This is a genomic window from Janthinobacterium sp. BJB426 (genome assembly GCF_002735705.1).
In the GTDB taxonomy this organism is placed as follows: Bacteria; Pseudomonadota; Gammaproteobacteria; order Burkholderiales; family Burkholderiaceae_D; genus Janthinobacterium.
This window is the reverse complement of the sequence record NZ_PDZL01000013.1, coordinates 55,536-168,078: the sequence shown is the minus strand read 5'-3', so window position 1 is coordinate 168,078 and position 112,543 is coordinate 55,536. Positions and strand designations below refer to the sequence as shown.

The 112,543-nt window shown below is 59.8% G+C and carries 105 protein-coding genes and 2 tRNA genes (1 of these 107 running past the window's edge); 52 read left to right on the top strand and 55 right to left on the bottom strand.

Translation table 11 applies throughout. From position 1 onward, the window contains the following. Positions 1-174: 174 nt before the first annotated feature. Entirely contained in the window at positions 175-834 is a 660-nt protein-coding gene (locus CSQ93_RS20070; protein ID WP_099379544.1) for an FxDxF family PEP-CTERM protein, read from the bottom strand. 300 nt (positions 835-1,134) lie between these two features. After that, positions 1,135-3,246, bottom strand: a complete 2,112-nt coding sequence (locus CSQ93_RS20065) for a TonB-dependent receptor family protein (protein ID WP_099379543.1) — start codon at positions 3,244-3,246, stop codon at positions 1,135-1,137. A gap of 288 nt (positions 3,247-3,534) precedes the next feature. Here CSQ93_RS20065 and CSQ93_RS20060 point away from each other — a divergent pair, with 288 nt between their 5' ends. Next, positions 3,535-3,981 carry a response regulator gene (locus tag CSQ93_RS20060; protein ID WP_099379542.1) on the top strand — a complete coding sequence of 149 codons (447 nt, stop codon included), beginning with the start codon at positions 3,535-3,537 and terminating at the stop codon, positions 3,979-3,981. 276 nt (positions 3,982-4,257) lie between these two features. After that, a complete protein-coding gene (locus CSQ93_RS20055) occupies positions 4,258-4,734 on the top strand; it encodes a hypothetical protein (RefSeq protein ID WP_099379541.1) in 477 nt (158 codons plus the stop codon). A 144-nt stretch (positions 4,735-4,878) separates the two neighbouring features. On the opposite strand, the gene CSQ93_RS20050 is transcribed toward CSQ93_RS20055, so the two are convergent. The 4 genes from CSQ93_RS20050 to CSQ93_RS20035 all read right to left on the bottom strand — a co-directional run bounded on the left by CSQ93_RS20050 (position 4,879) and on the right by CSQ93_RS20035 (position 8,246). Beyond that, positions 4,879-4,954 (bottom strand) — tRNA-His (locus CSQ93_RS20050). Positions 4,955-5,096: 142 nt separating this feature from the next. Beyond that, positions 5,097-5,942: a glutamate racemase gene (gene murI, locus CSQ93_RS20045; RefSeq protein WP_099379540.1), complete on the bottom strand. Its 846-nt coding sequence runs from the start codon at positions 5,940-5,942 to the stop codon at positions 5,097-5,099. Positions 5,943-6,009: 67 nt separating this feature from the next. Beyond that, positions 6,010-7,551: a fumarate hydratase gene (locus tag CSQ93_RS20040; RefSeq protein ID WP_086144995.1), complete on the bottom strand. Its 1,542-nt coding sequence runs from the start codon at positions 7,549-7,551 to the stop codon at positions 6,010-6,012. 77 nt (positions 7,552-7,628) lie between these two features. Further along, positions 7,629-8,246 (bottom strand): YqhA family protein, encoded by a 618-nt coding sequence (locus CSQ93_RS20035; RefSeq protein WP_035825234.1) that lies wholly within the window; start codon positions 8,244-8,246, stop codon positions 7,629-7,631. Positions 8,247-8,554: 308 nt separating this feature from the next. Here CSQ93_RS20035 and acs point away from each other — a divergent pair, with 308 nt between their 5' ends. The 5 genes from acs (at position 8,555) to CSQ93_RS20010 (ending at position 14,704) form a co-directional block, all read left to right on the top strand. Further along, positions 8,555-10,561, top strand: a complete 2,007-nt coding sequence (gene acs, locus CSQ93_RS20030; RefSeq protein ID WP_099379539.1) for an acetate--CoA ligase — start codon at positions 8,555-8,557, stop codon at positions 10,559-10,561. 190 nt (positions 10,562-10,751) lie between these two features. Continuing rightward, positions 10,752-10,842, top strand: a tRNA-Ser gene (locus tag CSQ93_RS20025). 231 nt (positions 10,843-11,073) lie between these two features. Beyond that, positions 11,074-12,384, top strand: a complete 1,311-nt coding sequence (locus CSQ93_RS20020) for a tyrosine-type recombinase/integrase (RefSeq protein WP_099379538.1) — start codon at positions 11,074-11,076, stop codon at positions 12,382-12,384. A 1,116-nt stretch (positions 12,385-13,500) separates the two neighbouring features. Further along, complete coding sequence (locus CSQ93_RS20015) at positions 13,501-14,367, top strand: phage integrase N-terminal domain-containing protein (RefSeq protein ID WP_099379537.1); 867 nt, start codon at positions 13,501-13,503, stop codon at positions 14,365-14,367. A gap of 136 nt (positions 14,368-14,503) precedes the next feature. Then, positions 14,504-14,704, top strand: a complete 201-nt coding sequence (locus CSQ93_RS20010) for a helix-turn-helix transcriptional regulator (RefSeq protein ID WP_099379536.1) — start codon at positions 14,504-14,506, stop codon at positions 14,702-14,704. Between the two features lie 169 nt (positions 14,705-14,873). Here the strand turns inward: CSQ93_RS20010 and CSQ93_RS20005 are convergent, their stop codons facing one another. Next, positions 14,874-15,692, bottom strand: coding sequence for an AAA family ATPase (locus CSQ93_RS20005; protein ID WP_233516271.1), 819 nt, complete (start codon positions 15,690-15,692; stop codon positions 14,874-14,876). A 549-nt stretch (positions 15,693-16,241) separates the two neighbouring features. Between CSQ93_RS20005 and CSQ93_RS20000 the strand changes: the two genes are divergently transcribed. After that, the gene (locus tag CSQ93_RS20000; protein WP_099379535.1) at positions 16,242-17,246 is read left to right on the top strand and encodes a hypothetical protein; all 1,005 of its coding nucleotides are present in this window, start codon (positions 16,242-16,244) and stop codon (positions 17,244-17,246) included. Between the two features lie 364 nt (positions 17,247-17,610). Beyond that, positions 17,611-18,330, top strand: a complete 720-nt coding sequence (locus CSQ93_RS19995) for a hypothetical protein (RefSeq protein ID WP_099379534.1) — start codon at positions 17,611-17,613, stop codon at positions 18,328-18,330. 112 nt (positions 18,331-18,442) lie between these two features. Here the strand turns inward: CSQ93_RS19995 and CSQ93_RS19990 are convergent, their stop codons facing one another. Next, positions 18,443-19,840: a UvrD-helicase domain-containing protein gene (locus CSQ93_RS19990; protein WP_070291178.1), complete on the bottom strand. Its 1,398-nt coding sequence runs from the start codon at positions 19,838-19,840 to the stop codon at positions 18,443-18,445. Beyond that, a complete protein-coding gene (locus CSQ93_RS19985; protein WP_099379533.1) occupies positions 19,833-21,560 on the bottom strand; it encodes an ATP-dependent nuclease in 1,728 nt (575 codons plus the stop codon). The genes CSQ93_RS19990 and CSQ93_RS19985 overlap by 8 nt, the downstream gene beginning before the upstream one ends. A 176-nt stretch (positions 21,561-21,736) precedes the next feature. Between CSQ93_RS19985 and CSQ93_RS19980 the strand changes: the two genes are divergently transcribed. After that, positions 21,737-22,894: a hypothetical protein gene (locus CSQ93_RS19980; RefSeq protein WP_233516270.1), complete on the top strand. Its 1,158-nt coding sequence runs from the start codon at positions 21,737-21,739 to the stop codon at positions 22,892-22,894. Here the strand turns inward: CSQ93_RS19980 and CSQ93_RS19975 are convergent. Genes CSQ93_RS19975 through CSQ93_RS19965 form a run of 3 tightly spaced genes read right to left on the bottom strand, consistent with a single transcriptional unit; the run spans position 22,868 to position 25,109 of the window. Beyond that, positions 22,868-23,386, bottom strand: coding sequence for a hypothetical protein (locus tag CSQ93_RS19975; protein WP_099379532.1), 519 nt, complete (start codon positions 23,384-23,386; stop codon positions 22,868-22,870). The two genes, CSQ93_RS19980 and CSQ93_RS19975, sit on opposite strands and share 27 nt — an antisense overlap. After that, on the bottom strand, positions 23,383-24,528 hold the full coding sequence (locus CSQ93_RS19970; protein WP_099379531.1) for an ImmA/IrrE family metallo-endopeptidase: 1,146 nt from the start codon (positions 24,526-24,528) through the stop codon (positions 23,383-23,385). Before CSQ93_RS19970 ends, CSQ93_RS19975 begins: the two co-directional genes overlap by 4 nt. Continuing rightward, positions 24,525-25,109, bottom strand: a complete 585-nt coding sequence (locus CSQ93_RS19965; RefSeq protein WP_070291182.1) for a hypothetical protein — start codon at positions 25,107-25,109, stop codon at positions 24,525-24,527. The genes CSQ93_RS19970 and CSQ93_RS19965 overlap by 4 nt, the downstream gene beginning before the upstream one ends. Before the next feature lie 1,787 nt (positions 25,110-26,896). On the opposite strand from CSQ93_RS19965, the gene CSQ93_RS19955 reads away from it, so the two are divergent. Together CSQ93_RS19955 and CSQ93_RS19950 are read left to right on the top strand one after the other, a co-directional pair. Then, on the top strand, positions 26,897-27,283 hold the full coding sequence (locus CSQ93_RS19955) for a BPSL0067 family protein (RefSeq protein ID WP_099379529.1): 387 nt from the start codon (positions 26,897-26,899) through the stop codon (positions 27,281-27,283). 10 nt (positions 27,284-27,293) lie between these two features. Next, positions 27,294-27,728, top strand: coding sequence for an STY0301 family protein (locus CSQ93_RS19950; protein WP_158301298.1), 435 nt, complete (start codon positions 27,294-27,296; stop codon positions 27,726-27,728). Positions 27,729-27,746: 18 nt separating this feature from the next. Here the strand turns inward: CSQ93_RS19950 and CSQ93_RS19945 are convergent, their stop codons facing one another. Together CSQ93_RS19945 and CSQ93_RS19940 are read right to left on the bottom strand one after the other, a co-directional pair. Continuing rightward, positions 27,747-28,052 carry a type II toxin-antitoxin system HicB family antitoxin gene (locus tag CSQ93_RS19945; protein ID WP_099379527.1) on the bottom strand — a complete coding sequence of 102 codons (306 nt, stop codon included), beginning with the start codon at positions 28,050-28,052 and terminating at the stop codon, positions 27,747-27,749. A gap of 248 nt (positions 28,053-28,300) precedes the next feature. Further along, positions 28,301-29,881 carry an isocitrate lyase gene (locus CSQ93_RS19940; protein WP_099379526.1) on the bottom strand — a complete coding sequence of 527 codons (1,581 nt, stop codon included), beginning with the start codon at positions 29,879-29,881 and terminating at the stop codon, positions 28,301-28,303. 387 nt (positions 29,882-30,268) lie between these two features. On the opposite strand from CSQ93_RS19940, the gene CSQ93_RS19935 reads away from it, so the two are divergent. Next, positions 30,269-30,682: an SMI1/KNR4 family protein gene (locus CSQ93_RS19935; protein ID WP_158301297.1), complete on the top strand. Its 414-nt coding sequence runs from the start codon at positions 30,269-30,271 to the stop codon at positions 30,680-30,682. Between the two features lie 56 nt (positions 30,683-30,738). Here the strand turns inward: CSQ93_RS19935 and CSQ93_RS19930 are convergent, their stop codons facing one another. Beyond that, positions 30,739-32,043: an MFS transporter gene (locus CSQ93_RS19930; protein ID WP_099379524.1), complete on the bottom strand. Its 1,305-nt coding sequence runs from the start codon at positions 32,041-32,043 to the stop codon at positions 30,739-30,741. A gap of 151 nt (positions 32,044-32,194) precedes the next feature. Between CSQ93_RS19930 and CSQ93_RS19925 the strand changes: the two genes are divergently transcribed. After that, positions 32,195-32,911, top strand: a complete 717-nt coding sequence (locus CSQ93_RS19925; protein ID WP_099379523.1) for an SDR family oxidoreductase — start codon at positions 32,195-32,197, stop codon at positions 32,909-32,911. 25 nt (positions 32,912-32,936) lie between these two features. On the opposite strand, the gene CSQ93_RS19920 is transcribed toward CSQ93_RS19925, so the two are convergent. Together CSQ93_RS19920 and CSQ93_RS19915 are read right to left on the bottom strand one after the other, a co-directional pair. Beyond that, positions 32,937-33,668: a DUF1566 domain-containing protein gene (locus CSQ93_RS19920; protein WP_099379522.1), complete on the bottom strand. Its 732-nt coding sequence runs from the start codon at positions 33,666-33,668 to the stop codon at positions 32,937-32,939. After that, positions 33,652-34,173 carry a DUF1993 domain-containing protein gene (locus tag CSQ93_RS19915; RefSeq protein WP_099379521.1) on the bottom strand — a complete coding sequence of 174 codons (522 nt, stop codon included), beginning with the start codon at positions 34,171-34,173 and terminating at the stop codon, positions 33,652-33,654. Before CSQ93_RS19915 ends, CSQ93_RS19920 begins: the two co-directional genes overlap by 17 nt. Positions 34,174-34,307: 134 nt before the next feature. Here CSQ93_RS19915 and CSQ93_RS19910 point away from each other — a divergent pair, with 134 nt between their 5' ends. From CSQ93_RS19910 to CSQ93_RS19850, 13 genes are all read left to right on the top strand, one after another. After that, on the top strand, positions 34,308-34,733 hold the full coding sequence (locus tag CSQ93_RS19910) for a hypothetical protein (RefSeq protein ID WP_099379520.1): 426 nt from the start codon (positions 34,308-34,310) through the stop codon (positions 34,731-34,733). Positions 34,734-34,760: 27 nt separating this feature from the next. Then, the gene (locus CSQ93_RS19905; protein WP_233516269.1) at positions 34,761-35,186 is read left to right on the top strand and encodes a hypothetical protein; all 426 of its coding nucleotides are present in this window, start codon (positions 34,761-34,763) and stop codon (positions 35,184-35,186) included. A gap of 98 nt (positions 35,187-35,284) precedes the next feature. Next, entirely contained in the window at positions 35,285-36,241 is a 957-nt protein-coding gene (locus tag CSQ93_RS19900) for a bifunctional helix-turn-helix transcriptional regulator/GNAT family N-acetyltransferase (RefSeq protein WP_099379518.1), read from the top strand. Between the two features lie 107 nt (positions 36,242-36,348). Further along, positions 36,349-36,987 carry a TetR/AcrR family transcriptional regulator gene (locus tag CSQ93_RS19895; RefSeq protein ID WP_199534461.1) on the top strand — a complete coding sequence of 213 codons (639 nt, stop codon included), beginning with the start codon at positions 36,349-36,351 and terminating at the stop codon, positions 36,985-36,987. A gap of 116 nt (positions 36,988-37,103) precedes the next feature. Next, positions 37,104-37,910 carry an alpha/beta fold hydrolase gene (locus CSQ93_RS19890; RefSeq protein WP_099379516.1) on the top strand — a complete coding sequence of 269 codons (807 nt, stop codon included), beginning with the start codon at positions 37,104-37,106 and terminating at the stop codon, positions 37,908-37,910. A 148-nt stretch (positions 37,911-38,058) separates the two neighbouring features. Beyond that, positions 38,059-40,269: a TonB-dependent receptor gene (locus CSQ93_RS19885; RefSeq protein WP_199534460.1), complete on the top strand. Its 2,211-nt coding sequence runs from the start codon at positions 38,059-38,061 to the stop codon at positions 40,267-40,269. 84 nt (positions 40,270-40,353) lie between these two features. Continuing rightward, positions 40,354-41,349: an extracellular catalytic domain type 1 short-chain-length polyhydroxyalkanoate depolymerase gene (locus tag CSQ93_RS19880; protein WP_099379515.1), complete on the top strand. Its 996-nt coding sequence runs from the start codon at positions 40,354-40,356 to the stop codon at positions 41,347-41,349. Between the two features lie 199 nt (positions 41,350-41,548). Then, on the top strand, positions 41,549-44,344 hold the full coding sequence (locus tag CSQ93_RS19875; RefSeq protein WP_099379514.1) for a type VI secretion system Vgr family protein: 2,796 nt from the start codon (positions 41,549-41,551) through the stop codon (positions 44,342-44,344). An 18-nt stretch (positions 44,345-44,362) separates the two neighbouring features. Then, entirely contained in the window at positions 44,363-46,663 is a 2,301-nt protein-coding gene (locus CSQ93_RS19870; RefSeq protein WP_099379513.1) for a T6SS effector phospholipase Tle3 domain-containing protein, read from the top strand. 57 nt (positions 46,664-46,720) lie between these two features. Continuing rightward, complete coding sequence (locus CSQ93_RS19865; RefSeq protein ID WP_233516268.1) at positions 46,721-48,337, top strand: type VI lipase adapter Tla3 domain-containing protein; 1,617 nt, start codon at positions 46,721-46,723, stop codon at positions 48,335-48,337. A 13-nt stretch (positions 48,338-48,350) separates the two neighbouring features. Then, positions 48,351-48,617, top strand: a complete 267-nt coding sequence (locus CSQ93_RS19860) for a PAAR domain-containing protein (RefSeq protein WP_099379511.1) — start codon at positions 48,351-48,353, stop codon at positions 48,615-48,617. An 84-nt stretch (positions 48,618-48,701) separates the two neighbouring features. Continuing rightward, positions 48,702-49,361: a hypothetical protein gene (locus tag CSQ93_RS19855; RefSeq protein WP_099379510.1), complete on the top strand. Its 660-nt coding sequence runs from the start codon at positions 48,702-48,704 to the stop codon at positions 49,359-49,361. A gap of 44 nt (positions 49,362-49,405) precedes the next feature. Then, the gene (locus CSQ93_RS19850) at positions 49,406-49,840 is read left to right on the top strand and encodes a DUF695 domain-containing protein (RefSeq protein ID WP_099379509.1); all 435 of its coding nucleotides are present in this window, start codon (positions 49,406-49,408) and stop codon (positions 49,838-49,840) included. Here CSQ93_RS19850 and bla read toward each other — a convergent pair whose 3' ends face one another. Continuing rightward, positions 49,841-50,659 (bottom strand): class A beta-lactamase, encoded by an 819-nt coding sequence (gene bla / locus CSQ93_RS19845; protein WP_442778340.1) that lies wholly within the window; start codon positions 50,657-50,659, stop codon positions 49,841-49,843. It lies immediately after the preceding gene. A gap of 67 nt (positions 50,660-50,726) precedes the next feature. Beyond that, the gene (locus CSQ93_RS19840) at positions 50,727-53,402 is read right to left on the bottom strand and encodes a hybrid sensor histidine kinase/response regulator (RefSeq protein WP_099379507.1); all 2,676 of its coding nucleotides are present in this window, start codon (positions 53,400-53,402) and stop codon (positions 50,727-50,729) included. A 517-nt stretch (positions 53,403-53,919) separates the two neighbouring features. Here CSQ93_RS19840 and CSQ93_RS19835 point away from each other — a divergent pair. Continuing rightward, positions 53,920-56,145 (top strand): TonB-dependent receptor, encoded by a 2,226-nt coding sequence (locus CSQ93_RS19835; protein WP_099379506.1) that lies wholly within the window; start codon positions 53,920-53,922, stop codon positions 56,143-56,145. 78 nt (positions 56,146-56,223) lie between these two features. Here CSQ93_RS19835 and gluQRS read toward each other — a convergent pair whose 3' ends face one another. From gluQRS to CSQ93_RS19790, 14 genes are all read right to left on the bottom strand, one after another. Further along, the gene (gene gluQRS, locus CSQ93_RS19830; protein ID WP_099379505.1) at positions 56,224-57,153 is read right to left on the bottom strand and encodes a tRNA glutamyl-Q(34) synthetase GluQRS; all 930 of its coding nucleotides are present in this window, start codon (positions 57,151-57,153) and stop codon (positions 56,224-56,226) included. 126 nt (positions 57,154-57,279) lie between these two features. Further along, positions 57,280-58,134 carry a hypothetical protein gene (locus CSQ93_RS28965; RefSeq protein ID WP_158301296.1) on the bottom strand — a complete coding sequence of 285 codons (855 nt, stop codon included), beginning with the start codon at positions 58,132-58,134 and terminating at the stop codon, positions 57,280-57,282. A 52-nt stretch (positions 58,135-58,186) separates the two neighbouring features. Beyond that, complete coding sequence (locus CSQ93_RS19825; protein WP_099379504.1) at positions 58,187-58,576, bottom strand: VOC family protein; 390 nt, start codon at positions 58,574-58,576, stop codon at positions 58,187-58,189. A gap of 76 nt (positions 58,577-58,652) precedes the next feature. Next, positions 58,653-58,880: a hypothetical protein gene (locus tag CSQ93_RS19820; protein WP_199534459.1), complete on the bottom strand. Its 228-nt coding sequence runs from the start codon at positions 58,878-58,880 to the stop codon at positions 58,653-58,655. A 41-nt stretch (positions 58,881-58,921) separates the two neighbouring features. Further along, positions 58,922-59,242: a hypothetical protein gene (locus tag CSQ93_RS28960; protein WP_158301295.1), complete on the bottom strand. Its 321-nt coding sequence runs from the start codon at positions 59,240-59,242 to the stop codon at positions 58,922-58,924. A 417-nt stretch (positions 59,243-59,659) separates the two neighbouring features. Further along, entirely contained in the window at positions 59,660-60,136 is a 477-nt protein-coding gene (locus CSQ93_RS28955) for a hypothetical protein (protein ID WP_158301294.1), read from the bottom strand. Positions 60,137-60,212: 76 nt separating this feature from the next. After that, the gene (locus tag CSQ93_RS19815; RefSeq protein WP_099379502.1) at positions 60,213-60,821 is read right to left on the bottom strand and encodes a hypothetical protein; all 609 of its coding nucleotides are present in this window, start codon (positions 60,819-60,821) and stop codon (positions 60,213-60,215) included. 37 nt (positions 60,822-60,858) lie between these two features. Next, entirely contained in the window at positions 60,859-61,122 is a 264-nt protein-coding gene (locus CSQ93_RS28950; protein ID WP_233516267.1) for a hypothetical protein, read from the bottom strand. A 232-nt stretch (positions 61,123-61,354) separates the two neighbouring features. Further along, positions 61,355-61,660, bottom strand: coding sequence for a hypothetical protein (locus CSQ93_RS28945; RefSeq protein WP_158301292.1), 306 nt, complete (start codon positions 61,658-61,660; stop codon positions 61,355-61,357). Then, positions 61,657-61,794 (bottom strand): hypothetical protein, encoded by a 138-nt coding sequence (locus CSQ93_RS28940; RefSeq protein ID WP_158301291.1) that lies wholly within the window; start codon positions 61,792-61,794, stop codon positions 61,657-61,659. The genes CSQ93_RS28945 and CSQ93_RS28940 overlap by 4 nt, the downstream gene beginning before the upstream one ends. Positions 61,795-62,124: 330 nt before the next feature. After that, a complete protein-coding gene (locus CSQ93_RS19805) occupies positions 62,125-62,475 on the bottom strand; it encodes a hypothetical protein (protein ID WP_199534458.1) in 351 nt (116 codons plus the stop codon). Between the two features lie 77 nt (positions 62,476-62,552). Further along, the gene (tssG, locus tag CSQ93_RS19800; protein ID WP_099379500.1) at positions 62,553-63,599 is read right to left on the bottom strand and encodes a type VI secretion system baseplate subunit TssG; all 1,047 of its coding nucleotides are present in this window, start codon (positions 63,597-63,599) and stop codon (positions 62,553-62,555) included. Next, positions 63,563-65,416 (bottom strand): type VI secretion system baseplate subunit TssF, encoded by a 1,854-nt coding sequence (tssF, locus tag CSQ93_RS19795; RefSeq protein ID WP_099379499.1) that lies wholly within the window; start codon positions 65,414-65,416, stop codon positions 63,563-63,565. The genes tssG and tssF overlap by 37 nt, the downstream gene beginning before the upstream one ends. 78 nt (positions 65,417-65,494) lie before the next feature. Beyond that, positions 65,495-66,307, bottom strand: coding sequence for an outer envelope protein (locus CSQ93_RS19790; RefSeq protein WP_099379553.1), 813 nt, complete (start codon positions 66,305-66,307; stop codon positions 65,495-65,497). Positions 66,308-66,747: 440 nt separating this feature from the next. On the opposite strand from CSQ93_RS19790, the gene CSQ93_RS19780 reads away from it, so the two are divergent. The 6 genes from CSQ93_RS19780 (at position 66,748) to CSQ93_RS19755 (ending at position 74,084) form a co-directional block, all read left to right on the top strand. After that, positions 66,748-68,262, top strand: a complete 1,515-nt coding sequence (locus tag CSQ93_RS19780) for an ABC transporter ATP-binding protein (RefSeq protein WP_099379497.1) — start codon at positions 66,748-66,750, stop codon at positions 68,260-68,262. After that, positions 68,255-69,331, top strand: coding sequence for an ABC transporter permease (locus tag CSQ93_RS19775; protein WP_099379496.1), 1,077 nt, complete (start codon positions 68,255-68,257; stop codon positions 69,329-69,331). Before CSQ93_RS19780 ends, CSQ93_RS19775 begins: the two co-directional genes overlap by 8 nt. Further along, positions 69,324-70,253 (top strand): ABC transporter permease, encoded by a 930-nt coding sequence (locus tag CSQ93_RS19770; RefSeq protein ID WP_099379495.1) that lies wholly within the window; start codon positions 69,324-69,326, stop codon positions 70,251-70,253. The genes CSQ93_RS19775 and CSQ93_RS19770 overlap by 8 nt, the downstream gene beginning before the upstream one ends. A 21-nt stretch (positions 70,254-70,274) precedes the next feature. Beyond that, on the top strand, positions 70,275-71,360 hold the full coding sequence (locus CSQ93_RS19765) for a BMP family ABC transporter substrate-binding protein (RefSeq protein ID WP_099379494.1): 1,086 nt from the start codon (positions 70,275-70,277) through the stop codon (positions 71,358-71,360). 121 nt (positions 71,361-71,481) lie between these two features. After that, on the top strand, positions 71,482-72,318 hold the full coding sequence (locus tag CSQ93_RS19760) for an HDOD domain-containing protein (RefSeq protein WP_099379493.1): 837 nt from the start codon (positions 71,482-71,484) through the stop codon (positions 72,316-72,318). Between the two features lie 137 nt (positions 72,319-72,455). Next, the gene (locus tag CSQ93_RS19755) at positions 72,456-74,084 is read left to right on the top strand and encodes a M28 family peptidase (RefSeq protein WP_099379492.1); all 1,629 of its coding nucleotides are present in this window, start codon (positions 72,456-72,458) and stop codon (positions 74,082-74,084) included. Between the two features lie 50 nt (positions 74,085-74,134). On the opposite strand, the gene CSQ93_RS19750 is transcribed toward CSQ93_RS19755, so the two are convergent. Both CSQ93_RS19750 and CSQ93_RS19745 read right to left on the bottom strand, forming a co-directional pair. Further along, the gene (locus tag CSQ93_RS19750; RefSeq protein WP_099379491.1) at positions 74,135-75,349 is read right to left on the bottom strand and encodes an MFS transporter; all 1,215 of its coding nucleotides are present in this window, start codon (positions 75,347-75,349) and stop codon (positions 74,135-74,137) included. Positions 75,350-75,665: 316 nt separating this feature from the next. Then, positions 75,666-76,676 carry an LLM class flavin-dependent oxidoreductase gene (locus CSQ93_RS19745; protein WP_099379490.1) on the bottom strand — a complete coding sequence of 337 codons (1,011 nt, stop codon included), beginning with the start codon at positions 76,674-76,676 and terminating at the stop codon, positions 75,666-75,668. 214 nt (positions 76,677-76,890) lie between these two features. On the opposite strand from CSQ93_RS19745, the gene CSQ93_RS19740 reads away from it, so the two are divergent. Together CSQ93_RS19740 and CSQ93_RS19730 are read left to right on the top strand one after the other, a co-directional pair. After that, positions 76,891-78,396, top strand: coding sequence for a dipeptidase (locus tag CSQ93_RS19740; protein WP_099379489.1), 1,506 nt, complete (start codon positions 76,891-76,893; stop codon positions 78,394-78,396). A 194-nt stretch (positions 78,397-78,590) separates the two neighbouring features. Continuing rightward, positions 78,591-79,718 (top strand): M24 family metallopeptidase, encoded by a 1,128-nt coding sequence (locus CSQ93_RS19730; protein WP_158301290.1) that lies wholly within the window; start codon positions 78,591-78,593, stop codon positions 79,716-79,718. A gap of 41 nt (positions 79,719-79,759) precedes the next feature. On the opposite strand, the gene CSQ93_RS19725 is transcribed toward CSQ93_RS19730, so the two are convergent. Continuing rightward, positions 79,760-80,230, bottom strand: coding sequence for a hypothetical protein (locus CSQ93_RS19725; protein WP_099379486.1), 471 nt, complete (start codon positions 80,228-80,230; stop codon positions 79,760-79,762). A gap of 221 nt (positions 80,231-80,451) precedes the next feature. Between CSQ93_RS19725 and CSQ93_RS19720 the strand changes: the two genes are divergently transcribed. Beyond that, positions 80,452-80,730 (top strand): hypothetical protein, encoded by a 279-nt coding sequence (locus tag CSQ93_RS19720; protein ID WP_158301289.1) that lies wholly within the window; start codon positions 80,452-80,454, stop codon positions 80,728-80,730. 19 nt (positions 80,731-80,749) lie between these two features. Here CSQ93_RS19720 and CSQ93_RS19715 read toward each other — a convergent pair whose 3' ends face one another. From CSQ93_RS19715 to CSQ93_RS19695, 5 genes are all read right to left on the bottom strand, one after another. Continuing rightward, positions 80,750-81,175, bottom strand: coding sequence for a VanZ family protein (locus CSQ93_RS19715; protein WP_233516266.1), 426 nt, complete (start codon positions 81,173-81,175; stop codon positions 80,750-80,752). Between the two features lie 548 nt (positions 81,176-81,723). Beyond that, positions 81,724-82,488 carry an SDR family NAD(P)-dependent oxidoreductase gene (locus CSQ93_RS19710; RefSeq protein WP_099379484.1) on the bottom strand — a complete coding sequence of 255 codons (765 nt, stop codon included), beginning with the start codon at positions 82,486-82,488 and terminating at the stop codon, positions 81,724-81,726. Between the two features lie 86 nt (positions 82,489-82,574). Next, on the bottom strand, positions 82,575-83,096 hold the full coding sequence (locus CSQ93_RS19705; protein WP_099379483.1) for a TPM domain-containing protein: 522 nt from the start codon (positions 83,094-83,096) through the stop codon (positions 82,575-82,577). Continuing rightward, the gene (locus CSQ93_RS19700) at positions 83,096-83,932 is read right to left on the bottom strand and encodes a TPM domain-containing protein (protein WP_099379482.1); all 837 of its coding nucleotides are present in this window, start codon (positions 83,930-83,932) and stop codon (positions 83,096-83,098) included. The genes CSQ93_RS19705 and CSQ93_RS19700 overlap by 1 nt, the downstream gene beginning before the upstream one ends. Before the next feature lies 1 nt (position 83,933). Further along, positions 83,934-84,548 carry a LemA family protein gene (locus CSQ93_RS19695; RefSeq protein WP_099379481.1) on the bottom strand — a complete coding sequence of 205 codons (615 nt, stop codon included), beginning with the start codon at positions 84,546-84,548 and terminating at the stop codon, positions 83,934-83,936. A 156-nt stretch (positions 84,549-84,704) separates the two neighbouring features. Here CSQ93_RS19695 and pyrF point away from each other — a divergent pair, with 156 nt between their 5' ends. Next, a complete protein-coding gene (gene pyrF / locus CSQ93_RS19690; protein WP_099379480.1) occupies positions 84,705-85,529 on the top strand; it encodes an orotidine-5'-phosphate decarboxylase in 825 nt (274 codons plus the stop codon). Between the two features lie 143 nt (positions 85,530-85,672). Here pyrF and sbcB read toward each other — a convergent pair whose 3' ends face one another. Beyond that, complete coding sequence (sbcB, locus tag CSQ93_RS19685; RefSeq protein WP_099379479.1) at positions 85,673-87,121, bottom strand: exodeoxyribonuclease I; 1,449 nt, start codon at positions 87,119-87,121, stop codon at positions 85,673-85,675. Between the two features lie 147 nt (positions 87,122-87,268). Between sbcB and CSQ93_RS19680 the strand changes: the two genes are divergently transcribed. Beyond that, positions 87,269-87,898 carry a DUF5610 domain-containing protein gene (locus tag CSQ93_RS19680; protein WP_233516265.1) on the top strand — a complete coding sequence of 210 codons (630 nt, stop codon included), beginning with the start codon at positions 87,269-87,271 and terminating at the stop codon, positions 87,896-87,898. Between the two features lies 1 nt (position 87,899). Here CSQ93_RS19680 and CSQ93_RS19675 read toward each other — a convergent pair whose 3' ends face one another. The 5 genes from CSQ93_RS19675 to CSQ93_RS19655 form a co-directional block, all read right to left on the bottom strand. Further along, entirely contained in the window at positions 87,900-88,865 is a 966-nt protein-coding gene (locus CSQ93_RS19675) for a GGDEF domain-containing protein (RefSeq protein WP_099379550.1), read from the bottom strand. A 259-nt stretch (positions 88,866-89,124) separates the two neighbouring features. Next, positions 89,125-89,502 carry an HPF/RaiA family ribosome-associated protein gene (locus CSQ93_RS19670; RefSeq protein WP_034781728.1) on the bottom strand — a complete coding sequence of 126 codons (378 nt, stop codon included), beginning with the start codon at positions 89,500-89,502 and terminating at the stop codon, positions 89,125-89,127. A 187-nt stretch (positions 89,503-89,689) separates the two neighbouring features. Then, positions 89,690-90,355 (bottom strand): DUF1345 domain-containing protein, encoded by a 666-nt coding sequence (locus CSQ93_RS19665; RefSeq protein WP_099379478.1) that lies wholly within the window; start codon positions 90,353-90,355, stop codon positions 89,690-89,692. A gap of 38 nt (positions 90,356-90,393) precedes the next feature. Continuing rightward, a complete protein-coding gene (locus tag CSQ93_RS19660; RefSeq protein WP_099379477.1) occupies positions 90,394-91,665 on the bottom strand; it encodes an MFS transporter in 1,272 nt (423 codons plus the stop codon). 80 nt (positions 91,666-91,745) lie between these two features. Continuing rightward, positions 91,746-92,771, bottom strand: coding sequence for a CDP-6-deoxy-delta-3,4-glucoseen reductase (locus CSQ93_RS19655; protein WP_099379476.1), 1,026 nt, complete (start codon positions 92,769-92,771; stop codon positions 91,746-91,748). 12 nt (positions 92,772-92,783) lie between these two features. Here CSQ93_RS19655 and CSQ93_RS19650 point away from each other — a divergent pair, with 12 nt between their 5' ends. The 4 genes from CSQ93_RS19650 (at position 92,784) to CSQ93_RS19635 (ending at position 94,986) form a co-directional block, all read left to right on the top strand. Further along, positions 92,784-93,701 (top strand): SDR family oxidoreductase, encoded by a 918-nt coding sequence (locus CSQ93_RS19650; RefSeq protein WP_099379475.1) that lies wholly within the window; start codon positions 92,784-92,786, stop codon positions 93,699-93,701. An 83-nt stretch (positions 93,702-93,784) separates the two neighbouring features. After that, positions 93,785-94,045 carry a hypothetical protein gene (locus tag CSQ93_RS19645; protein ID WP_035825355.1) on the top strand — a complete coding sequence of 87 codons (261 nt, stop codon included), beginning with the start codon at positions 93,785-93,787 and terminating at the stop codon, positions 94,043-94,045. A 189-nt stretch (positions 94,046-94,234) separates the two neighbouring features. Beyond that, positions 94,235-94,504, top strand: coding sequence for a hypothetical protein (locus CSQ93_RS19640; protein WP_099379474.1), 270 nt, complete (start codon positions 94,235-94,237; stop codon positions 94,502-94,504). A gap of 242 nt (positions 94,505-94,746) precedes the next feature. Next, a complete protein-coding gene (locus CSQ93_RS19635) occupies positions 94,747-94,986 on the top strand; it encodes a hypothetical protein (protein ID WP_029496207.1) in 240 nt (79 codons plus the stop codon). An 87-nt stretch (positions 94,987-95,073) separates the two neighbouring features. Here the strand turns inward: CSQ93_RS19635 and CSQ93_RS19630 are convergent, their stop codons facing one another. The 3 genes from CSQ93_RS19630 to CSQ93_RS19620 all read right to left on the bottom strand — a co-directional run bounded on the left by CSQ93_RS19630 (position 95,074) and on the right by CSQ93_RS19620 (position 99,830). Beyond that, entirely contained in the window at positions 95,074-95,814 is a 741-nt protein-coding gene (locus CSQ93_RS19630; RefSeq protein ID WP_099379473.1) for a glycine-rich domain-containing protein, read from the bottom strand. A gap of 188 nt (positions 95,815-96,002) precedes the next feature. Beyond that, positions 96,003-97,862: a CHASE domain-containing protein gene (locus CSQ93_RS19625; RefSeq protein ID WP_233516264.1), complete on the bottom strand. Its 1,860-nt coding sequence runs from the start codon at positions 97,860-97,862 to the stop codon at positions 96,003-96,005. Between the two features lie 201 nt (positions 97,863-98,063). Beyond that, entirely contained in the window at positions 98,064-99,830 is a 1,767-nt protein-coding gene (locus tag CSQ93_RS19620) for a glutamine--tRNA ligase/YqeY domain fusion protein (protein ID WP_099379472.1), read from the bottom strand. A 162-nt stretch (positions 99,831-99,992) separates the two neighbouring features. Between CSQ93_RS19620 and CSQ93_RS19615 the strand changes: the two genes are divergently transcribed. The 4 genes from CSQ93_RS19615 to CSQ93_RS19600 all read left to right on the top strand — a co-directional run bounded on the left by CSQ93_RS19615 (position 99,993) and on the right by CSQ93_RS19600 (position 102,574). After that, a complete protein-coding gene (locus CSQ93_RS19615) occupies positions 99,993-100,286 on the top strand; it encodes a DnaJ domain-containing protein (protein ID WP_010395442.1) in 294 nt (97 codons plus the stop codon). 105 nt (positions 100,287-100,391) lie between these two features. Beyond that, entirely contained in the window at positions 100,392-100,904 is a 513-nt protein-coding gene (locus tag CSQ93_RS19610; RefSeq protein ID WP_034781751.1) for a hypothetical protein, read from the top strand. After that, positions 100,894-101,682, top strand: coding sequence for a hypothetical protein (locus tag CSQ93_RS19605; protein ID WP_099379471.1), 789 nt, complete (start codon positions 100,894-100,896; stop codon positions 101,680-101,682). Before CSQ93_RS19610 ends, CSQ93_RS19605 begins: the two co-directional genes overlap by 11 nt. 19 nt (positions 101,683-101,701) lie before the next feature. Further along, on the top strand, positions 101,702-102,574 hold the full coding sequence (locus CSQ93_RS19600; RefSeq protein ID WP_099379470.1) for a hypothetical protein: 873 nt from the start codon (positions 101,702-101,704) through the stop codon (positions 102,572-102,574). Positions 102,575-102,643: 69 nt separating this feature from the next. On the opposite strand, the gene CSQ93_RS19595 is transcribed toward CSQ93_RS19600, so the two are convergent. Beyond that, on the bottom strand, positions 102,644-103,546 hold the full coding sequence (locus CSQ93_RS19595; protein WP_099379469.1) for a LysR substrate-binding domain-containing protein: 903 nt from the start codon (positions 103,544-103,546) through the stop codon (positions 102,644-102,646). A 103-nt stretch (positions 103,547-103,649) separates the two neighbouring features. On the opposite strand from CSQ93_RS19595, the gene CSQ93_RS19590 reads away from it, so the two are divergent. Beyond that, the gene (locus CSQ93_RS19590) at positions 103,650-104,924 is read left to right on the top strand and encodes an MFS transporter (protein ID WP_099379468.1); all 1,275 of its coding nucleotides are present in this window, start codon (positions 103,650-103,652) and stop codon (positions 104,922-104,924) included. A 6-nt stretch (positions 104,925-104,930) separates the two neighbouring features. On the opposite strand, the gene CSQ93_RS19585 is transcribed toward CSQ93_RS19590, so the two are convergent. Further along, entirely contained in the window at positions 104,931-105,584 is a 654-nt protein-coding gene (locus CSQ93_RS19585) for a hypothetical protein (RefSeq protein ID WP_099379467.1), read from the bottom strand. 167 nt (positions 105,585-105,751) lie between these two features. Between CSQ93_RS19585 and CSQ93_RS19580 the strand changes: the two genes are divergently transcribed. Next, complete coding sequence (locus tag CSQ93_RS19580) at positions 105,752-106,078, top strand: hypothetical protein (RefSeq protein WP_099379466.1); 327 nt, start codon at positions 105,752-105,754, stop codon at positions 106,076-106,078. A 13-nt stretch (positions 106,079-106,091) separates the two neighbouring features. Here CSQ93_RS19580 and CSQ93_RS19575 read toward each other — a convergent pair whose 3' ends face one another. Beyond that, complete coding sequence (locus CSQ93_RS19575) at positions 106,092-106,967, bottom strand: LytR/AlgR family response regulator transcription factor (protein WP_099379465.1); 876 nt, start codon at positions 106,965-106,967, stop codon at positions 106,092-106,094. After that, complete coding sequence (locus CSQ93_RS19570; protein ID WP_099379464.1) at positions 106,964-108,067, bottom strand: sensor histidine kinase; 1,104 nt, start codon at positions 108,065-108,067, stop codon at positions 106,964-106,966. Before CSQ93_RS19570 ends, CSQ93_RS19575 begins: the two co-directional genes overlap by 4 nt. 198 nt (positions 108,068-108,265) lie before the next feature. On the opposite strand from CSQ93_RS19570, the gene ugpQ reads away from it, so the two are divergent. Further along, positions 108,266-109,006 (top strand): glycerophosphodiester phosphodiesterase, encoded by a 741-nt coding sequence (gene ugpQ / locus CSQ93_RS19565; protein WP_099379463.1) that lies wholly within the window; start codon positions 108,266-108,268, stop codon positions 109,004-109,006. 148 nt (positions 109,007-109,154) lie between these two features. On the opposite strand, the gene CSQ93_RS19560 is transcribed toward ugpQ, so the two are convergent. Further along, on the bottom strand, positions 109,155-111,212 hold the full coding sequence (locus CSQ93_RS19560) for a TonB-dependent receptor domain-containing protein (protein ID WP_442778339.1): 2,058 nt from the start codon (positions 111,210-111,212) through the stop codon (positions 109,155-109,157). 157 nt (positions 111,213-111,369) lie between these two features. Between CSQ93_RS19560 and CSQ93_RS19555 the strand changes: the two genes are divergently transcribed. Next, a complete protein-coding gene (locus CSQ93_RS19555; protein WP_099379462.1) occupies positions 111,370-111,828 on the top strand; it encodes a Fur family transcriptional regulator in 459 nt (152 codons plus the stop codon). A 119-nt stretch (positions 111,829-111,947) separates the two neighbouring features. Next, a protein-coding gene (alaS, locus tag CSQ93_RS19550; RefSeq protein ID WP_099379461.1) for an alanine--tRNA ligase crosses the window boundary here: on the top strand, positions 111,948-112,543 show its 5' portion. Its footprint extends 2,017 nt past the window's final position; 596 of the gene's 2,613 nt are visible here — the first part of the coding sequence; the start codon lies at positions 111,948-111,950; the stop codon falls past the right edge of the window.

The window sequence follows — 112,543 nt, the reverse complement described above, 5'->3', positions numbered from 1 at the left end:
ATGAAAGCTGTGTTTGCCGAGATCGATGCCGATGAGCGTAACGTTTTCCATGATGGCCTCCTTCAGAAATGAAAACACCCTATAAGTTTAGTAACTTATAGGGTGGAGGGTGACCATCTCATTAGCCGCCCGGCCATGGCGGCGGGGCGGCTGATGCGCGATGCTAGGTCAGGCTCAGGCGGCGTTCTTGCGGCGCGCCACGAAACCCAGCAAACCCAGGCCCAGCAGCATCATGGCGTAGGTTTCCGGTTCCGGCACGGCAGCCATCACCGAGACATTATCCAGGTAGGAACCATAGGTCGGCGCGGAGACGGGGCCGATCGATTCGAAGCGCAGCAGGCTCGACGAGCCGAGCGCCGTCACGTTCTGGCTGTAAGTTTGCCACACGCCGGTGGTGGTGCCGACCAGGGCCGTTGGCGTCAGCAGGGTCGAACCCCAGTAGACGTTCATCAGGCTGCTCGCGCCGCCTGGCGTATTCGGGCGGCCCGAGTAGGCGAACGACAGTGCATACGTGCCGCCGGCCGTGGTGGCGATCGATTGCGAGACGGAGGTCAGGCGCTCGGCATTGAGTTCCAGGTATTGCGTGCCAGCAGCGGCGACGGGGTTGAAACCGCTCTGGCCGCCTTGCGTGGCGCCCTTCTGGATTTCAAAGGCCGTGTTGCCGCTGACGGACGAGGTCCAGCCCGTTACGGCGCTCAATTGCGCGAACGGCGTGCTGATGGCGTTGCTTTCGAAGCTGCCGTTGATGACCAGTTCGGTCGCGGCATTGGCGGCGCCGGCAGTGATCAGGGAGGTGAGTGCGGCGATCTTGAAGAAGGTGGCAGGCATGTTCATGTAAGGTCCGTTTTCTTATCTAATGATTAATTTAATTTCCTAAATGATATTAAAGAATATCACTAAAACTCACCGGAAGTAGAAGTTTTTCGCTAAAAATTTTGTAATTGTGAAATCATTTGTGTTTAAAATGAAAATAATTTCCGCTGTGAACTAGTTGCGCGCCCTTTCACGGGGGCGCGGCCATGCTTCTGCTTGCATCACAGCATCTTTGTGACATCAGGGGGCGAAAAAAAACCTGCATCGAAAACACAACGGTGCAGGTTTTGACAGGGGGCGCGCACCAGGCGCGCTGCCGGATCAGAATGCCAGGCGGCCCTGCAGGTAGACCATGCGCGGCGCGCCCACCAGCTTGCCCAGATTGCCGTCCGAGGTGCGCGTGAAGTAGCGCTTGTCGGCGAGGTTGTTGACGCCGGCGACCAGTTCCAGGCCGTTCTGGCCCGGTACTTTCCATTTCACTTGCGTGTTCCAGGTACGGAAGCCGGGAATCACGCCCAGGCTGCCTGCCGCGTTTTCCGCCACGGTGTTGGCTTCATCGGCGAACTGGCGGCTCTGGTGGCTGCTCGACAAATCAAAACCCCAGGCGCCCAGCTGGTAGTGGGCGCCGACGGTGTCCGTGGTGCGCGAATAGAAGGGCACGTCATTGCCCGCGTTCACACCATCCTGCAAGGTCGCCTTGGTGTAGGTGTAGGTGGCGTAGGCATTCAAGCCGGCCAGCGGGCCGGATTGGTCGAAGTGGTAATCGATGGCCGATTCCAGGCCCCGGTGGTGCGTGGCGCCCACGTTGTAGAAGACGACGTTTTCGCCGCTGCCGACGGACTGGATCTGGTTGTCGAACTTGATGTTGAACAAGGTCGCTTCGGCCGATAGCTGGCCGCTCTTCCAGCGCGCGCCCAGCTCGGCCGTCTTGGCCAGTTCCGGCTGCAGCGGGTTCTTGCTCGATTGCGCATTGAGCTGCGTATTTTGCACGGCGCCAAACGAGCTGTTGTAGTTGCCGAACAGGGTTACATTATTGTTGAGCAAGTAGGCCACGTTCAGCGAGGGCAGGGCCTTGTTGTTGAGCAACTCGATCTTCTGGTCGGTCGGCAAGTGGTTGAAGCGCACCGTCTTGATGTGTTCGTAGCGCACGCCCGGCGTGATGCGCCACGCGTCGATGGCGATCTTGTCATCGATATACACGGCTTGCGCATCGGTCGAATTGTCGGCGAAGCGCGTCGGTGCCTGCTGCACGCCGCTGGCGATGACGACGTTGTAGATGCTTTCATCGGCCCGTTCGACCAGGTAGCGGTAGCCGACGGTGACGTCCTGCGATACCTTGCCGGTCGTGAAGCGCTGCGTGTAGCGCGGTTCGATGGCTGTCGTTTCATAGTTGCGTGGCTGGCGGCCCAGGCCTGTGCGGCCGGCGTTGATCAGGGTGCTTTCACGCGAGCTCTTGTTGTAATAGGCGCGCACCTCAAATTCCTGCGTGCCGGACAGGGCGTTCAGGTAGCCGATGTCGAAGGCCTTGCGCTCGCCGCTCCAGAAGTCTGTCGGGCGCGTGTTCTGGAACGGGTCCTGCTTGTATTGCGCGGCGGTCAGGCCGCCCGGCGTGCGCGACGTCACGTCGTAGTAGGACAGCTTGGCGTACACCTCGGCCGTCGGGCTCAGGTCGTAGCGGAATTTGAGGGCGAAGTCGTTGACCTTTTCATCGCTGCCCACGCGCCAGTCGCTGCCGCGAATGCCCGAGTACAGCACCGCCAGGCCCAGGCCGCTATCGAGCTGGGTGCCGGCAAAGACGCTGGCCTGCGTGTTGTGGCCCACTTCGCTGTACGAGTTGTAGCGCACGGTGGCGTCGCCCGTGATGCCTGCCGTGGTGGGCACGCGGCGCGTCTTGAAGTTGATGATGCCGCCCACGTTTTGCGGACCGAAGCGCACGGCGCCGCCGCCGCGCACCACGTCGACCGTCTCGACATTGGCCAGGCTGACGGGCGCGAACGACAGTTGCGGCTGGCCATATGGCGCCACCGACATCGGGATGCCATCGAGCAACACCGTGCTGCGCGGCGAATAGCGTCCGGCCAGGCCGCGCACGCCGATATTCAGGGAGATGGCGCTGCCGGCGCTACCCGAGTTGTCGCTGATCTGCACGCCGGGAATGCGGCGCATCACGTCGCTGAGGCTGGTCGCGCCCGAGTTCTCGATGTCGTCCTTTTGCACTACCGTGCGCGCGCCGGCAAAATTTTTCGTGCTGGCGGCCATGCTGGTGCCCAGCAGGTTGCTGCTGACCTGGATGGATTCCAGGATGGGACCTGCGTTATCGGCAGTATTAGCTTGCTGTGCCTGCGCGGCGATGGGTGCGTTCAGGCAGGCGAGGGCGATGGCCAGCGCGCACGGGCGCAGCGAAAAGGGCAGGGTAAAAGGTGTGGCAGCCATGCATGGATCTCCGTAATGACAATGTTTGCGCGGGCAATCGGGCGGCGCGACAACATCGTGGCGTGGACATCCGGCGCAAGGGGATGATAATGATAATGATTCTCATTTTATCCGTCAATTGCGCAAACTGCGTAGGGCCGGCTTTCGCCGAGAGAGAGCGGGGAAGTGTTGCTGGCGCGGTACAGCGGGCGGCTTCGATTGCTGCTAGGCACCGTTGCTCGGGTGCGGCGGCATTGCGCGCGCTTCTTGTATACTCGTGTTTTTGCAGCCGTCAGACGTGAACGTACAATGAGCCAGACAACTGAAACGACACCAGGCAATCCCCCCGTTGAACGCCGCCAGGGCGACAAGCCAGTCACTGCGGCGCGCAAGCTCAACTTGCTGGTGGTCGACGACAACCAGGAAGTGGGCGAATCGCTGGCCATGCTGCTCGAAGCGCTGGGCCACCACGCCGTGGTGGTGCGCAACTGGCAAATGGCCGTCGAGCAAGTCAAGCTGTGCGTGCCCGACGCCGTCTACCTCGACATCGAAATGCCCGGCATCAGCGGCATCGAAATCGGCCGCCGCCTGCACCACCATCCCGAAACGGCAAATGCCGTGCTGATCGCCGTCACCGGCCACAGCCTGCCCATGTATATGGACGACGCGCTGGCCGTGGGCTTCCGCCACTTCCTCGTCAAACCCGTGCGGCTGGAAGACCTGGCGACGACGGTGCAGTCGGTGCTGGCGGGGTAGGTTTTCGCGTCATCAAGCACTGCCTGGCGAGTCTTTGCTCGCCTATTTTGCTTCGGGTTAAGCTGCCCCGCTTGCACGAAAAGGCTTCGTCCCGCAGGTGCCGGGATTATCTCCCTGTGCCGTAAGCAAGCTGGCCAAACTTGGTGTGAAAATACCGAGGATTTTGGAAGTTGACATTCAGGCATATCCAATTGATCATGCGATAGTTTTATTGCTCGCTGGCAGTGTATTCGCACGGCCAGCGCATTCTCTGATGCTGGTCTTTGAAGGGTGGGTATGAAATTTCTGAAGTGGTTGCTGATTGCTGTGGTGGTGCTCATTATTGGCGTGCCATCGCTAATGGCTGCTGGTTATTATGTGCGTAACAAGATGGCTGGACCCGATGGCTGGGCAAAGGACGATGCCCTCAAGGCGTTGAAGGCGAAAATGAAAGACCCCGATTCGACGGTAATCCGCTCCTCGTATCTCGTTCACAAGCGCAAGGATAGCGAAACGATGGAGATCGTCGTGTGCGGTATCGTTGACGGCAAGAATGGCTTTGGGGCATATACCGGCGGCACGCGTTTTGTTTCCGTCAGTGCCGACAATGAAAAGCTGAACACCTTTGACACGTATATTGTCGAGATGGATGAAGCCAGCATGCAGGACAGGGAGGCGTCAAAAAAAGGGATTTCCCTGACCTCGTTCGAAGAAGTGTACTGGAACGGTTATTGTGTCGATGCGCAGCACCCTGCGCTGGCGGCGAAATCGTAAAATCGGGCGACCCTGTGCGGGCTTGCGGGCAGTCTTGGCTGCCTGTCATTGACATGTGCGATGATGCTCGCATGGAATCATCCTGAAAACAAAAAAGGGTTACAAGCCGAAGCATGTAACCCTTTTTATTTACCGCTAATTCTGTGGGGTGGCTGATGGGGCTCGAACCCACGACAACAGGAATCACAATCCTGGACTCTACCAACTGAGCTACAGCCACCACTGTCTTACTTGCCTGTTTAGCTGTTTTGCTGAACAGGTGCCGAATTATACAAAGAACTCGGCAAAGTGGCAAATCTAAATGCAGTCTTTTTTAAAGAATCGAAAGATTGCATGAAAACGGTCGCTTTTGCTCACGCCGCTTACACGGACAGGTGTTCGACAGGCGGCTGCAAGTCCAGCAAGCCGGCGAAGGCTTGCGCCAGGGAGTCGACTTTGGCCGTCGTGTAGCCCTGCAGTCGTGGCACGTCATTGTTGATGCGGCGCAAGCCGACTGCGTCGAGCAGGCGGGCCAGCTGGCGTGCCACGGCTTCGCCGGTGTCAACCAGGGTGATGGGTTCTTGCGTATGCGCGCGTACCGTGCGTTCGATGGCGTCCTGCACGAAGGGGTAGTGGGTGCAGCCGAGCACCAGGGTGTCGACGCCTTGCGCCAGCATGGGGGCGATGTAGCGTTCCAGCATGGCGCTGGTTGCGTCCAGCGGGTCGTTGCCCAGTTCGCACTGTTCGATGCGGTCGGCCAGGCCGATGCAGGGCTGCAAGATGAACGTGGCGCCCGTGGCGGCGCTCACCTGTTCGCGCAGGGCCAGCAGCTTGTCGCCGCGCAAGGCGCGTTCCGTGGCCAGCACTGCGATCTTTCCATTGCGGCTGATGCTTGCCGCCGGTTTCAGGCCCGGTTCGACGCCGACGATGGGCAAGTCGGGATAGCGCGCGCGCAGCGCCTTGATGGCGGCGATGGTGGCCGTGTTGCACGCCACCACCAGTGCCTTCGCGCCTTGCTGCAATAAAAAGGCGGTGATCGCCAGCGAACGGTCGATCACTTGCTGTTCCGTCTTGTCGCCATACGGCGCATGGCCGGAATCGGCAAAGTAAATCAGGTCTTCCTGCGGCAGCTGCGCGCGGATATGGCGCAGCACCGAGAGGCCACCCACGCCGGAGTCAAAAATGCCGATGGGCGCGTCTGGGCGGGCAGTGCTTGCAGTAAAAGTCATAGGGAACCGTTGAAGATAAAAAAACGCCGCGCTGATGTTGCCGCGCGGCGTCCATGGTAGAGCTTGTTTAAGCAACCGTCACGGGAATCTTGCTGACGCTATTGAGTTGCTCGATCTTCGCCTGCCACTCTTTCGGACCCGTGTTGTGCACCGAAGTGCCTTTCGCATCCACGGCCACCGTCACCGGCATGTCGACCACGTCGAATTCGTAGATCGCTTCCATGCCCATGTCGGCAAAGCCCAGCACCTTGGCGTGTTTGATGGCTTTTGACACTAGGTAGGCGGCGCCGCCCACAGCCATCAAATAGGCCGACTGGTGCTTCTGGATCGATTCGATGGCGACCGGTCCCCGTTCGGCCTTGCCGATCATGGCGATCAGGCCCGTTTTTTCCAGCATCATGTCGGTGAATTTATCCATGCGCGTGGCGGTCGTCGGACCGGCCGGGCCGACGGCTTCGTCGCGCACCGGGTCGACCGGGCCGACGTAGTAGATCACGCGGTTCTTGAAATCGACCGGCAATTCTTCGCCCTTGGCCAGCATGTCCTGGATGCGCTTGTGCGCTGCGTCGCGGCCCGTCAGCATCTTGCCGTTCAACAGCAAGGTCTGCCCCGGCGTCCACGAAGCGACTTCTTCTTTCGTCAGGGTATTCAGGTCGACGCGCTTGGATTTTTCCGTGTCCGGCGTCCAGTGCACTTCCGGCCACGACGACAGCGATGGCGGCGTCATGTAGGCAGGGCCCGAGCCGTCGAGCACGAAGTGGCCGTGGCGCGTGGCGGCGCAGTTCGGGATCATGGCGACAGGCTTCGACGCGGCGTGCGTCGGGTGCATCATGATTTTCACGTCGAGCACGGTCGTCAGGCCACCCAGGCCTTGCGCGCCGATGCCCAGCGAGTTGATCTTGTCGCACAGCTCGATACGCAATTCTTCCAGTTTATTCTGCGGGCCGCGTTGTTTCAGCTCAAACATGTCGATGTCTTCCATCAACACTTCCTTGGCCATCAGCATGGCTTTCTCGGCCGTGCCGCCGATGCCGATACCCAGCATGCCAGGTGGGCACCAGCCGGCGCCCATGGTTGGCACGGTTTTCATGACCCAGTCCACCAGCGAATCGGACGGATTCATCATGATCATCTTGGATTTGTTTTCCGAACCGCCACCCTTGGCTGCCACTTTCACGTCGACGGTATTGCCTTCGACCAATTCCATGTGCACCACGGCTGGCGTGTTGTCCTTGGTGTTCTTGCGGTCGAAATGCGGGTCGGCCACGATGGAGGCGCGCAGCTTGTTGTCGTCGAAGTTGTATGCGCGGCGCACGCCTTCGTTGACGGCGTCGGTGACGGTGCCGCTGAAGCCCTCGAAGCGCACGCCCATGCCGATTTTCAGGAAGACGTTGACGATACCCGTGTCCTGGCAGATAGGACGCTTGCCTTCCGCGCACATGCGCGAGTTGGTCAGGATTTGCGCGATCGCATCTTTTGCCGCCGGGCTTTGCTCGGCCGCGTAGGCGCGCGCCAGGTGCTCGATGTAATCAGCAGGGTGGTAGTAGCTAATGTACTGCAACGCTGCGGCGACGGATTCGATCAGGTCTTCTTGCTTTATGACAGTCATGGTGTTCTCGCGGTGGATAAGAAGGGTAAGACTTTGATGCTGTTTGCTGTTACTAATCAGTATAGGAGCGCCAGAACTTAGTGAGGCGCCCTGGCTTGGTTCTGGGTCACCGTCATGATGCGGTCGGTGTACGCAATGGCCATGGCCGAAATGATGAAGACCATGTGGATTACCGTTTGCGCAATGATCACTTCCATCTTGTAGGAATTGGCATTGATAAATGTCTTCAACAGGTGGATGGACGAGATGCCGATGATGGCCATCGCCAGTTTCGTCTTCAGCACGGACGCATTGACGTGCGACAACCATTCCGGCTGGTCTGGGTGGTCATCGAGGTGCATGCGCGAAACGAAGGTTTCGTAGCCGCCAATAATGACCATGATCAGCAGGTTCGAAATCATCACCACGTCGATCAGGCCTAATACCACCAGCATGATGGTCGCTTCGTTCAGCTTGGTCGGCAGGGCGCTGCCCGGCACGGCAACGGCCGTCAGCACGTGCTGCAGGGCTGCATCATTGCCGAACACGGCGCCGATCAGGTCGGATAATTCCACCCAGAAATGAAATACATACACGCATTGTGCGAGGATCAGGCCCAGGTACAGCGGCAACTGCAGCCAGCGCGACATGAAGATGAAGGAGGACAGCGGGTGCAGCTTGGTATGTTTGGATGACGGTGGTAGGTGGTCGATCATGTGGGGTTTCCTGGGGGAGTAAATACCAATTTTTGGTATGCCCGACATTTTACACTTGCTGCTGATTACTGCGCATGGCCTTGCTTCTGATTATCAGGTTTGATGAAACACGAAGTGGTATTGAACCTTCGATGCAGCGTGCATTTTCCCAGTGAAAATACTGTACGGCGTCCCCTTGACTCCTGTTGCCGAAGGCGCTTATGGTTAGCCTTGATAGGGGTAAATCGCTGCATAAACGCGACATGTAAGGCGTCCGTAAGACATGGGGCCTATCGTGTTAGCAAACAATTACTACACTGGAGACAAGCATGAGCGCTACAGAAAACCAAGGGCAGGGCACGGAACAGCAGGGACCAGGAGAGTCGCGCGTATTTGACCCATCGGCAGCGTTTGCCGCACAGGCAACGATTTCCGGCATGGACGCCTACCGCGCCATGGTGGCCGACGCCGAACGCGACTACGAAGGCTTCTGGGCCAAGCTGGCACGTGAAAACCTGAGCTGGAAAAAGCCATTCACCCGCACCTTGAACGAAGACAATGCCCCATTCTACAAATGGTTCGAAGACGGCCAGCTGAACGTGTCCTACAACTGCCTGGATCGCAATATCGAAAATGGCCTGGGCGACAAGACGGCCATCATCTTCGAAGCGGACGACGGCACCGTTACCAAGGCAACATATAAAGAGCTGCACGAAAAAGTCTGCAAGTTCGCCAATGGCCTGAAAGCCAAGGGCATCGCCAAGGGCGACCGCGTGATCATCTATATGTCGATGTCCGTCGAAGGCGTTGCCGCCATGCAAGCCTGCGCGCGCATCGGCGCCACGCACTCCGTCGTGTTCGGCGGCTTCTCGGCGAAATCGCTGCAGGAACGCATCATCGACGCGGGCGCCGTGGCCGTCATCACGGGCGACGAACAATTGCGCGGTGGCAAGAAGCTGCCATTGAAATCCATCGTCGACGAAGCGCTGGCGCTGGGCGGCTGCGACTGCGTGAAAAACGTCATCGTCTACAAACGCACGGGCAGCGACTTGCCGATGGTGGCCGGCCGCGACACATGGCTGCACGACCTGGTCGAAAGCCAGTCGGCGCAATGCGAACCGGAATGGGTTGATGCCGAGCATCCACTGTTCATCTTGTACACCTCCGGTTCGACGGGCACGCCGAAGGGCGTGCAGCACTCGAGCGGCGGCTACCTGCTGTGGGCCGCGCTGACGATGAAGTGGAGTTTCGACATCAAGCCCGACGACGTATTCTGGTGCACGGCCGACATCGGCTGGGTGACGGGCCACAGCTACATCGCGTATGGCCCGATGGCCGTGGGCGCCACGCAAGTGGTGTTCGAAGGTATCCCGACCTACCCGAACGCGGGCCGTTTCTGGGAAACCATCAAGAAGCACAACGTCAGCATCTTCTACACGGCGCCGACGGCCATCCGTTCGCTGATCAAGGCCGCTGACGTGGACCCGAAAGTCCATCCAAGCAACTACGACCTGACCAGCTTGCGCCTGTTGGGCACGGTTGGCGAACCGATCAATCCAGAAGCGTGGATGTGGTACTACAAAAACATCGGCGGCGAGAAATGCCCGATCGTCGACACTTTCTGGCAAACGGAAACGGGCGGCCACATGATCACCCCGTTGCCGGGCGCCACGCCGATGGTGCCAGGTTCCTGCACCCTGCCATTGCCAGGCATCATGGCCGCCATCGTTGACGAAGCGGGCCAGGACGTGCCGAACGGCCAGGGCGGCATCCTTGTGGTGAAGCGTCCATGGCCATCGATGATCCGCACGATCTGGAACAACCCCGAGCGTTTCAAGTCCAGCTATTTCCCGGAAGAACTGGGCGGCAAGATGTACCTGGCAGGCGACGGCGCCATCCGCAACAAGGACACGGGCTACTTCACGATCACGGGCCGCATCGATGACGTCTTGAACGTGTCGGGCCACCGCATGGGCACGATGGAAATCGAATCGGCCCTGGTGGCTAATCCGCTGGTGGCCGAGGCGGCTGTGGTGGGCCGTCCGGACGACACGACCGGGGAATCGATCTGCGCCTTCGTGGTGCTCAAGCAAGCGCGTCCGACCGGCGAGGAAGCCAAGAAGCTGGCGCTGGAGCTGCGCAACTGGGTCGGCAAGGAAATTGGCCCGATCGCGAAACCGAAGGAAATCCGTTTCGGTGACAACCTGCCAAAAACCCGCTCCGGCAAAATCATGCGCCGCCTGCTGCGCGTGCTGGCCAAGGGCGAGACGATCACGCAAGACGTGTCGACCCTGGAAAACCCGGCCATCCTGGATCAGTTGAAGGAAGCGTCGTAATAGAGCTGCCAGCCCCTGCGGAAGGGGAGTGCGCGCCACCGGGGCGCATCCTTCCGCCGGGCCGGGCCAAACTTTTACCCCTGGGTAAATAACTTTGGCAGTCCGTAGAATCTTTGCTATAATCTGCGGCTTCGCGACAAGCGATATGCAGTACACAATGTGAGCAAGCAAGACGCGCGCATTGCCTTCAGGAGAGATGGCTGAGCGGCTGAAGGCGCACGCCTGGAAAGCGTGTATAGGGTAATACTCTATCGGGGGTTCGAATCCCCCTCTCTCCGCCACGGATAGTAATTAAGTAAGATCAGGACGTCTCAGGAAGTCCCTCAAAAACCGCTTAGAGCCTTGATTCTAAGCGGTTTTTTCGTTTTTCGGCGTCTCGAAATGTGCCAAGACGTTTCAGTACGTCTAACTTTTTTGAGGGAAGGCGTCGGGCCGCATTCCCCCATCCTTGACTACCATTCCCGCATAACTGTCCTATAGTGGTTTCAGACGCATTTGCGAAGGAGGCCACCATGGCAAAGCTCATCGTACCGCTGTCCGAACTTCAGGTCAAAAACGCCAAACCAAAGGATAAACCATACAAGCTATCCGACGGCGGCGGCCTGTTCGTAGAAGTCATGCCGAGCGGGTCTCGCATCTGGCGCTGGAAGTTTCGCCAGGCCAACGGCAAGGAGAACGCACTGACGTTTGGTCCTTATCCGGAAATTACGTTGCAGGATGCGCGTGAAAAGCGCTTGGCAGCGCGGCGCCTGGTGCTGCAAGGGATCGACCCGGCCAAGCATCGCGACGACGCCAAACGACTGTTGAAAGAGCGCGCCGCCAACACATTTGAAAAGATTGCCCGCGAGTGGCACGCCAACAAGGTGCCGACCTGGAGCGAGCGCACCGCCAAGAACGTCCTGCAACGGCTGGAGGCAGATATCTTCCCGGCCATCGGCCGCAGGCCCATCGATGAACTCAAGCACCTCGATGTAATCGCTGCACTGCGCAAGATCGAGGAGCGCGGCGCAAGCGAAATCGCCCATCGCCAGAAAGCGGTATGTGCGTCAATTTTCAGCTACGCGATTCAATGCGGATTCACAGAGAGTAATCTGGTCACCGATATGAAGGATGTGTTGAAGACCGTCCGCGCCGGACACTTCGCCGCCATCAATGCCGACGAACTGCCGCAGTTTCTCACCATTCTGGACCGCAACGAAGCACGCATGTTCGCGCCGACCCGCATTGCGCTGCGTCTGATGCTGCTGTGCTTTGTGCGCACCAGCGAGTTGATCGAGACGCCCTGGAGTGAAATCGACCTGGAGCGCGGCGAGTGGATCATTCCATGGCAGCGCATGAAGCGCGGCAAGCTGACCGTCAATCCGGATATGACCAACCATCACGTTTGCCTGTCGCGCCAGGCGCTGGAGCTGCTGCGCGAACTGCACGCGATTACGGGCCGCAGCAAGTACCTGTTCCCGAATCAGCGCGACCACGAAAAACCGATCAGCAATAACACGATACTGGTGGCGCTTGGACGCATGGGATACAAGGGCAAGATGACCGGTCACGGCTTCCGGGCGCTGGCCATGAGCACCATCAAGGAGCGCCTGGGCTACCGGCATGAAGTCGTGGACCGGCAACTTGCACATGCGCCGAAGGACAAGGTGGCCAGCGCCTATGACCGCGCCCAGTTCCTGGCGGAACGGCGCCGGATGATGCAGGATTGGGCCGACTATATCGATGCCGTCAGCGGCAAGGGAGCGCCGCCGCAGACGCCCAGATTAACGCTGGTCAGCGGCGAATTCAGCCGGGATGGCGGAACAGGAGGGCACCATGTCTGAGTATGTATTGCGCCTCACGGATGCGCTTATCAAGCAAGCCGCCCCCAAGGAAAAATTGCATAAACTAGCAATTTGAGCCTTTGTCCGGGCTGCAACGCTACCGGTCAATGCCAGTAACACCAGCCCAGTCCGCGCCGGTCGCAAATCTGTGTACTACGAAAAGCGCACTTGACGAAACGAACCGCTTGCAAACGTCAATATCAGGCATAGAATGAAGCTCTCTTATGTGGGAATCGCTCCCACGAGGGCATGCTTCGAGCATGTCCCTATGCTTAGCGGCATAGGCGTTGCGGTCGTTACCCGCCACCATGATACATAGCAGTTTCTGCTAGATATATCGCCGGGCCATGCAGAAGCATGCACATCTCGGCACGATAAAGCGCTGCCTTCAGCGCCTACATATCCCACAATCCGCAAGACGGATTGCCTGGATGATTGCGCCCGGTGGGCGCTTCTTCAAACAGGAGCAAGACTCCTGCCCCGATTGGTTCGCATACCCCGCGAGGTAGCGCACCCTATGAAGCACAGCATGGCTTTGCCGCAAGCCGCACCGTCAGCAGAAATGCCAGCGATGCGATGCCATCGCGGCCGCCGCCAGCGCATGTGCTTCAGAGCCGCCAGTATCGTCACCGCGAGTGCGATGCTGGCATGTATGCCGTCACATGCCATGGCTACGTGCGCGCGTCGTTACTGGCGGCGTGCTGCCAGTGACGACGCGCCGCCGACGGCATAGGCCCAGGCGGCAAGCACAGAGCGTCCGCGTGACGGTGCTCAGTGACGAGGCCAGATGCCTCTTCATCGCAGGCTAGCCTTGCGATTTCCTTTGCCCGCTACGGGCTGATTAGTAGAAGTTGATCCGTGCACGATGTGCACTCCATGGACCCTGGGTGATTGGTCCCCGCTGCGGCAGCTTCCCCCGGGAGCGCGCAGCGGTGCCACACGCGCATGCGGCGCGGGCAGGCAGTAACAGCAACCGCATACACGGGAGTGGTGTCCCGAGGCCCTTGATTCAACCTTTTCTGCCGAGGCAGTGAGGGTGGCCAGAAACACTTACCAGACAGGATTACACCACGCAACATCGATGTGGAAACCCAAGATCGAAGGGATGACTTTGCCATGCGCGACCTGAACTACCAGCTCAAGCAACTGTGTCACCGCAACCGGGATGGCAGCTTTGCGACGCAGGCCGACCGCGAGCGCCTATTAAACCTGTGCGCCAACGACCTGGCGGAGCGGGGCTTCCAGCATATGAGCGTGGACAGCCTGAAACCAAAGCATGTGGCGGCGCTGCTCGACAAGTGGAAGCAGGATGGCGTCAGTACCGGAACGATCAAGAATCGCATGAGCGCCCTGCGCTGGTGGGCCGAGAAGATCGGCAAGGAGAACATCATTGCGCGCACCAACGGCGAATACGGCATCGCGGAGCGGGTGTTTGTCACCAATGTCTCGAAGGCGAAGGTGCTCGACGCCGACACGCTCGCCCGCGTGAACGATCCTTGTACGCGCATGTCCCTGCAACTGCAGGCGGCGTTTGGTTTGCGGCGCGAGGAAAGCATCAAGATCAAGCCGGGATGGGCCGATGGCGGGAACATCCTGCGGCTGCAGGATAGCTGGACCAAGGGTGGCAAATACCGGGAGGTGCCGATTGCCACCATGCAGCAGCGCGCCGTACTTGATGCGGCCAAGGTGCTGGCGGGCAAAGGCAGCTTGATTCCGGCGCAGTTGCGCTATCGGGACCAGTTGAACCGCTTTCGTGCGCAGTGCGACAAGGCGGGTATCCATGGCGTGCATGGGCTGCGCCATGAGTACGCGCAGCGGCGCTATGCCGAGTTGACTGGCCGACCTAGTCCAGCCAGTGGCGGCGCGACCTCCAGACAGCTGGATGCTTCGCAAAAACTCGCAGATCAAGCTGCGCGGCTGAAGATTTCGACGGAGATGGGACATGGACGTGAGCAGGTCACTTCCATCTATCTGGGCAGATGACCGCCCGCTGGTATGAGGGCTGTAGCGCATGGAATAGACGAGATGCACAAGCGGCAGCCCTGGGGCTGCCGGAATGATCGCGGAGAGTCGGCATGACTCTCCATTGTTTGCTGTTCATCAATCGAAGGAGAATCGTATGACCACGACTAAAAAATTCCTCCGCTTGCCTGCGGTCATCGAGGCTACCGGCTGGTCCCGCGCCACAATCTGGCGCAAGGTGAAGGCGGGTGTGTTACCAGCGCCGATTCCCATCGGCCCCAAGTCCGTCGCCTGGGATGCAGAGGAGATCGCTCAATGGCAACAACGCTGTATTGACGCTAGGCGTGGAATCGCTTGAGTGGGAGTTAATAGTGGCTGAATTAGAAGCGCCCCACCTCGTAAAACGTCACGGGGTGGGCCTACCGGCCCTCCCCGAATCGTCCAACTGCTACCGCTGCGCGGCAGCACCGCGCGTTCGTGGTTCTAATTAGGTATCTACTGAGTATGCTTTTACGGCGTCCAATGCATCAGTCTGTGTCCGAATGGCGGATCTGACCCTGGCGGTGGCTGCTGCGGGCTTGGAGCTTGGCGGCGACGCCATCGAGCGCGGCTTGCTCCGTGCGGGCCGCTTCAAAGCCATTTAAAAGCTCCAGGCGCGTCAAACCAACGACAGCGGGCGACACGGCGTTGAGGATGCCTTCCAGCTCCTGCAGACGGCCTGGCGCATCGGCCGATCCAATGAGCGCTTTGAGTCCGGCGTAAGTCTTTCCCTCGGAATGTGTAAGAGCGAGCGCTTCCTCATCGTTCGCCAGGTCCAGCAAGGTTTGCGCCTCGCCATTGACCGTGGCTTGGTCGGAGGCCAGAGCGGTTCGTTTTCCCGTCAACGCAAGTTGCTTGGCGCCGGTCAGCGTGAGTTGCTGGTCGATGGACTCGTTGAAATGACCCACGAACTCGTTGAATTTCTCCATGCCGAATAGCGTGGCGATCAACTCCGTCCGTTGGCCCGGTGGCTTGGCCGCTATTCGGGAGAACGCGTCGATGCGATTTTTCTCTATGAAGCAGAATCGGAAGGTGTCAATGTTGGCTGCGACGGGCACCTCTCGATTATCGTGGCTGGTCGCTCGAAGAGCTGGCGGATCGAATCGGCGCGCGTGCGTATTGGTCAAGTAGACGCGAGCTTCGATGCGTTTGGTGTCTGCTTCCTCCACTGAGCCCAACAGGGCATATTCCAAGCCTTCGCAGAAGCTGGTTTTGCCACTCCCGTTGGGCCCATAGAATAGGATCACTCTCTTTTGAAGGTCGAACGGTTCGGGCGTTCGGAAGCCTCGGAACGGGCCGAGCGTCAAGCTCCGCAATCGGCGCCACGGCCATGCGCCATCGGCTACCGCTTGTTGGATGTCCGGTGGCCCGTCGGGTGTCTGCGCCCACGATTTGCGCGCGTAGTCGACCAAATAGAGGGAGCGCTGACTGCGTTGGCGCTATGTCTGCGCCAGGCCATCAAACTGGCTGAGCGCAAGGTTGGCCAAGCGGCGAACGTCTTGCGGGGCTTGTGTTTCTGGCCGATGGAGCCATGCCACGAACTGCTCGAAATCTCGCTTCAAAGACGCCATGCTGCTCCTTAGTGTGTTCATTGCCTGCGATAGCATCGCGAGCGTGTCACGCGAGGCATGAAGTTTAAATTTATTTTTAAACAATAGTAGTTTATAGTCGTGCTTTTGCGCAACAATTATTGAGCGCCGCACATTGGCTACCAAGAAGCAAGCTGCCTTGGGCGGGGCCAAAGCACGAATGGACGACGATGACCGATGCATGGCCTTCGTTGGAGCGCCGGAGGGCGCGGATTGCTGCAAGTTTCTGCACGAGCTGCTCAGCCATGCGTTGAGTCAGTCGTAGTGATGTTCAATCCAGAAAGGGGCAAAATGATACGGTGCGCAATTGTCGAACAGAAGGACTTTGAACCAAAAGGTCGTCCGAGGAAAACAAGCGACGAAATGAATGCGCGCTTTTCCTTTGAAGGAAGCGCTCAATTTGGTCCGGCGCTCACGCAGGCCGTTCGCCACTTATTCGGGAAAGAGGCGCATGATTCGGCGGAGAACGTGGTCAACTTGTTGGTCATACGCGCGCACGGAGAGGAGAGGACAGGAACCGAGTTAATCGCTGGAAATGGCGAAAGGATCAGCCTAGACTTATTCAGAGACCATTTCAAAACACTTCCGGAAAATCTTGTGATTTATTTGGATGTTTGCTGGGGGGCTTTCCCGGCGGCGGCATCAATGGTTGGCGGCATCGTCAGCAAAGGCCAAACGGGAGTCCCGATTGTGGTCGGCCCATTGGTCGCAGTTCGTGTCGACCACTCCGAAAAAATTCTAGCCGAGCTTCGAAGGACATTGGAAAATGGCGTCTCGTTGATTGCTATTCGTGCCCTTGCCCATACTTACAATGACAATCAACGCTACCGGGATTGTTATGGCGTGGATTTCATCATTGGCATCCATCAGCCAGATGGAACGTTTTATCCTCCGGACGCTATGAACCAGTTGGCTGCTCCTGTCCAGGCCAAGGAGTTTTTCGTTATTGAGTCCTTTCGCTCGCACAACGGATTGGCGAACGTCCACTGCGTTTTGCGAAGCCAAAAAAACCAAATTGAATATATCACCTCAACAGCTTGCTTGCTCATTCCCGGCGAGCTCAATATCAGTTTGAGTGAGTTCGACACTATCCCCTATATGCAACGTGTGGTTGGCAGCAAATATCAAATTGTTGATGAATCGCCGGAGAGGATGGGATATCGGGTGATAGTTCTCAACAATCCAAAATTTGAAAAGCCTCGTAATCAGGATGGAACGGTTGCGTTTAGGTCGCCTGCCGTCAACGTGGCTGCAGCCGACACGGAAACGTAGTTTCGAGGGCTGTTTCACCATCGCGGCGACTTTGGACACGCCTCCGATGTGATGAGCGTCCTTCACAAATTTTGTTGAACACCATGAGCAGCCATGACGATTGACTCTGCTCGCTCTGCCTGCCGTGATCTGCTCTAGTGATAGTCTCTTGCTGGCTGCGTAGTTCTTGCAAGACCTTTGCCAGCATCGCCGTGGCATGCCGAAAGCAATCGCTGACCTCAATCCAGCTAGATTTTGTTCAGGGGCCACCCGGCGATATTTCGTGAACGCATATTTTAAATTTGCCGAATGCTGGATTGTTTCATTGGGCGGCCTACGTCGTTGGGCCGTCCGCTTCATACAACGCTTTTTATTAAGGAATTCGATGACCTTCACCGACAAACTCTTCGATGCATTGGGCGCCTGGCAAAAAGGCTGGCGCGATGACAGGGTCCTGCGCTCAACGCTCGCAGCGAACCTTCAGTCATGCGCGGCGCAACTGCCCATGGAGTTCAGGTCGGTTGCTGAGGTCTGCTATCGGAAGCGATTCCTCCACAAGGGCGAGCTGGCCGAGATTATCTTGGCGGATAGCAAGGGTGAAGGTTTGGTAAGCTGGACGACAAAACGTCAGTTTGCTGAGCGCTTCAACGGAAAGTTCATGCCGGGGGCTGTCTCGGGCGCGATTTTTCGACATCGTCCGGAACCATCCGAGGTTGTATTGAACGTGTCTGCCCTTTGGGAGTGTGAGGCTTTTCGGATTGCCGCCGAGTCCTACCGCGATCGGTCTGGTGAGCATGCCTACGCCCTTTTCAACTTTACAGATGGGCAAGGGGAGGTGATGCTTGAAGCGCCGTTGCGAGGCTCGGAAATCGTTGCGCTCACTGGAGCGTCAAGCCCGTTCGATGAATTATGTGAGCAGGCTGGCATCCCGGAGTCGCAACGCGATGAACTATTCAAGAAAATGGTGAAGCAAGGGACCTACTTTGAGGAAGCTCGATATATTGATGAAGATGGCGCGCAGCGTGCTATTTACAATACATTGGTTTCGCTCCACAAAAGAATCAAGGAAGAGAAAGCAAAAAGGCTCTCAGAGAAGGCTATCTAGCAGGGCCTGCGCAATAATCGAGCCTCTTGTCTGGAACGTCCGGGCCTATGCGAACGGCGGCCTTTGCGTAGAGACTATTTTTTTACCAACTCTCATTTTAAAGTCGCCTTAATCAAACTTTTGGCTTAGGAAATTTCAAGAGCCGATTGGAGGACGCGATCGTTAGTGTTCTTGTTGCTCGTGAGATCGCCACGTAGAAAAGCTTTGCTTGGGCGGTGTCCTCGTTCGCAAAATGTGCTGCGTTCGGGATTACAACATGATCAAATTCCAGCCCTTTCAGCAGGAGTGGCGTGGAGACTGTTCGAGTTGGCAAGCGCCTGCCTGAATTGGTCATTCGTTGTCGAATATTGGCGGCGGCCTCGGCCATGGTTTCGCAGCGACTAGATTCCAGTTCGGCGATCGCTCGCTCTGTATCTCGCCAGATTTCACCGCGGAAGATTCTCCAGAGTGAACGCTTGCGCGCCAATCCGAACAACTTCCTCAGCGATACCGCTCCAGTTCCATCGCCGAGCGTTTTGGCGATGGCGTTCATCTCTGCGGCGACGGCTTCGTCTTCGAGATCGGGCGCATCTCCTTCCTTGGCTTGTTTTTTGTGGACGCATTCGTTGATCAAACTTTTGACTGCGGCCAGTCGTCCGGCGTTGTCTGGCGACGAATCCCAAGCCTCGGCGAAGCTTTGCAGCCTACCGGCCGCCATTTCTTCGATGGCTTGGAAGCCACCACTGGTCGCTCTAGCCAATTGGTAGCAGGTCCCTTTCCTGCAATGGATGGCGGCCTGCGTGCCGTCCCTGGCGTCGATGCCATCGAAGAACAGGCCCATGTCAAAGACATCGTCCGTTTGCCGGAATGTGATGGGGCCATCGGCCAGATCGATGGGCTCGCCCGCCATGAGCTTTTCACGAGTCTCCGCGATCCAAATGCCCAACTCAGGATTCTTTTCGTTCCAGCGGTGCGGAGTTTCCAAACTTCCGGCAAAGGGAAAGCTCCCATGGATTTGGCCTTCCCAGCTCAGCGTGGCGCCGGCAAACTCGAAAATCCCCTGCATCGGATCGCCAAAGATGAGCGTAGGGACGATGTCCGATAAGGCGACGGCGAGCTCATGCTGCAACAAATTGCAGTCTTGATACTCGTCGATCAGGATCTTGTCGTATGAGGAGGCAACGACGTCCCGCACCGCTTGCACCATGAGCGCCAAAATGGTCCCGCGATAAAGCTGATCCCATTCGCCTCCATTCTTTGGCATGCCTTCCGGTGGCTTTGCCACTCCAGGAAAGGCGTTGGCATACCGCATGCACCAGCCAGCGATGGTGTCGACCGCCATCGCATGATGGGAGATGCCCAGCCGCTTTAGGCGGCTGCGTATGGCATGCACGCCCGCATGGGTGTGCGTCAGGATCAAGGCGCGCCGGCCCAACGCCGCGACCTTGGCGATGATTTCTGTTTTTCCATGCCCGGCCGGCGCCACGACAGCGCCGATCTTCATGGCTGCCAGTTCGACCGGCTCAGGCATACAGCCAAGCCTCGACGGCCGCCAACGTCTTTGCGAGAGGAGACTCGGGATTGGCGACGGCGATGCCCCAAGCATGCGGAGCCAGTCCCCGGCCAATGCGTTGATCCTTGAACCATTTCTTGCGCGACGTGACCTCGGCGATGATCTCGCGCAGCTCCTGGCCTGACTTTCCGAATGTATCTTCCCACTCGCCAAAATCGATGCCGGCGTTGGTGCGGTCAAGGCCCGGGATCTTCGCAGCCAAGTTGTCGTTGACTGTATCGTCTCCTCGCTGCAGCCTGGCGTAGCCTAGCAAAGCCTGCACTGCGTCATCGTTGGCCACGCTGAATATGGCTTGCTCCGTGTTGAGCATGTCCCCATATTCAAATACTGGCACATCGGCATTCTCCAAGTCCGCGATGTTGTCGGCATTTAGAGCGACGTCGGAGTCGCGGAAGAGCGCGGTGGGATAGCCAAGGTTCGCCAACGCCAACGCGAGCGCGCAGGCTTGATTTCCATTGCCATCGGTGATTGCGGCGCCGAGCTGCTCGATCGGCTTGTTCTTATGGCGCGGCGGCCATTTCTCACGGATGCCCGTCATCATGCCCACCTCGGTCATGCCCTCGGTAACGAGAATGCGCCGTGCGAACATCGCGCGCGGCGTGTGGCGGAGCAGGGCATTGATCGGATCGGGCGTTCCAGGTGAAAGTAGAATGGTTTGGCGACCAGGGCGGGACATGTTGACTACATAAAGTCCAGAGCCGCCGGTTTCGCCCAACGCGATGTCGGAGTGGGTTGTCATCAGGACTTGGCCAATTGGATCTCCGAACACCATGGCGCTATCCTGATCTGACTTGAGTTGAGATATGGCGCCGATGATCCGGTGGGGCTCGAGGCCGTGCTCGATCTCGTCGATGAGGATGATCCCGCCTTCGGTAATGGCTGACCGTTGGATGCCCAAGGTCGCCAAGCGGCGCGTGCCCAACCCTGCCAAGCGCAACGGAACACCGTCATCGTGCAACGCGATCGATCCCGATGAGAGGCCCGAGCGTCCCAGCTCCAAACCGGGCTGGTATGCTCCATCGACATAGGCGCCCAACGCTTTGGCGTGGCGCTCGGCGGCGGCGGCTGTGTCGGCCAGCGATTTGATCTGGTCGAGTTGCGCGCTGTCGCGAGCCGCCCGATATGCCTCGGACAGTCGCGCCGCCGCTTCGCTGTTGTCGCCGGTGAGACGCGAAAGCACGGACCCTTGTCCCCATGCCAAATGGCGGGCGTCGTCGCCTGCGAGCCGCACCAAACCGAAAAGAGCGCGGTCGCGATTGGAAATCGTCCGGGGCGTCTCCATACGGTCGCAAACCATCTCCCATACAGGCTCAAGCGTGGCGTCGACAGTGAGCCGGACGGTGAGCACGGCCTCGTCACCGTCTTCCGGTTCGTCGCGCAGCGCTCCTTCTTCTGTCCAGCCGCGAATATATAGACCGAAGCGCTCATCGGATTTGAGTGCCTTCGACAGTTCGCCGACCGTCACTTCAATTTCGATAGTGTTGCTTGTATCGCACGCGAAAAAGTCAGATTCCGAAAATGAGAACCATCTGGAGTTCAGTGCTGCCTCGGCCGCGTCCAAGATCGTGGATTTGCCAGAGTCGCCTGCGCCAATGAGGCAGCAAAAGGGATCGCGCGGAGTCCAGAGCATGCGGGATACGCCGCGAAAATTATTGATTTTGAGATGCCTGATCTGCATGGCTGCTTTCAATGGATTTCGTCGATGTTTCTTTATAAACAATAGTAGTTTATATTGATGACAATCGGCAAGGACTGTTGAAAATGCCTAGAATTTTTAGAGTCCATCGGTGCGCTCCAGGTCGACGGAATTGTGGAGTTGGCATTTGGAGAATCGCGATGGGAAGGAATGACCATATGAACGATGACGACGAGGCTGGCAATCTTCATCCCGAGGCCTATAAGCGCGCCTACACCGGCCAACAGTGTGAGATCGTAAGTGTTGGCAAGCGGCGCGATGGCGGAACACGATACTGGTGTGTCGAACATCATGCCAACGCCACCGCAAAATACGGCAAGCCAGCGGAGAAATGTGTCGCGGCGGACGATGAACCGATCAGCAAAGAGGACACGCTTGATTTGAATCTGAGCGAGTTTCCCGGGGGCGTGGCCTTGTGGGGCTCAGTGCCGTCGGTGTTCGACACGACCGTGAAGCCAGTCGACCGTGGCATCCACGTGCATGCTCGATATGATCTCGATGGCGAGAAAATGATTGACTGGACTTATCGAAAGCTGAGGATACCGTTGGCGAGGGATTTGATATCGGGAAGCTGGACGGAGGTCGACGAGATCGATGCGATTAATTTTATGGTGTCGGGGGTATTCGGATTCAAGACGATTCCCGTGGAGTGTGGGCATTGTGGATTTGCGCACTTGGATCGCGATTGGTTCGCGGTGCACTATCATCAGCGCCATCAATGCCACGGTTGCGGAAAGCAGTTTTCGGACAAGGTTCCCGGGGTTGGAAACCCGGTGGCCTATTTGAAGATGATGATCGAGAAGGGGCCTTCCGTTCAGATTCCGGCGCCGCGAGAAATTCAGATAGATCAGCGCGATTTCCCCGGAGGCATTCAAATATGGGGCTCGAATGCCGCCATCCTTTGGACCTCCGACAAGCCGGAGGAGACCGGCGTTCATCTCCATTGCTTCAAGTCGCTCGACGCCGCCGTCCCGCAGATCGACAATACTTATTCCAAAGTGACGATCGATGGCAGGGAACTCAACGCCGAGCATGTTCGGACATACATGGCGCAGAGCGCGATGCCGCACCTGGACGGGAGGATTATATCAATCTGCTGTCCGGCATGTTCGATGGAACATTTCGATTCTGGGGCAGACGCCTATACTCCCCACGTCGAACATGTTTGCCACGGATGCGGCGCCATGTTCAAAACAAAGGGACAGCTGAAAAAAACCATCTGCAACCCGTTTGTCGCGCTGAGAGCCCAATTGGCTTCAAACTCGCCGAACCCCCTGCGCAATGACTCGCTAGGTTTGCGACCTGAGACAATCTAGGCCGGCAAACTCGTTAAAATGATCGGACGGCAATGGCGGAAGGTATCCGCCATGGGCGATCATCTTTGTGTAAGCGGCCATTGCCTCGTCCGACCTCAGAACGGCCGCCTTAACCGTCATCTGCAACAGCCCAATAGAGCCCATCACCTTGGCGGAGTCGAGCCGCTTCTTGGCGCAGTTCCGCGCGGCCCTATCGTCGCATGCGAAGTGGCAAGGAATGGCCTCTGCCGCCAAGATGCACTCTGTCTCTCCATCGCCCAAGTTCAATTCCGCCTTTGCTTTGGTGAAATCCGACATGGAGATCATTTCGCCATCCAAGAGATCTAAGAAGCCGGCCTTGATGGCGCCCTTTACAACCGATGCGATCGTCTTCGATTCGTCGACGACCATGCCGCTGATCAAAAAACGCGTCCCAGGCAAATGGAAGACGCGCAACAGCACTTCGCCGTTGACGAGGTTGATCAGCGTTGAGGCGTCGATGATTATTATCACGCCAAGTAGCCTCTGCTCGGGGAGGAAAAGCTTTCGTGGGCGGCGAATAGGACAGTGGCGGGCATGTTGAGCAACTCTGCGGCTTTGCCCATCGACATCGAACCGGATCTAATTTTTTTCACGGCATGCCGAAGCAAAACGGGAGACGGATCGATTCGAAGTTGATCCCTCGGCGGCAGCTCCAAAGCATCTGCCCGCTTTTCGGGGTTTCCAAATTCAGCGGTGAGTTTCTGATAGAGCGCTCTGGCTCCGTTTCGTGGGAGCAAGCCGAGTTGCTCGCATCGCCTAGCGGTGACTTCGAAGCCGAGATTGTAGAACCTGGCCAACCAAAGAATTTCGATGTCTCCTAGCGGGCCGGTGCTTTGTAGTTCGGACCTGACTGCGCTTAGGAAGCGTATGACTCCCTCCTTGGGAAGAAGCAGCGAGGAGGCGAAAGCGTCAGCGAATTTCTCCTCCTCCCTGCCCGACACACCCTCGATGGTGTTGCCATCGACCTCGGAGTCGAAAAGAGCGAAATTCTCGCCGGCCCGCGAATGATGAGCGACGAGATGGCCGAGCTCGTGACCAAGCGTGAACAGCATTCGGGGAGCAAAAGTTCTTGCGCCAATGAAAATGAACGCTCGGTTGTCAACGATGGCGGAGACGCCCTCGATGGTGGAGTCGCGACAAAAAAGAATGAAAATGCCAAGTTCAGCTGCGATCTGCGAGAGGTTCTGCAGCGGTTCGAGAGCGTCGGCCCGCGAGAAGAGCTTCCTAAAAACGGTGGCGAAGCTTTCCGCTGATGAGGTTCTGGGGTCCATTCCCCGAAACGCGTCCAACCAGCGCAAATCAGTGGGCAGGTCCGATGCGAAAGCCAGCACGTCCCTGATTTGAGCCGAAAGCAGCTCAACGGATGTCTGCTTGGCGACGTCCTGTTGCGCGAGGGTCTGCCGAAAAAGCATTTTGATGGGCTCTGGGGGAGCTTGCTCAGTGAACGCCGACAGGGGAACGCGGAGCACCTTTGCGATCAGCCTCATTTCTCCGAGCGTGGCCTGGGCGCCAGAGTCGACCTGCCGCAGCCGCTCGGACGACAGGCCGGATTTTTTGGCAGCAGCATCCCAAGTCATGCGACGGCTCGATAGATGCTCTGCGATGCTAATCACGATCGCGCCTCCCGTTTGAGATCGTCGAGGGCGGACCTGATGCGGTAGGCTTGGTCATCTGAAAGCTTTCTGAATCGCCCGATGATTTGTCGGATTGTGGTGGCCTCGGGCTTGTCAAAGACATTCGACAGTATTGAGACCGATCGCTCGCGGCCAAGTTCAATCTCTCGCGGAGTCTCCAATGCCACCGGATTTTTCCCGACCAAGTAATTTCTGATCCGCTTGTCAAAATTCCCGTGGCTATCGCGCGGGTCATGCAACCCTTCGGCGGTAACGATGATGTTGCCATGCCTCTGGCCGGACTCATCGAAGGTCAGGCGGTTCTCAGGAAACGCATCAAAGGCCGCGATCTGGTCTTCGAGCTTGCTGTCAATTTCAAGACCGCCAATGACATACTGATTGACACGCTTTCCCATGCTGCCGCTGATGACAAAGATATGGTCGCCCAGTTTCACCAATCGGCGCAGGTCAGGTCGGCAAGTCCCCATGGTGGGCCTGGCGCCGGCGCGCAAAATCGGGTCCGCCAGTGGCCGCCCCATGCCCGGATCAGAACCTGGCGAAATGAAAATGTAGCTGGACATGGCATCTCTCACTTTAACGAATAAGTGCTGTTATTTTGAACAGTATTCAAAATATTGCAAGCAAGCCGTCGAGAAAGTTGTCTATTGGCTACATGGGCATATTTAGCTTGGGATATTTCTCACCTAGTTGCCGGGAAACGGAGCAGCGCCGTCAGGTCAACATCCGGGTGGAGTGAACACTTGGATTTGTCCGATAGTCGCCTGAATGAGATTAATGCCGTACTCGCAGATGCCATTTGGGATACGGGGAAACGCGCTTGAAGTTCCAGAATGGTGACCGCCAATGTCGAGGTGTCGCGAAACCATTTGGGACCAGAAGGCCACTCAATATCGACAAGAAGGTGCCTTGGTCCGTTATGCTGCCCGACATTGGCATCCTTAAAGCTTCAGTTTGCGTACTTAGCGTGAACAAGTTTCGGTTCTAGCCAGGCGGCCAATATTTCGACTGCACATATGGCTTCTTCCAGCGACTGCCGGGTTATGTGCAGTGATGGGTTTATCAAATAGCCTCTATTCCAATCATCGTTGGACGGAAGCAACCATCTTAGCTCTTCCGGATTGATGAACAAGGGCCTCGGATATTTGTCCAACGTATTTTGGTCGTGCTGAATCGAAAGTGTCCCTATCATTTCTGGATGTTGCTCGCGATTGCGGGCAAATATCATCTGCTCAATGATTCCAGCGTCGGCGGGACATTCAACCCAGTTGAGATGGACCCCGTGTATCGAAAGGACACGACGAAATCGATCCAAGGGGCTCTCTCCCTTTTTGCCTTTGTCTTGGATGCCTAACTGCGCACTCCACGTGTTGAGGTACAGTTTAAAGGTATTGGACAGTAACGAAATGCAGGTCCGGCCGACGACCTGTATCGCTGTCTCTGCTTCAGACCATTTTGCCAAAAATGCTGGTTCCCCATCCTCACTATAAGGCGGAATAAAAGGATCTTCTTGAGCTCGTATTTTTCCCTGCTCTCAAATGGCGCGATTGCGACGTTGTGAAAGTTGCGAATGAACTTCGTATGGTCTTGCAGAAAGTACAGTACATCCATAGACACCTCCGCTTCAAGTGAGAGATGCATACCGATTGTGGAAAAGGCATCGGTTCAGAAATCGCCACATTCATACCAGCGCGAAATCAACGATGCCAATAGGGACAGTTAAGCTATCCTAGCAAGAATCATCGTCTACGTGGGTATTTGTGGCCGCTTGTGACACGGATCAGTGGCATGAGCAGGAGTCGGCGGCTTGCGGTATGAAGCAGGGACTAGAGTCGAGGCTTGAGTAGAAATTGGTGGCTCACGCAGGACTCGGTGCTAGCCGCATTGATATAGGAGCTAGTGGCCGTACTGGAGCAAGAATCGGTGGCCGTTCTGATGAGAATACGCACCGAACTGGCGAGCAAGAGCCCGCTTGAGGGACCACCGAGGAACATTTTGTGTCCCGCGAGAGATCGTCATAGAGCATTCCATTCCGGCGAGCACGATTTGCTGTACAGGCAGGACAACTAGTAGTGAGGAGTGCCATCCATTGTCTTTACTCTGGTTTTGGCCGAAGGGGCATGGTTGGGGGCATTCCGAAGTTCTGGACGATTGAGACGCGGTATTGGTGGGGCCTTTCCCGGATGATAGGAATCCCCCTCTCCCATTTTTGAGCAGCACTCGGCATCTGCGGAACATCCCAGCTCGCCACCCCGAATATCCCAAGCCCCCTCAAACCTTATCCCACCTCAATCCCCCCATAGTTTCCCCCATGTATCGTAAGCCTCTCCCACCAACCCCGGAGAACCCCATGTCCTACGCCTACACAAAAGTCACCGACCTGGAAAAAACCACCATGGTCGGCAACCATCAATGCGTTGCGCTGGTCCGCCACTACACGGGTGCGCCTGCCACATCGGCCTGGAAGCAGGGGGCGGCAGTGCTGGGAAATCGCTTGCTGCGCAAGGGCACGGCCATTGCCACGTTTATCAATGGTAAGTATGCGAATCATCAACAAGGCAATCACGCAGCCCTGTACATGGGGCAGACCTCGGACGGTATCCTCGTCATGGATCAGTGGACGGGCAAGCGCCCAGGTATCGTAACTTCGCGCACCTTGCGTTCCAAAGGCCAGTACAAGAATGGCTTGCATATCGACCCCAGCAACAATGCCGATGCTTTTTTCGTCATCGAATAGCGGAGTGCTCATGCAATATAAACGTTTGTTGAGCGGCGTCGCCTGCTGCCTTTTCCCGGTACTCGCGCAGGCTGCGATGCCCGTCTTTTATGCTTGCCCGGAGAGCGTGCCTGCGACATCGATCAGCCTGACCGGCGTACCAGCTGGCTGGACGCCGTATATCGACAGTCCGCTCTATCTGAGCGCTGCAGCGCCCATCGATGGCGCCCCGGAGCGCAGGGGGCAGCTGGTACCGAGCGGGGAGCGCAAGAAGAAAGGGCACACGGCGCTCAGCTACCGTCTGGAAGGCCGCTATCCAGACGGTAAATGGTTGCAATGCAGCTACGGCGCGCATGGTGAGGTAACGCTGTCGAGACGCATGGACGACAGTGTCAGCCTTTGCGAATTTACCTACAGGAAAGGCGGCAAGGCTGGGCAGAACGAGATCGATATCGATTGCCGGTAAGTGATTTTGGTAGCGGCGCTATCGCCTGGCGCAGATGCAGGCATTCTCACGATTTGCTATCGAGCTTTTCAAGGTCGAGGTGACCAATGCCCAGATGCCACCCGCATGCTCAGGATTTGCCTGCAGGGCTACAATCTTGCTTTGCGTGATATCCACGGGTTCGCCCAGTTCCAGCAGTGTCTCGATGTGGCTGGTGATGGCTGCCCGGACGTTGTTGAGCGCGTTTTCCACGCTGTCGCCCCACGAGTGGACGCCTTGGATGCCGGGGACGTTTACACCGTACACGCTGGCTGCATCTTTAAAAATGACAACGGGAATATGCATGGTTGCTCCCTGTGATTGAGTTGAGCGTGTATTTCAGCATTGTCCTTGCGAGACCAGAGTTCAAATGCAATAAAGATCGCAGAAGCGGTTTTTGTACTTAACAAGCAACCCGCCAATTCGCGCCAGCGGCCATGCATGTCGGCTTACGCGTTCCGCTAAGCCGACCTACGAAGCTGACATTACGCAACGTTCAGACGAAAAAAAGCCCGCCGAAGCGGGCTTTCTCACTCTACAGCCAAACCAAAATCTCAGAACTGGTTCATGGTGTTGTCTTTGCCAGCCGCCTTCAGCGCCGCTTCGCCGCTGAAGTAATCCTTGTGGTCGTCGCCGATGTCCGAGCCGGACATGTTTTGATGTTTCACGCAGGCGATGCCCTGGCGGATTTCCTTGCGCTGCACGCCAGCCACGTAGCCCAGCATGCCCTGGTCGCCGAAGTATTCCTTGGCCAGGTTGTCGGTCGACAAGGCTGCCGTGTGGTAAGTCGGCAGGGTGATCAGGTGGTGGAAGATGCCGGCTTCGCGGGCCGAGTCGGCCTGGAAGGTGCGGATTTTCTCGTCGGCGGCGATCGCCAGTTCCGTCTGGTCATATTCCACGCTCATCAGCTGGGCGCGGTCGTAGGCGGACACGTCCTTGCCTGCCGCTTTCATGCCATCGAAAATTTGCTGGCGGAAGTTCAGGGTCCAGTTGAACGATGGGCTGTTGTTGTACACCAGCTTGGCGTTCGGGATGACCTTGCGGATTTCGCTGACCATGCCGCCGATTTGCGCGATATGCGGTTTTTCCGTTTCGATCCACAGCAGGTCGGCGCCGTTTTGCAGCGAGGTGATGCAGTCGAGCACGCAACGCTCTTCGCCGGAACCGGCGCGGAACTGGAACAGGTTGCTCGGCAGGCGTTTTGGACGCAGCAGCTTGCCTTCGCGCTTGAGGATGACGTCGCCATTGCCCAGCGCATCGGCCGACACTTCTTCGCAGTCGAGGAAGGAGTTGTATTGGTCGCCCAGGTCGCCTGGTTCATTGGTGACGGCGATCTGCTTGGTCAGGCCGGCGCCCAAGGAGTCCGTGCGGGCGACGATGATGCCGTCGTCCACGCCCAGCTCCAGGAAGGCGTAGCGGATGGCGCGGATCTTGGCGAGGAAGTCTTCGTGCGGCACCGTGACTTTACCGTCCTGGTGGCCGCATTGTTTCTCGTCGGATACCTGGTTTTCGATCTGGATGCAGCAGGCGCCCGCTTCGATGAACTGTTTCGCCAGCAAATAGGTGGCTTCTGCATTGCCGAAACCGGCGTCGATGTCGGCGATGATGGGCACGACGTGGGTGACGTGGCCGTCGATCTTGGCCTGGATGGCTTGCTTGGCATCACCTTGGGCCGCGTCCAGCTGGCGGAACAGGCCGCCCAGTTCGCGTGCATCGGCCTGGCGCAGGAAGGTGTACAGCTCGCGGATCAGGCTGGTGACGGCGGTTTTTTCGTGCATCGACTGGTCTGGCAGCGGGCCGAACTCGGAGCGCAGGGCGGCGACCATCCAGCCGGACAGGTAGAGGTAGCGGCGGTCGGTGCTGTTGAAGTGCTTCTTGATCGAGATCATCTTCTGTTGACCGATGAAACCATGCCAGCAGCCCAGCGACTGGGTGTACTTGGATGGGTCCGCATCGTAGGCTGCCATGTCGTTGCGCATGATCTTCGCCGTGTAGCGGGCGATGTCCAGGCCGGTCTTGAACTTGTTCTGGGCGCGCATGCGGGCGGCGGACTCGGGATTGATGGCGTTCCAGGCGCTGCCTTGTTGGTCTTTCAAACCTGCAACAGCCTTGATGTCGTCTTGATATTGGGACATGTGAATCTCCTAAAAAGAAAAGCAATGTTTGAGAAAATCGCCGAGTGCGCCACAACGTCTTGTCGAAGCAAACTGCATGACTAAATAGTAGGCCGATTGGCGTCGATGTTCAAGTCTTATATAAGACATATAACTTAAATTAAGTCTTTGTTTTTCAATGGCTTAATTATTATTTTTCAGGATGTGAAATGAATTTTCAAAAAGTGAGAGCATCAATGGCTGAGTCTGTTGTCCGGAATTTCGCGATGTGAAACGCCTTTTCAGAATTTGGTGCAGCGCGACAAATCGGGGCGAAAAAAAAGCCACCCGAAGGTGGCGTAGCGGTACATTTGTTTTAATATCATGATCCGCTTGTGAAAGGTAACGTCAGCGATGCAGATTAACGGTATGGATTTACCCGTCGAGTATATTGCTTTTGCGGCAAGATATCGGGACGCGGCAGGATTCTGCAATTTGAGGTTGAAGGAGGAGCTCGATTCTTTCGGTCGCGTTCTGCAGACGGAGTTGGCGCACATCTATACGGATGCCGTCGAATTGACTACCCGGACAGCGCAGCTGGGGGCGTATTTCGTCTGCGATGGCTGCTATGGGGAGCCTGGAAGCGGCAGTGCTGGCCCGGGAGCCATGCCGGACATCGTTGATTTTACAGAAATCATTTGTTTCGGCATGGCCGGTGACGGCAGTCCATTCTGTCTCGATTTCAGGGGTGCCCGGGGCGCACCATCCATCATCTTGTGGGACGATGATTACTGGCGGAAGATTTCAAACTCCTTTGACGACTTCCTGTTGCTATTTTCCTGATCGCTTACCGGGGCAACTGCTGCAGCGCACGAGGCAAGCCCGCGCGCTGCCCAAATCTAGCGTCCCACCGTCTGCCGCTGATCCTTGATAAACAGCGCCGTCAGCATGCCCACTACGCATACGCCGATCACGTAATAGGCGGGACCCAGCACGTTGTTCTTCAGCATCAGGGTCACGACCACGGGCGTCAGGCCGCCGAAAATCGCGTACGACAAGTTGTAGGAAAACGACAGTCCCGAGAAGCGCACCTGTGCCGGGAACGCTTGCACCAGCACGTAGGGCACGGCGCCGACGACGCCGACGAACAGGCCCGTCATCGCGTACAGGGGCAGCAGCAGGTCGGGGCGGGTGCCGACGGTGGTGTAGAAAATATACGTACTGATGGCCAGCAGCACGGAACCGACGAAGATCACGCGCTTGCCGCCCAGGCGGTCGGCCAGCATGCCGGCGATGATGCAGCCGAAGGCCAGGCAGAGTGTTGCCACGGTATTGGCGACCAGGGTGGTGCGCGGCGCTATGTGGTGGATCTTTTGCAGCAGGGCCGGCGTCATCAGGATGACGACGACGATGCCGGCCGACAGCATCCACGTCAGCAGCATCGATACGACGACGGCGCCGCGGTGGCTGCGCAGCACGGATTTCAAAGGCATTTCCGTCGCCAGCGCCTTGCGCTGCTGCATTTCCGCAAACACCGGGGTTTCATGCAGCCAGCGGCGCAGATACATGGCGCCAAAACCAAAGATACCGCCCAGCAGGAACGGGTAGCGCCAGGCGCCATCGGTGATTTTTGCTGGCGTGTAGACGGTGTTCAAGCCCGTCGCGACGAGGGAACCGAGCAAAATACCCACGGTCAGGCCGGCCGTCAGCACGCCGCAGGCAAAGCCCGTGAAACGGCTCGGTACGTGTTCGGACACAAACACCCAGGCGCCCGGCACTTCGCCGCCCACGGCCGCGCCCTGGAAGATGCGCATCAACAACAGCAGCAGCGGGGCGGCCAGGCCGATGGTGGCATACGTCGGCAGCAGGCCGATCAGCAAGGTCGGCACGGCCATCATCAGGATGGAGAGGGTGAACATGCGCTTGCGGCCGAGCAAGTCGCCGAAGTGGGCCATGACGATGCCGCCCAGCGGACGCACGACGTAGCCGGCGGCGAAGATGCCGAAGGTTTGCAGCAAGCGCAGCCATTCCGGCATTTCCGGCGGGAAGAACAACTGGCCGATGGCATTGGCAAAGAAGACGAAGATGATGAAATCGTAGAATTCCAGCGCGCCGCCGAGGGCGGCCAGCGACAGGGTTTTATAGTCTTGTTGGGTGAGGGGGCGTGTTGCAGCGTTGCTTGCGGCGGTGTCGGAAGTAGGCATGTGTCTCGTTCTTGTGTGTTATCGGAGATTGCCAGACCTAGCATACGCATTTCCGCCGCGTGAGTAAATGCGGGGGGATGGGCAGTCGCCTCAGCTGTGCTTAATACAACGCCGCTATCATCAGCGTTGACTTCATTGGAAAGGACACAGTATGCACATCATGATCGTGGGCGCCAGCCGGGGCCTGGGACGCGCGCTGGTGGACGGTTTGCTCGCTGACGGTCATGCCGTCATCGGCGTATCGCGCCAGCAACCTGCCGACTTGCCTGCCGGCCAGGGTACCCAGCTGCAATGGATCGCGGCGGACCTGGCTGCACCGGCCGAGGCCGTCGAACGCATCGCGCGCGAAGCACCCGGCGCGCTGGACGCCGTGATCTACAACCTGGGCGTGTGGGAAGAAAAGGCGTTCAGCGACGACTACGCTTTCCTCGGCGATGCGGACGACACCATCGTCGACATGGTCAATACCAACATCACGGCGACGATATTGCTGCTCAAGCGCCTGGTGCCGAGATTGCTGGCCAGCAGCAAGCCGCAGCTGATACTCACGGGGTCGACGTCCGGCCTGCGCCAGAGCGGCCGTCCGGAAGTGACGTTCAGCGCCTCGAAATTCGCCTTGAACGGCATCGCCGACGCCTTGCGCGAAGGTTTCCGTGTACAGGGGCTGGCCGTGACGGCGCTGCAGCTGGGCTACCTGAATACCTACGATGGCTTGTCCGTGCCGCTGGCGGACGCCGCCGCGCGGGGCGAGGGCGAGCTGATTCCCGTGCATGACGTCGTTGCCGTCGTGCGCATGCTGCTGAGCCTGTCGAATGCCTCGTTCGTGCGCGAACTGGTGATGCCGGCGCTGCGCGACGAGCGTTTCTAGAGTTTATGTGTCTTTGCCGTAGGCTTCAGGCAAACACTCTGCGCACGCAGCGCGCATAACCGTCAAATTCGCGCGCATTCTGATAGGCAACGCCCGTGTCAAAATCCTTGCACCAGGTTTCGCCCTCGATGTCGCCCGGCTCGCTCGACCAGTGCCAGTTGGGCCGGAATGCGTCTTTCAATGTCGCATACAGCAAGGTCTGCTCGCGCCGATCCGGCAGGCTGTGGCCGAGGCTTGCAGCCCAGTTTGATGCGGCTTGCCAGGAATGGTTCTCCAGCTCGCACTCGTCCGGTTGCAGCACCAGGTGGTAATCGGGCGCGCCATCCGTGCCGAGGATCAGGCCGGCGTAGCGTTCGCCCGGCTGCAGTGGGACGGGCGCGGCGGCCACTGGCGCCAAGTTGACCCGTCGCACGGCGCAGGCACGGCCTGAATAAGTCTTGCGAAAATTATATTGGGTGCCGTTGTCGAAATCGTGGCTCCAGGCCATGCGGGGCAGGATGGCGTCCGCTTCCGACGACCAGTACCAGGCATCCGGGAAGGCGTGGCGCAAGTTGGCGTGCAGCAAGGCTAGTTCGCTGCGCGTCGGCAGGCAGGCGTCGCGCTCCGCGGCCCAGGCTAGCGCGTCTTGCCAGGGCAGGGCGCTGGCCTCGCCGGGCAGCAGGAACAGCTGGTAGCTGGCGCCGCCATCCTGGCCAGGCATGATGCCCGCGTAGAGTTCGCCGGCAACGGCGTCCTGGTCCTTATACCTGGCGTGCATAGGCAAACATATGTTGTACATACTCGGCCTTGCCGAGCGGCACGCCGTTATGGCGCAGGATGTTGTAGGCTGTCACCAGGTGAAAATAGAATTGCGGCGTGGCCCAGTTGACCGCGTATTCCTGGCCCGTCATGTCGAAGGTCAAGCCGCCGGCCAGGGTGATCGACACTGGCTGCTCTGCACCCGCGTCGATGGCTGCGCGGTCCGCCGCAGCGAGCAGTTCCAGGGTGTTCTCGATCAGCACCTTGGCTTCTCGCATGCTGGCGGGCGTGGCGAGCCGGGGCAGCGCCTGCTGCGTCAGCCGGCACACGGCTTCCTGCGCCTGGGTGCACGTGAATTCCACCTGCCGCGCCAGGGTGTGCATGTCGGGCGCCAGGCGCGCATCGAGCAGGTTTTGCGGATCGAAACCCAGCGCCTGGGCGCGTTCTTCGCCTTTAATTAACAGCGTCGTCAGGGAGCGCAGCATCTGCGCAAAGCAGGGGATGGTGATGGCGTAGACCGACATGGATTTCCTCAAGTAAAAAGGCGAGAGCAATACCGGCATTATGCCTATGCCAGCCGTGTTTCAGCGTGCCGCTTGAACATGCTACAGTCCGCCATTGCCGCCAAGCAGGAGCGGCGCCCTCTGGATCATGCTTGATGCCCACCTGGACTTCCCCGCCACAACTCGTCGTCCTTGCCGCCTTCTATGCGCAAGCGCAAGTCCATCCGGAAACGCTCAGTGATGCTGTCTTCCTGGAAAATGTGAAAAACGCCCACTGGCCCACCAATTGCTGGAGTTATGCGGAAGCATCGTTCGCCATCATCGCGCCCGCCTGTCTGCTTCGTCCGCATTTGACCGCTGAGCTGATCGCCATGCCCATCGCCGCCATGGTTGCGGGCGGGCTGGAAGATGCGGGACAAGTCATCGCGATTGGCCTGGCCTGCGCCACGCGCGACGCACCATATGTGGAGGTAAGCGCAGAGGGCAAGCGCTGGCTGACGCAGGTGTGGCCGGGACTGGGGGAGATGATCGAGGCCGTGTTTCAGGCCAGCTTGCAAGCGGCGCTGGCCGATGAAGATTAATGTAAATATAAACTGATAGGAATACACATGATTGCAGGAAATTTCTTCCCGCCCGACTATAAGACTTTTCCTTTCAAGCAAGGAGATCTGCTGCTTTCCCAAGACGAGGGCGGCAAATTTTCTGTTTCCAAGGTATTGATGATCGATGCGATCGAAGTCGGGTGCGGCGAGGCGATTTACTTGGGCGGCAAGGATATCGTAGCAACGGAGGACGATTACCTGCTGATCATCGGCTGTGCATACGGCGAATACGAGTTCGACACGGCCGAGGAGGCGCAGGCCGCTGCGCTGGATGGCAGCTGGACGGTCAGGATAGGCCACGCTCCAAATCGCAGTCCGGGCGCGGCGGAGGGGCAGTCATTGATTGGCCATGAACCCATTCATGAAAGCGAACTGGAGGGCTACCATCTGTGGAAGCAAGCGTTTGATGCGGGCAAGGCTGGCGTGTTCTGACATCGACGTGGCCTGTTGCAGGGCGGTCGCTGCCTCTTGACCTGGAATGCAGGTTTGCGTTAGGGTATACGTAACTACTTACATATATCCTTCCAAACATGTCCTCCAACTTGCAAACCTACGGCTCCCTGATGCTGGCCAGCCGCCTGCGCCGTCTTTCCGATCAACTGTATGCCGGCGTCGATACCAGCTATCTGGCTGCCGGCGTCGAGCTGACGTCACGTTGTTTTCCCTTGTTATTGCTGCTGCGCGACAACGGCCCGACGGCGATCACGGCCCTGGCCGTGCAGATCGGGCAGACGCATCCGGTGGTGGTGCAGCTGGGGCGCAAGCTGCTGGATGCTGGCGTGGTGACGGAAATGCCGGACGCCAAGGATGAGCGCCGCCGCCTGCTGGCGCTGTCCGACGCCGGGCAAGCGTTGCTGCGCAATATGGCACCCCTGTGGGACGATGTGCGCGCGGCCGTCGATAGCGTGTTCGAGCAGGGCACGCCGCAGCTGATGGCCAGTCTGGACCGGGCCGAAGCGCGCTTGCAGGCGCAAGGTTTCGGCGAGACGATCGCCGCCTGCCGGCGCCGGCGCGAGCGGGCCGCCGTGGAGATCATCGATTACGCCGCGCACTACGCGGCCGATTTCAAGCGCCTGAATATCGAATGGCTGGAACGCTATTTCTATGTCGAGGCGCTGGACGACAAGGTGCTGTCCGATCCGCAACGCTCGATTCTCGATGACGGCGGGCAGATTTTCCTCGCGCGCCTCGATGGCAAGATCGTTGGTACCTGCGCCCTGATCCGCGCCGGCGACGCCAGCATCGAGTTATCGAAGATGGCCGTCACGCCTGAGTGCCAGGGCTTGGGCATTGCGCGCCGGCTGATCGAACGCGCTTTCGATGCTTTCAAGGCCAGCGGTGCGCAACTGCTGTTCCTGGAGTCGAACAGCAAGCTGGCGCCGGCCATCCGCCTGTATGAAAGCAGCGGTTTCAAGCACGTGGCGCGGCCGGCCGGCGATGCGCATTACCAGCGCGCCGACGTCTACATGGAGTGGCAGGGCAGGTAGCGCACGCCAGGGCGCCACGCGGTGCTCCCCATCGGCCGTCTCCCGCGTTACAATACGCGCACCCATAACGGAACCCAGGTTCCACTATTTCGAGACGCCGACGCCGCATGCCTTCCTTCCCGATGCCCTTCCCGCAGTTGATCGTTCCACCGGAGCCCACCCAGGCGCGCAGCAAGCTGGCCTTCGAGCGCCTGCTGCTGGTGGGTGAGCAGTTGCTGGCGGAAAACCGTTTCGATGAAATCGGCGTGGCCGACCTGGCCAGGCTGGCGGAAACCTCGGTGGGCACGTTTTACCGTTTGTTGGGCGACAAGGATACGTTGAGCCGCTTGCTGCTGCAGCGCTTTTTTTCCGACATGGTGGAGAAGGTCGAGACCCTGACGGAGCTGCGTCAGTGGGAAGGGCGCAGCCTGGAAGAGTTCATCCGCGCCATGGTGGCCATGTTCGTGGCCGTCAACACGGGCCGGCGCGGCGTGCTGCGCGCCCTGATCACGCGTTGCTCGCAGGATGCGCAATTCCGCGACAAGGTGCACCAGATTAACCATCTGATTTCGCAGCGCACGGTCGCCGTGCTGGCCAGCAAGTCGTCCAGCATCCGCCACCCGAACCCCACGCAGGCGATGATGGTGGTGCCGCCCGTGCTGCTGGGCATCCTGAACCAGCACGTGTTGTCGGGCTCGCTGTCCTTCCTGTCGGCGGCCGCACTCGAGGATGAGCTGGTGCGTGTTGCATTAAATTACCTGACTTGAACTATTTAGCGATTTAACTTGAAATCGGAATTCGGATTCCGTATTATGTTTTCCAACAGCAGGAAAATATATTCCTGCACCTGAACACAAAGCATGTTCAACAGCAAGGAGACAGAATGCGGCGTCACACGACATCCGATGTTCCATTGCATTACCTCGACCTGGGTTCCGGCACAGAGACGGGGCAGGGCGAGCCCGTGTTTCTGTTGCACGGCCTCGGCTCCTGCGCCGAAGACTGGCGTCCGCAGATCGACGCTCTCGGCAGCAGCTATCGCCTGATCGTGCCCGACCTGCGCGGCCATGGCGCCAGTCCGGCGCCCAACGGCGACTGGCAGATCGGCGACTTCGCCAATGACCTTTTCAATTTGATGGACCAACTCGACGTGCCGCGCGCGCACATCGTCGGCTTTTCCCTGGGCGGCATGGTGGGCCTGGAAATGGCCAACCGCGCGCCAGGCAGGGTGGCCAGTTTGTGCCTGATCAATTCCCAGCCGTTCCAGGGCAGCAAACCGGCCGCGCTGCTGTTTGCCTACTGGCTGCGCCGCACGGTGATCGCCACCTTTGGTCTGAAAGCCATGGGCAAGATCATCGGCAAGAAACTGTTTCCCGATCCTGCACAGCAAGCCCTCGTCGAGCGCTTCGCCACGCAGATGGAGGGCATGGACAAGCGCGCCTACCTGGCCGCGCTGGACGCCATTTTCCACTGGGATATCGATGTTCACTTCCAGGCCCTGGCCATGCCCGTCCTCATCATGGCGGCCGACCAGGATTACACGCCCGTCGCCAGCAAGCGGGCCTTTGCCGCACAGTTTCAGCAGTGCGAGATCGAGATCATCGCGAACTCGCGCCACGCCACGCCCCTGGACCAGGCGCAGCGTGTGAATACCTTGTTGCAGTCCTTCCTTACCATAAATTCAAAATAAACAGGCCACTCGCCGCACGGGCCGGGGGCCGGGAAACAGTCATCGCAGGGCAGGTGCTCGCATTGCGCGCGCGGGTACCGTTACGTCTTGCGATTCTGGAATCCGGCCGTCTTCCCTGGCGGTAAGCAAGCCTGACATTGGAGACGCTATGAAACTTGCTTTGAAATTGATGCCCGCCGCCCTCGCCGTTGCTGGCGCGTTTGCCACCCAGGCCCAGGCGCAGGAAACCAGCCCCGCTGCTGCCAATGCCGTCAGCGCCCAGGAAGCCAGCGATGCGAAAGAACGCATGGAAACCGTAACGGTCTCTGCCCGCCGCCGCGAAGAGCGCCTGCAGGACGTGCCGCTGGCCGTCACGGCGTTTTCCGCCAAGGCCCTGGAACGGGCGAATATCCAGAACCTGGCCGACTTGCAGGAGCGCGTGCCGAACCTGACCGTGTACGCTTCGCGCGGCACGAACACCACCCTGACGGCCTTCATTCGCGGCGTGGGCCAGGCTGATCCCGTCTGGGGTGTGGACCCGGGCGTGGGCATTTATTTTGACGACGTCTACATGGCCCGTCCGCAAGGCGCGCTGCTCGACGTGTTTGACGTGCAGCGCATCGAAGTGCTGCGCGGCCCGCAAGGCACCCTGTACGGCAAGAACACCATCGGCGGCGCCATCAAGTACATCTCGCGTCCGCTGGCGAAGGAAAACGGCGCGTCGGCGGAAGTGGGTATCGGCAACTATAACCAGCGCAACTTCAAGGCGGCCTTCAACCTGGCCAACGAGAGCGGCACCTGGCGCGCGCGCCTGGCGGCCGCCAAGCTGGACCGCGACGGTTTCGGCCGCAACACCTTCAATGGCGAGCAGGTCAGCGACCAGGACAGCACGGCCGCGCGCCTGTCCGTCGGCTATTTTCCACAGGACATCCCTCTCACCGTCGTGCTGAGCCTGGACGCCACGGACGACAAATCGGGCGTGCGCGGTTTCCAGCGCATGGGCGTGAGCGCCTTCGATCCGCTCAAGCGGCCGGCCAGCAAGGATGCGTATGATATCCAGAGCGGCATGCCGGGCAACAATTTCACGCACAACCGGGGCGGCTCGCTGGTGGCCAATTACACCTTGTCGAATGACTGGTCTGTCAAAGTGATCGGCGCCAAGCGGCGCAGCACGTCCGAGCAAACCATCGACTTTGACGGCTTGCCGCAGCCCATCGCCGACGTGTTCGGCGACTCGCGCGACGAGCAGAAAAGCCTGGAATTGCAGGCGTCATACAGCGGCGACTATGGCGCCGGCGTGATCGGCCTGTACCGCTTCGAAGGCACGGCGGGCGGCGGCATCTACAACAACTTCCTGGGGCGCCAGTTCACGGCCGCCGTCAGCACGGTGGAAACGGACAGCACGGCGCTGTACACGGACTGGACCTGGCCGCTGGGCAAGGTGTGGAGCATTAATGCGGGCTTGCGCCATACGCGCGAGGAGAAACGCGCCATCGTGCTGAACCGCGCCTTTGCCGACGTGGGCTTTACGCGGCCCATCCAGACGGCGGCCGACTTCGACAAGTCCTTGTCGGTCAGCAATACCTCGCCGAAATTGTCCGTGCGCTACGAAGCGTCGAAGACGACGAATTTCTACAGCAACCTGTCGCGCGGCTTCAAGTCGGGCGGCTACAACGTACGTGCCAACAACCTGGTGGTGCCGGACTCGGCTCGGCCATACAAGGATGAAAAACTTGACGCGCTGGAAGTGGGCATGAAGTACGCGGCGCCGGACGACACGTTTGACGCCAACGTGGCCCTGTTCTACAACCGCTACAAGGATATCCAGTTGTCGGTATTCACCAGCTATGTACAGCCGGGCGGCGTGCCGGGCTTCTATGGCGACTTCACGAACGCGGGCAAGGCGACCGTGAAAGGCGCCGAGTTCGAATTTTCGTGGCGGCCGAACCGCCAGTGGGAAGTCAACGGCTTCCTCGCGCTGCTCAATGCCCATTATGACGAGTTCATGAGCGGCGGCAAGAACATTGCGGATACGCAAAAGTTCAGCAATACGCCAGCCCGGCAAGTGGGCTTGAACCTGACGCGCACGGACCGCGACGTGTTCGGCGGCGCCTTGCGCAGCATGGTCGGCTATGGCTACCGCAGCAAGGTTTACCCGACCACGGACTTGAGCGAAACGCTGGCGCAGGGCGGCTACAGCATCTGGACGGCAGGCGTCGTGTGGGAAGCGCCGAAGAACTGGACCTTCAGCCTGCATGGCAGCAATCTGGGTAATAAGCGCTATCGCACGGATGGCTACAACATTCCGGCCGTGTTCATCCTCGACGGTTTCTATGGCCCGCCGCGCCAGATCATCGCCAAGGCAGGCTACAAATTTTAAGGGGTTGTAGAAGTGCCGGCTTGACGGGCTTCAAGCCGGTTCGTTGTCGCTGTTTTCGTCGTTAATAATAATCAGGAGACTGGCATGGCACATCTGAATCAACAACTGCGTCATTTATTATCTGCACTCATCGCCGCCTGCGGCTTGCTGGCCGCGCTGCCGGCTGCCGCCGGGCAGTGGGATTTCGGCCTGTACGCGAGCCTGTGGGGCACGCGCGAATACCAGGTCTGGCTACCGAGCAATTACAATCCGAACACGCCGCTGCCCGTGGTACTGATGCTGCACGGCTGTGGTTCCGAGCCCAACAGCATGGCGGCCGTCAGCCGCTACAACCAGCTGGCGGACAGCGAAAACTTCATCGTCGTCTATCCGCGCCAGAACGCCACGGCCAACCCCATGCGCTGCTGGAATTTCATGTTGCCGCTGAACCAGGAACGGGGCACGGGCGAACCTGCCGTGCTGATGGGCATCTTGAACAAGGTCAAGAGCAAGTATGCGGTGCAGGACAGCCGCGTGTACGTGACGGGCATCTCGGCCGGCGGTGCCATGGCCTCCATCATGGCCGCCTGTTATTCCGACGTGTTCGCCGCCGTGATGGTGCATTCGGGCGGCATGTACAAGGGCGCCATCGGCATGCTCACGGCCGCCGATTCGCTGTTCAACGGCAGCTCGTTCGACCCGAAAGTACGGGGCAAGGATGCCTGGCGCTGCTCCGGTTCGCCGCGCCGGCTGATGCCGACGATGGTGTTCCACGGCACGTCCGACATCGTCGTCAACCCCGTCAACGGCGAGCAAACCATCGAGCAATTCCTGCAGACCAGCGACTATGGCGACGATGGCCTCGACAATGACAGCGTGCGTTACCGTGCCGACAGCATCGTGCGCCAGACGGTGCCGTATGGCCGCAGTTACTCCATCGACACGTATCTGCACAACGGCGCCGTCATCGCGCAAAAGTACACCGTCGAGGGCATGAACCACGCGTGGAGCGGTGGCCCTCCCGGCTGGCCATTCAGCGATGAGCTGGGCCCGGACGCCACCGTGATCAGCTGGAATTTCTTCAAGAATTACCAGCGCTGATGGCGTGAGGAACTTGCAGCTTGAACAATGCACCCATTGTGCTGCTCAAGCCTCCGCCCTGCTGGCCAGGCGGCAAAGGTTGATGCAAGTAGTGGGAACCTTGGCGGGTTCTTACTAAATATCAAGTATTTCCCTGCCATCCCATGGCATTGTCGGTTCTCCAGCTTGATTCGATGCAAGTGCGAATGAGGAGAATGCCATGGACGGTGACGAGTCGATATCGGGTGCCGAGCGACCGCTGCGCCTGCGCCTGGGTGTTTCGCCCAAGGTGCCTGCCGGCGTGCTGATACCGCAGCGTATCGCCGGCAGCGAGGCCATCTGTGGCGGTATCTTGTACCGCGTGCTGTGTGTCTCGACGCATGCCGACTTGCCGCTCAGTAGTTTGATTGCCTTGCCTGCCGCTATCGATATTGTCACCGACCAGGGCCAGCTGCGCAGTATCTGCGGCCTGGTCACGCAAGCAAGTGCCGGCGACAGCGATGGCGCGATGGCCAGCTATCAGCTGGTGCTGACGGACACTTTCGCCATCATGGAAAAGCGCTGCAACACGCGTGTCTTCCGGCGTTTGTCTGATATCGAGATCGTCAAGACCTTGCTTGATGAATGGATACGCAGCAATACCGTGCTGGCACATGCTTTCCAGTATGCGTTTGCCGATTTCTTCGAGGCGCAAACGTATCCGCAGCGTGAATTTGTCATGCAGCACAATGAGTCCGATGCAGCCTTCGTACGGCGCCTGCTCAAGCGTAGCGGCGTCGCCTGGTTTTTTCGTGCCGAGGGCAATACGGATGCACATGCCGAGCCGGCGCATACCCTGGTGCTATTCAACCATGCCGATGGCTTGCGGAAAAACATGGCTGATACCGTGCGTTATCACGCGGACCGCGCGACGGAACAGCGCGACACCTTGACGTCGTGGAGCGAAGTGCGCAAGCTGCAGGCGGGCAAGGTGACGCGCCATAGCTGGAATGAAGAACACCCGCGCGCGCGGCCGTTCATGACCGCCGATGCCTTGGGACGGGGGCAGCAGGGCATGCATGGCAATGCGATTGCCGCCACGTTTGATGATTACCGCGTGCTGCCGCCGCGCGCGGGCAACGATCATGAGGCCTTGTGCCAGCTGGGCATGCTGGCCATGCAGCAGCATGATTACGAGAGCCATTGCTTTCACGCCGAAGGCAGCGTGCGCGACCTGTGCCCGGGCGAGTACTTCAGCCTGGCCGAGCACCCGGACATCGGCGCCCTGCCAGCGGCCGAGCGCGACTTTGTCGTCACATCGCTGCAGGTGGCGGCGCAGAATAATTTACCCAGGGAGCTTGCCGCCAGGGTGGTCCGCCTGTTTGCGCGTAACCGCTGGCTGGCCGATGACGCATCGCTGCCGCAGCGCGAGCTGGCGGCGACAGTGGACGACGGCCCCTTGCGCATGCATATTGCACTGACTGCCGTGCGGCGCGGCGTGCCCATCGTTCCAGCCTATGACACGCGCATCGACCTGCCGCCAGTCACCATGCAAAGCGCCGTGGTGGTGGGGCCGGCGAATGAGGAAGTCCATTGCGACGCGATGGGTAGGGTCAAGGTCCGCTTTCCCGCCACGCGCAAGCTGGACCACGAGCATGCAGGCGGCACGGGCGCCTCCGACACGGATGCCGATTCGGCCTGGGTGCGGGTTGCGTCGAGCTGGGCGGGAAACGGTCACGGCAGCATGCAGCAATGCGGCTATCTGGGCTTGCCCCGCGTGGGCAGCGAAGTCTTGCTGGCCTTTCTTGGAGGTGACCCGGACCGGCCCATTATCGTGGGCCAGTTGTATAACGACAACGCGCAGCCGGTCGCCCTGAGCAAGGCAGGCGACTTGCCCGGCAACCGTTATTTGTCCGGCATGAAGAGCCGCGAAATCAAGGGCACGCGTGGCAACCAGCTGCGTTTTGACGATGTCCATGGGCAAATCAATGCCCAGCTTGCCAGCGATCACGGTTCCACACAGCTCAACCTGGGCTGGCTGACGCAGGACCGGCGCAACGGCCAGGGCGATGCGCGCGGCGAGGGCGCTGAATTGCGCACCGACGAGCAGTTGGCCATGCGGGCGGGCAAGGGCATGCTGATTTCGGCCTGGAAGCGCCTGAATGGCGATGGCGGCCATATGGCGCGCAGCGAATATCTGGGTCTGATGGAAAACTGCCTGGACTTGTTTCGCTCGCTGGGCAGCTATGCGGCGACGCATCAGGCGCTGGAGCAGGAAGACCAGGCGCAGCAGGAATTGCAACACAGCTTGAAAGGCTGGGAGGGCGGCAGCAATACGCAGCCCCGTGCCGAACTGGGTGGTGCGGCGGCGATTGCCGTCACGGCGCCCGCCGGCATCAGCTTTGCCAGTTCGAAAGCCATCGTCAGTTATGCCGTCAGCAATATCGATACGGTGGCGCAGCAGCACTTGCAAGCCGTGGCAGGCCAGCGCTACAGCGTGAACGCGGGCAAGGGCATTTCGCTGTTTGCCCATGCGGATGGCATCCGCGCCATCGCCCACCATGGCAAGTTCCTGCTGCAAAGCCAGCATGACGACATGGACCTCAACGCGGCAAAAAACCTGAAGCTCACGGCCAGCGACGGCAAGCTGACGGGCATGGCCGATGAAATCGTGTTGATTTCCAAACATGGCGCTTTCATCCGCATCGCCGATGGCATCACCTTTGGCAGCAAGTCGCCGCTGAACTTCAATGCGCCCAACTTTGTATTCAACGACCCGCAGAGCATGGAGGTGCAATTGCCAAGCTTTGCCGAGGGCAAGGCCGACCAGCAATTCATCTTTCAGTACGAAGGCGACGACAGTCTCGTTGATGGCGTGCCGCCAACACCACAGCTGGCGCCGCAAGCGCACTTTGCCGTGAAACTGGGCGATGGTTCAGCGGCCGATGGGCGCAGTGATGGGAGCGGCAAGACGGACGTGCTGGAGCGCGCCGCGATGCACCTGGCCGCCATCGAAGTATTCAATAACAAGGATTGATGACGCCAGGAGAGTGCGATGGGCAGCTATCCGAAAGTACCGTACGTCGTGGGCGAGGATGTTGCGATCCTGCATTGCGAACGCAGCGTGTGCAAAAAGGTGAAGGTACGCCGTAATCTGCCGGGCAATATCATCGTCATCCATGGCGTCAACGATGTGGGCGTCAGCTACAAGGCGGTGGAACATGGCTTGTGCGAAGGCTTGACGCAAAGGCTGGGGCGCGGCTTTACGCCAGCTTCTTACCGCATGCCCGTGGCGGCGGACAAGGACAGGCTGGAAGACGATCCCGACGCTGTCTTTTTCAAGCGCACGATAGCCAAGGATACCGATAGCCCCGTGATTCCGTTTTACTGGGGCTACCGTGAAGTGGAAGGTAAGAGTAGCACCATCAATGGTCAGTTTGTCGATCGCTACGGTAATCGCTTGGACAAGGATTTATCCAAGGAAGGCGGGCCGTTTGGCAACGCCACCAGCAGCTTGCCCGACATGTGGCGTCCGGGCATGTATGCGCCTGCGGACCCCATGGGCGATGCCTTGCGTCCGCTGAAGACGGCGCCCGGGCGCATGTATATGGTACTGGCGGCGCAGCGGCTGGCCGCGCTCATTTCCATGATCCGCGATTATGATGCCCAGGACACCGTCAGCATCGTTGCGCACAGTCAGGGCTGTCTGTTGTCGTTGCTGGCGCAGGCCATGTTGATGGAAAAAGGGCTGGCACCGGCCGACAATTTGATACTCACGCATCCGCCATACAGCCTGGTGGACAGCCTGCCTCTGTTGATGCGAGGAGCCGCCTGGTTCGATGGCGGCGAAGATGCAGCGATGAAGCCCTATTACCATTTGCTCAGTGGCGCGCAGACCATGGGTGCGCGCCTGAAGACCTTGGTGAATATCGTGGCCGGTGTGGCGAAAGGCAACGGCCAGGCTTGCCAGCCGCCGTTTGCCGACTTGAAAAAGGATGAGCATCGCGGCATGGTTGGCAGCCGTTGGCAGGGCGCCGAAGACCGCGACAACCGCCGCAAGGTTTATCTGTATTTTTGCCCTGAAGACATGACGGTGGCGCTCGATAACATCCAGGGAATAGGATGGGATGGCGTGCCCGATCATGCATTGGGAAGTGAATTGGTGGAAGAAGAGGAGACATCCAGTCTGGATGGGTACAGTATTTCCTCCGGACATACCAAGATGGTGGAACACAAGCAGGTTCGCGGAGCGCTGGCAGAACTGGGTGGCAGATTTTATCAGCGGGTATTCAGCAACAAGACCCGGCTGGATCCGGCCACGGGAAAGACTACGGTGTCGTTGGTAGGCAAGCCGCCACCTTTTGACTTCCCGTTGCGCCTGCCGACGGAAACCGAGCAGTCGCATGTGGAGGTTTCTCTGCGAAAACACCGCGCACAACATCAAGCGGTGGCCTGGCCTGTCAATACCAAGTTGAGCAAAGTGGAACAGCGTAATGGCGTACGCACCATCACTGGCGAAGCGTTGAAACAACCGGTACCGGCCGACTTGCGTGGCACCTCGCAAATTGATCCCGCCAATATTCCAGCAACGTCCATGATGAGAAACCGTACCGTGGCAGATCAGGGACCCGCAGAGGAAGTCGATCCCTGCGATGCGTCGGTGGCACCGACCAGCGGGAGCGGCATGCAGCTACGCAGCGAGTATCGCCCTGATCCGGGCGGTTATCAAAAGTTTCCCGAACGGGTGGAATACCTGAGTCTACGAGAGTTGGCATTGATGACGGCAAGCTACAACAAGGAAAAAGGACTGGACGTGAAAGACAAGCTCGATCAACGCGAAATTGTCTCGGCGCAACGCTACCCTGACAGCAATGTCGTGGCGAAAATTCAGGAAAGCCCGAACGAGGCGCGCTTGCGCTGGCAGCGGGAAGTCAGTGCCAGATCTTTCCACAGTTCGATTATCGGTAGCGCGAAAAATCATAGCCAGGTGACCGCGTATGACGTGGCGATTGGCAGCGGCAAGGCGTCATCCGATCCACTGTTCTATGCGTATCTATGTGCGGTGGCAGATTGGCGGGTGAAGGACCTGAAGAACGGCGATAAAGGGCGTAAGGGAATACGGATAAAAGAAAAGTTCATATTGGAGTTCGCGCCATATTTATCCGTAGAACCCGGATGGAGAAGTACTGCAATCAATGGCAGCATTGACTATTACAACACAGGAATCTTGCCTGTAGGATTGCCCTTGCTATCAGGGCCGTTGTGGAAAATTGTAGTGTCACAAACCAAAAATATAAAGGTAGTGAGTAGTGAGCGAAAAAGCAAAATAAATGAATTGTCGAAGCCTCGTCGGTAGCAACTTGCTTTGATTGATTATCGTTTCTCCGGGATTGCAGACCAAAAGGTGATGGCCATGATGACGCTTCGTTGGTTGGGAATGTCGATAGTTGTTGTAATTATATTTTTTGGTTTGTTGTGGCTCAATGCCTTATCGAAGAGTCAGGCGCGTGAAATAGCGTTACAGTTGCAGGCGAAACAGCCAAAGGTGCCTGTGGGGCCACGGCAAGAGTACGTGCTGGAGGTGATTGGACTTGGCGTTACCCTGGATAAGTATCGGCAAGGAAAGCTGTGGGATGTCTTACAAAAAGGCAGTCCTTACACCAGCATACGCGAACAAGACCCCAGGAAATATCCGTGGACGGGTGATGATAAGGATGGGGAAGGCGGCAGCAGGGCCTACGATGCGCTGGAAAATGGCATTAATTTTACTCCGATGTATTGGAACCTGCCGTCATTTTATGCGGGTACACCCATTCTTGACCCGGCGGCACAACCGAGCTTGATTGAGCCGATGGCAGGACTCGTGGCTGGCGCTGGTACGGGGGGCATGCCCTTGCATCTATTTTCCTTGGCTTCATGGAAACTGGATGAACATCCTGACCAATTGCTTATTGATGTTTTTGATTTTTTCGATAAGCATCCTGACGTACCCTACGTCGCCTTGCACTCCGAGGACAGCGTTGGTACACGGGATGGCAACCGGAAGCCAGGCACCGCAAGGAAATTGGTAAACGGATATTTCATACCGGATATGCCTGATGCCACGGCAGTATTCATCCTGGCACGCCGCGAACGAATAGAACCGTTGCGCCCATTTGTTTGGGATGACCCTGCGAATAAATTCGTTAGGGAACAACTCCGCGCCATGTACAACGAACTGATGCAATCACTTCCTTCACGCGCGAAACAGCAGCGACCCGAAGCCTTCAGCGAACGTCAACCCACCGTCGCCGAATGGCTCACCGCCGCCGCCGCCTTCGCCCAGCGGCCCGATATCCGCGGCGTGGGCTTGCATACGTTCGATAAACTCAATCCCTGGGAAAATCGCCCTCCGCGTGACTGGAAGCCGACGCCGTGGTTTCCCATTCCCTGGAACCGGGACCAGATGGAAACCTTCGACCGCTTGCCTTCGTTCGGTTTCGTGCACCGGCCCGTATTCGTCAAATTTGCGGATGAGGAGGGTAAGCCCGTCACGCGGCGTGACCAGCGCCAGAAGATGTTCAATGCGGGCTGGCAACAGGCGTTGCAGACCTTGCCGGTAGCCGAGCGCGGCAAGGGGCCGGCGCGCATCGTGGCCGGCACGGGAAATCAGCCGGAACAGTTGCTGATGCTCGAAGGCATGTTGCATGACTATGCCTCACAAGGCGGGCCGGAAATCGACAGCAGCAAGAGCGCACAGTTCATCAATACCGATCATCGGCTGGGCAATACCGGTGCGGCCACCTGGTTCATGCAGATGGCCATTGGCGTGATGGGCAGCTATCGCGATGGCGGCGCCACTGCCGCGATTAATTTGCGCGACGGCAATGAGGCCAGCATCATCCTCATCACGCCGCCATCGGACGCCAAACGCCAGCAGCAGGATGCCAATGGCGATATCTTCCGCAGCCGCGTCACGCCCGCTGTCGATCCGGCCAACTATGCGGCCCCATCGGTGGAAGCCATCCTGGAAAGCTCGGTGGGCAAGTAGAACGGGAGGCAGCATGCGTAAAGTCATCCGTTTGGGCGACGCCACGTCGCATGGCGGCAAGGTGCTCAGTTGTGCCGCCACGCATTTTACGGTCAATGGCATTGCCGTCGCCTGCGTCGGGGACTTGTGCAGCTGCCCCATCAAGGGGCATCAAGGCTGCAAGATCGCCAGCGGCTCGTCGCGGCACACCATCAACGGTATCGCTATCGCCTTTGAAGGCGATACCACCACCTGTGGCGCCAAGTTACTCGCTGGCGGCGTCAACTTCCGCACCTCCTGACGCCGCGTCTGCCTGCCATTTCCTAGTAACTATATAATCTGCGCTTGGGCGATATCCGCCCTTGACTCCGATTGAAGGAATGCCATGCCAGCTTATTTCGTGCGCCCCTTGGCGCTGTGTGTCGTGTCGGCCGTGTGCCTGTCTGCCAGTGCCGCCGAGGCGGTGGTGGATGCACAACAGCGCGCGTCCTTGCTGGAATTTTATGCGCAGCAATATCCGGGCGAGCCGGCTGCGCGCACCGTGTTCGAGAGCGTGCCCGTGGTGGGCGGCCGCGGCAGCGAAGTGGTGGGCAGCGTGGAAACGTCGCCGTATCGCGGCCATGGTGCGCTGTGCCGGACACAGCGCACCAAGTTCGTGCTGCACGGCGAGGGCAAGCAGGCGCGCTGGCAGGAGGCGGGCATGGAGTATTACGCCTGGCTCGACCGGGGCACTTGCCGTGCGGTGGCCGAACCCGTGCGCATGCTGCAGCGCATTCCCGATGCGGAACTGGAAGGCGTGTTGTTGTACCAGAAGCCGTTGCTGGAGCGGGCGCGATTATTGATGGCGGGTAACACGGCATGTGCCCCATTGCGGGCACTGAAGTTCGCGCTGGCGGCCGTCGATGTGGGCACGGCCGCACCGCGTGCCGAAGAGCGCTATGCGCTGGTGTTCAAGAGTGACCGCGACAGCTACGCCCGCGTCTGGCTGCGCAAGAGCGGCGCCCAGTATGACGCGTGGAATGTGACTTGCCCGCCAGTGCTGTAGACTGCTCGCCCTTTGCCCGATTTTACTTTTTGACTGTTGCAACCATGAACGAAAATTCCACTTCCGCCCGCAGCTGGGGCACCATCGTCACGCATAGCGACGAGATGGCCATCATCTACCGCTATGTCGACACTTTCCATGACGACTGGGACCTGTCGTCGCAGCCGGACCGCATCATCATCGCCTGGCGTTATGAGGACGAGACGGGCATGCCCGCGCCGAACGAGCGCGAGCACATGGAAGAGCTGGAAGCGGCGCTGGAACCCGTGGTGGAAGCGGATGGCTTCGCCACGCTGGCGCTGGTGTCCACCGGTGAGAACTTGCGCGAATGGATTTATTACACGCAGTCGGGCGAAGAATTTTTCAATCGCCTCAACACGGCGCTGGCGCCGCGTCCCAAATTCCCGATTGAAATCCGCAGCGCGGCCGACCCCGCATGGTCCACGTACGCGGGGTTTATGGCAGCGTTACCGAAGTAATTACACCAGCGCGGCCGTCACGATACGCGTAGCGGCCGTGATGATGTCCTGATTCGTGTCCGCTTTTTTCTGTTCGCGCGTGTAGTACACGGCGATGACCAGTGGCGCGCCGCTGGCCGGGTAGGCGATGCCAATGTCGTTGACGCTGCCATACGCGCCCGAGCCGGTTTTATCGGCCACCTGCCAGCCGGCAGGCACGCCGGCGCGGATGCGTTTGTCGCCCGTCGTGTTGCCGCGCATCCAGGCATCGAGTTGCTGGCGCTGCGATGCCGGCAAGCTATTTCCCAGTAACAATTGCTGCAAGCTGTGCGCCATCGACGCGGGGCTGGCCGTGTCGCGCACTTCGCCGGGGATGGCGCTGTTCAATTCCGTTTCCCAGCGTTCCAGCTGGAACACCGTATTGCCGATGCTGCGCGCAAACGCCGTCACGGCTTGCGGCCCGCCTAATAATGTCATCAAGAAATTGGCCGCGCTATTGTCGCTGTACTGCAAGGTGGCGGCGCATAGGTCGGCCACGTTCATGCCGTCGGCCAGATGCTTTTCCGTGATGGGCGAATAGGTGACCAATTCCTTTTTCTCGTAACGCACGTGCTGATCCAGCAAGCCCGGTTGGCTGACGCTGCGCGCGAGCACGGCACCCGCGAGCATGGCCTTGAAGGTGCTGGCCAGGGGAAAGCGTTCATCGGCGCGATAGGCAAGGCGCAGCTCGCTGCCCTGGCGCCAGGCGGCAACGCCGAGGCGTCCGCCTGCCGCTTGCTCCAGCGCGGCCAGTTGCGTCTGGGCGGCGGCGATGCTGGTGGCGGGCGCGGCAAACAACATCGGTGTCGGGCACAGCAGGGCGCCGCCGCCGGCCAGCAGGAGATGGCGGCGGACGTGGTTCAGGGATTCAGTCATGGTCTGTCAGTGTTGTTGGAGTGGAAAGGGTGGCCAGCAGTTCGCCGATGGCGAGCAGGTTGGCCGGTTTGGTCAGATGGTGGTCGAAGCCGGCCGCGCTCGATTGGCTGCGGTCGTTTTCGGCGCCCCAGCCCGTCAAGGCAACGAGCACGACGTTGGCGCCGGCCGGTATCCGGCGCAGCGCGCGCGCCACTTCGTAGCCGTTCATGCCGGGCAAGCCGATGTCGAGAAAGATGACGTCCGGCAAGAATTGCGGCGCCACGGCCAGGGCTTGCGCGCCGTCGTGGGCCACTTGCGTGGCGTGGCCCATCATGTCGAGCACGGCGGCGAGGGTGTCGGCCGCATCGATATTGTCGTCGACCACCAGCACGCGGAAATGCGGGCCGCCGTTGGCGCTGGCCGGTGCGGCCGGTGCGGCGGACGCTGTCACTTCCTCCTCCAGCAGCGGCAGGCGCACGCTGAAGGTGCTGCCCAGGCCGGTGCCGGGACTGGCCGCCGTGGCGCTGCCACCATGCAACTCGGCCAGGCGCCGCACCAGTGACAGGCCGATGCCCAGGCCGCCTTGCGCCCTGCCCATGTTTTGCCCCACCTGCGTGAACATGTCAAACACGGTGCTGATCGACTCGGCGGGTATGCCCACGCCGCTGTCCTTGACTTCGATCAATGCCTCGTTGCCATCGCGTAATGCGCGCAAGCTGATCCGCCCGCCGGCCGGCGTGTACTTGGCGGCATTGTTGAGCAAATTTCCCAGCACTTGCGCCAGGCGCGTGGGATCGGCTTCGAGCGGCAGCGCTTGCTCATCGAGTTGCACCTGCAATTGATGGCGGCTGGACTCGATCAGCGGCATGCTCGTTTCCACGGCGCTGGCAATGATGGTTTTCAGGTCTGCGCGTTCAAGCTTGAGTTCGATCTGGCCCCGCGTGATGCGGGCCACGTCCAGCAAATCATTGACCAGGTGCACCATCTGATTGACTTGCCGTTCCATCACGTCGCGCACCCGTGCCACGGTGGCGGGCTTGTCGGCGGCCAGGCGCATGATCTGCAAACCGTTGCGAATGGGCGCCAGCGGGTTGCGCAGTTCGTGCGCCAGGGTGGCGAGGAATTCCGTCTTGCGCCGGTCCATTTCTGACAGGTTGTCGGCTAGTTGGCGCAATTGCTGCTCGGAGCGCTTGCGCTCGCTGATGTCGCTGAACAATACCGTCAGCAGGCGGCTGCCGGGGCCGCCCAGGCGCGCGGCGAAGACTTCGAACCAGCGCTCCATGGCCACGGCTTCGTTTTCGTAGCGCACGGGCTCGCCGGTCTTGACGACCTGGTCGTACATATCGAACCAGTGCTGGTCGTGGTCGGGCACGAAGCTGCGGATGGTCTTGCCGATGGCATTGTCGAGGCCTGACTGCTTGACGAAGGCGGGATTGCCTTCCAGGTAGCGGAAATCGATGGGGCGGCCTTGCTCGTCGTACAGCATTTCGATGACGCAAAAGGCCTGGTCCATCAGCTCGATCAGGGTGCGGTAGCGTTCCTCGCTGCGGCGCAGCGCATCTTCCACCTGTTTCTGGCGCGTGATGTCGAGCAGGACGCCGGGCAATTGCAAGGGCGTGCCGTCGGGCGCGTATTCCGCGCGGCCCCGCGCGATGACCGAGCGGTACTGGCCATCGCCGGCACCGACGCGGTAGCTGGCCTCGAACGGCGCGTGCGCCTGCAGCGCCTGGGCAATCTGCGCGCTGACTTGCTCGCGGTCATCGGGATGGATGATCTCCAGGTAGCGCGCCAGCGGCGCCGCCGTGGCCGCATCGGCATTGACGGGGAACAAGCGCGCCATATTGCTGTCGGCCGTGACCCGGTCGGCCACGATATCCCAGTTCCAGGTGGCCACTTCGCCGGCCGCCAGGGTCAGGCGCAGGGTTTCCTCGTTCTGCTTGCTGGTCGTCAGGTCGAGCGAGATGCCGGACAGGCCGATCACATTGCTTGCGCCGTCGCTGGCGCAAGTACCGCGCATGTGCGCCCAGTGCAGTGACCCATCGGGCCAGCGCACGCGGATATCGACTTCGAAATCGCTGGCGCTGGCGATGGCCGCGTGCACCACCGTCTGCCAGTGCTGCAGGTCGCCGTCGAGCATGGCGCCCGTCAACCGCGCGTAATCGATGTGGCTGTCAGGCGGCAGGCCCAGATTGGCCTTGAAGGCATCGGAGCCGGCCATGCTGCCGCTGCCCAGGTCGATTTCCCACGTTCCCATGCGGCCGCCCTGCATGGCCAGGCGCAGCCGCTGTTCCGTCTGCCGTTGCTGCGTCACGTCGCAATGCGAGCCCAGCCATTCAACGATGCTGCCGTCGGGCGCCAGCACGGGCAGCATGCGCACGAGCATGTTGCGGTAGGCGCCGCTGACGTGGCGCAGCCGGTATTCCGCTTCGAACACGCTGGTCAGGTGCGATGGCATGACGTAAGGCAAGTTGCGGTCGTCCGGATGCAGGGCATTGACCCAGCCGCGGCCCAGCAGTTCGGCCTCCGTCTGGCCTGTGAAGGCGCGCCAGGATGGCTGGTCGGCATCGAACTGGCCGAAGGTTTTCGTGCTCCAGACGATGTCGCAATGGGCGCTCAGCAACAGATGCGCCGCCTGGGCGGCGACGGTGGAGGACGGGACGGCGTTGCTGGGCTGGCTGGGTTCTGGCATGGAGGCTATCGACGATGGTGCAGGGGGCCTCGCCGCACTGGAATGGGGCGGCCTGGCAACTTAATTCTGGCGATATTACAACTATTTTTGCCCTCTGGGCTGTCTTGCAGGATGCCCATTCCGCTTTCCCGAGTCTGGCGAAAAAATCGCGCCCTACGGCAGGTGATCGGAGGAAATAGCAAGGAAATAGCAAGACCGGGGCGCTATTGTGGCTGAATAACCACTAGTCGGCCCTTTATGTTGATGAATGAATATTTTACATAACAATATTCTTGCAGCGCATAAGGCGCTTGAATTAAATTGGCGCCTTACTTGAAAGTTGGTGTTCATCAGACATCCCAGAGATGCGGCCAGACCGCTGTCAGCTTGGACGACAGCCAGGGCAGAGCCAGTGACGCCAGGAGCGGAGAGACATCCGCTCGCGCTGCTGCACCGAGATGGTGCAGACGATCATCCAGCGCCGTACATAACCCGGAGACAGGTTTCGCAATTCTTTTTTAAACTTCTGGGAAACAACATGATCAAGATGTCCAAGATGCACAAGCGTTTGTGCGCCAAAAGCGCTGCTATGCTGGCACTGTCCGCTGCCTTGCCTATCGGCTCGGCTTATGCTGATGAAGTCGCTGCTGATACGACCCCTGCCGCCAGCCAGCTGGAAACCGTGACCGTGACGGCGCAGCGCCGCAAGGAAAATATCCGCGACGTGCCCGTCTCCGTGTCGCTGCTGCGCGACGAAAAGCTCGACGTGCTGGTATCCGGCGGACAAGACATTCGCGTGCTGGCCGGCAAAGTGCCGAGCCTGAACGTGGAGTCGTCGAACGGCCGCACCTTCCCCCGCTTCTACATCCGCGGCTATGGCAATACCGATTTCAATATCTTTGCATCGCAACCTGTTTCCCTGATTTACGACGATGTCGTGCAAGAAAATCCGATCCTCAAGGGCTATCCGATTTTCGACGTGGCTGGCGTGGAAGTGCTGCGCGGCCCGCAAGGCACCTTGTTCGGCCGCAACACGCCTGCTGGCGTGGTCAAGTTTGAATCCGTCAAGCCGAACCTGGACAAGGTTGAAGGCTATTACAACGTCTCCGCCGCCACGCACAACACGACCAATTTCGATGGCGCCGTCAACGTACCGCTGAGCAAAGAATGGGCCATGCGTGTCTCGACCTTGCGCCAGCACCGCGACGACTACGTCGACAACACGTTTACGGGCAAGAAAAACGCGCTGGACGGCTACAACGAACACGCCGAACGCGTGCAGCTGATGTATGCGCCGAACGGCACGTTCAACGCCCTGTTCAATGTGCATCAGCGCAGCACCACGGGCAGCGCGCGCGTGTTCTTCGCCAACGCCATCAAGCTTGGCACGAATGACCTGGTCGACGGTTTCAATCCGACCAAATCCTACACCGATGCCTTGAACTTCCAGGAGCTGCGCACCAATGGCGCCAGCGCTCGCCTGAGCTGGGAACTCGACGGCGTCAAGCTGTACTCGATCACCGGTTTCGAACGCGTGGGCAAGTATGTGTCGCATGGCGACATCGACGGTGGCGCACCAGGCATGGTGCCAGCGATTCCATTCCCGGTGGAAACTGCTGGCGGCATCAGCAGCGTGAAACAGTACTCGCAAGAATTCCGCGCTGAATCGAAAAGTGCCGGTCCGCTGAATTGGCAGGCTGGCGTGTACTACTTCAATGAAGATGCCAACGGTTATACGGATAACTTCGGCGGTAGCGACCATGCGCTCGTTTCGCACCTGGCCAGCCGCCAGAAAAACACGGCCTGGGCCACCTTTGGTTCGGTCAACTATGCCGTCAACGATGACTTCATGCTGCGTGCCGGCTTGCGCTACACCAAGGACAAGAAGGATTTCAACACGGTAGTAGCGAACAACGTCCCGCAAATCAACCCGACCAGCGCCGATGTCAGCAAAGCCAAGGTCAACTGGGATCTGAGCGGTACCTACAAGTACAACAAGGACGTGAACTTCTACGGCCGTATCGCCACCGGTTTCCGCGCGCCAAGTATCGCGCCAGCCAGCAAGGATGTGTCCGTGACTGTGGCCGATGCGGAAACGATCACCTCGTTCGAAGCGGGCATCAAGGCCGACCTGTTCGAGCGCCGTGCCCGCGTCGCTTTCAGCCTGTACAACTACCAGGTGAAAAACCAGCAATTGACGGTCGTTGGCGGCACCTCGAACGTGACGCGTTTGATCAATGCAGCCAAGACGAATGGCCGCGGCGCGGAACTGGAACTGGAAGGTTTTGTCACGCCTAGCCTGAAGATGTCGTTGGGTGGCAGCTACAACTTCACGGAAATCAAGGATCCATCCCTGTCGGTGGCCACATGCCGCAGCTGCACCGTGACCGATCCGAAAAACGCCGCTGGCTTCGCCATCATCAATGGCAATGCGCTGCCGCAAGCGCCGAAGTGGACGGTCACCGCCACGGGCCGCTATTCGATCCCGATGGAAAACGGTGAATTCTTCGTCTTCACGGACTGGGCTTACCGCAGCAAGATCAACTTCTTCCTGTACGAGTCCACCGAGTTCACCGGCAAGCCGATGGTCGAAGGTGGCTTGCGCGTGGGCTACACCTGGGATGCTGGCAAGTATGAAATGGCCGTTTTTGGCCGCAACATCACCGACACCCAGCGTATCACGGGCGCCATCGACTTCAACAACCGCACGGGCTTCATCAATGAGCCACGTCAGTTTGGGGTGCAGTTCAAAGGCAACTTCTAATTGCCTGATACCAGGCGCCGGCCCTAGCGGCTGGCGCTTGCATTCCAACCCGCCAACGGTTCACCGCGGCGGGTTTTTTTATGCGTGTATCGGAAGTTGCGACAAGCGCTGCGCCCAGGCGGGAATCGCTTGCCGCCAGAAGTCTTCGACGTTCTCGGCGCGCACGTCGAGGCCGAGGAAGCGGGCCGCCGGCAACAGCGCCGACGCCAGCAGTTCGGTGGCTTGTGTTCCTGTATCGAAGGCGAGGGCGCCCGTCTGCTTGGACAGCTTTTCGCCGCTGTCGTTCGTGACGACAGGCACGTGCAGGAAGCCGGGATGCGGCAAGCCCAGCACATCCTGCAGATACAGCTGGCGCGGCGTGGAATCGAGCAAGTCCGCGCCGCGCACCACTTGCGTGATCCCCTGCGCGCCATCGTCGACCACGACGGCTAGCTGATACGCCCAGTAACCGTCGCCGCGCAGCACGATGAAGTCGCCCACTTCGCTGGCCAGATCCTGCCGCTGCGGACCCGCCCAGCGGTCGGCAAAAGCGTACACCGCATCGGCCCCCTGCGGCACCCGCAGCCGCAAGGCCCGCGCCGCCTTGCCCGGCGCCAAGCCGTGACGGCAGGTGCCCGGATACACGGCAGCCCCATTTTTCGGCGCGCCCGCCTGTAAATTCGAATCCTGGATCTCCTTGCGCGAACAGCCGCACGCATACACGAGCCCATCATCCTGCAATTGCTTGAGCGCCGCCTCATACAGCGGCAAGCGCTTGCTCTGCCACGTCGCCTCGCCATCCCAGTACATGCTGCAGCGCTGCAGGCTGGCCAGGATGCCGAGATCGGCGCCCTCGACATTGCGGTCATAGTCCAGGTCCTCGATACGCAGCAGCCACGTGCCGCGATGCACCTTTGCATCAAGATAACTGGCCATGGCGGCAACGAGCGAGCCCATGTGCAGGGGACCGGAGGGAGAGGGGGCGAAGCGGCCGATGTAGGGGGCGGTGGGAGAGTTCGGAGACGGCATGCTGTGAGTGTAGGCGGTGGTGACAGGCGCTGATGGTTGATTGCTCAGGGTGGGGAGCTTTGGCGACAGCGGCAAGTATCGTGCAGGGCGATGGGCAAGTCAAATCCTGGGCTGTTCCTGAATTGCCTAATTGATCATCAAGTGCGTAACGTTATCTTCAACATATGAAATTTCTTCTTTGCAGTAATGCGCGTCATTCAGCGCTCTGAAATGTAAATCCTTGTCGAATTCCTTAGTTCTGAACCTGTTACTGAGCAGTGCTACAACGCTCCCCTCATCTGGCCAGCCTGAAGAATGCAATGCTATCAATGTATTTTCAAAAGAAATTTCATTGATGAGACAGATTTTTAATTTTCGAGGTAGCTTCTTCAATAAATTCAGCCATCGTATCTCACTTGCTTTTGGAAAAAAGGTATCACTATTTTTTATGGATGCTACTATTCGTTGCTGCACTTCTACAGATTTATCTATATTGATATACGATACACAATGATCATTCATTTTCAATCTGATGGGTGATTTCCTGGCTGTTTTGTACTGCAAGATTATGCATGAGGAAGATATTTTTATGTCATGCTGTGCGATAACGCCTCCCCACGAAAATTGAAAGACTATTTCTGATAGTCCTTTCATTTTTCCGGCAATCCCAGACTTCCTTTGAAATTGTTTGACTAGCGATGATTCACTTACACCGTTGCCTACAGAATTATTTTCAAAGTAATGTATTATTATTATGTAATCTATTTCGGGGAAATTTTCTTTTACAATAATTAACTCGACAACGTATTCGTCTACCCATCCATTGATATCAAAAATATACATTCCAACCGCTGTTGTTGTAGGTATGGTATGGAATATATTGATAATACTATTTATAAAATCGGTTGCTGGAATTTTTTTCGATAATGCAATCTCTCCATTGACGATCAGTAGTCCATCAATGAAATCAAAAATACAGCCTGGGATTTCAAATTTTTTCATTCTGTTATGTGAAATTTTGGATGAGGTATCTCGTATGAATTATTGCAATGATTCAGCACGGTTCGTAGAGGCAAATATTGTTCCCCATCGGATCTTCGACGTTCAGAAAACTTGCGTAGGGAGTCTCTACGTAACTGATGAAAAAAGCAGTTTTGTCCAGTCGCTCCTTGAGCGTGTCAATATTTTTCGTTGGTAAAGTGAATAGATTGAGCGTACCACCTTTGCTACCTACGCGATGTGCTTGCTCAATGTTTGAAGGAGGCATGAATTCTATTGAGAATTTTTTGTTGGACTCGTGCGCCATTGTCAGGCGGCGACTGGTGCCTGAATCACACTGAATGATGGTATCCATCGTAATAAAGAATCCGAGATTGTCAATGTAAAATTCTTTTGCTTCGTCAAAATTAAGGCAAAGTATTCCTATATTGATTGTGTTTAACATGTGATTTTCTGGATTTTCTGGATTTCATGGTTCTCTTGGGAAGATAGGATAAATACAAAAAAATATTACTTTCAAATTACATAAACCAGGATTTTATTATTAATAAAAAATTTTCACAGGCTTCATGTTCTTCTTTGAAAACGCGAAGCTCTGTCTTTATTCCTCGTTCATAGTAAAAAACTTCCCAACATCCTTTTTTTTCTCTGATGCACAGACTCTCATCCTGAGCCGGATCGCCAATCGAGAAAGCATTTGATGGAATTTTTAAAATTGACATCTCTTGTGCTGTATCTGAAATATTCATGCACATAGTTAGCTGAAAGTTAGCCGAATTTAATAGTGGTTTTATTGATAGGCACAAAAAACCGATGTGGTGTGATTGTGCGGGTCATGACATGCATCTATTTTCCCCCAAGGTCCTGATTGCGGCAGCGTGATAGCAAACTCATCTAGAAACCATCGTCTCAATCTTCTTGTATATTTTCCTTCGGGTTTAGACTGAAATCCGTCCATGCAATTTTCCGGACCAAAATCCCAGAATTTTATGAGGCCATCATCTTTCTCAAAAAAAATAACTATTATTTTCATTTTTTTTAGTTTGAAACTTGTTTTGTAGGCGATTGCCCCGTCTTCATGCTTTATCCATGCTTCCCAGTCATGATCCATCGAGTGTAGATCTTTTCTTTTCATTCCTTTAAATAGAATGATTGATTCGTTTGCGGAAAAATATCCATCTTCAAATATAACATAATGAATTATATTCATTGTCAATAATTTAAATTTTGTGAAATTTTATCAGTTTCTTATTTTCATCAATCAGGCTTACCCTATAGTTTTCTGATTGGGCATAAAAATAAGCGGAGAAGAAACTCGGATTTAGAAAAATGCAAAAAACATATTTCCAACTCTTTTCCTCTGAATTTTCATTGATCAGTAGATTGATTATTTTTGGCGTGATTAGTTTGCTATTCCAATCCTTGGACAGCTTAATGTGGATATCAGTTCCATTTCCAATTTAAAAATTCATACTTGATAAAAATTTCTTATGTGGATAAATAAGAATTTTCATTTTTGTCCTTTGATTTATTGCGTATGAAAATAGTGCATATTCCACGATATTCCAATTGATGCCATCGCTGATTGAAGAGATGCTGAAGCTGAAATTTTGCCCCATGAAAAATTAAATGCGGAGAATGTTTTCTTTATCTCATCAGGACCTTTTCCCAAGACTTCAGCAAGTAATTTGGCTAGTCGGTTTTTGTCGGCTATTAATTGGTACTCTGTCGTGTTATATCCATATTTTTTTGTATTTCCCCCATCCCACGATAGCCAAACACTCTTCATGCAATAATTTTTAAAAATAAAATTTATGCCAAACTCAAATTCATTCAATCTTCCGCAGGTTGATAAACTGTGCACATAAGTGTTTGTTTTATTGTCTTCTATCTCAATGTTATTTTCTTTTGCAATTTGAATAAATTCAGATTCGTTAAGTGGCGCCATCATGATGCCATCCAATAGGAAATAACCACTTTCTTTATCAAAGGATAATGTTTTCATTTTTTGAAACCTTGCCGGATGACCTGGTACGGAGTGGTAATACGATAATCTCCAGCCGGACAATATGCCTTGACCGCTATCGGATGAGATTTTCGCATATCCACTCTAGAGTTTTCGCATAGGAAATATTTCCTTGTTCCCGTTCTTGGGCCGCATCATGAAGAAAAGAGTTCTGTAGTTCCGGAGTTCTCTTTTGCGCGATCCACATGCAAATAGAATCAGCGATAGCATGATCTATATTTTCCTCATCAAGTATTTTTGCCATCATGTGCAAACCTTTCAAAACATGATTTTTCCACATGTGGAATTCGGCCACAATCATGCGCAGTCTCAGGGATTTGCTTTTTTCGAAGCGATCAAGAATTTTCTCTTGTTCATAGCTTGGTGAGTTTTGTAGGTAGTAACTAAATATAGCTTCAATATGGCTATTGAAAACATCGTCGTCGTCGGCAGATACATTGATGGCGATGATATTTTGTGCAATTTTTAACATGGCTGCGTTTGCAGGACTTTGCCATGCTATATCCCAGATGACCTGATGTAGTTCCGGGCTATAAAATTCGCGTTCGAGCAAGCTGGCAAAAAAATCAAGTTCGTTGCTTGTAAGTGGTGCAGTTTTTTTTGCGATAATTTTTCTTCGCAAATTTTTAAGATATTTTTCTTCCAGACGCAATTTTTTCATCATTAATTAGAGTGAACTCTATTTGATTGATAGTCTCATTTTATCTATGATAGTTTGAACTGATGATTTTTCTCGTCTTTTTTGAAATGGTATAAGTGACGGATCTTCCCATTGATGTTTTTCCACCTAGTATTTTTTCACCGGGTGCAAAATTTGGTACGAAGGTTATTTTAATATCTTCGTTGTTGTCTTGAATATATATTTCAAAATCTGAAATATTCCTTTGCTCTTTTCTGAATTCAACCAAAGCCACGAGCAATTTTTCAAGATTTTTTCCGGAAATTTTTTCTTCCAGGTTTTCCATTTTGGATATATGTTTTTTCATATCTCTATCGGGATAGGAAATGTTTGTTGGAGTACTCTGCTAGTTAATATTTATTTTCTTTATTATATATTTGTGTTTTTGCCATATATTATCATTGTCGAGCAAAGTGATGATTTTTGATCTGCCTTGATTAGTATGTATCCCCACGAGAAAGAAAAAAAATCCTCGTACTTTTTCGATATTTCCGCTGATTGACCTAGTGATTTTGAAACTAACTTACTAAGATATTTTTTTCATTGATCATGTCCAAGTGACTGGAGTTATAGCCAAGTCTGTTTGTGACTCCATCTGTCCAGAATATTTCAATAATGCAAAGAATTCCATTTTTAAGTCTTAAATTTACTCTTGTTTCCACATTGAGAAATTGAATATTTCGCATGCTATATGTTTCAAAGTCATTTATTTTTCCAAAATATTCAAGAAAATTTATGTTTTTTATTTCTTTTGTTGATGTGTTTTTGTTTACGTGAAAATTCTCATTTATTTCGATATCTCCAGTATTTTTATTTATATTCATTTATGGCGTCGGAAATTTAAATATTTTTCATTAGCTTTGAGTTTTGATATATCTGAATCATCAATGAAATATTGATTTCCTCCTCCTGCGTCTGTAATGTATGTGCCAATAGCTCTTGCTTCCTTTGCTGCCATTCCTTAAGCGCATGGATGGTTTTTTTGCATCGATGACCCGTTGTGGAATGTGGTTGCTGGTAATTTTTAAGAAATTTTTATAAAAATATCTTGCTTTAAAGTAATTTAATGAAATTCATTTTTGATAATTTATTTTAATTATTGTCTTGTCTTTTTTTGAGATAAGATAAACCACCGTCCGACCCAGCGAGGTTTTTCCTCCTAGCATTGGACTCTCTCCCTTTGCAAGACTTGGGTGGAATGTTAACTCTATTTCATTATCATCATCTTTTATGTAGATAATGAAATCTTCAATATTTTTGTTTTTTTCAAAATCAATATAGGCAATTGTTATATATCTAAAGTATTATCCAGAAATTTTGTCATCAAATTTTCGGACTTTTTCCATAATTTTTTCTCCTTTAATTTCTTTGTTGGACTCAATATTTTGTGCGGATGATTTGTGTGTAAAAGTTCGATGGTCAGCACCTTGTCGAGCGCGATGCTGGCATCGTCGGACAGCATTTCCACCACATAGGAAAAGTCGCGCGACAGGCTTTCGCTGGCGGACAGGCTGTTGGCGAGGAAGCGGATGCCGGCGGGGCCGTCGCCATGCGGAAAGCGCAGGCGCAGCAGGCGCTGACCCTGCATGTCGCCCGTCAATGCCGCCCATGCCGTCGTCGTATCGGGGAACTCGCTCATCGCGCATCGCTTCACGGTAGGGATCGTTGGCCGACTGTAGCAATAGCGAACACAAGCGTTTTGCGCAGCCGCAAGGATCAATCGTTGAATGAGGGCATCAAGTGCATTTCGTAATGTTTGTCATCGCGGTGGCGCGGCGTTGCCGCATCGCCAAGGAAACTGTTGCAGCCGAGGCCGCCTTGTGGCGCTGCCGTCAACGTCGTCCCTTGCACATCGCTGGCGCGCAGCACCAGCACGATGTCGTAGCGCACGAGCGGCTGGCTGAACAGCATCAGCATGTGCCGCAGCGCTTGGCTGCCAGCGGCGCGCGGCAGGAAGCTGGCGTGCTGCTTGGCAGTGAGCGGACCGAGGCGCAGGCGCACGGCCAGGTCGGGGCGGCGGCAGCGCTCGCCGACGGTGGCGCGCTGGCCCAGCACGGCATTGGCCATGCCCAGCGCCGTCTGTTCGCGCGGCGCCAGCACGTCCCTGGCTCCCGTCGCCTCGTCGATATGGCAGGGCACGCCGAAGTGGTCGGCAAGGATGCGCGCCATGACGATGGACGAGAGGTTGCGCTGCTGCAGCAAGCCGCTGTACAGGCCGGCGGCGGCCTCGTCCTGGCCCTGGCCCGGCTGGCATGCGGCCAGAGCCAGCAGGCGCGACAGGAAGTCCCCGCTGTGGCCGGCTTGCTCGACGCGGTATTTTTGCCAGGCCTGATAAAACAGGGCCACGGCGCGGCTGGAAAACAGGTCGAGAAAGGCGCGCGGGCCGGTGACGCGTTCGCTGTGCTGGTGCGCGGCGATGCGCTCCGAATAGTGGCTGGGCAAGCTGCCCTGGCAACCCAGCAGGCCCATGAAGGCGGGCGTGAGGTGGATGGGCTTGCCGTGGCCGGACAGCAGCGCCAGCAGCAGGGCATCGGCATCCTCGATGCCGCCGGTCGCGAGCGCTTCGACCTGGCTGGCGGGAAAGCGCAGCGAGACGCTATTGTCGAAGCGCACGAGCTTTGCCAACGCCGTGTGTTCGTCGATGCCGTGTTCGGCCAGCCACGCCAGCAGCAGGCGCAGCGCCTGGAAGCACTCGAAGCGCTGCGGCGCGTCGAGCAATTGCTGGATCACGCTGGGGTGGCGTCGGCGCTGCGTTCCGGGCATCGCAGGAGTTCCTCGCCGCTGCGGTGCGACAGCAGCGTCAGTTGGCTAAAGCAGTTGAGCTGGCTGTTCAGGGCGAAATAGCGCTGCAACACCTGGGCAAAGATATGGATGCTGCAGCCGACGAAGGCTTGCTCGTCGATGCCCAGGCGGATGGCGATGCCGGGCATCAGGGTGGGAAACGGCACGGTGGGCATCCAGGCACGCGTGCTGCCGTGTTCGAGCGTGACGATGCCCTGGATCAGGCGCTGCGTGGTGGGCGAGCGGGGCAGGTCATACAGGCTGAGCATTTTCTGGAATTCGGCCAGGCCCGCTTGCGTCAGGCTGGAGTAATTGAGCGACAGGTGCGCAATCAGGCGCCAGTGCGTGTCCGCCAGGAAACGCAGGCTGGGCGTGGGCTTGCGCAGGAAGCGCGCGGGGATGCCGTCGGGCACGTCTTCGGCCAGCAGGTCGCCACCGGGCAAGCCGTAATGCAACTGCGTGGGCAAGTCGCGGTTGCTGCACAGCAGCTGCGTCGAGACGGTGGCGCAGGCCGCGCTGCCTGGTGAAAACTGCGGGTCGATCAGGCTCAGCCGCATTTCATGGCCGGGGCTGATGGCGGCCACGGCTTCGTCGCGGCGCGCCAGCCAGTATTGACCATACTCCTGGCCCTGTTCTACCTGAGAACCCTGCAGCGAGGCATACAGCGGCAAGAAAGTGCTGAGGCGCTCGCCGGCCTCGTCCTTGCGCACCACGGTGACGCTCTCGATGTTGTGGATGTCGTAGGCAAACGCATGCGTGGCATCGGCCACCAGCGCGTAGTCGGGTTCGGTATGCGTGAGGCGGATCGGCACGCCGGACTTGGCGAACAGGTTGACGACGGGCGTGCAGCCGAGCAAGAGATTATCGGGGCTGACGCCGGACAAGAGCCGCGCCTCGTGGCTGTCGCTGCGCACGCCCATGAGCGGCAGGTGCAGGGTGAACTGGCGGCACTGTTTTGGCAGCAGGGCGGCCAGCAGGGACCATGCGATATCGATGAAATGGAATTTTTCCGGAAACGCAAAGTACTCGGTCAGCAGGCGCAGGGCCGGGTGCGAGCGGGCGGAAATGGGGATCAGCGCCTCGTCCTCCGCATAGCCGGCCGGCGCCAGCACGGTGCCGTCGACGGCCAGCCACGGGCCGTGTTCGTCCAGCGCCACGTACGCTCCCGCGCCGTGCAGGAACAGGGCGTCAAGCAGGGCCGCGCGCACCGACGGTTCGCCATCGGCAAACATGCGCAGGCTGGCAAAGCCGGACTGGTCCAGGTGGTACTGCTCGCTGCTGCTGGTGAACTGCATGCTGAGCAAGGCGCTGGCGCCGGCGGGCAGGCGCAGGCCGGGCGGCGCGTCGATGAGCGGCGAGAAATGCAGACGCGTAATGGCCAGCGGCGCCAGGGTCACGTCGTACGCGCTGGTGAACTTGCAGGCCACGCCCTGCACCGGATGCGAGCGCAGCACCGTGCCGCGCGCAATGTGCACAGGCTGGGCCAGCTGGCCGCCGCTCGGCGCTTCATCGGCGGCGATGCGCACGATGGAGCACGAGGGAAAGGGCCGCAGGTAGTGCGGGTACAGGGTTTCCAGCAAGGAGTTGGTAAATTGCGGATAGGCGTCGTCGAGGCGTTTTGACACGCGCGCCGTGAGCAGGGCAACAGACTGGATCAGGCGCTCGATGTGCGGGTCTTCGCACGTCTCGCCGGCGATCAGCAGGCGCCCGGCCGCCTTCGGATAGCGGCTGGAAAATTCGCGCGTGTACTGGCGGAACAGGCCCAGCTCACGCTCGTAATACGGCAGTAGTTGTTCCACGGTCGCGCTCTCCGCCAGCAGGAAAGCTTCATGCTGGCATCAGGCGCGAAGGTGGGTGTTGATGCGTAACAATGAATTTTAGAAATGGTACTCCGCGCGTATCATCGGCGTCTTCGCCGTTTGCCCCACGTTGCCCGTGGTGGCGGGCGAGTTGCCGAACTTGTTCTTCCAGTACTGGTATTCCAGACCCACGCGGAAGGTGTTCTTGGCGCTGCCCAGGGCGGCGCCCACGTCGAACATCACTTGCATGTCGATATTCGTTTCCACCGCCGTCTTGCGGCCCACTTCATCATTGCCTTTTGAATCGATGAGGTTAAAGAAACCTTCGAACGAGAATAGCGGCGACAGGGGGATGCCCCAGGCGCCCGTCAGCATGGCATGCGTCTTATACGTGTAGCGGCCCGTCACTTGCGAGATGGGCGGGAAGGCGCCGCTGGGGGCGTTGCTTTCGCGCAGCAACAGCAGGCTGGTGTTGAAGAAGCCGGGCACGTCCCACATCAGTGTCGGGCCGGCCACCAGCATGCGCTTGCGCGAGTTGTAGCCGACGTCATTTTTCGTGTTGACGTCGAAACCCAGGGTGACGCCGACGCCGCGCACGGGGCCGAACTTGATGTCGCTGCCGCGCACCTTGCCGATGTCGATGGTGTTGCGGTACACCAGGTACGCTTCCTGCGCGCCGGACGTCTTGCCCAGCGCGCCAGGGTCCTTGCTGTCGGAGATCAGGAAATCCAGGTTGACGAAGTTGCTGCCGTATTTGTAGCCGCTGGCGTGCGTGATGGCGAAGATGTTTTTCTTGATGTCGTCGGGATTGAACGGCTCGCGGTAGTCATTGCCGGCGCGCCAGCTCAGCGCGGTATCGCTCCATTCGGCAGCCTGGGCGGTTGCGCCCACGCCGAGGGTGGTAGTGAGGCAGAGCAACAGACACGGTATGGTTTTTGGCACTTTCGGCTCCTGATGGCGGTGTTGGGAAACGGGAAATGAAATAGCAGGGGGCGTAACCCGCACGATGCGCTGCGATGAGGCAACTTGCGCGCCGTTCAATCCATGATGCGAGAAGCGCCGCGTTGGGCGATATGTTTTATCTGCATACTTACTATCAGTTCTTGCATATAATCATCGCACCTTCTCGCCCTTGCGGGGCAAGGCGGCCGCTGTAAAGCTGATAATTTTTTTCAAAATTGTATACAGGTGTTGTTTTTTTGCGGAAATAGAAATGCGCGCCGCCACGCCATCCCCCAAGCGCTGCGGATGCCGATACGATAGAGACAAGAGCTTGAATTTCTCCACCGGCGCCAACGCCGGCGACCCTGCAGCGAGGCACGAAAAAAACAATGACGGCACGCCTGGAATTACTCGATATCAGCAAGCGCTATCCGGCCGTGGTGGCCAATGACGGCATCTGTCTCACCGTCGCGCCCGGACAAATCCACGCCGTGCTCGGTGAAAACGGCGCCGGCAAATCGACCCTGATGAAAATCATCTACGGCGCGGTGCAACCCGACGGTGGCCGCATCCGGTGGAATGGCCGCGAAGTCGAGATCGCCAACCCGTCGGCCGCGCGGGCGCTGGGCATCGCCATGGTGTTCCAGCACTTTTCCCTGTTCGACACCTTGACCGTGACGGAAAACATCGCCCTCGGTTTGCCCGCCGGCACCAACATGGCGGAGCTGGCGCAGCGCATCGAAGCGACGGCGCGTCAGTACGGCCTGGACCTGGAACCGCAGCGCCACGTGCACACGCTTTCCGTCGGCGAATGCCAGCGTGTGGAAATCGTGCGCGCCTTGCTGGCCAAGCCGCAACTGCTGATCCTCGATGAACCGACGTCCGTGCTGACGCCGGGCGCCGTGGAGAAACTGTTTACGACCTTGCGCCAGCTGGCGACCGAAGGCTGCAGCATCCTGTACATCAGCCACAAGCTCGACGAAATCCGCGCCCTGTGCCATACGTGCACGGTGGTGCGCGCCGGCAAGAATGCGGGCGTGTGCGACCCCTCGCAAGAGTCGGCGGCCAGCCTGTCGCGCATGATGATCGGCGCCGAGCCGCCCGCCGTCACCCGCGTGGCGCGCACGCCCGGTACCGTCATGCTGAGCGTCAAGAATTTGCAGTTGCCGAAGAGCCATCCGTTCGCCACGCAATTGATCGATATCAATTTCGACGTGCGCGCTGGCGAGATCGTCGGCATCGCGGGCGTGTCCGGCAATGGCCAGCAGGAATTGCTGGCGGCCCTGTCGGGTGAAGACATGCGCGCGGCCCCCGCCAGCATCGTGCTCAATGGCACGCCGGCGGGACGCTTGCCGCCAGGCCGCCGCCGCGCGCTGGGCTTCGGCTTTGTGCCGGAAGAAAGGCTGGGGCGCGGCGCCGTGCCCGACATGGGGCTGGCCGACAACGTGTTATTGAGCTTGCAGACACCGGCCACCATCCGCCATGGCTTCGTGCGCCATAACGTCATCGCGCAGCGGGCGGCCGCCATCATCGCCCGCTTCCAGGTGAAGGCGGGCGGGCCGCAGGCGCTGGCGCGCAGCCTGTCTGGCGGCAACTTGCAGAAATACATAGTCGGACGCGAAGTCATGCGTGAACCCACGGTGCTGGTGGTGGCGCAGCCGACCTGGGGCGTGGACGTGGGCGCGGCCGCGCAAATCCGCGCCGAATTGCTGGCGCTGCGCGATGCCGGTTGCGCGCTGCTGGTCGTCTCGGAAGAGCTCGATGAATTGTTCGATATCAGCGACCGTTTGCTGGTGATGGCGAAGGGAAAAATCTCGCCATCGCTCGACGTGGCCGAGGCCAGCGTGGCGCAGGTGGGTCAATGGATGAGCGGGCTGTGGCCGCAGGAGGCAGCCCATGGCTAAGTTCGCCTTGCGCCTGGAAGCCCGGCCCACACCGTCGCGCCTGATGTCGTGGCTGTCGCCCGTGCTGGCCGTGCTGCTGACCGTGCTGTGCGGCGCGCTGCTGTTTATCGCGCTGGGACACGATCCGCTGGCCGGTCTGGCCGTCTTCTTTGTCGAACCCTTGCGCGACGCGCACGGCTGGTCCGAGCTGGGCCTTAAAGTCGCGCCTTTGTTGTTGATTGCCGTGGGCCTGGCCATCTGCTTTCGCGCCAACATCTATAACATCGGCGCGGAAGGACAACTGACCCTGGGCGCCATCTGCGGCGGCGCGGCCGCGCTGTACCTTGATGACGGCGTCGGTGGCGCGGCCATCATCGGCGTGTCCCTGCTGGCCGGCATGGCGGGCGGCATGGCGTGGGCGGGACTGGTGGCGTGGCTGCGCGACCGCTACAACGCCAGCGAAATCCTCGTCTCGCTGATGCTCGTCTACATCGCCCAATTGCTGCTCAGCTATCTCGTGTATGGCGTGCTGCGCGACCCGGAAGGGTTTAACTTTCCCCAGTCGAAACTGCTGTCGGACGGCTTGCTGTTGCCGATGGTGATCAGCGATACGCGCTTGCACGTGGGCATCGTGTTTGCTTTGCTGGCCTCGCTGGGCGGCTGGCTGTACTTATCCAGAAGCATTGCCGGCTTCCGCCTGCGCGTGGGTGGCATGGCGCCGGCCGCCGCCCGCTATGCGGGATTTTCCTCGCGCAAGACTCTATGGTCGTCGCTGCTGATTTGCGGCGCCCTGTCCGGCCTGGCGGGCGCCTGCGAAGTGCTGGGGCCGATGGGGCAGTTGACGCCCACGGTCTCGCCCGGCTACGGCTTTGCCGCCATCATCGTCGCCTTCGTCGGACGCTTGCATCCCGTGGGCGTGATTTTTTCCAGCTTCGTCATGGCCCTGTTTTATATCGGCGGCGAACTGGCGCAATCGCGCCTCGGCCTGCCCAGCGCGATCACGGGCGTATTCCAGGGCATCTTGCTGTTTGCCTTGCTCGCTTGCGACGTGCTGATCCAATACAAACTGCGCTGGAGGAAACATGGATAACCTGCTGCTCACCATCGCGCCCTTGATCGCCGCCAGCATCAATGCGGGCACGCCGCTGATGCTGGCCGCCCTCGGTTTATTGGTGAATGAAAAGGCAGGCGTGGTCAACCTGGGCGCGGAAGGCATGATGCTGGTCTCGGCCATCACGGGCTTTGCCGTGGCCGTCAACACGGGCAGTGCTACCCTGGGCTTTCTGGCGGGGGCGGGCGCCAGCATGGTGCTGTCCGGTTTCTTTGCCTGGCTGACCGTGTGGCTGGGCACGAACCAGTACGCGACGGGCCTGGCTTTATCTCTGTTCGGCGCCGGTGCCTCGACGTATATCGGCTTGAAGTATGTGGGCAACAGCTTGCAGAATGGCCGCTTCGGCATCCCTTTGCTGGAAGATATTCCCGTGCTGGGGCCGGCCCTGTTCCGCCAGCATCCGATGGTGTACTTGTCCTTGCTGCTGTGCCTGGCCATCGCCTGGTTTCTGTACCGCACGCGGGCGGGACTCGTGCTGCGCGCCGTGGGCGAATCGCCCGCGTCCGCGCATGCGCTCGGCTATCCCGTGCGCCCCATCCGCCTGGCGGCCGTGCTGTTCGGCGGCGCCTGCTGCGGCCTGGCCGGTGCGTTTTTATCGCTCGTGTACACGCCCCTGTGGGTCGAGGGCATGGTGGCGGGACGCGGATGGATCGCGCTGGCGTTGACCACGTTTGCCACCTGGCGCCCCGCGCGCGTGGTGGGTGGCGCTTACCTGTTCGGCGGCATCACCATTTTGACGTTTCACGCGCAGGCGCTGGGCGTACCCATCGCGTCGCAACTGCTGTCGATGCTGCCGTATGTGGCGGCCATCGTCGTTCTGGTGCTGATCTCCAGCAATGCCAATTACATCAAGCTCAACATGCCCGCTTCGTTGGGGAAAAATTTCAATCCCGGAAATTAATCACTCACCACAAGGAAAACCATGTCCAAGAAACTGTTGTGCGCCGCCGTTTGCAGTGCGGCGCTGATGCCCGCCATGCCCGTCATGGCCGCCGCTCCCGCCACTGCGCCGCTGAGTGTCGGCTTTGTTTACATCAGCCCCATCGGCGACGCGGGCTGGACCACGCAGCATGATCTGGCCCGCAAGGAAATGGAAAAGGCGCTGGGCAACAAGATCACCACCAAGTATGTGGAAAACGTGCCGGAAAGCGCCGATGCGGAAAGGGTGATCCGTGACCTGGCGCAAACGGGCAGCAAGCTGGTCATCACGACCTCGTTCGGCTACATGAATCCCACCTTGAAAGTGGCGAAACAATTTCCTAATGTGAAGTTCATTCATTTGACGGGATACAAGACGGCCGTCAACGTGGCCAATACCAACGCGCGTTTCTACGAGGGCCGCTACCTGGCCGGCGTGTTGGCAGGCAAGATGAGCAAGACGCATGTGGCCGGTTATGTGGCGGCGTTTCCCATCCCGGAAGTGTTGCAGGGCGTTAACGCCTTCACGCGCGGCATGCGCAGCGTCGACCCCAAGGCGGAAGTGAAAGTGGTGTGGGTCAATAGCTGGTTCGATCCGGGCAAGGAGCGCGACGCGGCCATCACCCTGATCGGCCAGGGCGCCGACGTGGTCACCCACCACACGGACTCGACCGCCGTGGTGCAGGCGGCCGAAGAAAAGGGCAAGTATGCGATCGCCTACCACTCGGACATGAAAAAGTACGGCCCGAAGGCGCAGCTGGCCGCCGTCACCCACCATTGGGGCGACTACTATACGAAGCAGGCGCAGGCCGTGCTCGACGGCACGTGGAAGTCCAGCAGCACCTGGGGCGGCATCAAGGATGGCATGGTCAAGCTGGAAGGCATCAACGCCGCCGTGCCGGCCGACGTGAAACAGTTTGTATTGGCGCGCGAGAAAGACTTGGTTGCTGGCAAGCTCAATCCTTTCAGCGCGCCGATCAAGGATAACGACGGCAAGGTGCGCCTGGACAAAGGCGTGCTGGACGATGCGGCGCTGACGAAGATGGATTATTTTGTCGAAGGCGTGGCAGGAAAAGTTTCCGGAAAGTAATAGGTTTGAGTTTGAACTTGCTGTAATATTGCCGGAAACGGGAGCCAGGCCGGGGATACATGCGCATTCCCGGCCCATCCACACAGCAGAGCCTGAACAGGCCCGTACCGGAGATTGACCCATGGATAGACTGGAAGTATTCAAGATTATCGCGCTGCAAGCGAGCAAGGGCGAGCTGACGTTCCCCGCCAACGTCAAGGCCACCTTGAAGCTGCAGGAAGCGCTGGACGACCCCGATTGCCATATCGAAGCGGCTGCCCGCATGGTCATGGCCGAGCCGCTGCTGTCGGCCCGGGTGGTGGCCTTGGCCAACTCGGCCGCCTACAACCGTTCCGGCAATGAAATCGCCAATGTGCGCGCGGCTGTCTCGCGCCTGGGTTTTGCCACATTAAAGTCGATGGTGGCGTCCGTCATCGTGCGCCAGCTGGGCAGCCAGATTACCGACCCGCAATTGCGCGCCAAGGCGGCCAAGCTGTGGGAACACACGGCCCACGTGGCCGCGCTGAGCCAGGTGATCGCGCGGAAAGTCACGCACGTGGACGTGGAAACGGCCATGTTCGCCGCCATCGTGCACGAAGTGGGCGGCTTTTATCTGCTGTCGCGCGCCGAGGAATATCCGGGCTTGCTGGACGACAATACCGAAGACTGGATCGAATACGGCGAAAAGCTGATCGGCCGCGGCGTGCTGCGCCAGTTGCAAGTGCCGGACATGGTCTTGCAAGCCGTGGAAGGCATGTGGCATGGCGGCAGCCCGTTCCCGCCCCGCACCTTGGGCGCGACCCTGGTGCTGGCCAACGATCTGTCGCCCGTGGGCTCGCCTTTGCACCCGCCGGAAAGCGCCGCGCGGCGCCAGGCGGCGGCGAAGATCGACTTCGGCATCGGCGGCAGCACCTTGCACACCATCCTCGAGGAATCGGCCGAAGAGATCGAATCCTTGGCGGCCGCACTGCTGGTCTGAACGTTCTCCCTGCCAAATCCCCGCCCTTGCCGCGGGGATTTTTTTCGTCCGCATTTTGATCCATCTTTCCCCATGGCATACAATCGCCGGCTCGGCCATCCGCCGGACCGCTTTCCTCCTCTTACCCAAAGGATCTTATGCAGAAGCTGTTTTCTTCCCTGGCCGTCACGGCGCTCGCTTCCAGCCTGGCGCTGGCGTTTTCCGCCCACGCCGCGACCGGCATGCCCGTGGTGCAGGAAGCACCCTTGCGCGCCCACCTGGCCTTCCTGTCCAACGATTTGCTGGAAGGCCGCGGCACGGGCCAACGGGGGGCTGACCTGACGGTGGCCTACCTGGAAACCCAGGCGCAGATGGCCGGCTTGCAACCCGTGCGCGGCAACAGCTACCGCCAGAGCGTGCAGATCGCCGGCGTGAAATCCTTGCCAGCCGAGAGCAGCCTGCAGGCTGTGGCGGGCGGCAAGCCCGTACCGCTGGCGTTCGGCCCGGACTGGGTCTGGGCTACGGGCGACTCCGTTGGCGCCCACACCTTCGACGCGCCACTGGTATTTGTCGGCTACGGCATCACGGCCCCGGAAGAAGGCTGGAACGATTTCAAGGGTGTCGATGTCAAAAATAAGATCGTCGTCATGATGGTCAACGACCCGCAGCCGACCGCTGCCGAACCAAACCGTTTCGCTGGCAAGGCGCTGACTTACTACGGCCGCTGGACCTACAAATTCGAGGAAGCCAAACGCCAGGGCGCGGCTGGCGTGTTGCTGATCCACACGAAACCGTCCGCGTCGTACGACTGGAGCGTGGTGCAGAACAGCTGGAGCGGCAGCGAGCGCTTTCAATTGGCTGACCGCACTGCCGGCACGCCGCTGCAGGGCTGGATCGCGGAAGACGCGGCGCACCGCCTGTTTGCTGCGGGTGGGCAGGATCTGGACGCCTTGCGCGCGCAAGCGGAAAGCAAGGACTTCAAGGCCGTCGCATTGAACGCCAAGCTGAGCGGCGAAATGAAGTCGGCCGTGCGCAAGGTGGAACAGTTCAATATCGCCGGCATGGTGCCGGGCACCGACCCGACACTGAAAGAGGAAGCCGTCATCTACAGCGGCCACTGGGACCACCTGGGCAAGCAAGGGGATAGTGGCGATACGATCTACAACGGCGCCGTCGACAACGCTTCCGGTACGGCTGGCTTGCTGGCCATGGCGCAGGAAGCCGTGAAAAAACCGGCGAAGCGCACGCAGATCTTCCTGTGGGTAGCGGCCGAGGAACAAGGCTTGCTGGGCAGCGCCGCGTATGCGGCCGACCCGCTGTGGCCCCTGAACAAGACGGCTGCCGCGCTGAACCTCGATAGCCTGAACTTTGTCGGTGCCACGCACGACATCGGCGCGCAGGGCAGCGAGCGCACGGAGCTGGGCGCCATGGCAGCCACGGTGGCCAAAGCCATGGGCATGCATATCGCGCAGGCGCGTCCCGACCTGGCGGGCGGCTATTTCCGCAGCGACCATTTCAGCTTTGCCAAGGCGGGCGTGCCCGCGTTTTCCATCAATGGCGGACGCGAGTACATCAAGGACGTGGCCGCGTCGAAAGCCAAGGCGGCGGCCTACGGCCCCCGCTACCATCAAGTCACCGATGAGTACGATGCCAGCTGGGATTTGTCCGGCATGACGCAGCAGGCGCAATTTACCCTGAACCTGGGGCAAGCCGTGGCCAACGCGGCGAAGATGCCGGCCTGGAAGGCGGGTGATGCGTTTGGCAAGGCGCGCGAGCAGGCGAAGTAACTGTCTCGGCATAAAAAAACCGCTCAATCTTGAGCGGTTTTTTTTACGTCTCAGCTCGCCTGTTCCAGTCTGCGCTGCGTGTGCCGGTACTTGCTCCACACCAGCAGCAGCAACAGCGGCATGGCGCCACCGACCATGCACAGGGCGGGCCAGCCGCCGGCGGCAAAGCTGGCGCTGGCCAGGGCCGAGCCAGCGGAGGCGCCGATGAAGCCGCCCGCGATAAAAACCGTGGTGACCCTTGCCCGCGCATGCGGCGCCAGTTTATAGATGATCGACTGGTGCGTCACTTGCAAGCCCATCACGCCCATGTCCAGCAGGACGATGCCGATCAACAGCAGCACCAGCGAATGGGCGCCAAAGCCGATCAAGGCCCAGCCCGCGATCGAGGCGACGGCCAGCAGCCAGGTGGCCTGGCGCGCATAGCCGCGGTCGGCCATGCGGCCCGCCGTATTCGCTGCAAACGCGCCCGTGGCGCCGGCCAGGCCGAACAGGCCGATCTGCATTTCCGAATAGTGATACGGCGCGCCGCTGAGCAAGAAGGTCAGGCCCGTCCAGAACACGCTGAAGGTGCCCAGGCCCAGGCCCGAGAACAGGGCGCGCTGGCGCAGCAACGGTTCCTGGCGGATGATGTCGGCCAAGGAAGCCAACAGCTTGCCGTATTGCAGCTTGCCGCGTGGCGCTTCGTTTGGCAGGATGCGGCGCAGCATGACGAGCAGGGCCGCGACGACGATGGCGGCCAGCACGTAGACGCTGCGCCAGCCGCCGCTGATCTGCGACACCGTGCCGGACACGGTACGCGCCAGCAAGATACCCAACAACAAGCCCGTCATGACGGTACCCACCATGCGGCCCCGGCTGTGATCCGGCGCATATGAAGCCACCATGGCCGTGACGACCATTAATGCGCTGGATGTGATCCCCATCAAGACGCTGGCGATGGCAAAGACGATAATATTCTGGCTGGTAGCGGCCAGCAGCAGGGCGCCGATCTTGGCGATCAGCATCCACGTCAGCAACTGGCGGCGGTTCAGCACATCGCTGAGCGGCACCAGAAACACGATGCCCAGCACATAGCCGATCTGCGTGGCCGTGACCAGGTAGCCGGCTTGCGGCACGCTGACGCCAAACGAGGCGGCCAGCATGGAAGTGAGCGGTTGCACATAGTAGAGGCTGGCGACGAGCACGCCGGCGGACAGGGCAAACAGCAGGATGCGGGTCGACGTCAGCAGGGCGCCGGCGTCGATATTGGATGGTGCAGATTTCATGCGATGCAACTTTCTTGGAATGACGCTTTTGGATGAGCATGATAGCGGGGCTGCGCTTTTCTTGCCGGGCAGGGCCGATTTTGCGGCGGGGTGGAAGGAAACCCTGCAGGCAAAAACGCCAGGCAAAAAAATCCCGGCGATCGTTGCCGACGGCCGGGAAAAGGGTATAAGGAGATATACCGAGTGAGGAAGTTAAAACGTGTTCTAAACTTACTGCGCGTCGTTAGTCTCGGCCTGCGATGCTCACTGCCTCGGTGGCCCCGTGCATCCGCACAGCTCCGCGTCTCGTCCACAACTCACTTCCGCTCGCGACAGTTTAGAAAACGTTTTTATGACCGCGTGCCAGCTCCGCATGCACCTGCGCCGTGATTTCATACGAGCGCAGCCGGTGTTGGTGGTCGAAGATCTGCGAAGTGATCATCAGCTCGTCGGCGCCCGTTTCGGCAATGAAGGCAGCCATTTTTGCCTTGACGGTGTCCGGCGCGCCGATGGCCGTGCAGGACAGGACGGAATCGAGCATGGCGCGTTCCTGCGGACCCAGTTGCTCCAGGTACCCGGGCATGGGCGGCTGCAAACGCGACGGGCGACCGGTGCGCAGGTTGACGAACGCTTGCTGCATCGACGTGGCGCGCAAGTGCGCTTCCGCATCCGTGTCGGCGGCAAAGACGTTAAAGCCCAGCATCACATACGGTTTCGCCAATTGTTTCGAAGGCTTGAAGTGTTCGCGGTAGTAGGCCACGGCTTGCAGCATCATTTGCGGCGCGAAGTGCGACGCAAACGCATACGGCAAGCCCAGGTGGGCGGCCAGCTGGGCGCCGAACAGGCTGGACCCGAGTATCCACACGGGCACTTTCGCGCCCTTGCCGGGCACGGCCAGCACGCGCTGGCGCGGTTCGTCGGACATATAGTCGATCAATTCCAGCACGTCTTGCGGGAACTGTTCCGCATCGGACTGCAGGTCGCGGCGCAGGGCGCGCGCCGTCGTCTGGTCGGAGCCGGGCGCGCGGCCCAGGCCCAGGTCGATGCGGCCCGGATGCAGCGCTTCCAGGGTGCCGAACTGTTCCGCGATGACGAGCGGCGAGTGGTTCGGCAGCATCACGCCGCCGGCCCCCACACGGATGGTTTTCGTACCGGCCGCCACATGGGCGATGACGACGGCCGTGGCGGCGCTGGCGATGCCCGGCATGCCGTGGTGTTCGGCCAGCCAGTAGCGGTTAAAGCCCCAGCGTTCGCCGTGCTGCGCCAGGTCGAGCGTGTTCTTGAACGACTGGCTGGCATCGCTGCCTTCGGCGATGGGGGCCAGGTCGAGTATGGAAAATGGAATCATGGTAGCGATATCGGGACGTGGTGGAAAATCACAATGGACGATTTGTCTATCCCCTGACGACAACAGGGTCGGCCTTGGAAGCGGCAGGGATGACAGGCTGTGCACATGATAATGCGAATCGGGAATTTGCGTACTGATCGGTAAAAAACTCGTATCGATTGGAAATCGATGCGGGCGATGCTAGAGTTGGCTTCCCTACTTTATGCGTCCCGCCATGTTCAAGAAACCCGTCCTGCTGACCCTGATTGGCCTGCTGCTGCAGCCCTCCGTTCACGCTGCGCCCGTCAGCCTGCAGGCGCAGGAGACGGCCCGCTACGCGCTGGCCACCTATCCCGAACCGCTGATCGCCAGCCTGGCAAAGATGGTCAGCTACAACACGGTGGCCGACCCGGCCGTGCCGTTTGCCGACAATCCCCAGCACACGGGTTTCAAGCGCTACCTGGCGGCCGAGGCGCAGCGCCTGGGCTTCGACTTCCAGGATCATGGCCACGTGCTGATCATCGGCATGGGCAGTGGCAGCGAACGGGTGGGCGTGATCACGCATGGCGACGTGCAGCCTGTGAACCCCGTCAAATGGGCCCGTTCGCCATTCGAGCTGGACCGCACCAGCGAACCTGGAAAACTGCTGGGACGGGGCACGGAAGACGACAAGGGACCGATTGCCACGGCCCTGTACGCGATGAAAGCCATCCAGGATCAAAAGGTGCCGCTGAGCAAGCGCATCGAGTTGTACGTCTACATGGCCGAGGAATCGGACTGGGAACCGCTGAAACAGTTCCTGAAAAACCATACGCCGCCGCAAGTGAACATCACCATCGATGCGGAATACCCGGTGGTGACGGCCGAGAAGGGCTATGGTTCCATCAAGCTGACCTTGCCGCCGCGCACAGCCTTGCCGGCCGATGGCGGCCCCGTGCTGACGAGGCTGACGGGCGGCTTTTTCGGCAGTCAGATTCCGGAAGACGCCCAAGCCGTCATTGAGCGCGCGCCGGCCGCGCTGGAAGCGGCCATCCGCGCCCGCGCGCAGCAGCAAACGGGCGCGCGCTACACGTATGCGCGCGATGGCGGCACCTTGACGGTGACGGCGCTGGGTGTGTCGGCCCACTCGTCGAAACCGGAAGACGGCGTCAACGCCATCAGCATGCTGGCCGACGCGCTGGCCGTGCGGCCGTGGCAGGGCACGCAGGCGGCTGACATGCTGTCATTCCTGAATGAACTGGTGGGTACTGGAATCTACGGCGAACGCTTTGGCCAGATCGCTTACCGCGACGGCTTCATGGGGCCGATGACGGTAGCGCCGACGGTACTGAAACAGAACGGCGGCGCGCTGGAACTGAATATCAATGTGCGCCGTCCGCAAGGCAAGACGGCGGCCGTGTTGCAGCAGCAGGTGACGGCTGCCTTCGACGGCTGGAAGGCGCGGCGCCACGTGCCGGCTACCCTGCAGGTGCAGATCGGCGAGCCGTGGCTGCAGACGGCGGCGCCGCAGATTCCCACCTTGCTGTCCGTCTTCGAACACTACACGGGCGTCATCAATCCGCAGCCGGTCGCCATCGGCGGCGGCACCAATTCGCGCCTGTTCCCGAATGCCGTCAGTTTCGGTCCGGCCATGCCGCACACCGTGTACACGGGGCATTCCGAACACGAGTTCATCACGGAAAAGCAGCTGCTGTTGAACTTGCAGATGTACACGGCCGTGCTGATCGAGCTGGCGAAATAGCGGCTTGTAAAAATGGACGGAAGTCATAGACTGCAAGCCTGAGACGAAGCCGGGCACTGAACTTTTTATGCGCGCGCCAGTCTTATGTTTCCATGTAGGAAGGGAGCAGCTATGCATGAACAAGACGAGGCCCGGCTGGCGCCAGGCAGGGCAGGCGGGGTAGCGCCGCGCCGGATTCCGCACGAGGGGAAGACATGAACTGGCCGCTGGAACTGGAAGTGGCGCACAAGCTGGCGCAGATGCGGGGTTGGCTGGAACAGGAGCGGGCGGGCGCCGTGCGTCTGCGCGGCGTGGACTGGTTTGCGTGGGCCACGGCGGGCGCGTCGAACAGCCACTACCATACGACCGAGTGCGGCTGCGCGGAAGTGCTGGTGACGCGCGACGCCGCCTACATCTTGACGGACGAAGCCGAAGCCATGCGCATGCGCGAGGAAGAAGTGCGCGGGCCATGGACGTGGCAAGTGTCGCCCTGGATGCAGCCGCAGCTGTATGAGTTGCGCGAGCATTTCGTGCGGCATGTGGCCGGCGGCGCGCCTGTCCTGTCGGACCGGCCCGGCTTGCACGAACGCAGCCTGCCCGTGGCCCTGCGTGAAGAGCGTCTGGTGCTGCTGGAATCGGAGCAGTTGCGCTACCGGCAGGTGGGGCAACTGGCAGCCAGCGCGGCTGCGGATGCGCTGCGCCAGGCTCGCCCCGACTGGAGCGAGCTGGAACTGGCTGCCGCGTGCGTGCGCGCGCTGTGGTTGCGGGGCTTGCAGGCCGTGCACGTGCTGGTCAGCGGGGAGGAGCGCCAACAGCGTTATCGGCGCGCACCGCCAGCGCAGGCGGTGCTGGGCACGCAAGCCGTGCTGGCCCTGTGCGGACGGCGTTTCGGCCTGTGCGCCAGCCTCAGCCGTCAACGGCGCTTCGGCCCGGCGCAGCATCGTGCCGATGGCGCGGCGGTGGTCATGGACGATGCCGATGCGGCCATGCTGGCGCTGGAAGCGGTGGCGCTCGACGCTTGCGAAACGGGCCATGCGCTGAGCATGGTGTATCACGCGCTCGACAGCGCCTACGCGTATGCAGGCCAGCCCGATACGGTGCGCACCAGCCGGCAGGGTGGCATCCATGGCTACCTGGCACCCGAAGTGGCGGCCGGCGCGCACACGGGAATCATCCTCAAGCGGGGCATGGCGCTGGCCTTCCACCCCAGCCTGCCCGGCAGCACGGTGGAAGACACGTTTCTGCTCGACGGCAGCCAATTGCACAACCTGACGCACGACCCGGCCTGGCCTTCGGCCGTGGTGCAGGGGCGCCGCCGGCCGCTGACCCTGGCGCTGGCCTGATGCGGTCAGTTGCGACCAGCCTCGGCCAGTGTCGGTAAATATCAATAGCGCTGCAGCACGCCTTTTTGTACGCTGACCCGGTCGCCGATCTGGAAGGCGGGCTGGGTGTTTTGTACAAAGGTGCGCGTCGTGCCGTCGTCCAGGCGCAAGGTGACGCGGTACAGCAGGTTGCCCGCCGCCCCCGAGGTGCTGCCGGCGGTGCCCGACGTGCCCGCCTGCATGTCGCCACTGCCTTCGTCCATGCTGCGCGGCACGGTTACGATCGATTGCACCGTGGCTGAACTGATGTTCATGGTGGACTGGCTCAGTTCGCTGCTCATGTCGTTGCTGGTATCGGCGGCTGTACTGGCCGTGCTGCTGGCCGGCACGCTGCTTTGCGGCGTCGTGCCGGCCGGCGCGGCATAGGTTTCGCCGCTATTGCTGCGCGCCAGGCTGGTTTGGTCCGTGGAATGGCAAGCTGCCAGCAAGGCGCATGTCAGGCCGGTCAGCAGCAGGGTTGTTTTCGATCTCATCTTGGTCTCCTCATGGTCGCACACTCAGGATCGGCACCCGCGGTGATTGCGGATAGCGGCGATTGCTGCATGTAAGAGCATGGCGGAACAGGGATGTTCGGCGGCCGTCGTTGCCGATTGAGCTAGATCAAGTGTCCAATTGCCGTGCTTGGTATAAAAGATGCTGGCAATTACCACTTCGTGCGGCTGCACGTTTCCTCACTGTTGAATCGGGAGAAAAAATGTCATCTGGCCCTACAGCAAAACTGATCGATGAGTTGGTGCTGGCCATCGGCGGCACTGCGCGCGATGCCCGTGCGCGCCATGTGCTGGCCCAGGCCTTGCACGGCCTGGTGCGGCTGGCGCGCTCGGAACAGTTGCTGGACATGCAGCGCGACGCGGCACGCGCCATGGGGGCCGGCAGCCGGCGCGAAACGCGCGCCCTGATGCGGCGCCTGGGCAAGCGCAGCCAGGGGCAGTTGCGGCTGGCATTGCAGGATGGCGAAGCGGATCGCGCCTGACGCGCGCGCCATCCCCCGTTCAGGCTTCGGGCAGCGGCGCGTCCTTGACCAGGGCGGCGGCGACCATTTTCGGCCAGAGGAAATACAGCGGCAGGCAGACCGCCGCGGCGGCCGTGATATCGACCACCCAATCGCTGACGGCGCCACGGCGGTAGGGCAGGAAACTCTGGATGAATTCGTCCAGCGCACCCATGGCCGCCACCATCAGCACCGACAGCAGCGCGCGGCGCGCCATGCTGCCTTTCGTGCCGCTGAACAGGATCAGGGCCAGCACGCCATAGCCGACGGAATGCAGCACGCCGCCCGACGCATATTGACCCACGTCCGCGCGCACGCCGGGAATGTCGCCGATCAAGATCACCAGAGCATAGAGCACCAGCGCCGTGCGGTAGCGCAGGCGTTCGTAGCGGTCGGCAAAACACAGTTCGGGCAAGGGTGCAGGCATGAGGCGTCAGGACAGGTGGAAAGGCCGTCACAATATCATGGGCAGGGCGGGCCACCGTGTTTTTGCGCAAGAGCTTGCCGTGCAGGCAAAAAAAGGCCCGCGGGGACGCGGGCCAAAAACCCAAATGAAATGGGTCAAGAGTTGAGAGTTGCTCGGTACTCACCGTGTCGCGCGCCTTGCGGGCGCCCGCCACGGTCATGAAAGGGGAGTGGTGTGCCATCGCGGCACACCTGTCTGTAGTCAGGCATATCGGTTGCCTGTACAGCAGATGAAGCAAGTATAGGGGGCGAAGATGACGTGCTGATGACACGCCGCAACATTTTTTTGCGGCAGGCAGAAGGAGCGGGAAGATTGTGCATCATGGCAAGAATAGCCATGTTTCAGCAGTGACAGCGAAAAAAAAGCCCGCTGGTGAAAGCGGGCTTAAAACTATTTTCTTGGAGGAGAATAGTGGAGACAGGTGCATTATGCTGCGTCGCACGATATGTGTCTAATGGTCTTTTCAGATAACCATTATTATTTTTTGATATAACTATCTGCGTCTGTCTTCATTCCTTCACGGCCACCGTGTAATTGAGCGCCATGCGCCCGCCGTCGACATAGATGGTCTGGCCCGTCATGTAGGTGGCGTCGTCGCTGGCCAGGAAGGCGGCGATGCCGGCCACTTCCTCCGGCTCGCCGCAGCGGCCCAGCGGCGTGCGCGACAATATCGTGTGGCGCGCTTCCGGGCTCGACAGCACTGCCTGCTTGGCCAGTTCCGTCAGGATGGTGCCGGGACCGATGCCGTTCACGCGCACGCCATGCGGTGCCAGGTTCAAGGCCATGACCTTGGTCAGCTGATTGATGGCGCCCTTCGACACCACGTACGGCACCTGGTTAGGGATCGCCAGTTCCGCATTCACGCTGGACATATTGATGATGCAGCCGCTGTTGCGCTTGACCATCTCGCGCGCCACGGCCTGGCCGCACAGGAACATCGATTTCAGGTTGATGCGCATGACCCGGTCGAAATCGTCTTCGCAGACGTCGAGGAAATCGGCCGCGTGTGTCACGCCCGCATTGTTGACGAGAATATCGATGTGGCCGAACTGGGCCAGGGTTTCCTTCAGCATGGCGTCCACGTCCGCCTTCTGGCTGACGTCGGCGCAAAAGAAACGCGCCTGCGGGCCGAGGGCGGCGGCCGCCTGCGCGCCTTCTTCCTTGATGTCGACCAGCATCACTTGCGCCCCTTCGGCGATCAGGCGGGTGGCGCAAGCCAGGCCGATGCCCTGCGTGGCGCCCGTCACGATGGCGGTTTTATTGATCAGTTTCATGTGTGCTCCTCGGCGGTAATAGGGGCCGCGCTGCCCAGGTCACCGGCCCGCGCGGCAATGGGCAGATTTTAATCCCTGGGCAGGAATCAGAGGAGGATCGGTTCGTTCGGCAACTGGTTGCCGCGCGTGCCGTTGGCGGGGAAGTGGCTCTGCAGCAAGGTATTCAGCTGCTGCAAGGCATCAAGCGTACTGTCGTGGTAATTGCCATCCTTGAACCCTTTCGTCATGGTGCGGCATACGGCTTGCCACTGCTCCGGCGTGACGCGCCGGCCCACGTTGCGGTCGGCGACGATATCGACCTGGTGTTCGGCCAGGTTGATGTAGATCAGCACGCCTACGTTGTCTTCCGTATCCCACACGCCATACTGGGCGAACAGTTCGCGCGCCCGCTCGCGGTTGCTCACGCCCTGGTAAGCCATGCCCGGCGTCAGGGCCGCTTCGACGATCAGGCGCACTTCCGCCTGGTGCATCGCTTCACCATCGGCAATCGCCGTCTCGATGGCTTTCAAGGTGCGCTCTGGAAACGCCTGGCGCGCCGTCGCCGGCGTGCCCCGCAAATGTTTCAAGGCCCGTCCGCAGCGTTGTCCGAATGTCAGTTGTTTCGTCATTACCAATCTCCCGAGGCGCCGCCGCCGTCAAAGCCGCCGCCGCCGCCACCGAAACCACCGCCGCCACCGCCACCGCCAAAACCACCGCCGCCACCGAAGCCTCCTCCGCCACCGCGGTTGTTCAGCGCCTGGCTGAGGATGCTGCCCAGCACGACGCCGGTGGCGCCGCTGGACCAGTTGCTGCCGCGCTGCAGCCGCGTGGGGCCGCCGCGCGAGCGGAACAGGGTCAGCACGACGAGGAAGCCGAAGAACAGCAGCGGCAGCCAGAAGGTCATGCCGCCCGCTTCCACGGTGGCTGGCGCCTTCTGCTGTGCCGGAGCGGGGAATTGCTCCTGGTTCAGCAAAGTGGCAATCGACCCCACGCCGGCCACCAGGCCGCCGTAATAGTCATTCTGCTTGAAATGGGGGGCAATCACGTCTTGCAGGATGCGTTTCGATTGCGCATCCGTCAGCACGCCCTGCACGCCACGGCCCGCTTCGATGCGCAGGCGGCGCAGGGATGAGGGATTGTCCTTCGCCACCATCAGCAGCACGCCGTCATCGACGCCCTTGCGGCCCAGCTTCCAGGCATCCGTCACGCGGATGCTGTATTGCTCGATGGCTTCCGGTTCCGTGCTCTTGACCAGCAGCACGGCGATCTGGCTGCCCGTCTTGGCTTCGTAATCGGCCAGCACGCCTTCCAGCGCCGCTTTCTGCTTGGCGTCCAGCATGCCGGCGTTGTCCGTCACGCGCGCGGCCAGCGGCGGCACGGGCTGCAAGCCCTGTGCGCCGGCTGGCGCCATCGTCCACAGCAGCAGCGCCGTCGCCAGCGCCGCGAGGTAGGACCAGGCTTTCATCTTATTTGCCAAAGTTGACGCTCGGTGCGGTCGAGATGGCTTTTTCATTTTCCACCGTGAACGATGGCTTGACCTTGTAGCCGAAGACCATGGCCGTCAGGTTGTTCGGGAAGCTGCGCGCATGCACGTTGTAATCCTGCACGGCCACGATGTAACGCTGGCGCGCCACGGTGATGCGGTTTTCCGTGCCTTCCAGTTGCGACTGCAGGTCGCGGAAGCTGGTGTCGGCTTTCAGGTCCGGGTATTTCTCGGACACCACCATCAGGCGCGACAGGGCCGACGACAGCTGGCCCTGCACTTGCTGGAATTTTTCGAACGCGGCCGGGTCGTTCAGCACTTCGGGCGTGATCTGGAAACTGGTGGCGGCGGCGCGCGCCTTGGTCACCGCTTCCAGGGTTTCGCGCTCGTGCGTCGCATAGCCCTTCACGGTGTTCACCAGGTTGGGGATCAGGTCGGCGCGGCGCTGGTACTGGTTGACCACCTCGCCCCAGGCGGCCTTGGTGGCTTCGTCCTTGCTCTGGAAGTCGTTGTAGCCGCAGCCCGTCAGGATGCCGGCCAGGACGGTGACGCTCAAGGCCAGGCGCAGCCATTTGGTGAATTGATTGGTGATTTGCATGATGGGTTCCGTGCGAGTAAGGGAGGTGAGGCAAATATACCTGAAACGGCCCGCCATGTCGGTTTAATAAGCGTTGGCCGCCACCACCGGCTGACTTGATAGGGCCGCGCCGCGTTACAATACGGGGTTTGCAACTGAATATAGAGAAGGTGTGCCGTGAATTTCATCAATAAATTATCCGCCGCATGGACGGCCAATAATTCCCTGCTGTGCGTGGGCCTGGACCCCGACCTGGCGAAACTGCCGGCCGAACTGCGCGATTTGCCTGATGGAATCACCACCTTTTGCACGCGCATCATCGACGCCACGGCCGACCTGGCTTGCGCCTTCAAGCCGCAGATCGCGTATTTTGGCGCGCTGGGTGCGGAAAAGCAGCTGGAAGACATCTGCCGCTACGTGCGCGAAAACTATCCGCACATCCCGCTGATCCTCGACGCGAAACGGGGCGACATCGGCGCGACGGCCACGCAATATGCGCGCGAAGCGTTCGAGCGCTACGGCGCCGACGCCGTCACCGTGAACCCGTACATGGGCGAGGATTCGCTCGACCCCTACCTGGCATGGCAAGACCGCGGCGTGATCATCCTGTGCCGCACCTCGAACCCGGGCGGCTCCGACCTGCAATTCCTGAATACGGACGGCGAACCGCTGTACCAGCGCGTGGCGCGCCTGGTGGCCGAGAAATGGAACAAGAATGGCCAGTGCGCGCTCGTCGTCGGCGCCACCTTCCCTGAAGAGCTGGCGCAAGTGCGCGCCATCGTCGGTGACATGCCGCTGCTGGTGCCCGGCATCGGCGCCCAGGGCGGAGATATTGCCGCCACGGTCGGCGCGGGCCAGACGGCGAACGGCATGGGCATGATGATCAGCTCGTCGCGCGCCATCATCTACGCCACGCCGCAGGCTGGCGAAGACTTCGCCGCCGCGGCGCGCCGCGTGGCCATTGAAACGCGCGATGCGATCAATGCGCATCGTTCTGTATAAAACTATCTACAGTTAGCCGCACAGCGCCTAACCAAACCGTAGCGAGCGGAAGGGAGAGGTGGTCGAGAAGCGCAACCGTACTAGCGTACGGTGAGCATCGCAGGCCACCTATACCGACGCGCAGTAGGTTTGCTTAGGTGCTACTAATCGCGCTGGGGGGCGACAATCTCCGCGTAATCGTACAGTTCTCCCAGAATTTCCTCTCCCCGCTCATCGACCGATTCCGACAGCACATCGATCTCCGTAAACAGCATTTCGATGGTGCGGGCGCCGGCGTCGCCGTCGAACAGGCGGGCGGCGCGGTGCTGTTCCCAGCGCAGGCTTTCCGCTTCGCTCAGGGTTTGCGGGAAATTGCGGGCGCGGTAGCGGAACAGCAATTCCTGCAGGCGCTCGTCGGCAAACGAGGGGCGGGCCGTGGCCAGCTTGGCCGGCGTGTCGCGGCGCAAGGATTCGAGCAGGCGGCGGTCGTCGTTGCTGACGAAACCATTGTACAAATCCTCATCTACGTCCAGCGCGACATTTGCGCCCGGGCGCTGGAAGACTTCGGCCCAGATGGCATCCATGTTCGGCGCCGTCGCGGCCAGTTGCGCGTTGACCTTCGCCGCGTCCAGATCGATGCCCCATTGCGCGGCCATGGCCGGCGACAAAGTTTTCAGATTGCCGACCAGCATGGGCGATTTGTTCAGGTGCACGCTTTTCACGGGCAGGCGCGTCATGCCTTCCGGCATGGCATCCTTGCGTGTAAATAAACGCGTGCGGATGGTGTCGGCGTCCAGCGCGAACAGTTCGCGCGGGTCGTAGGCGCAATCCCAGACGAGGATTTCATTTTTGTTGCTCGGATGCGTGGCCAGCGGCCAGACGACGCCCAGGCAGCCCCGCTCGGCGGGGAACATGCCCGACACGTGCAGGAAAGGCTGGCGCTCGCTGGCGGCCAGGTGCATGCCCATTTCGCTGGCGACCCTGTCCTTCTTGTGCAGCGCCAGGCAGAATTCGAACAGTTTCGGCTGCTTTTCCTTGATCAGGCGCGCCAGGGCGATGGTGGCGCGCACGTCGGACAGCGCATCATGCGCCGCTTCGTGGGCCAGGCCATTGGCCTTGCTCAAGTGTTCCAGTTTAAAACTGGTCTGGCCATCGTCGCGCTTCGGCCATTGAATGCCTTCCGGGCGCAGCGCGTGCGTCATGCGCACCACGTCGAGGATGTCCCAGCGGCCGCAATGGTTCTTCCATTCGCGCGCATACGGGTCGATCAGGTTGCGCCAGAACAGGAAACGCGTGACTTCATCGTCGAAACGGATGGTGTTGTAGCCCACGCCGATGGTGCCCGGCTCCGAAAAGGCCGCTTCGATGGTGGCGGCGAACTGGTGCTCGGGCACGCCCAGCTGCAGACACTGCTGCGGCGTGATGCCCGTGATCAGGCACGATTGCGGGTCGGGCAGGAAATCATTGGCAGGCTGGCAATACAGCATGATCGGCTCGCCGATCTCGTTGAGGTCCGCATCCGTGCGGATGGCGGCGAACTGGGCCGGGCGGTCGCGGCGCGGCTGGGCGCCAAAGGTTTCGTAGTCGTGCCAAAGAAAGGTCTGGTTAGTCATTGATGGTCGTTGCTTGATTGGTTATCCGGGCCGCTAAAAGCAGCCGCTGCTACAGTTTTCTGAAAACCTGCCGATACTACACGAGAGGATGGTCATCATCGCGTTTTCCGCATGGTGGCATACATTGCCCGTTCAAGGAGGTCTATCGTGTCAATTCCCATCGCCGCAAGCGGCAATTCCAACCCTTCCGTGACTTCCGTCAGTACGGGTGTTGCCGGCAAGGACGATAAAGTCCAGCAAAAGGACGGTATCAACGCTGAAATGAGCGTGAATGACCGCACCAAGCTGCAGTTGAACGCTTCCATCATGCAGGCCTCGCTGAACGTGTCGATCGGTTCCGAGAACGAGCCGCTGGCGCTGCTGTACAAGACGGCCATCACCAACATCAATGAAGCGCTGAAGGGCCAGTACGGCGAGGACGCGATCCAGAATGCGGCCTCGCAGGATAACAGCGCCGAAGCGACGGCGAGCCGCATTGTATCGCTGTCGACGGGATTTTTTGATGCGTTCAAGAAACAGAATCCCGGCATGGACGACGATACAGCCCTGACCAAGTTCATGGACACCATCAACGGCGGCATGGAAAAAGGCTTCAAGGAAGCGCGCGACATCCTGGGCGGCTTGAAAGTACTGAATGGCGATATCGCCGGCAATATCGACAAGACGTATGAACTGGTGCAGAAGGGCTACGCCGACTTCATCGCCGCGCACAGCAGCAAGAAGGATGATGCTGCCAAGCCGGATGCAAGCAAGCCGGCCGACAGCAAGGCTGCCTGATCTATAGCATGACCCTGTTGCGGCCCGATGCTTTGGCGCGGTAGAGCGCCGCGTCGGCGGCCGCGATCAGCGCATGGTCGTCCTGTTCTGCCGCCAGGCTGGCCACGCCGAAGGAACCCGTGATGTGCGGCAGCGCGCTGCGCATGTCGGCGAAGATGACGGCGAGCTGCATGCGCTCGCACAGGCGCTCGGCCACCCGCAGGGCCACGTGTTCGTTGGTATCGGGCAAGATCACCATCATTTCCTCGCCACCATAGCGCACGGCAAAATCCGTGGGCCGCAGGGCCGCGCCCAGCACTTGTGCGGCGATGCGCAGTGCCTGGTCGCCCGCCTGATGGCCGTGCGTGTCGTTGAAACGCTTGAAATGGTCGAGGTCGATCATCACCAGCGACAGCGGCGAGCCGCTGGCGTGGGCCGTGACGATCATGTTTGGCAGCAGATCCGTCAGCCAGGCGCGGTTGTACAAGCCCGTCAGGCTGTCGACCATCGACAACTGGCGGTAGAATTCGCCTAGCTTTTGCCGGCGGCGCAGCAGGGCATTGGCGGCGCGGATGCGGAAGGACAGCAGCCGCAGCAGGTTGCGCGCCAGGCCGTTCGACTGTTCGATCAATTCCCAGACGATGGCCGCGTCGATCACCAGCAAATCGGTTTCTTCCAGGGCGGAAATGGCGGCCAGGTTGCTCGCTTCATCGAGCACCGACTGTTCGCCCACGCTTTCGCCGGGCAAGACCTTGCTGACGGTGCCATCATCCATGCCCGTGTGGGTGTCGGCGGCCACGGCCAGCGAACCGCGCAGGACGATGTACAGGCTGGCGCCTTGCGTGTCGGAAATAGCTTCGCCCGCTTCGAGGCGCATGACGGGGCAGGGCGCCAGCATGGCGGCCGTCTGGCTATCCGCCCCATCGCGAAATAGCTGTAAATCGCCGATGTTGCAGCCTGAAGCGCCGAAGTTGCCGATCTGTTCCACAATCACACTTTCAAAAAGCCGGCGCGCGAGCAGGGGGCCGGTAGCTTCATGATAGCGTAAAGCAGCCTTGGCTGTAACGGCAAAGGCTTGCTTGAGGTCACTTACTGTGAGAAATACGACAATTATTTCATTGCCGCGTTAATACGCTGGAATGCTTGCGGTTTTGTTATGGATGTTGGTGCGCGCGAAAGGCGGGGCAGATGTGCAAAGGCAGCCTTGAACGGCTGCCTCAGTCTCTGGAAATCCTGCGGGTGGGGAGTTACTCGGCGGTTTCTTCCGCTTCGGCCGTATCGATCACGGCATTCTTGCCGGTGGCATGGCGCTTGCTGTCTTGCAGGCGGCCCAGGGCGCTATCGATGGCGCGTTTCAGTTTATCAGTGGCGCCGGCAACGGATTGATGCACGGTGGCGTTCTGTTCGGTCACGGCGATCGGTTGATAGCCAGCAACGCGTGCTTCCATGACGCAGCGGATATCGTCGGCGCCGCCTTTCGGGCCATTCGTGTCGCTGATGTGGACTTCGATGCGGGTCAGGTTGTCGCGGAAGCGGTTCAGTGCGCTTTCAAGTACGGATTGCACATGTTCGTTCAGTCCAGCGGTGTTGGCGATGGTGCTGTCGGTATGAATATTGATTTGCATATGCTTACTCCTGTCAATTCAAAAAAAACCCATCTCAGGCGTGCTGCGGCCTGGTTGCTGCCTCATGCACATGATTTCTGTGCATGGAACTTATCTTACTCCTCTTTCCAGTATTTCAAGAGGGTGCGCACGATTAAGATGCGCTTAACCCTTCAGCCAGGTCAAGTTTCCGCTACGAAATTATTTTTCAGCCATTGATGAGTCCAGCCGCGATATTGATCGACAGCCCCAGCACGACCAGGTTGAAGAAAAAGCTCAGCACGGATTGGCCCAGCACGATCTGCCGCATCATGCGCGTCTGCACGGAAACGTCCGACGTTTGCACGGCGACGGCGATGGTGAAGGCGAAATACAGGAAATCCCAGTAATCGGGCTCTTGCTCGTCGTCGGGAAACTTCAGGGGGCGCAGTGCGGGGTCGGCCTGGTAATACAGGTGGGCATAGTGGAAGCAGAACAGGGTGCCGACGAGGAACCACGAGCCGACCAGGGTGAGTATCGTCAGGCCGTAGTGCAGCGCGCGCTCGTCCGGCGCCATGTCTTTCATCGAGGACAGCTGCGAGACGATGGCCACCAGGCTCATTACGGATGCGACGGACAGGGCCGACAGGACGGTGGCCGCCCGCTCGTCCTGGCGCGCCGCCATGGCTTTGACCTTGTGGTGGTTGGCGCGCATCATCATCCAGGCCATCGTCGCCAGGTAGAACCAGACGGCGACATTCCACGCCGTCAGCAAGCGCGTCATCTGTTGCCAGGAAGAGGGCAGCAACAGGCCGGCCGCCACGCCGATGGCCGTGGCCATGCTCAGGTGGGGGCGGCTGCGGATGAAGCTGTGGAATGGAAGCGTGATTTTCATGGTGCGGCTTGGTCAGTGGCGATAGCGCATCTTAGCCCTTAGTTTGCGGTCGCGGTGGCCGTCCTGGCGGCCGCTTCCTTCTCGTGGTGGGGGAAGCGGTCCATGCGCGACAGCACGGGGAACAGCACGGCCCAGATGCCCGTCACGGCCAGGGTGGCGGCGCCGCCGAAGAGCACGGCGCGTACGAGGCCGAACCAGCCGGCCGTCAAGCCCGATTCGAACTCGCCCAGCTCGTTCGAGGCGCCGATGAAGACGGCGTTGACGGCGCTGACCCGTCCGCGGATCTCGTCCGGTGTCTCGAACTGCACCAGCAAGTGGCGGATGTAGACGCTGACCATGTCGCCGGCGCCCATCAGGAACAAGGCCGCCAGGGCCAGCGGGAAATAACTGGTGCTGCCCAGCACCAGGGTACCCAGGCCGAAGACGGCCACGCCGCCGAACATCCACGCGCCCACGCGGCGCGTGATGGGAAAGATGGCCAGCGCGATCGAGCATAGGGCGGCGCCTGCGCCCGGCGCCGTGCGCAGCAAGCCCAGGCCGCTGGGGCCGATATGCAGCACGTCGTGCGCGAGCGCCGGCAGCAGGGCCGTGGCGCCGCCGAACAGCACAGCAAACAGGTCGAGCGAAATGGCGCCCAGCACGATGGGTTTCGACCAGACGAAGCGCAAGCCCTCGAGCAGGGTATGCCAGCTGACGGGTTCGCGCTTCACCACTTGCGGCGCGGGTGTGGTGGCGCGCATCAGCAGGACGGATACGACCAGCAGCGCGGACGAGATCAGGTACACGACCTTGGGGCCGAAGTAATATAGCAAGCCGCCCAGGGTGGGGCCGAGGATGATGGCGACGTGCGAACTCGATGAACTGAGTGCGACGGCCCGGCTGAAGTGTTGCGTGGGCACCATGTTGACCAGCACGGCTTGCGTGGCCGGCATCATGAAGGCGCGCGCGCTGCCGAACAGCACCAGCACGGCAAACACGGGCCAGACGATGGAAATATTGCTTAACGTAAACGCCAGCAGGGCCAGCGCGCAAGCCAGTTGTGCCGCCAGACACCAGGCGATGATATTGCGGCGGTTATAGCGGTCGGCCACGTGGCCGGCCGGCAAAATCAAGACGAGGAAGGGGGCGAATTGCGCCAGGCCGATCAGGCCCAGGTCGAACAGGCTGCCCGTGATCTGGTACACCTGCCAGCCGATGGCCACGCTTTGCATCTGCACGGCCACGGTGCCCAGCACGCGGGCGGACAGGTAAAAGGCGAAATTGCGGTGACGCAGGATACTGAAGCCGTTGCCGGCAGAGGCGAGAGACATGAATACTTTCCAGGGCACGACGGGGTGAGGCGGGTGGCGGCAGCGGATGCCGCGCCAGCAGCACCCCGCTGTCTGGATGCTTACTTGGCTAGGTCGGCTTCCGTGGTGAAGGCGTCCGCGTAGAACTCGTCGGCTGGAAGTTGACACAGTTGCACGAAATCGCGGTTGGCCGACTCGACGACGATGGGCGCGCCGCAGGCATACACCTGATACGCGGACATGTCCGGCAAGTCGGCGATGACGGCCTGGTGCACGAAGCCCGTGCGGCCTTTCCACGCGTCTTCCGGCAGGGCGTCCGACACGACGGGCACATAGGTGAACTGCGGCAAGTCGGCGGCCCACTGGCGGCACAGCGCGTCCATGTACAGGTCGTGCGGACGGCGGCCGCCCCAGTACAGGGTGATCGGGCGCGGCGATTGCTCGTTGATCATGTGCTCGACGATGGCTTTCAGCGGGGCAAAGCCCGTGCCCGAGGCCAGCAGCACGATGGGCTTGTCGCTGTCTTCACGCAGGAAGAAGGTGCCCATCGGGCCTTCGAAGCGCAGGATGTCGCGCTCTTTCATGCTGCCAAACACCTGGTCGGTGAACAGGCCGCCCGGCATGTGGCGGATGTGCAGGCTGACCGGGCCGCCTTCGACGGGCGCGCTGGCCATGCTGTAGCTGCGGCGCTTGTTGTCGCGCAGCATGATTTCGATATACTGTCCGGCGCGGTAGTGCAGGCGCTCGCTGGCCGGCAATTGCAGGGTCAGCACGACGACGTCGGGAGCGACTTTCTCGATGGTGGTCACGCGCGACGGCATTTTCTTGATCGGGTAGTCGCTGCTGCCCGCCACTTCGCGCGCCTGCACCACGAGGTCGCCCTGGGGCACGGCGCAGCACAGCAGTGAGTAGCCGGCGGCCGCTTCATCTTCCGTCAGGGAGCGGGCCTGGTATGGCTTATGCTGTACGTTGCCGGAGACGATCTTGCCCTTGCAGGAACTGCAGGCGCCGCTTTTGCAGCTGTACGGCAAGCCGACGCCGGCGCGTATCGCCGCCGACAGGACGGTTTCGTCCGCTTCACAGCTGAATTGATGGCCGCTGGGCTGAACAGTAATTTGAAAAGTCATACAATCCTTGAGATGAAAAATATGTTAATGCACTCTTTGCGCAAGCCGGTGGGCTTGCCGCGCTTGCTGATCCTGGGCTGCGGCGACGTCGGCCTGCGTCTGTTGCCGCAGCTAGCGGCGCGCTTCCGCGTCTTTGCCGTCACCAGCCAGCCGGCGCGCTGCGCGCAGTTGCGGGCGGCCGGCGCCGTGCCCATCGTGGCCAACCTCGACGACCGCGCCAGCCTGAAACGGCTGGCGGGACTGGCGTCGATGATCGTGCACCTGGCGCCGCCCTTGTCGTCGGGCTTGCTGGACCAGCGCACGCGCAATCTGGCCGCCATTTTACCCGAGCATGCACGCATGGTGTATGTGAGCACCAGCGGCGTGTATGGCGATTGCGCCGGCGCCTGGGTCGATGAAACGCGGCCGACGGCACCAGGCAATGCGCGCGCGAAGCGGCGCGTCGACGCTGAACAGGTCTTGCGCGGCTGGGGCGCGCGCCGCGGCGCCAAGGTGGCCATCCTGCGCGTGCCCGGCATTTATGCGGAGGACCGTTTACCGTTGAAACGCTTGCGCGAGGGCACGCCAGCCCTGGCCGCGGGCGACGATGTGTACACCAACCATATCCATGCCGATGACCTGGCGCGCATCATCGAGCGGGCCCTGTGGCGGGGCAAGCCGGGACGCGTGTATCACGCCAGCGATGACAGCGAACTCAAGATGGCCGAGTATTTCGACGCCGTGGCCGACACGTTCGGCTTGCCACGCCCGCCGCGCCTGCCGCGTGCCGAGTTGCAGCAAGTGGTCACGCCGATGCTGCTGTCGTTCATGTCCGAATCGCGCCGCCTGCACAATACGCGCCTCAAGCGCGAGCTGGGCGTGCGTCTGCGCTATGCGCGCGTGGCCGATGCCTTGCAGGCGCTGTCTGCCGATGGCGCCGGCATCGGGTAAAATGGCCGGTTATCTGCGCACTTTGCTGGGCCGGCGCGCAGCGCGCCGTTCCCGCGTTGCGCCACTCACTTAAGGACTACAGCATGAGCACCCTCACTTACGAAGAATACCTGGACGAGGTCACCACCGTCCTGACGGAACTGTACGACCTCGACGACGAGGCCGCCATCAAGCTGGTCGTGGCGGCGCAGGACGCCGAATTTTTTGTCCCGCACGATGCGCATGAGGAAATGCGTACCGCCGAGCAAGCCAAGAAAGATGCGGTCACCTTGTTCGAGCGCAAACAGAATCGCCAGCAAACGCAGGAAAAACAGCAGCAGCGCGTGCGTCAGCAAAAGAAATAAGGACGAAAGCCAGGCCGCTGGAGTCATGGCGCAGTACGGGCTTCGGCGCAACGCCGGGGCCGTGCCTTTGACGCAGCGCAAACGCGTCATGGCGCGCTGGCGATATGGTGAGCAATGTCGTCACGCGTCTGGGCTCTTGTGGCGGGCTCTGAACAGCGTGACGCTGTTTCCCGTCAGCAGGAGCAAGGCATGCGAGCTACGAATCACCCCAGCAAGGAACAGGTACGCGCCTACATGCGCCGGCGCGAACGTGCGCTGCAGCCGCCGCCGCCGCCCGATGAAATCCGCCGGCAACTGGCCTGGTGCCGCGTAGATGCCCTCCCGGGCACTTGCCCGCTTGCCACCCCGGCCGGCGTGGCCGCGCAAGGCTGGCATTTATCTGCGGAAATGGCCCGCCTCAGCACCCTCATGGCCATAGTCTGGCTCATGCATAGCGGTGTTGCTCATCGTAAAAATTGATGACTTGCAGCAAATTTTTCCGATTTGAGTTATCCTCTAGCACATTCCAAGTGCGTCAATTCTCTTCAATTATCACAATTTTGCTTTAAGTTACGCAAAAATCAACAATAGCGTGTATTATATTGTTTGCGGCCTAAAAGCCGCATAAGTGATGGCGCTTTTTAGTGTGTTTACCCTGAATTATTGCAGAAGAGACATTCGGTTTCTTTTTGCTCTAATACAACAAGTACGGATTTTCGATCATGTCTCTCAAACAAATTACCTCTTTGCCTACCTACAACCCGAATCGCGTCCTCGATGCGATCATCGACAAGCTGCAACTGAAAAACGATGCCGCCTTGTCGCGAGCCCTGGAAGTGGCGCCACCGGTCATCAGCAAGATTCGTCACAATACCTTGCCGATCGGCGCCACGATCCTCATCCGCATGCATGAAATCAGCGATTTCAGCATTCGTGAACTGCGCGAGTTGATGGCTGCCTAAGAGCGCCTGACAGACGGCAAGCTGAGAGGTGCCGTCTGGGTAAGCCAGGCTTGCCGCGTGCGGCAGCCACATCTGTTTTCCGCTTTTCTATTGCGGGTCGCGGTTCAGCACCGGACGATCGACATAGAAACGCCCCATTTCCAGGCCAGTCGAGGACGACTTGACCACCGCCGCGGCCAGTGAAGCAGGGGCGCTGGAAAATGCGGTGTTGGCAGCCCCGGTCGCGCGGCCCGAATACGCCGTCGCCTGCACCGCCGCACTGGAAAACGCCGTCTGAACGGCCCGGCCCGAGTAAGCCGTCGCCTGTACCGCTGCACTGGAAAATGCTGTTTGGACAGCCCGTCCCGAATACGCAGCTTGCACTGCCCGTCCCGAATACGCAGCCTGTACCGCCCGTCCCGAATACGCCGCCTGTACGGCGCGCCCCGAATACGCCGTGTCTGCGCGGATATAATCTTCCCCGAACGTTTGTTCATACAACTGCTTCATGCGCTCGCCCACGCGATGGTGCGCCGCTTCGTCATCTTCGCCGCGCAGGCCGATGTAGGGGAAGTGATGAAGGAAGTAACCGAACACCTGTTCGCAGTCTGCCGCATATTTCAGGGTGTCGAGGATGTGGTAGTGCCAGAAGGTGTCGACGTCCATCAAAGGCGCCGTTTCTTCTTCCGGAAACTGTTTCATCAGGATCAGGAAGCGGCGGTATTCGAATTCCACTGCATTCGCCTTCTCCAGACTCCATCCTTCGCCTGACTCCCGGTGCATCAGTTTGACCTTGATCGCGTCCAAATTCAAATCGGCAATTGCTTTGAAACTGTCGTTCGTATCCATGAATGTCCTTTGGTAAAGAGCGTTGTGGGAACTGCGGTGTAACAAGGAAAAGCGGTGCGTGTGTACTCCTGGCAAGTAGTCGAGGAATGCCTGGCCCATGGCGGGCGGGCGCTGAGTTGTTCTACATCAATATTGCATCTAATTACGAAATATGCAAGCTGAGCTTGCTTCGTGCGGGCGCGCGGCTGTCACCCGCTGGCTCGGCTTTCTTCCTGGTAGGGAAAGGCGGTGGCGTCCGCGCCCAGCGGCACGCTGACGTGTACGCTCATGCCGGCGCCGGGGCTGCTTTCGATGTAAAAAGTGCCACCCAGCAACTTGATGCGTTCCTCGATGCCCACCAGGCCAAACGAGCCCAGCTTGTTGCGCCCGTCGATGGCCGCGCCCACGCCGTTGTCGCTGATGCTCATCGACACCGTATCGTGGCATTTTTCCAGCTTGACTTGCACGCGGCTGGCATTCGCATGCTGGGAAATATTGCTGAGCGACTCTTGCAGGATGCGGAACAGGGCCGTCGCGCATTGGTCGCTGAGGCAAATGTCGTCATGGCTTTCGCTCACTTCGCAGGCGATTCCCGTGCGCTGGCGAAATTGCGCCACCTGCCATTCGACGGCCGCATTCACGCCCAGGTCCAGCACGGTAGGGCGCAAGTCGTTGATGATCTGCCGCACGCTCTTGATGGTGGCGTCGATCTGCTCCAGAGTTGAGCGGGCGCGGGCGTTCAGGCGCGGGTGGCGGCGCTGCGTGCGCGAGGCCAGCATGTCGGCATCGATGCGCAAGACCAGCAGGTTCTGTCCCAGGTCGTCGTGGATTTCGCGCGCGATGCGCTTGCGCTCTTCTTCCTTGATCTGGTCGGCATGCGCTGCCAGGCGGCGCAGTTTCTGGTGCGACAGTTGCAATCGGATCTGGCTGGCGCGCAATTCCTCCGTCATGCCCGTCGCCATCTGGATGGCGCGCCGGCGCGACGACGCCAGGGTGTGGAACAGTACATACAGCAGCATGGTGCTGGCAAAGCCGATCAGCAGGGCCAGCCACGGCAGGAAGACGTCGAAGCGCGAATACAGGTCGCTCTTGCGCACGCTGAACAGCGCTTGCCAGGCGCGGCCATTGTGCTCGATCAGCAACGTGCTGCTCAGGTAGCGGCCCGAATTGCCGGGCTGCCACCATGGCGCATGCATGCCCGCCGCCGTGCTGTCGAAGATGGGACGCATGTCGTGCGGCAGCTGCAGCGGCACCTCCCGCTGTTCAAGCGCCTGCGGGCCGATATCGAACAGGGTCAGGCGGACGTTGCGTACCGGCATGTCGGCCAGCGCGCTGCGCATCATCGTCACCAAGTCGTAGCCGATGCCGACGGAGCCCTGGTAAGCCGCGCGCCTTTGCTCCAGCGTATCGACCGGCATGCCGAAGCGGTACACGGGCATGCGCATGGCCATGCCCGTCAATTGGGGGCGGCCGTCCATCGGCACGGGCACGCCGGAATTGCTGATCTGGCCGGAGTCGCGCGACAGCGCCAGCGCTTCGGCGATCAGCGGGCGCGCGGCGATGTCATAGCCATACTTTTCCGGAGCGCTGGCGATCGGCTCGATGTACACGAGCACGGAATACTCGGCGCGCGGGGCGGGCGGATGGATGGCAAATGCCGGATAGCCATCGCGCCCGGGCGGATAGTCGCGCTGCATGGCCGCTTCGAAGGCGGCGCGCTGCGTCTCGTCGAGTTCCTGGCTGTAATTGAGATTCATCACGCCCGGGTAGTTCTGTTGCAGGGCGATGTTTGCCACGTAGCGGTGGAATTGCTCGCGGCTCACGTGTGCGTTGGCGCGGAACAGGCTGGCCGTGCCGCGCAGCAGGTTGGCATACGACTTGGTGCGCGATTCGATGCTTTTCTGGGTGTTGCGCGCCAGATTGTTGAATTGTTCGCTGGCATCGCTTTCGATCGATAGCGAGGCGGCCATGTAGAACAGCAGGCCCGCCATCATCGACACCACAACGCCGAGCAGCCACTGCGGTCTTTTTTCAGCAGCTAAGGGGTGTTCGCCGGCAGTAGAAGACATCGCCATCCGCATCAGGAAGAGGAATCGGGTGCCGCCTGGGCGGCGGAGGCTGGGCTGGGTTGTGCAAGCGCCATCGAAATTGCAAATTGCTCAATAGCTGCCTAATATACAAAATTATCGTGAATGTAGTCAACAGGCAATATTTCTCGTTGAAACGAAAAAAAACCGCCGCAGCGGTTTTTTTCGTGTGCCGTCCAGCCCTTATTTGGCGGGCTGCCAGCTGTCTTTCAGGGTGACGATGCGGTTGAAGACGGGCTTGCCAGGCTGGCTGTCAACCCGGTCGGCCGCGAAATAACCGTGGCGCTCGAACTGGAAGCGTTGTTCCGGCTGGGCCAGTTCCGCGCCCGGTTCCAGCCACGCTTGCACCACTTCCTTGGCCAGCGGATTCAGGGCCAGCTTGAAGTCCTTGCCGCCCGCGTCCGGCTGCGGGTCGGTAAACAGGCGGTCGTACAGGCGCACTTCGGCGGGAATGGCCGTCGGCGCGCTGACCCAGTGCATATTGCCCTTGACCTTGTAATTGGCGCTGCCTTCCGTGCCCGATTTGCTGTCGGGGAAGTAGGTGCAATGCACGGCGATGACCTTGCCGTCCGCATCCTTGTCGTAGCCCGTGCACTCGATCACGTAGCCGTAGCGCAAGCGCACACGGCTGCCCGGCTTGTCGTCGATCGGCGGATACAAACGGAAATAGCCTTTGTTCGGCACTTCCATGAAGTCGTCTTCCTCGATCCACAGCTCGCGCGAGATGGGGAAGGTGCGCAGGCCGCGCTCCGGGAAGTGCGGGTGCACGGGCGCCGTGCATTCCACGCTCTCGCTCTCAGGGAAATTGTCGATGATCAGTTTCAATGGACGCAGCACGGCCACCGTACGGGGTGCTTTCGGATCCAGGTCTTCGCGCAAACAGCCTTCCAGCACGCTGTAGTCGATCCAGCCGTCGGATTTCGTCACGCCCGTGCGTTCGCACATCAGTTGAATCGCTTCCGGCGTGTAGCCGCGGCGGCGCATGCCTACCAGGGTCGGCATGCGGGGGTCGTCCCAGCCATCGACGATTTTTTCTTCCACCAGTTGGCGCAGCTTGCGCTTGCTGGTGACGATGTAGGTCAGGTTCAGGCGCGAGAATTCGAACTGGCGCGGTACCGGTTGCTGGAGGAAGCCGCCGGCCGACAGGGTTTCCAGCAGCCAGTCGTAGAACGGGCGGTGATCCTGGAATTCCAGCGTGCAGATCGAATGCGTGATGTTTTCCAGCGCGTCCGAGATCGGGTGCGTGTAGTCGTACATCGGATAGATGCACCAGGCGTCGCCCGTGCGGTGGTGGTGCGCATGGCGGATGCGGTAGATGGCCGGGTCGCGCAAGTTCATGTTCGGCGAACTCATGGCATCTTCGCTCATCTTCGCGCGCAGGATGTGCTCGCCATCCTTGAATTTGCCCGCCTTCATGGCGCGGAACAGGGCCAGCGATTCGTCGCGCGGACGGTCGCGGAATGGCGAATTCTTGCCGGCCTGGCCGAAATTGCCCCGGTTGGCGGCCATGTCTTCGGCGCTCTGGCTGTCCACATAGGCAAAGCCGGCCGTGATCAGGTACTCGGCCATCGCGTACAGCTGGTCGAAATAGTCGCTCGCGTAGTGCAGGTGGCTCTGGCCATCGGCATGCTTCGGCTCCCAGTCAAAGCCCAGCCATTTCACGCTGTCCATGATGGTGTCGACGTATTCCTGCTCTTCCTTCGCCGGATTGGTGTCGTCGAAGCGCAGGTTGCACTGGCCGGCATAATCGCGCGCCAGGCCGAAGTTGACGCAGATCGACTTGGCGTGGCCCACGTGCAGGTAGCCGTTCGGCTCCGGCGGGAAACGCGTGATCACCTGGGGCAGGCCGGGACGCACATGGGCGCCGGCAGCCAGGTCGGCTTCGATGATGTTACGCAAGAAATTGGGCGCCAGCGCTGGCGCGGCGGTATTCGGTTTATCGTTGCTCATTGATCAATGCGGAAGAGTGACAGTAAAAAGCATTTTACCGTACCACAAGCGCTTTATAAGCACGTATTTACCCCCATTTCCCGGCATGCAAGCGACGCCGACGCCGTTCTATAGGATAATTCGCCTTTAATTAGCAAACAAAACGTGACCCCGGAGCCATTTATGGAAAATTTATATAACGTCCTCGGTGTCGCGCCCAATGCCAGCGACGATGAAATCAAGAAGGTTTACCGTTCGCTGGCCATGCGCTTCCACCCCGACCGCAACCAGGCCCCCGGCGCCGAGGCGCGCTTCAAGAGCGTGACCAAGGCGTATGAAATCCTGGCCGACCCGGCCAAGCGCGCAGAATACGACCAGAGCGTGAACCACCGCATCATCATCGACCCGGAAGCGGAAGCCTATGCCCTGTGGTGCGGCGTGTTCCGCCTGCATGGCACGGTACTGCCGGCAGACTAAGCCTGCTGGCGGCCGCCCGGCCAGCCCGAATGATTTGAAAAACAACAAACAATGGTGCTTTTGCTTTTAAGTAAAAGTGCCGCGCATCACATTGGAAAGCACAGCATGAGAAGAGTACACCCTGAATTCGCGTACCAGTCGCGCGAGCTGGAAGGCCAGATCGAAGGCATCCTCGGCGACCCGCCGAACCGCAAGAACTACAAGAGCATGGTCGACGCCCTGGTGGGCGAATACGCGAGCGGCGGCGGCATCGAAGACGTGAACATGCTGGCCTTCGCGCTGGTCGACCACATCACGTTCAGCGACCCGAAAGGCTTGCTGGCCGAAAGCGAAGACTACGAATTCGGCGATACGGCCCGCGTGTTTTCCATGGCCGCGTGCGCCGCGCCGGAAGCGGCGAAGATGTACGCCGCCATCGAAGAGAGCTTCCCCGACCTGGCGCGCCAGGCCATCATCACGGCCTTTTTGCACAAGAATCCGCGCCTGTGGGACGACGACGACCAGTCGCTCGACCAGCTGGCCGCCAATGACGACGGCGACGACGAGCACGATGAAGACGAAGCCACCGACGATTTCGCCCAGATGTTTGACCAGGATGGAGATGACCATGGCCGATAACAATGAACAAAAGAGCAACTTGCCCGCGCTGACCAAGCAGGTCACTGAACTGGTGCTGTCCGGCTCGCTGGGCCACGCCGAGCAGGCGTTTGCCGACGCGGCCGACCAGTACGGCGATCTTGCCGTGGTGGAAGTGCTGAGCGCCATCCCGCCGCAAGTGACGGCCCTGCACCTGGCCGGCTTCGACGGCGGCAAGATGTCGCTGGCCACCCTGCTGGTGCCGCCGAAGGCCTGGGCCGACAGCCTGGCCTTCATCGCCGCCACCTGGAGCGACGACCAGATCGAGGACGATCCGGAACGCATCGCCGAATCGCTGTTCGCGCACATCCACGGCGTGGTGTTTTCCACCGACGACGCCGAGCGCCGCCGCGAGCTGCTGCTGGAAGCGTCCGCCACCGACTGGGGCGCCACGGCGTTCGCCATCCTGTTCTCGATGGCGCCGAAGGAAATCCTCGAAGTGGCGGGCGAGATCGTCATCAAGGGACCGTATGTGACGGGCGTGACCTCGTCCGACAACGACGTCGTGCCGCTGGCCATCGAGCTGGCGCAAGCGAATGAAGACGGCTGGGACCGCTCGTTGTTCGAACTGTTCCCCGACTTCCGCCACAGCGCCGACCTGGCCGACGCGGAATACTCGGACGACCCGGACGAAGAGCCGACCATGTTGCAGCGGAGCACCAAGGAATTGCTGTACCGCCTGCGCAAACAAGTGCCGAGCACGCGCAGCGCGCCACGCTCCAGCACGCGCCGCAGCCTGGGCACGGGCATTTTCTCGTAATGAAAGCAGGGAACGTCTAATGCTGCCAGCAATTGTTGTAGAGAATCTTCCGCGCCTGGTGCGCGCCATCAAATTGTTGCCGAACGATCCGCGCGAGGACGCGGCGCTGGACCTGGCCGACGAATTGACGGGCATCACGGCCATGGTGGCCGAGAAGTTCACGAATGAACGCACGGCCGACGGCATCCAGAAAGCGCTGTACCTGACGGTGGGTGGCGTGTCGCTGGGCCTGGAGCAGGCCGTCACGCATGAAGGCGACCAGGCCGCGCTCGACTTCCTCGTCGAGCACGGTGCCGAGCACGCATTCCAGGTGGGCTTCCGCCTGATCAAGGAATTGTCGCAGCTGCCGGAAGACGCCCTGGTGGGCGAGTACGACCAGGACCCCGTTTACCTTGCGCGACGCCTGCGCGAGCTGTTCATCGATATTTGCCAGGCCGACCCGAACCAGAACTGGGCCGGCTATGAAAAGTATGCCGTGCAGTTGCAACAGCGCAAGGAAGTGCAAGCCGTCGTGCGCCTGGCCGGCTGGCTGCGCCGTCACCACGACAACGGCCCCGTCAGCGACAGCGACTTGAATGCCGAGGGCGTCATCGCCCTGGCCATCATCTTTGCCATCGAAGGCGGCGGGCGCATCATCGCGCGCACGGGTCAGAAGGAGTTTGAACGCTTTGTGCGTTCCGTGCGCAAGAACAAGCCCGACTTCGAGGAAGGCTGGGCCGCCCTGGTGGCCAAGGTGCCCGTGCAGCACCATCCCGTGTTGCTTGACCGCATCGCCTCGTACCGCCGCAGCTGCACTGTCGTGCATAAAATCCTCACGCGGGCCAGCATGAAGAGCCTGTTCGAGGATCTGGAAAACTATGCGGGTTCGGAGCTGGATGCGGATTATTCGTGACCGCTGGTGTCGGATTACGCGGCGTTGCCGCTAATCCGACCTACGCCGACCTACGCCGACCTCATCGGCCTATTCTTTCTCTTCCATGGCCGCTTCCTCGGCCAGTTTTACAAACGCCGCCACCAGCGGCGACGTCTCTTCTTCTCGTTGTGCCAGTAACAGACTGGTGGTCGCCTGCGGGTCGGCGATGGGGCGGTAGCACACGCCATCCATGCGGATGCGGTCGAACGAGGCGGGCAGCACGGAAATGCCGCAGCCGGCCGCCACCAGGCCGATGATGGTCGACGCTTCGCCCGCTTCCTGCGCCACCTGGGGCACGAAGCCGGCCGCCTTGCACAGGCGGAAGATCTGCGGATAAATTCCCGTGCCTGCATCCTTGGGGTACATGACAAAACCTTCGCCCGCCATGTCGGCAATGGCAATCGCATCCTTGGCCGCCAGCGCGTGGGCGACGGGCAGCACGAGGAAGAGCGGATCTTTGCGCAACTCCGTCAGGCGGATATCGTCCGGATACGTCGTTTCCGGCGGGCGCACGAAACCCAGGTCCATGGTGCGGCCGCTGATCGCTTCCAGCTGATGCAGGGTCGCCATTTCGTGCAGGGTCAGGGTGACGTGGGGATACTGCTGGCGGTAGCGGTTGATGACGGTGGCGAAATACGGCGTGAACGGCGTGGAAAAGGTAAAACCGATGCGCAACTCACCCGCTTCGCCCCGCTGGGCCCGGCGCGCCGTCACGGCTGCCTGTTCCGACAGGGCCAGGATGCGCCGCGCATCATCGAGAAACAGCGCACCCGCCTGCGTCAGCCGCACGGAGCGTTTGTTGCGTTCGAACAACTGCGCGCCCAATTCCGCTTCCAGCGCCTGGATCTGCTGGCTCAGCGGCGGCTGGCCGATGTGCAGGCGTTCAGCCGCGCGCGTGAAGTGCAGCTCTTCGGCGACGGCGACAAAGTAACGCAGGTGGCGCAGTTCCATATAAGTAATATTTTAAAAGTATGAGTTGGGCCTTGAATATATATTGGACGATATGAGTTGGCAATCCTAAGATGAAGACTCGCTCCTTCTTCGAAACACGGCCATGTCTGATTCATCGCTTGCCTTTGCCCCCGCTGCCCCATCCGCCATTCCGGTTTCTGCTCCAGTTCCCCGCACGGCCATCGCCAAGGGTTCCATTGAATTCAAGCGCAGCAACCGCGCCCTGTTCTTTGGCGGCTTTTCCACCTTCAGCTTGCTGTATTGCATCCAGCCCCTGTTCCCGCTGCTGTCGCACCAGTTTCATCTGACGCCGGCGCAAAGCAGCTGGTCCTTGTCCGTGTCCAGCGGCTTGCTGGCCATTTCCTTGGTGCTGCTGAGCGCCGTCTCGGACAGGGTCGGGCGCAAGCCGCTGATGGTGGCGTCGATGTTTTCCGCCGCGATTCTCACTATTTTGTCCGCGTTTGCGCAGGATTATGCGCAGCTGCTGGCGATCCGCGCCGCGCTGGGCGTGGCCCTGGGCGGCATGCCGGCCGTGGCCATGGCGTATCTGGGCGAGGAAATCGAGGGCCCGTCCCTGGGCCTGTCGATGGGGCTGTATATTGCCGGCAGCGCGTTTGGCGGCATGTCGGGAAGGCTGGTGGCGTCCATGCTCAGCGATTTCCTGTCGTGGCGCTGGGCGCTGGGCGTGCTGGGCGTGGCCGGCGTGCTGGCGGCGGCGGAATTCTGGCGCAGCCTGCCCGCGTCGAAGAATTTCGTGCCCAGTACAAAAGGCTGGAATGCCTTGCCGCACGCGATAAAACAGCATTTTTCCGACCGGGGCTTGCCATGGCTGTTCTGCCTGGCGTTCGTGCTGATGGGCTGTTTCGTCAGCCTGTATAACTACATCGGCTACCGCCTGCTGGCCGCGCCGTTCGGCTTGCGCCAGAGCACGGTCGGCTTGCTGGCCTTCCTGTACCTGATCGGCATCTTCAGTTCCGTCTGGGCGGGCCGGCTGGTGGACCGGCTGGGGCGCCGGGGCGTGCTGTGGATCATGCTGTCGGTGATGCTGTCCGGCATTTTATTGACCCTGTTCGACTCGCTGCCGCTGATCGTCATCGGCATGGCGCTGGCCACTTTTGGCTTCTTTGCCTCGCACTCGATCGCCAGCAGCTGGGTCAGCCGCCGCGCCCGCGCGCCGCAGGCCCTGGCATCGGCCTTCTACCTGCTGTTCTATTACCTGGGTTCGAGCCTGATCGGTTCCGCCTCGGGCATGATGTGGGGCTTCGACGGCTGGACGGGCGTGGTCATCATGCTGGGGCTGTGCCTGGGCGGCGGCGTGCTGATCGCCTTGCGCCTGCGCCATTTGCAGCCGCTGGGGGCGCGTGACGCGGTGGGCTGAGTGCGGCTATTTGGGGCACATGCCGATCATCGTTTCCCCCTGCTTGCCGGCGCGCGTGGTCACACACAAGGTGCCCAGCGCGCTGGTGATTTTATACGTGCGGCTGCCCTTGGCCTCATTGGCGCCGATCTCCTCGATCTTTGAGGCCTCGTACCATTTCGGCGGCACGGCCGCGTAGGCCTCGGCAAAGCCCTGCTGCATGCGCTTGAAGCCCGTGTCCTCGAATTTCTCCCCGCCCCGCTGCGGGAATTCCTTGCGTAAATCCTTGTCGATCTTGCCCACGTCGCGCTTGGCTTGCGCCAGGATATCGGCTGCGCTCGGTGGCGTGATGGCCGTGATCGCTTCTGGCATTGCTGGCGCTGGCGCCTGCTCGGCGGCGGGCGGCGGCAAGGGGCGGCTGACGGGCGCCGCAACTGTTACCGGCAGGCGCGGCGGATGCGTGGCGGCTGGTGTTGCGCTGGGCAATGGCCGGGGCTTGGGCGGCGCAGGGAGCGTGTGGCGCAGCCAGGTGATGGCTGGGCCTTGCGGCAAGTTCTCGTCCGTGACGGCGCGCGGCCGCGATTGCAAGACAATATATGCCAGGCCCCCGTGCAGCAGGACGATCAGCAGCAGGCCGGGAGCGCGGCGGGGCAGGGGTGGCAGCGAGGTCATGGAGGACATGGTGGTTCAGGTACGCCAATGTATCTGAAGGATTTGATAATTATCTAATATGTCACAAGCGCTTACAAAAAAGTGCCGTGTGGAAATTTTGATGCCATGGCCGCTGGCGGGGAACCCTGCGCCAGCTTCGCGATCCAACTCGGATACCACGCGAACAGGAGAGCATCATGATGCAAGTAAAGGAAGTGGCACGGCGCTTCGGCGCAATCGAACACGCGATCGGCCAGGCGGCCCAGCTGTGTGGCAAGCAGCAGGGCATGCCGATGGACTTGAAGGATTGCATCAATCAGCTGGACCAGCAAAAGAGCGCCGTGCGGCAAGCCATCGACACGCAAGACGATGCGCGCATCCGGCAAGCCGTCGACCAGATGGAATCCTTGGGCGACCGCGCCAAGCGGGCCTGCGGCACGGCGGCCAGCGTCACGCCGGAAATGAAGAGCGCCGTGCTCAAGGTGCACGATGAATTATCGGACCTGAAGCACCAGCTGCATTAACCAGCTGCATTAGCTACATCTGGCGGAACAAATGCGCATATAAAGGGCTGACGCGCAGTTGCGCCGAGTGCTGGCGCAGGGTCAGCGACAGCTTGCCCGCCTCGTCGCGCACGGCCGTGGCAATGGCGCTGGCGTTGACGATGGTGCCCCGGTGAATTTGCCAGAATTGTTGCGGGTCCAGCTGGGGCAAGAGTTCCTTCAGGCTCGTGCGTATCAGCGCCTCGCTGTCCTGGCACACGACGTTGATGTATTTGTCCAGCGCTTCGAAATACACGACGTCGGCCAGCGCGATCATGCGCACGCTGTTGCCGACGGCCGCCCGTATCATTTGCAGGCGCGGGGCGGGCGGCAGCATGGCTTGCAGCTGGCTCAGCAGGCGAGCCATGTTGTCGTCGCTGGCGGATTCGGCTGCCTGCGGCGCTCGCGGCACCGGTTCGGCTGGCGCTGCTGTTGCCGTGGCTGCAGCGGTGCCGTTGCCAACGCTGCTGTCGCGCAAGCGCTGCTGCAGGCGTTCCACCGTCTTGCCCAGTCGCGCATCGTTGACGGGTTTTAAGACGTAATCGGCGGCCGCGTGCTCGAAGGCGGCCAGCGCATATTCGTCATAGGCGGTAACAAACACGATGTGGGGGAACGCAATGTCGTCCGGCCACTGTTCCGCCAGTTCCTCGGCCGCTTCCAGGCCCGTCTTGCCTGGCATCTTGATGTCGAGAAAGAGGATGTCGGGTTGCAGCGCCAGGCCTTGCCGCAAGGCTTCCACGCCATTAGGGCAGGTGGCAACGATGTCGAGCTCTGGCCACAGCCGCTGCAAGGCGTGCGCGAGGGCGGCGGCGAGTATCGGTTCGTCTTCGGCGATCAGGGCGCGTGGCGCGCGTGGGGTGTATTGGCTCATGCGAGGGGACTCGTGATGGTGGATGGAAGGGGGAATGTCAGGCGGGCGGTCGCGCCTGCCGGATGGTTGGCGATCAGCGACAGGCTGGCGGCATCGCCATGCATGCCGCGCAGGCGTTCGCGGATATTCGCCACGCCCAGGTGCGTGCCCTTGGTCTGGCCCGGATGGTCGAGGCCCAGGCCATCGTCGCTGACGGTGAGAATCAGCACGCCAGTGTCCGTGGATGCCTGCACATGGATATGGCCGCCTTCGATCTTCGGTTCCAGGCCGTGCTGGATGGCGTTTTCCACCAGCGGCTGCAACAACATGGGCGGCACCTTGACTTGGCGCAAGGCCTCGGGCAAGTCCAAGGTAAAGCGCAGGCGCGCGCCCATGCGGATCGACATCAGGCCCAGGTAGGCTTGCATCAGGGAAAATTCCTGCTCCAGGGTGGTGGAGTCGGCGCGCGAGGAAGAGAGCGTGGCGCGCAGATACTGGATCAGCTGGTCGAGCAGCAACTGGGCGCGCTCCGGGTCAAAGCTGATCAGGCCTTGCAGGTTGGCCAGGGTATTGAACAGCATGTGCGGTTCGATCTGCGCCTGCAGCAGTTGCAGCTGGGCCTGCATGGCCTGGCGCGCCACGGATTCGGCGCGGGCTTTTTCCTGGGCCGCCTCCATTTGCAGGCGGGCGATTTTTTCGCGGCTGCCAAAGAACAGGATGGCCGCTCCCGCCGCCGCCAAGGTGAACACCGTCATGCCGACATTGCGTGACGACATGGAGACGGGCGCGGGAACGTCGATATTGGCCAGCCAGCCGAACAGCATGGTGCCGCCTACCTGTGCTACGGCGGCGCTGACGATGATGAGGGCAGTGAAGGGCAGCCTTGGGGGGCGGCGTCCCTCGCCCCACCAAGCCAGGCGGATGCCGTCGATCAACAGGAAGGCGATGCCGCCTATGCACATGGATGCAAGCAGGTTGAGCCAGAAGCTTTGCCCACCGCTCAGCACGAAGGTAATGAAGAGAGCGCACAGGACATTGAGCAGTAGCGCATAGCGGGCATCGCCCAGCAGGCGCCGGTAGGGAAAGCTCGTCTTGCGGGGGACGGTGTCGGTAGGGTGCATGCGGGACAGCTTTCAGATGGGCGCTCGGGTTGGCAATGCGGCAATTATGGGCGGCTCTGCATGCGGGTGCAACGCCGCTGCGACGAAACAGGGCTGGCATGGCGCCAATCGCCTGATCGCGTCCTTTACATGGTGGCGCTTGCACGCGATGATGGCAAGACGTCTTGATCGACAATCTCATCATCATAAAGGAACACCATGTGGCCCTATCCACGCACCCTGGCGCACCGCGGCGGCGGCACCCTGGCGCCTGAAAACACCCTGGCCGCCCTGCGCTGCGGCCTTGCCTACGGCTACCGCGCCGTGGAATTCGACGTCATGCTGGCGTCCGACGGCGTGCCCGTCGTCGTGCACGACCCCGAGCTGGGCCGCACCGTGGCCGGCAGCGGCCAGGTCAACGATTACACGGCTGCGCAGCTGGGAGCAATGGAGGCGGGCGCCTGGTTCGGCCCCCAATTCGCGGGCGAAGGCGTACCCACGTTCGAGGCCGTGGTGGACTATTGCAAGGCGCAGCGCATCTGGATGAATATCGAAATCAAGCCGGCGCCCGGCTTCGACGTGCCCACGGGCAGTGCCGTGGCGCGCGCCACGCGCGAACACTTTGCGCAGGAAATCGCGGCTGGCGCATTGCTGCCGCTGCTGTCGTCGTTCAGCATTGACGCCTTGCAGGCGGCGCGCCAGGCGGCGCCGGAACTGGCGCGCGGCTGGCTGGTCGAACAGATACCTTCTGATTGGGCGGAAAAGGCAAAGGAACTGGGCGTGGTGGCGATCCATTGCGACCACCGGCAGCTGACGCCGGTACTGGCGCGAGAGGTAAAGGCGGCGGGATATGGACTGTTCTGCTACACCGTCAACACCCCGGAGCGGGCCAGCGAGCTGCTGGCCTGGGGCGTGGACGGGTTTTGTACGGACAGGATAGATTTGATCAAGGCAAGCTGACAACCTCCTGGCTTAACAACGCCTGACAGAAGCGTAGCGAGCGGAAGTGAGCGGAAGTGAGATATGGCCGAGAAGCGCAACTGTGCTATAGCACAGTGAGCATCGCAGGCCGTATATCACGACGCGCAGTAGCTTATGTCAGGTGTTACTAGAAAGTTACGCGCATGCCTACTGTCAAATTGCGCCCCATCAACGGTGCCGCATTCTTGATAAACGAGGTGTGGCTGTACGCCAGTTCATTTGTCAGGTTATTTGCCTTGATGTAGAACTGGGCTGGCGTCGTGCCGATACGCGTGTCGTAGTTGGCGGACAGGTTGAGCATGTTGTAGCCCGGCGTTGCCGTTTCGAACGCGGCCACTTTATCCTGCTTGCCCACGCGGTAGAGCTCGGCCACGCCGCTCCACGCCTGCCAGTTGGCATCGAACTTCACACCAAAACGCTGGGCCGGGATGCGCGGCAAGTTGCCACCGCCGTCGGCCAGCTTGGCCCGCACGTAGTCGCCGAACACGCTGGCGCCGAACATGGGGTTCAGCTGCTGGCGGATCTGCCCTTCGACGCCCGTGAACGTGGCGTCGCGCTGGGCGTACTGGATCAGCTGGAAGCCTTCGTGGTTGTCCAGGGTGGAGCCGAAGATGTAGTTGTCCACCTTGTTGCGGTAGGCGCTGGCCGAGAAGGTCGTGGCGCCCGCATATTTGCGCAAGGTCAAGTCGATATTGTTCGACGTTTCCTTGCCCAGGTTTTCATTGCCCAGCTCATACGTGGCCGTGGCCATGTGCACGCCGTGCGCATACAGTTCCTCGGCGCTGGGCAGGCGGTGCGTGCGCGAGATGGTCGAACCGAGCGAATATTGCGGCGCAAATTTCCACACGGCGCCCAGGGAAATCGAGGTGCCCTTGGCGCTGCGGTCTTGCAAGGTGGCGCTGTCGACCGTGATGTCTTGCCATTCGTGGCGCAAGCCCGCTTCGAAGCGCCATTGGTCGAGCTTGTATTCTTCCACCAGGAAGGCTGCGTGTTTCTTCGTGACCGTCGGCGCCACGTACGCTTCCTCGCCCAGGGCCGAGAAATCGCGCTTCGACGTTTGCAGGCCGACTACGCCGCGCCAGCCGAAGACGGGATGGTGTTCCATTTCCAGGCGCGCATCGTGGCCCTTGTTTTTAAACGTGGTGGCGATTTCCGTGCCTTCGATTTCATCGTGCTTGTAATCGGTGAACGCGGCGCGCAGGCGCAGCTTGGCGAAGCCGGGCACGGGGTCGCGCAATTCGCCGCGCACATCCCAGCGTTCGCTCTTCAGTTTCACGTACGGCACGCTTTCGTGTTCATGCTCGTGCTCATGTTCTTCTTCGTCGCCATGGCCGTGGCCCTCGTGGCCGCCGCAATGCAGGTGCGTGCCGTGCGGGTGGCAGCTCTCGAATTCGTGGTTGTGGCCAGGCAAGCCGTATTCCGCGTTCTGGCTGGTGAAGGCCAGGCCCAGGAAGCCGCGCTGACCTACCCATGACACGCCCACGCTGCCCGTGTCCGTCTTGTTGTAGCTGCCGCCTACTGTCGAGCCGCCTTCCCAGCCGCTGCCGACCTTGTATTCTTTCGCGTCGCGCTTGACGCCTTCCGCGTGGAAGGCGATGTTGCCGGAGCCGCCAGTCACTTCAAAGGCGCCTGCCTTTTCGCGCGCCGCCGAGTTGGCGCGTACTTCCGCGCTGCCTTCAAAGCCTTTTGCCGGCACGCGCGTGGGGATTTTCTTGTCGATCACGTTGACCACGCCGCCGACAGCGCCGCCGCCGTAGGCCAGCGCGGACGGGCCGCGCAGCACTTCAATCTGTTCCGACAGCATCGGTTCGGCCGCGACAGCATGGTCGGGGCTGATGGTCGAAGCGTCCTGCACTTCGGCGCCATCGGACAGCACTTTCACGCGCGGACCATCCATGCCGCGGATGATGGGGCGACTGGCGCCGGCGCCGAAATGGCTGGACGTGATGCCGGGCTGGCCGGCCAGCGTTTCGCCGAGGGTCGCTGCCCTTGCCAGCACCAGTGCCTCGCCTTCGAGTACGGTGACGGGCGTGCTCATGTCGTCGCTGCCCAGGGCCAGCGCGCTGGCCGAGACGGTGACGGCAGGCAAGGTTGTCGCCTGCTGCGCCAGGGCGCTGGCAGGGGCGGCAAAGGCCAGCATGATGGCCAGCGCGAGGGGAGTGGGTTGGTGAGGACGGACGCACATGGGCAAGATTTCCTTATCGGCTATCGGTGTTGGCAGGGTTGGGGCAGCGCGTGACAGGTAAATGCCTGCCCTAAGATGATAATGATAACCCATTATCATTACTGTGTGACAGTTTTTCCGGGCGGTAGATACAGGCGGATGGTGTATTCTGTCGGCTATGGAACGCACAACACGTCAAAAAACCGCTATTCAAGCCGCCATCGAGTCGGCCCAGCGCCCCCTGTCGGCGCAGGAAATCCTTGAACAGGCCAGCTTGCAAGTGACGCAACTGGGCATCGCCACCGTTTACCGCAACTTGAAGTCGCTGGTGCTGGAAGAGAAGGTGCACGTGGTGACCTTGCCGGGCGAAAACCCGCGCTACGAATCGAACGCTGTCGCCAATCACCACCACCACCATTTCCAGTGCACCACGTGCCAGCGCGTGTTCGACGTGCATGATTGCCCGGGCGACTTGAAGCGCATGGCGCCGCAAGGCTTTGTTGTCGAGCGCCACGAGCTGACCCTGTACGGCCGCTGCGCCGACTGCAATGCCGCCGCCGGCGCCACGGCCACAGCGGGGAGCGCCACCGTTGCCACCACTGGGCACGCCTGCGCCAGCCACCACGACCCGGCCTGAGCCGGCAGGCTGCCGATGTTGGCACGGGCGCAACAATGCCCTGGCCAGCCGTCATTGCCGCACCCCATATCACGTATAATCTTCCCTTTAAAGCTGCCGCCACTCTTTGCCAAAAAAACATGAAATCAACTGAAATCCGCGACAAGTTCCTCAAATTTTTCGAGTCCAAGGGCCATTCCATCGTCCGTTCCAGCTCCCTGGTGCCAGGCAACGATCCGACCTTGCTGTTGACGAACAGCGGCATGGTGCAATTCAAGGACGTGTTTACGGGTACGGACAGCCGTCCGTACACGCGCGCCACCTCGGTGCAGCGCTGCGTGCGCGCCGGCGGCAAGCACAATGATCTGGAAAACGTCGGCTACACGGCGCGCCACCATACCTTCTTTGAAATGCTGGGCAACTTCAGCTTCGGCGACTATTTCAAGCGCGACGCGATTCAATACGCGTGGGAACTGCTGACCAAGGTATATGGCTTGCCGGCTGACAAGCTGACCGTCACCGTCTACATCGAAGATGACGAAGCGTACGATATCTGGGCCAAGGAAATTGGCGTGCCCGTCGAGCGCATCATCCGCATCGGCGACAACAAGGGCTCGCGCTACGCTTCGGACAATTTCTGGCAGATGGCGGACACGGGCCCATGCGGTCCGTGCACGGAAATCTTCTACGACCACGGCGCCGACATTCCTGGCGGCCCGCCGGGTTCGCCTGACGA

What these genes read in the sequence shown, in the direction of transcription:
- CSQ93_RS20070 (WP_099379544.1), bottom strand. Translation starts at nt 834, where the DNA reads ATGAACATGCCTGCCACCTTCTTCAAGATCGCCGCACTCACCTCCCTG.
- CSQ93_RS20065 (WP_099379543.1), bottom strand. Translation starts at nt 3,246, where the DNA reads ATGGCTGCCACACCTTTTACCCTGCCCTTTTCGCTGCGCCCGTGCGCG.
- CSQ93_RS20060 (WP_099379542.1), top strand. Translation starts at nt 3,535, where the DNA reads ATGAGCCAGACAACTGAAACGACACCAGGCAATCCCCCCGTTGAACGC.
- CSQ93_RS20055 (WP_099379541.1), top strand. Translation starts at nt 4,258, where the DNA reads ATGAAATTTCTGAAGTGGTTGCTGATTGCTGTGGTGGTGCTCATTATT.
- murI (WP_099379540.1), bottom strand. Translation starts at nt 5,942, where the DNA reads ATGACTTTTACTGCAAGCACTGCCCGCCCAGACGCGCCCATCGGCATT.
- CSQ93_RS20040 (WP_086144995.1), bottom strand. Translation starts at nt 7,551, where the DNA reads ATGACTGTCATAAAGCAAGAAGACCTGATCGAATCCGTCGCCGCAGCG.
- CSQ93_RS20035 (WP_035825234.1), bottom strand. Translation starts at nt 8,246, where the DNA reads ATGATCGACCACCTACCACCGTCATCCAAACATACCAAGCTGCACCCG.
- acs (WP_099379539.1), top strand. Translation starts at nt 8,555, where the DNA reads ATGAGCGCTACAGAAAACCAAGGGCAGGGCACGGAACAGCAGGGACCA.
- CSQ93_RS20020 (WP_099379538.1), top strand. Translation starts at nt 11,074, where the DNA reads ATGGCAAAGCTCATCGTACCGCTGTCCGAACTTCAGGTCAAAAACGCC.
- CSQ93_RS20015 (WP_099379537.1), top strand. Translation starts at nt 13,501, where the DNA reads ATGCGCGACCTGAACTACCAGCTCAAGCAACTGTGTCACCGCAACCGG.
- CSQ93_RS20010 (WP_099379536.1), top strand. Translation starts at nt 14,504, where the DNA reads ATGACCACGACTAAAAAATTCCTCCGCTTGCCTGCGGTCATCGAGGCT.
- CSQ93_RS20000 (WP_099379535.1), top strand. Translation starts at nt 16,242, where the DNA reads ATGTTCAATCCAGAAAGGGGCAAAATGATACGGTGCGCAATTGTCGAA.
- CSQ93_RS19995 (WP_099379534.1), top strand. Translation starts at nt 17,611, where the DNA reads ATGACCTTCACCGACAAACTCTTCGATGCATTGGGCGCCTGGCAAAAA.
- CSQ93_RS19990 (WP_070291178.1), bottom strand. Translation starts at nt 19,840, where the DNA reads ATGCCTGAGCCGGTCGAACTGGCAGCCATGAAGATCGGCGCTGTCGTG.
- CSQ93_RS19985 (WP_099379533.1), bottom strand. Translation starts at nt 21,560, where the DNA reads ATGCAGATCAGGCATCTCAAAATCAATAATTTTCGCGGCGTATCCCGC.
- CSQ93_RS19980 (WP_233516270.1), top strand. Translation starts at nt 21,737, where the DNA reads ATGAACGATGACGACGAGGCTGGCAATCTTCATCCCGAGGCCTATAAG.
- CSQ93_RS19965 (WP_070291182.1), bottom strand. Translation starts at nt 25,109, where the DNA reads ATGTCCAGCTACATTTTCATTTCGCCAGGTTCTGATCCGGGCATGGGG.
- CSQ93_RS19955 (WP_099379529.1), top strand. Translation starts at nt 26,897, where the DNA reads ATGTCCTACGCCTACACAAAAGTCACCGACCTGGAAAAAACCACCATG.
- CSQ93_RS19950 (WP_158301298.1), top strand. Translation starts at nt 27,294, where the DNA reads ATGCAATATAAACGTTTGTTGAGCGGCGTCGCCTGCTGCCTTTTCCCG.
- CSQ93_RS19945 (WP_099379527.1), bottom strand. Translation starts at nt 28,052, where the DNA reads ATGCATATTCCCGTTGTCATTTTTAAAGATGCAGCCAGCGTGTACGGT.
- CSQ93_RS19940 (WP_099379526.1), bottom strand. Translation starts at nt 29,881, where the DNA reads ATGTCCCAATATCAAGACGACATCAAGGCTGTTGCAGGTTTGAAAGAC.
- CSQ93_RS19935 (WP_158301297.1), top strand. Translation starts at nt 30,269, where the DNA reads ATGGATTTACCCGTCGAGTATATTGCTTTTGCGGCAAGATATCGGGAC.
- CSQ93_RS19930 (WP_099379524.1), bottom strand. Translation starts at nt 32,043, where the DNA reads ATGCCTACTTCCGACACCGCCGCAAGCAACGCTGCAACACGCCCCCTC.
- CSQ93_RS19925 (WP_099379523.1), top strand. Translation starts at nt 32,195, where the DNA reads ATGCACATCATGATCGTGGGCGCCAGCCGGGGCCTGGGACGCGCGCTG.
- CSQ93_RS19920 (WP_099379522.1), bottom strand. Translation starts at nt 33,668, where the DNA reads ATGCACGCCAGGTATAAGGACCAGGACGCCGTTGCCGGCGAACTCTAC.
- CSQ93_RS19915 (WP_099379521.1), bottom strand. Translation starts at nt 34,173, where the DNA reads ATGTCGGTCTACGCCATCACCATCCCCTGCTTTGCGCAGATGCTGCGC.
- CSQ93_RS19910 (WP_099379520.1), top strand. Translation starts at nt 34,308, where the DNA reads ATGCCCACCTGGACTTCCCCGCCACAACTCGTCGTCCTTGCCGCCTTC.
- CSQ93_RS19905 (WP_233516269.1), top strand. Translation starts at nt 34,761, where the DNA reads ATGATTGCAGGAAATTTCTTCCCGCCCGACTATAAGACTTTTCCTTTC.
- CSQ93_RS19900 (WP_099379518.1), top strand. Translation starts at nt 35,285, where the DNA reads ATGTCCTCCAACTTGCAAACCTACGGCTCCCTGATGCTGGCCAGCCGC.
- CSQ93_RS19895 (WP_199534461.1), top strand. Translation starts at nt 36,349, where the DNA reads ATGCCTTCCTTCCCGATGCCCTTCCCGCAGTTGATCGTTCCACCGGAG.
- CSQ93_RS19890 (WP_099379516.1), top strand. Translation starts at nt 37,104, where the DNA reads ATGCGGCGTCACACGACATCCGATGTTCCATTGCATTACCTCGACCTG.
- CSQ93_RS19885 (WP_199534460.1), top strand. Translation starts at nt 38,059, where the DNA reads ATGAAACTTGCTTTGAAATTGATGCCCGCCGCCCTCGCCGTTGCTGGC.
- CSQ93_RS19880 (WP_099379515.1), top strand. Translation starts at nt 40,354, where the DNA reads ATGGCACATCTGAATCAACAACTGCGTCATTTATTATCTGCACTCATC.
- CSQ93_RS19875 (WP_099379514.1), top strand. Translation starts at nt 41,549, where the DNA reads ATGGACGGTGACGAGTCGATATCGGGTGCCGAGCGACCGCTGCGCCTG.
- CSQ93_RS19870 (WP_099379513.1), top strand. Translation starts at nt 44,363, where the DNA reads ATGGGCAGCTATCCGAAAGTACCGTACGTCGTGGGCGAGGATGTTGCG.
- CSQ93_RS19865 (WP_233516268.1), top strand. Translation starts at nt 46,721, where the DNA reads ATGATGACGCTTCGTTGGTTGGGAATGTCGATAGTTGTTGTAATTATA.
- CSQ93_RS19860 (WP_099379511.1), top strand. Translation starts at nt 48,351, where the DNA reads ATGCGTAAAGTCATCCGTTTGGGCGACGCCACGTCGCATGGCGGCAAG.
- CSQ93_RS19855 (WP_099379510.1), top strand. Translation starts at nt 48,702, where the DNA reads ATGCCAGCTTATTTCGTGCGCCCCTTGGCGCTGTGTGTCGTGTCGGCC.
- CSQ93_RS19850 (WP_099379509.1), top strand. Translation starts at nt 49,406, where the DNA reads ATGAACGAAAATTCCACTTCCGCCCGCAGCTGGGGCACCATCGTCACG.
- bla (WP_442778340.1), bottom strand. Translation starts at nt 50,659, where the DNA reads ATGTTGTTTGCCGCGCCCGCCACCAGCATCGCCGCCGCCCAGACGCAA.
- CSQ93_RS19840 (WP_099379507.1), bottom strand. Translation starts at nt 53,402, where the DNA reads ATGCCAGAACCCAGCCAGCCCAGCAACGCCGTCCCGTCCTCCACCGTC.
- CSQ93_RS19835 (WP_099379506.1), top strand. Translation starts at nt 53,920, where the DNA reads ATGATCAAGATGTCCAAGATGCACAAGCGTTTGTGCGCCAAAAGCGCT.
- gluQRS (WP_099379505.1), bottom strand. Translation starts at nt 57,153, where the DNA reads ATGCCGTCTCCGAACTCTCCCACCGCCCCCTACATCGGCCGCTTCGCC.
- CSQ93_RS28965 (WP_158301296.1), bottom strand. Translation starts at nt 58,134, where the DNA reads ATGAAAAAATTTGAAATCCCAGGCTGTATTTTTGATTTCATTGATGGA.
- CSQ93_RS19825 (WP_099379504.1), bottom strand. Translation starts at nt 58,576, where the DNA reads ATGTTAAACACAATCAATATAGGAATACTTTGCCTTAATTTTGACGAA.
- CSQ93_RS19820 (WP_199534459.1), bottom strand. Translation starts at nt 58,880, where the DNA reads ATGAATATTTCAGATACAGCACAAGAGATGTCAATTTTAAAAATTCCA.
- CSQ93_RS28960 (WP_158301295.1), bottom strand. Translation starts at nt 59,242, where the DNA reads ATGGATCATGACTGGGAAGCATGGATAAAGCATGAAGACGGGGCAATC.
- CSQ93_RS28955 (WP_158301294.1), bottom strand. Translation starts at nt 60,136, where the DNA reads ATGAAAACATTATCCTTTGATAAAGAAAGTGGTTATTTCCTATTGGAT.
- CSQ93_RS19815 (WP_099379502.1), bottom strand. Translation starts at nt 60,821, where the DNA reads ATGATGAAAAAATTGCGTCTGGAAGAAAAATATCTTAAAAATTTGCGA.
- CSQ93_RS28950 (WP_233516267.1), bottom strand. Translation starts at nt 61,122, where the DNA reads ATGGAAAACCTGGAAGAAAAAATTTCCGGAAAAAATCTTGAAAAATTG.
- CSQ93_RS28945 (WP_158301292.1), bottom strand. Translation starts at nt 61,660, where the DNA reads ATGAATATAAATAAAAATACTGGAGATATCGAAATAAATGAGAATTTT.
- CSQ93_RS28940 (WP_158301291.1), bottom strand. Translation starts at nt 61,794, where the DNA reads ATGGCAGCAAAGGAAGCAAGAGCTATTGGCACATACATTACAGACGCA.
- CSQ93_RS19805 (WP_199534458.1), bottom strand. Translation starts at nt 62,475, where the DNA reads ATGAGCGAGTTCCCCGATACGACGACGGCATGGGCGGCATTGACGGGC.
- tssG (WP_099379500.1), bottom strand. Translation starts at nt 63,599, where the DNA reads ATGCCCGGAACGCAGCGCCGACGCCACCCCAGCGTGATCCAGCAATTG.
- CSQ93_RS19780 (WP_099379497.1), top strand. Translation starts at nt 66,748, where the DNA reads ATGACGGCACGCCTGGAATTACTCGATATCAGCAAGCGCTATCCGGCC.
- CSQ93_RS19775 (WP_099379496.1), top strand. Translation starts at nt 68,255, where the DNA reads ATGGCTAAGTTCGCCTTGCGCCTGGAAGCCCGGCCCACACCGTCGCGC.
- CSQ93_RS19770 (WP_099379495.1), top strand. Translation starts at nt 69,324, where the DNA reads ATGGATAACCTGCTGCTCACCATCGCGCCCTTGATCGCCGCCAGCATC.
- CSQ93_RS19765 (WP_099379494.1), top strand. Translation starts at nt 70,275, where the DNA reads ATGTCCAAGAAACTGTTGTGCGCCGCCGTTTGCAGTGCGGCGCTGATG.
- CSQ93_RS19760 (WP_099379493.1), top strand. Translation starts at nt 71,482, where the DNA reads ATGGATAGACTGGAAGTATTCAAGATTATCGCGCTGCAAGCGAGCAAG.
- CSQ93_RS19755 (WP_099379492.1), top strand. Translation starts at nt 72,456, where the DNA reads ATGCAGAAGCTGTTTTCTTCCCTGGCCGTCACGGCGCTCGCTTCCAGC.
- CSQ93_RS19750 (WP_099379491.1), bottom strand. Translation starts at nt 75,349, where the DNA reads ATGAAATCTGCACCATCCAATATCGACGCCGGCGCCCTGCTGACGTCG.
- CSQ93_RS19745 (WP_099379490.1), bottom strand. Translation starts at nt 76,676, where the DNA reads ATGATTCCATTTTCCATACTCGACCTGGCCCCCATCGCCGAAGGCAGC.
- CSQ93_RS19740 (WP_099379489.1), top strand. Translation starts at nt 76,891, where the DNA reads ATGTTCAAGAAACCCGTCCTGCTGACCCTGATTGGCCTGCTGCTGCAG.
- CSQ93_RS19730 (WP_158301290.1), top strand. Translation starts at nt 78,591, where the DNA reads ATGAACTGGCCGCTGGAACTGGAAGTGGCGCACAAGCTGGCGCAGATG.
- CSQ93_RS19725 (WP_099379486.1), bottom strand. Translation starts at nt 80,230, where the DNA reads ATGAGATCGAAAACAACCCTGCTGCTGACCGGCCTGACATGCGCCTTG.
- CSQ93_RS19720 (WP_158301289.1), top strand. Translation starts at nt 80,452, where the DNA reads ATGTCATCTGGCCCTACAGCAAAACTGATCGATGAGTTGGTGCTGGCC.
- CSQ93_RS19715 (WP_233516266.1), bottom strand. Translation starts at nt 81,175, where the DNA reads ATGCCTGCACCCTTGCCCGAACTGTGTTTTGCCGACCGCTACGAACGC.
- CSQ93_RS19710 (WP_099379484.1), bottom strand. Translation starts at nt 82,488, where the DNA reads ATGAAACTGATCAATAAAACCGCCATCGTGACGGGCGCCACGCAGGGC.
- CSQ93_RS19705 (WP_099379483.1), bottom strand. Translation starts at nt 83,096, where the DNA reads ATGACGAAACAACTGACATTCGGACAACGCTGCGGACGGGCCTTGAAA.
- CSQ93_RS19700 (WP_099379482.1), bottom strand. Translation starts at nt 83,932, where the DNA reads ATGAAAGCCTGGTCCTACCTCGCGGCGCTGGCGACGGCGCTGCTGCTG.
- CSQ93_RS19695 (WP_099379481.1), bottom strand. Translation starts at nt 84,548, where the DNA reads ATGCAAATCACCAATCAATTCACCAAATGGCTGCGCCTGGCCTTGAGC.
- sbcB (WP_099379479.1), bottom strand. Translation starts at nt 87,121, where the DNA reads ATGACTAACCAGACCTTTCTTTGGCACGACTACGAAACCTTTGGCGCC.
- CSQ93_RS19670 (WP_034781728.1), bottom strand. Translation starts at nt 89,502, where the DNA reads ATGCAAATCAATATTCATACCGACAGCACCATCGCCAACACCGCTGGA.
- CSQ93_RS19665 (WP_099379478.1), bottom strand. Translation starts at nt 90,355, where the DNA reads ATGAAAATCACGCTTCCATTCCACAGCTTCATCCGCAGCCGCCCCCAC.
- CSQ93_RS19660 (WP_099379477.1), bottom strand. Translation starts at nt 91,665, where the DNA reads ATGTCTCTCGCCTCTGCCGGCAACGGCTTCAGTATCCTGCGTCACCGC.
- CSQ93_RS19655 (WP_099379476.1), bottom strand. Translation starts at nt 92,771, where the DNA reads ATGACTTTTCAAATTACTGTTCAGCCCAGCGGCCATCAATTCAGCTGT.
- CSQ93_RS19650 (WP_099379475.1), top strand. Translation starts at nt 92,784, where the DNA reads ATGAAAAATATGTTAATGCACTCTTTGCGCAAGCCGGTGGGCTTGCCG.
- CSQ93_RS19645 (WP_035825355.1), top strand. Translation starts at nt 93,785, where the DNA reads ATGAGCACCCTCACTTACGAAGAATACCTGGACGAGGTCACCACCGTC.
- CSQ93_RS19640 (WP_099379474.1), top strand. Translation starts at nt 94,235, where the DNA reads ATGCGAGCTACGAATCACCCCAGCAAGGAACAGGTACGCGCCTACATG.
- CSQ93_RS19635 (WP_029496207.1), top strand. Translation starts at nt 94,747, where the DNA reads ATGTCTCTCAAACAAATTACCTCTTTGCCTACCTACAACCCGAATCGC.
- CSQ93_RS19630 (WP_099379473.1), bottom strand. Translation starts at nt 95,814, where the DNA reads ATGGATACGAACGACAGTTTCAAAGCAATTGCCGATTTGAATTTGGAC.
- CSQ93_RS19625 (WP_233516264.1), bottom strand. Translation starts at nt 97,862, where the DNA reads ATGTCTTCTACTGCCGGCGAACACCCCTTAGCTGCTGAAAAAAGACCG.
- CSQ93_RS19620 (WP_099379472.1), bottom strand. Translation starts at nt 99,830, where the DNA reads ATGAGCAACGATAAACCGAATACCGCCGCGCCAGCGCTGGCGCCCAAT.
- CSQ93_RS19615 (WP_010395442.1), top strand. Translation starts at nt 99,993, where the DNA reads ATGGAAAATTTATATAACGTCCTCGGTGTCGCGCCCAATGCCAGCGAC.
- CSQ93_RS19610 (WP_034781751.1), top strand. Translation starts at nt 100,392, where the DNA reads ATGAGAAGAGTACACCCTGAATTCGCGTACCAGTCGCGCGAGCTGGAA.
- CSQ93_RS19605 (WP_099379471.1), top strand. Translation starts at nt 100,894, where the DNA reads ATGGCCGATAACAATGAACAAAAGAGCAACTTGCCCGCGCTGACCAAG.
- CSQ93_RS19600 (WP_099379470.1), top strand. Translation starts at nt 101,702, where the DNA reads ATGCTGCCAGCAATTGTTGTAGAGAATCTTCCGCGCCTGGTGCGCGCC.
- CSQ93_RS19595 (WP_099379469.1), bottom strand. Translation starts at nt 103,546, where the DNA reads ATGGAACTGCGCCACCTGCGTTACTTTGTCGCCGTCGCCGAAGAGCTG.
- CSQ93_RS19590 (WP_099379468.1), top strand. Translation starts at nt 103,650, where the DNA reads ATGTCTGATTCATCGCTTGCCTTTGCCCCCGCTGCCCCATCCGCCATT.
- CSQ93_RS19585 (WP_099379467.1), bottom strand. Translation starts at nt 105,584, where the DNA reads ATGTCCTCCATGACCTCGCTGCCACCCCTGCCCCGCCGCGCTCCCGGC.
- CSQ93_RS19580 (WP_099379466.1), top strand. Translation starts at nt 105,752, where the DNA reads ATGATGCAAGTAAAGGAAGTGGCACGGCGCTTCGGCGCAATCGAACAC.
- CSQ93_RS19575 (WP_099379465.1), bottom strand. Translation starts at nt 106,967, where the DNA reads ATGAGCCAATACACCCCACGCGCGCCACGCGCCCTGATCGCCGAAGAC.
- CSQ93_RS19570 (WP_099379464.1), bottom strand. Translation starts at nt 108,067, where the DNA reads ATGCACCCTACCGACACCGTCCCCCGCAAGACGAGCTTTCCCTACCGG.
- ugpQ (WP_099379463.1), top strand. Translation starts at nt 108,266, where the DNA reads ATGTGGCCCTATCCACGCACCCTGGCGCACCGCGGCGGCGGCACCCTG.
- CSQ93_RS19560 (WP_442778339.1), bottom strand. Translation starts at nt 111,212, where the DNA reads ATGTGCGTCCGTCCTCACCAACCCACTCCCCTCGCGCTGGCCATCATG.
- CSQ93_RS19555 (WP_099379462.1), top strand. Translation starts at nt 111,370, where the DNA reads ATGGAACGCACAACACGTCAAAAAACCGCTATTCAAGCCGCCATCGAG.